At 46.4% G+C, this 115,343-nt stretch carries 126 protein-coding genes, 1 riboswitch and 1 other annotated feature (2 of these 128 running past the window's edge); of the genes, 117 read left to right on the forward strand and 9 right to left on the reverse strand.

Annotation, left to right across the window (positions count from 1 at the left end; all coding sequences use genetic code 11):
• The 29 genes from spoIIIAA to NLX74_RS07775 form a co-directional block, all read left to right on the forward strand.
• Positions 1-39, forward strand: partial view of a stage III sporulation protein AA gene (gene spoIIIAA / locus NLX74_RS07635; RefSeq protein ID WP_254328379.1) — the 3' portion only. 957 nt of this gene lie to the left of the window's left edge; 39 of the gene's 996 nt are visible here — the last part of the coding sequence; the start codon falls outside the window, past its left edge; its stop codon occupies positions 37-39.
• Positions 32-550 (forward strand): stage III sporulation protein SpoIIIAB, encoded by a 519-nt coding sequence (gene spoIIIAB, locus NLX74_RS07640; protein ID WP_029517252.1) that lies wholly within the window; start codon positions 32-34, stop codon positions 548-550. Before spoIIIAA ends, spoIIIAB begins: the two co-directional genes overlap by 8 nt.
• A gap of 12 nt (positions 551-562) precedes the next feature.
• Positions 563-766, forward strand: a complete 204-nt coding sequence (gene spoIIIAC / locus NLX74_RS07645; protein ID WP_010345636.1) for a stage III sporulation protein AC — start codon at positions 563-565, stop codon at positions 764-766.
• Between the two features lie 8 nt (positions 767-774).
• A complete protein-coding gene (gene spoIIIAD / locus NLX74_RS07650; RefSeq protein WP_013310826.1) occupies positions 775-1,164 on the forward strand; it encodes a stage III sporulation protein AD in 390 nt (129 codons plus the stop codon).
• Positions 1,165-1,176: 12 nt separating this feature from the next.
• On the forward strand, positions 1,177-2,367 hold the full coding sequence (spoIIIAE, locus tag NLX74_RS07655) for a stage III sporulation protein AE (protein ID WP_039270939.1): 1,191 nt from the start codon (positions 1,177-1,179) through the stop codon (positions 2,365-2,367).
• 53 nt (positions 2,368-2,420) lie between these two features.
• Positions 2,421-3,191, forward strand: coding sequence for a stage III sporulation protein AF (spoIIIAF, locus tag NLX74_RS07660; RefSeq protein ID WP_235309547.1), 771 nt, complete (start codon positions 2,421-2,423; stop codon positions 3,189-3,191).
• 16 nt (positions 3,192-3,207) lie between these two features.
• Entirely contained in the window at positions 3,208-3,849 is a 642-nt protein-coding gene (gene spoIIIAG / locus NLX74_RS07665; RefSeq protein ID WP_029517255.1) for a stage III sporulation protein AG, read from the forward strand.
• Between the two features lie 62 nt (positions 3,850-3,911).
• Positions 3,912-4,736 (forward strand): SpoIIIAH-like family protein, encoded by an 825-nt coding sequence (locus NLX74_RS07670; RefSeq protein WP_254328380.1) that lies wholly within the window; start codon positions 3,912-3,914, stop codon positions 4,734-4,736.
• Between the two features lie 138 nt (positions 4,737-4,874).
• Positions 4,875-5,366: an acetyl-CoA carboxylase biotin carboxyl carrier protein gene (accB, locus tag NLX74_RS07675; RefSeq protein ID WP_029517257.1), complete on the forward strand. Its 492-nt coding sequence runs from the start codon at positions 4,875-4,877 to the stop codon at positions 5,364-5,366.
• Positions 5,367-5,424: 58 nt separating this feature from the next.
• On the forward strand, positions 5,425-6,768 hold the full coding sequence (accC, locus tag NLX74_RS07680) for an acetyl-CoA carboxylase biotin carboxylase subunit (RefSeq protein ID WP_165177316.1): 1,344 nt from the start codon (positions 5,425-5,427) through the stop codon (positions 6,766-6,768).
• Positions 6,769-6,893: 125 nt separating this feature from the next.
• Positions 6,894-7,307, forward strand: a complete 414-nt coding sequence (locus tag NLX74_RS07685) for an Asp23/Gls24 family envelope stress response protein (RefSeq protein WP_013310820.1) — start codon at positions 6,894-6,896, stop codon at positions 7,305-7,307.
• A gap of 73 nt (positions 7,308-7,380) precedes the next feature.
• Positions 7,381-7,920: an alkaline shock response membrane anchor protein AmaP gene (gene amaP / locus NLX74_RS07690; RefSeq protein WP_013310819.1), complete on the forward strand. Its 540-nt coding sequence runs from the start codon at positions 7,381-7,383 to the stop codon at positions 7,918-7,920.
• A gap of 15 nt (positions 7,921-7,935) precedes the next feature.
• Positions 7,936-8,169 carry a DUF2273 domain-containing protein gene (locus NLX74_RS07695; RefSeq protein ID WP_023989248.1) on the forward strand — a complete coding sequence of 78 codons (234 nt, stop codon included), beginning with the start codon at positions 7,936-7,938 and terminating at the stop codon, positions 8,167-8,169.
• Positions 8,170-8,304: 135 nt separating this feature from the next.
• Positions 8,305-8,754 carry a transcription antitermination factor NusB gene (gene nusB, locus NLX74_RS07700; RefSeq protein WP_039270947.1) on the forward strand — a complete coding sequence of 150 codons (450 nt, stop codon included), beginning with the start codon at positions 8,305-8,307 and terminating at the stop codon, positions 8,752-8,754.
• Between the two features lie 37 nt (positions 8,755-8,791).
• Entirely contained in the window at positions 8,792-9,649 is an 858-nt protein-coding gene (folD, locus tag NLX74_RS07705; RefSeq protein ID WP_254328381.1) for a bifunctional methylenetetrahydrofolate dehydrogenase/methenyltetrahydrofolate cyclohydrolase FolD, read from the forward strand.
• Positions 9,650-9,661: 12 nt separating this feature from the next.
• Positions 9,662-11,026, forward strand: a complete 1,365-nt coding sequence (gene xseA, locus NLX74_RS07710) for an exodeoxyribonuclease VII large subunit (RefSeq protein WP_254328382.1) — start codon at positions 9,662-9,664, stop codon at positions 11,024-11,026.
• Positions 11,016-11,276 carry an exodeoxyribonuclease VII small subunit gene (gene xseB / locus NLX74_RS07715; RefSeq protein ID WP_013310814.1) on the forward strand — a complete coding sequence of 87 codons (261 nt, stop codon included), beginning with the start codon at positions 11,016-11,018 and terminating at the stop codon, positions 11,274-11,276. Before xseA ends, xseB begins: the two co-directional genes overlap by 11 nt.
• Entirely contained in the window at positions 11,248-12,171 is a 924-nt protein-coding gene (locus NLX74_RS07720) for a polyprenyl synthetase family protein (protein WP_235309551.1), read from the forward strand. Before xseB ends, NLX74_RS07720 begins: the two co-directional genes overlap by 29 nt.
• A gap of 107 nt (positions 12,172-12,278) precedes the next feature.
• Entirely contained in the window at positions 12,279-14,177 is a 1,899-nt protein-coding gene (gene dxs / locus NLX74_RS07725; protein ID WP_039270954.1) for a 1-deoxy-D-xylulose-5-phosphate synthase, read from the forward strand.
• A 76-nt stretch (positions 14,178-14,253) separates the two neighbouring features.
• Positions 14,254-15,105: a TlyA family RNA methyltransferase gene (locus NLX74_RS07730; RefSeq protein WP_023989243.1), complete on the forward strand. Its 852-nt coding sequence runs from the start codon at positions 14,254-14,256 to the stop codon at positions 15,103-15,105.
• A 155-nt stretch (positions 15,106-15,260) separates the two neighbouring features.
• Positions 15,261-15,737: a hypothetical protein gene (locus NLX74_RS07735; protein ID WP_254328383.1), complete on the forward strand. Its 477-nt coding sequence runs from the start codon at positions 15,261-15,263 to the stop codon at positions 15,735-15,737.
• A gap of 16 nt (positions 15,738-15,753) precedes the next feature.
• Positions 15,754-16,203, forward strand: coding sequence for a transcriptional regulator AhrC/ArgR (gene ahrC, locus NLX74_RS07740; protein ID WP_013310809.1), 450 nt, complete (start codon positions 15,754-15,756; stop codon positions 16,201-16,203).
• A 58-nt stretch (positions 16,204-16,261) separates the two neighbouring features.
• A complete protein-coding gene (recN, locus tag NLX74_RS07745; RefSeq protein ID WP_028540598.1) occupies positions 16,262-17,980 on the forward strand; it encodes a DNA repair protein RecN in 1,719 nt (572 codons plus the stop codon).
• Between the two features lie 123 nt (positions 17,981-18,103).
• Positions 18,104-19,264 (forward strand): SpoIVB peptidase, encoded by a 1,161-nt coding sequence (gene spoIVB, locus NLX74_RS07750; protein WP_254328384.1) that lies wholly within the window; start codon positions 18,104-18,106, stop codon positions 19,262-19,264.
• Between the two features lie 216 nt (positions 19,265-19,480).
• Positions 19,481-20,284, forward strand: coding sequence for a sporulation transcription factor Spo0A (spo0A, locus tag NLX74_RS07755; RefSeq protein WP_023989239.1), 804 nt, complete (start codon positions 19,481-19,483; stop codon positions 20,282-20,284).
• 346 nt (positions 20,285-20,630) lie between these two features.
• Entirely contained in the window at positions 20,631-21,380 is a 750-nt protein-coding gene (locus tag NLX74_RS07760) for a class I SAM-dependent methyltransferase (protein ID WP_254328385.1), read from the forward strand.
• Positions 21,381-21,669: 289 nt separating this feature from the next.
• Positions 21,670-23,370, forward strand: coding sequence for a methyl-accepting chemotaxis protein (locus NLX74_RS07765; protein WP_061829254.1), 1,701 nt, complete (start codon positions 21,670-21,672; stop codon positions 23,368-23,370).
• Positions 23,371-23,534: 164 nt separating this feature from the next.
• Positions 23,535-24,041 carry a hypothetical protein gene (locus NLX74_RS07770; protein ID WP_254328386.1) on the forward strand — a complete coding sequence of 169 codons (507 nt, stop codon included), beginning with the start codon at positions 23,535-23,537 and terminating at the stop codon, positions 24,039-24,041.
• 354 nt (positions 24,042-24,395) lie between these two features.
• Positions 24,396-24,800, forward strand: coding sequence for a hypothetical protein (locus NLX74_RS07775; RefSeq protein WP_235309559.1), 405 nt, complete (start codon positions 24,396-24,398; stop codon positions 24,798-24,800).
• A 109-nt stretch (positions 24,801-24,909) separates the two neighbouring features.
• Here the strand turns inward: NLX74_RS07775 and NLX74_RS07780 are convergent, their stop codons facing one another.
• Both NLX74_RS07780 and NLX74_RS07785 read right to left on the reverse strand, forming a co-directional pair.
• Entirely contained in the window at positions 24,910-25,686 is a 777-nt protein-coding gene (locus NLX74_RS07780; protein WP_254328387.1) for a sporulation protein, read from the reverse strand.
• 171 nt (positions 25,687-25,857) lie between these two features.
• Positions 25,858-26,454 (reverse strand): thymidine kinase, encoded by a 597-nt coding sequence (locus NLX74_RS07785; protein ID WP_023989232.1) that lies wholly within the window; start codon positions 26,452-26,454, stop codon positions 25,858-25,860.
• A 208-nt stretch (positions 26,455-26,662) separates the two neighbouring features.
• Here NLX74_RS07785 and NLX74_RS07790 point away from each other — a divergent pair, with 208 nt between their 5' ends.
• The 6 genes from NLX74_RS07790 to lipB all read left to right on the forward strand — a co-directional run bounded on the left by NLX74_RS07790 (position 26,663) and on the right by lipB (position 32,825).
• The gene (locus NLX74_RS07790) at positions 26,663-26,896 is read left to right on the forward strand and encodes a hypothetical protein (protein WP_069289844.1); all 234 of its coding nucleotides are present in this window, start codon (positions 26,663-26,665) and stop codon (positions 26,894-26,896) included.
• Positions 26,897-27,021: 125 nt separating this feature from the next.
• A complete protein-coding gene (gene lpdA, locus NLX74_RS07795; RefSeq protein ID WP_254328388.1) occupies positions 27,022-28,443 on the forward strand; it encodes a dihydrolipoyl dehydrogenase in 1,422 nt (473 codons plus the stop codon).
• Positions 28,444-28,583: 140 nt separating this feature from the next.
• A complete protein-coding gene (locus tag NLX74_RS07800) occupies positions 28,584-29,612 on the forward strand; it encodes a thiamine pyrophosphate-dependent dehydrogenase E1 component subunit alpha (protein WP_025723034.1) in 1,029 nt (342 codons plus the stop codon).
• Between the two features lie 2 nt (positions 29,613-29,614).
• On the forward strand, positions 29,615-30,601 hold the full coding sequence (locus NLX74_RS07805; RefSeq protein WP_039270974.1) for an alpha-ketoacid dehydrogenase subunit beta: 987 nt from the start codon (positions 29,615-29,617) through the stop codon (positions 30,599-30,601).
• A gap of 88 nt (positions 30,602-30,689) precedes the next feature.
• On the forward strand, positions 30,690-32,081 hold the full coding sequence (locus tag NLX74_RS07810) for a dihydrolipoamide acetyltransferase family protein (RefSeq protein WP_254328389.1): 1,392 nt from the start codon (positions 30,690-30,692) through the stop codon (positions 32,079-32,081).
• 45 nt (positions 32,082-32,126) lie between these two features.
• Positions 32,127-32,825, forward strand: a complete 699-nt coding sequence (gene lipB / locus NLX74_RS07815) for a lipoyl(octanoyl) transferase LipB (RefSeq protein ID WP_039270978.1) — start codon at positions 32,127-32,129, stop codon at positions 32,823-32,825.
• Between the two features lie 118 nt (positions 32,826-32,943).
• Here the strand turns inward: lipB and prli42 are convergent, their stop codons facing one another.
• The gene (gene prli42, locus NLX74_RS07820; protein ID WP_023989226.1) at positions 32,944-33,048 is read right to left on the reverse strand and encodes a stressosome-associated protein Prli42; all 105 of its coding nucleotides are present in this window, start codon (positions 33,046-33,048) and stop codon (positions 32,944-32,946) included.
• An 85-nt stretch (positions 33,049-33,133) separates the two neighbouring features.
• Between prli42 and NLX74_RS07825 the strand changes: the two genes are divergently transcribed.
• Positions 33,134-34,267 carry a tripeptidase T gene (locus NLX74_RS07825; RefSeq protein WP_039270980.1) on the forward strand — a complete coding sequence of 378 codons (1,134 nt, stop codon included), beginning with the start codon at positions 33,134-33,136 and terminating at the stop codon, positions 34,265-34,267.
• A 71-nt stretch (positions 34,268-34,338) separates the two neighbouring features.
• Here NLX74_RS07825 and mciZ read toward each other — a convergent pair whose 3' ends face one another.
• The gene (gene mciZ, locus NLX74_RS07830; protein WP_076159536.1) at positions 34,339-34,482 is read right to left on the reverse strand and encodes a Z-ring formation inhibitor MciZ; all 144 of its coding nucleotides are present in this window, start codon (positions 34,480-34,482) and stop codon (positions 34,339-34,341) included.
• 125 nt (positions 34,483-34,607) lie between these two features.
• Between mciZ and NLX74_RS07835 the strand changes: the two genes are divergently transcribed.
• From NLX74_RS07835 to NLX74_RS07865, 7 genes are all read left to right on the forward strand, one after another.
• A complete protein-coding gene (locus NLX74_RS07835) occupies positions 34,608-35,219 on the forward strand; it encodes an NUDIX domain-containing protein (protein WP_061829249.1) in 612 nt (203 codons plus the stop codon).
• 4 nt (positions 35,220-35,223) lie between these two features.
• Positions 35,224-36,420 carry an endonuclease Q family protein gene (locus NLX74_RS07840; RefSeq protein WP_039270983.1) on the forward strand — a complete coding sequence of 399 codons (1,197 nt, stop codon included), beginning with the start codon at positions 35,224-35,226 and terminating at the stop codon, positions 36,418-36,420.
• 188 nt (positions 36,421-36,608) lie between these two features.
• The gene (gene spoIIM, locus NLX74_RS07845) at positions 36,609-37,262 is read left to right on the forward strand and encodes a stage II sporulation protein M (protein ID WP_254328390.1); all 654 of its coding nucleotides are present in this window, start codon (positions 36,609-36,611) and stop codon (positions 37,260-37,262) included.
• A gap of 99 nt (positions 37,263-37,361) precedes the next feature.
• Positions 37,362-37,859: a ferric iron uptake transcriptional regulator gene (fur, locus tag NLX74_RS07850; protein WP_039270985.1), complete on the forward strand. Its 498-nt coding sequence runs from the start codon at positions 37,362-37,364 to the stop codon at positions 37,857-37,859.
• A 166-nt stretch (positions 37,860-38,025) separates the two neighbouring features.
• Positions 38,026-38,268: a YqzK family protein gene (locus tag NLX74_RS07855; protein WP_061829247.1), complete on the forward strand. Its 243-nt coding sequence runs from the start codon at positions 38,026-38,028 to the stop codon at positions 38,266-38,268.
• Positions 38,269-38,373: 105 nt separating this feature from the next.
• On the forward strand, positions 38,374-39,318 hold the full coding sequence (gene xerD, locus NLX74_RS07860) for a site-specific tyrosine recombinase XerD (RefSeq protein WP_254328391.1): 945 nt from the start codon (positions 38,374-38,376) through the stop codon (positions 39,316-39,318).
• Positions 39,319-39,390: 72 nt separating this feature from the next.
• Positions 39,391-40,215: a purine-nucleoside phosphorylase gene (locus tag NLX74_RS07865; RefSeq protein ID WP_039270989.1), complete on the forward strand. Its 825-nt coding sequence runs from the start codon at positions 39,391-39,393 to the stop codon at positions 40,213-40,215.
• Between the two features lie 124 nt (positions 40,216-40,339).
• On the opposite strand, the gene NLX74_RS07870 is transcribed toward NLX74_RS07865, so the two are convergent.
• Positions 40,340-41,551: an O-antigen ligase family protein gene (locus tag NLX74_RS07870; RefSeq protein ID WP_039270991.1), complete on the reverse strand. Its 1,212-nt coding sequence runs from the start codon at positions 41,549-41,551 to the stop codon at positions 40,340-40,342.
• 204 nt (positions 41,552-41,755) lie between these two features.
• Between NLX74_RS07870 and NLX74_RS07875 the strand changes: the two genes are divergently transcribed.
• The 20 genes from NLX74_RS07875 (at position 41,756) to ytfJ (ending at position 61,373) form a co-directional block, all read left to right on the forward strand.
• Positions 41,756-43,399 carry a glycoside hydrolase family 55 protein gene (locus tag NLX74_RS07875; RefSeq protein WP_235309567.1) on the forward strand — a complete coding sequence of 548 codons (1,644 nt, stop codon included), beginning with the start codon at positions 41,756-41,758 and terminating at the stop codon, positions 43,397-43,399.
• Positions 43,400-43,612: 213 nt separating this feature from the next.
• The gene (locus NLX74_RS07880) at positions 43,613-44,806 is read left to right on the forward strand and encodes a D-alanyl-D-alanine carboxypeptidase family protein (protein WP_254328392.1); all 1,194 of its coding nucleotides are present in this window, start codon (positions 43,613-43,615) and stop codon (positions 44,804-44,806) included.
• Positions 44,807-44,902: 96 nt separating this feature from the next.
• Complete coding sequence (gene spoIIAA / locus NLX74_RS07885; protein WP_013310782.1) at positions 44,903-45,256, forward strand: anti-sigma F factor antagonist; 354 nt, start codon at positions 44,903-44,905, stop codon at positions 45,254-45,256.
• Entirely contained in the window at positions 45,253-45,708 is a 456-nt protein-coding gene (gene spoIIAB / locus NLX74_RS07890) for an anti-sigma F factor (protein ID WP_013310781.1), read from the forward strand. Before spoIIAA ends, spoIIAB begins: the two co-directional genes overlap by 4 nt.
• Positions 45,709-45,719: 11 nt before the next feature.
• The gene (gene sigF, locus NLX74_RS07895) at positions 45,720-46,475 is read left to right on the forward strand and encodes an RNA polymerase sporulation sigma factor SigF (protein ID WP_023989213.1); all 756 of its coding nucleotides are present in this window, start codon (positions 45,720-45,722) and stop codon (positions 46,473-46,475) included.
• A gap of 176 nt (positions 46,476-46,651) precedes the next feature.
• Complete coding sequence (locus NLX74_RS07900) at positions 46,652-47,305, forward strand: stage V sporulation protein AA (RefSeq protein WP_039270998.1); 654 nt, start codon at positions 46,652-46,654, stop codon at positions 47,303-47,305.
• Positions 47,302-47,724, forward strand: coding sequence for a stage V sporulation protein AB (locus NLX74_RS07905; RefSeq protein WP_039271000.1), 423 nt, complete (start codon positions 47,302-47,304; stop codon positions 47,722-47,724). The genes NLX74_RS07900 and NLX74_RS07905 overlap by 4 nt, the downstream gene beginning before the upstream one ends.
• A 26-nt stretch (positions 47,725-47,750) precedes the next feature.
• On the forward strand, positions 47,751-49,445 hold the full coding sequence (locus NLX74_RS07910) for a spore germination protein (protein ID WP_254328393.1): 1,695 nt from the start codon (positions 47,751-47,753) through the stop codon (positions 49,443-49,445).
• A gap of 110 nt (positions 49,446-49,555) precedes the next feature.
• Positions 49,556-50,923, forward strand: a complete 1,368-nt coding sequence (lysA, locus tag NLX74_RS07915) for a diaminopimelate decarboxylase (protein ID WP_061829240.1) — start codon at positions 49,556-49,558, stop codon at positions 50,921-50,923.
• Positions 50,924-51,084: 161 nt separating this feature from the next.
• Positions 51,085-51,519, forward strand: a complete 435-nt coding sequence (locus tag NLX74_RS07920) for a peptidylprolyl isomerase (RefSeq protein WP_013310775.1) — start codon at positions 51,085-51,087, stop codon at positions 51,517-51,519.
• 251 nt (positions 51,520-51,770) lie between these two features.
• Positions 51,771-52,784 (forward strand): 2-oxoacid:acceptor oxidoreductase family protein, encoded by a 1,014-nt coding sequence (locus tag NLX74_RS07925; RefSeq protein WP_069289833.1) that lies wholly within the window; start codon positions 51,771-51,773, stop codon positions 52,782-52,784.
• Positions 52,784-55,072, forward strand: coding sequence for a thiamine pyrophosphate-dependent enzyme (locus tag NLX74_RS07930; protein ID WP_254328394.1), 2,289 nt, complete (start codon positions 52,784-52,786; stop codon positions 55,070-55,072). Before NLX74_RS07925 ends, NLX74_RS07930 begins: the two co-directional genes overlap by 1 nt.
• A gap of 219 nt (positions 55,073-55,291) precedes the next feature.
• On the forward strand, positions 55,292-55,759 hold the full coding sequence (locus tag NLX74_RS07935) for an IDEAL domain-containing protein (RefSeq protein WP_013310772.1): 468 nt from the start codon (positions 55,292-55,294) through the stop codon (positions 55,757-55,759).
• 68 nt (positions 55,760-55,827) lie between these two features.
• A riboswitch (FMN riboswitch) is annotated at positions 55,828-56,001 on the forward strand.
• A 330-nt stretch (positions 56,002-56,331) separates the two neighbouring features.
• Entirely contained in the window at positions 56,332-56,997 is a 666-nt protein-coding gene (gene ribE, locus NLX74_RS07940; protein ID WP_165177259.1) for a riboflavin synthase, read from the forward strand.
• A gap of 60 nt (positions 56,998-57,057) precedes the next feature.
• Entirely contained in the window at positions 57,058-57,741 is a 684-nt protein-coding gene (ribB, locus tag NLX74_RS07945; protein ID WP_302058539.1) for a 3,4-dihydroxy-2-butanone-4-phosphate synthase, read from the forward strand.
• Positions 57,742-57,820: 79 nt separating this feature from the next.
• Complete coding sequence (gene ribH / locus NLX74_RS07950) at positions 57,821-58,285, forward strand: 6,7-dimethyl-8-ribityllumazine synthase (RefSeq protein WP_023989205.1); 465 nt, start codon at positions 57,821-57,823, stop codon at positions 58,283-58,285.
• 173 nt (positions 58,286-58,458) lie between these two features.
• A complete protein-coding gene (locus NLX74_RS07955; protein WP_029517304.1) occupies positions 58,459-59,253 on the forward strand; it encodes a segregation and condensation protein A in 795 nt (264 codons plus the stop codon).
• Complete coding sequence (gene scpB / locus NLX74_RS07960) at positions 59,222-59,833, forward strand: SMC-Scp complex subunit ScpB (protein ID WP_254328395.1); 612 nt, start codon at positions 59,222-59,224, stop codon at positions 59,831-59,833. Before NLX74_RS07955 ends, scpB begins: the two co-directional genes overlap by 32 nt.
• 167 nt (positions 59,834-60,000) lie before the next feature.
• Complete coding sequence (locus NLX74_RS07965) at positions 60,001-60,687, forward strand: DUF2953 domain-containing protein (protein ID WP_254328396.1); 687 nt, start codon at positions 60,001-60,003, stop codon at positions 60,685-60,687.
• Between the two features lie 194 nt (positions 60,688-60,881).
• Positions 60,882-61,373: a GerW family sporulation protein gene (gene ytfJ / locus NLX74_RS07970; protein ID WP_039271014.1), complete on the forward strand. Its 492-nt coding sequence runs from the start codon at positions 60,882-60,884 to the stop codon at positions 61,371-61,373.
• A 92-nt stretch (positions 61,374-61,465) separates the two neighbouring features.
• Here ytfJ and NLX74_RS07975 read toward each other — a convergent pair whose 3' ends face one another.
• Positions 61,466-62,188 carry a protein-glutamine gamma-glutamyltransferase gene (locus NLX74_RS07975; RefSeq protein ID WP_254328397.1) on the reverse strand — a complete coding sequence of 241 codons (723 nt, stop codon included), beginning with the start codon at positions 62,186-62,188 and terminating at the stop codon, positions 61,466-61,468.
• A 206-nt stretch (positions 62,189-62,394) separates the two neighbouring features.
• Between NLX74_RS07975 and NLX74_RS07980 the strand changes: the two genes are divergently transcribed.
• The 6 genes from NLX74_RS07980 (at position 62,395) to NLX74_RS08005 (ending at position 68,105) form a co-directional block, all read left to right on the forward strand.
• Positions 62,395-63,657, forward strand: coding sequence for a D-alanyl-D-alanine carboxypeptidase family protein (locus tag NLX74_RS07980; RefSeq protein WP_254328398.1), 1,263 nt, complete (start codon positions 62,395-62,397; stop codon positions 63,655-63,657).
• 59 nt (positions 63,658-63,716) lie between these two features.
• On the forward strand, positions 63,717-64,460 hold the full coding sequence (locus tag NLX74_RS07985; RefSeq protein ID WP_254328399.1) for a nucleoside recognition domain-containing protein: 744 nt from the start codon (positions 63,717-63,719) through the stop codon (positions 64,458-64,460).
• Between the two features lie 7 nt (positions 64,461-64,467).
• Positions 64,468-64,998, forward strand: a complete 531-nt coding sequence (locus NLX74_RS07990) for a spore maturation protein (protein WP_254325397.1) — start codon at positions 64,468-64,470, stop codon at positions 64,996-64,998.
• A 78-nt stretch (positions 64,999-65,076) separates the two neighbouring features.
• Complete coding sequence (locus NLX74_RS07995; RefSeq protein ID WP_023989197.1) at positions 65,077-65,835, forward strand: pseudouridine synthase; 759 nt, start codon at positions 65,077-65,079, stop codon at positions 65,833-65,835.
• Positions 65,836-65,944: 109 nt separating this feature from the next.
• Entirely contained in the window at positions 65,945-66,661 is a 717-nt protein-coding gene (locus NLX74_RS08000; protein WP_039271023.1) for a response regulator transcription factor, read from the forward strand.
• Between the two features lies 1 nt (position 66,662).
• Positions 66,663-68,105 (forward strand): ATP-binding protein, encoded by a 1,443-nt coding sequence (locus NLX74_RS08005; RefSeq protein WP_071641423.1) that lies wholly within the window; start codon positions 66,663-66,665, stop codon positions 68,103-68,105.
• A gap of 222 nt (positions 68,106-68,327) precedes the next feature.
• Here the strand turns inward: NLX74_RS08005 and serA are convergent, their stop codons facing one another.
• Positions 68,328-69,920: a phosphoglycerate dehydrogenase gene (gene serA, locus NLX74_RS08010; protein WP_039271025.1), complete on the reverse strand. Its 1,593-nt coding sequence runs from the start codon at positions 69,918-69,920 to the stop codon at positions 68,328-68,330.
• Between the two features lie 261 nt (positions 69,921-70,181).
• Positions 70,182-70,430 (reverse strand) — a binding site (T-box leader).
• A 185-nt stretch (positions 70,431-70,615) separates the two neighbouring features.
• Between serA and NLX74_RS08015 the strand changes: the two genes are divergently transcribed.
• Complete coding sequence (locus NLX74_RS08015; RefSeq protein WP_235309576.1) at positions 70,616-71,203, forward strand: type II CAAX endopeptidase family protein; 588 nt, start codon at positions 70,616-70,618, stop codon at positions 71,201-71,203.
• Positions 71,200-71,541, forward strand: coding sequence for a hypothetical protein (locus tag NLX74_RS08020; RefSeq protein ID WP_039271029.1), 342 nt, complete (start codon positions 71,200-71,202; stop codon positions 71,539-71,541). Before NLX74_RS08015 ends, NLX74_RS08020 begins: the two co-directional genes overlap by 4 nt.
• A gap of 105 nt (positions 71,542-71,646) precedes the next feature.
• Here NLX74_RS08020 and NLX74_RS08025 read toward each other — a convergent pair whose 3' ends face one another.
• Positions 71,647-72,573, reverse strand: coding sequence for a polysaccharide deacetylase family protein (locus tag NLX74_RS08025; protein ID WP_254328400.1), 927 nt, complete (start codon positions 72,571-72,573; stop codon positions 71,647-71,649).
• A gap of 94 nt (positions 72,574-72,667) precedes the next feature.
• On the opposite strand from NLX74_RS08025, the gene NLX74_RS08030 reads away from it, so the two are divergent.
• The 19 genes from NLX74_RS08030 to NLX74_RS08120 all read left to right on the forward strand — a co-directional run bounded on the left by NLX74_RS08030 (position 72,668) and on the right by NLX74_RS08120 (position 91,334).
• The gene (locus NLX74_RS08030) at positions 72,668-73,045 is read left to right on the forward strand and encodes a hypothetical protein (protein WP_254328401.1); all 378 of its coding nucleotides are present in this window, start codon (positions 72,668-72,670) and stop codon (positions 73,043-73,045) included.
• A 197-nt stretch (positions 73,046-73,242) separates the two neighbouring features.
• Positions 73,243-73,857, forward strand: coding sequence for a genetic competence negative regulator (locus tag NLX74_RS08035; protein WP_076317360.1), 615 nt, complete (start codon positions 73,243-73,245; stop codon positions 73,855-73,857).
• Positions 73,858-73,943: 86 nt separating this feature from the next.
• Positions 73,944-74,639: a glutamic-type intramembrane protease PrsW gene (gene prsW, locus NLX74_RS08040; protein ID WP_039271035.1), complete on the forward strand. Its 696-nt coding sequence runs from the start codon at positions 73,944-73,946 to the stop codon at positions 74,637-74,639.
• Positions 74,640-74,904: 265 nt separating this feature from the next.
• Complete coding sequence (gene ypeB / locus NLX74_RS08045) at positions 74,905-76,290, forward strand: germination protein YpeB (protein WP_254328402.1); 1,386 nt, start codon at positions 74,905-74,907, stop codon at positions 76,288-76,290.
• Positions 76,291-76,455: 165 nt separating this feature from the next.
• Positions 76,456-77,115 (forward strand): flagellar brake protein, encoded by a 660-nt coding sequence (locus NLX74_RS08050; protein WP_254328403.1) that lies wholly within the window; start codon positions 76,456-76,458, stop codon positions 77,113-77,115.
• Positions 77,116-77,244: 129 nt separating this feature from the next.
• Positions 77,245-77,952, forward strand: a complete 708-nt coding sequence (cmk, locus tag NLX74_RS08055) for a (d)CMP kinase (protein WP_023989187.1) — start codon at positions 77,245-77,247, stop codon at positions 77,950-77,952.
• On the forward strand, positions 77,949-78,542 hold the full coding sequence (locus tag NLX74_RS08060; protein ID WP_013310746.1) for a lysophospholipid acyltransferase family protein: 594 nt from the start codon (positions 77,949-77,951) through the stop codon (positions 78,540-78,542). The genes cmk and NLX74_RS08060 overlap by 4 nt, the downstream gene beginning before the upstream one ends.
• Before the next feature lie 120 nt (positions 78,543-78,662).
• Entirely contained in the window at positions 78,663-79,889 is a 1,227-nt protein-coding gene (rpsA, locus tag NLX74_RS08065) for a 30S ribosomal protein S1 (protein WP_013371699.1), read from the forward strand.
• Positions 79,890-80,036: 147 nt separating this feature from the next.
• Positions 80,037-81,359 (forward strand): ribosome biogenesis GTPase Der, encoded by a 1,323-nt coding sequence (der, locus tag NLX74_RS08070; protein WP_013310744.1) that lies wholly within the window; start codon positions 80,037-80,039, stop codon positions 81,357-81,359.
• 11 nt (positions 81,360-81,370) lie between these two features.
• Positions 81,371-81,979 carry a glycerol-3-phosphate 1-O-acyltransferase PlsY gene (gene plsY, locus NLX74_RS08075; RefSeq protein ID WP_254325404.1) on the forward strand — a complete coding sequence of 203 codons (609 nt, stop codon included), beginning with the start codon at positions 81,371-81,373 and terminating at the stop codon, positions 81,977-81,979.
• The gene (locus tag NLX74_RS08080; RefSeq protein ID WP_039271042.1) at positions 81,972-83,012 is read left to right on the forward strand and encodes an NAD(P)H-dependent glycerol-3-phosphate dehydrogenase; all 1,041 of its coding nucleotides are present in this window, start codon (positions 81,972-81,974) and stop codon (positions 83,010-83,012) included. Before plsY ends, NLX74_RS08080 begins: the two co-directional genes overlap by 8 nt.
• 166 nt (positions 83,013-83,178) lie before the next feature.
• Positions 83,179-83,454, forward strand: a complete 276-nt coding sequence (locus NLX74_RS08085; protein WP_013310741.1) for a stage VI sporulation protein F — start codon at positions 83,179-83,181, stop codon at positions 83,452-83,454.
• A gap of 177 nt (positions 83,455-83,631) precedes the next feature.
• Positions 83,632-84,282 carry a hypothetical protein gene (locus tag NLX74_RS08090; protein ID WP_254328404.1) on the forward strand — a complete coding sequence of 217 codons (651 nt, stop codon included), beginning with the start codon at positions 83,632-83,634 and terminating at the stop codon, positions 84,280-84,282.
• Between the two features lie 39 nt (positions 84,283-84,321).
• Entirely contained in the window at positions 84,322-84,672 is a 351-nt protein-coding gene (locus NLX74_RS08095) for a 2Fe-2S iron-sulfur cluster-binding protein (RefSeq protein WP_254328405.1), read from the forward strand.
• A gap of 421 nt (positions 84,673-85,093) precedes the next feature.
• Positions 85,094-86,572, forward strand: coding sequence for a stage IV sporulation protein A (spoIVA, locus tag NLX74_RS08100; RefSeq protein ID WP_023989182.1), 1,479 nt, complete (start codon positions 85,094-85,096; stop codon positions 86,570-86,572).
• Positions 86,573-87,130: 558 nt separating this feature from the next.
• Positions 87,131-88,246: a sugar ABC transporter substrate-binding protein gene (locus NLX74_RS08105; RefSeq protein ID WP_254328406.1), complete on the forward strand. Its 1,116-nt coding sequence runs from the start codon at positions 87,131-87,133 to the stop codon at positions 88,244-88,246.
• A 67-nt stretch (positions 88,247-88,313) separates the two neighbouring features.
• Positions 88,314-89,831, forward strand: a complete 1,518-nt coding sequence (locus NLX74_RS08110; RefSeq protein WP_254328407.1) for a sugar ABC transporter ATP-binding protein — start codon at positions 88,314-88,316, stop codon at positions 89,829-89,831.
• Entirely contained in the window at positions 89,828-90,814 is a 987-nt protein-coding gene (locus NLX74_RS08115; RefSeq protein WP_254328408.1) for an ABC transporter permease, read from the forward strand. The genes NLX74_RS08110 and NLX74_RS08115 overlap by 4 nt, the downstream gene beginning before the upstream one ends.
• A 247-nt stretch (positions 90,815-91,061) precedes the next feature.
• The gene (locus tag NLX74_RS08120; RefSeq protein ID WP_013310732.1) at positions 91,062-91,334 is read left to right on the forward strand and encodes an HU family DNA-binding protein; all 273 of its coding nucleotides are present in this window, start codon (positions 91,062-91,064) and stop codon (positions 91,332-91,334) included.
• Positions 91,335-91,380: 46 nt separating this feature from the next.
• Here the strand turns inward: NLX74_RS08120 and NLX74_RS08125 are convergent, their stop codons facing one another.
• Positions 91,381-91,698: a hypothetical protein gene (locus NLX74_RS08125; RefSeq protein WP_254328409.1), complete on the reverse strand. Its 318-nt coding sequence runs from the start codon at positions 91,696-91,698 to the stop codon at positions 91,381-91,383.
• A 37-nt stretch (positions 91,699-91,735) separates the two neighbouring features.
• Here NLX74_RS08125 and mtrB point away from each other — a divergent pair, with 37 nt between their 5' ends.
• The 27 genes from mtrB to NLX74_RS08260 form a co-directional block, all read left to right on the forward strand.
• The gene (mtrB, locus tag NLX74_RS08130) at positions 91,736-91,966 is read left to right on the forward strand and encodes a trp RNA-binding attenuation protein MtrB (RefSeq protein WP_013310730.1); all 231 of its coding nucleotides are present in this window, start codon (positions 91,736-91,738) and stop codon (positions 91,964-91,966) included.
• A 98-nt stretch (positions 91,967-92,064) separates the two neighbouring features.
• Positions 92,065-92,616 carry a hypothetical protein gene (locus tag NLX74_RS08135; RefSeq protein WP_023989175.1) on the forward strand — a complete coding sequence of 184 codons (552 nt, stop codon included), beginning with the start codon at positions 92,065-92,067 and terminating at the stop codon, positions 92,614-92,616.
• A 116-nt stretch (positions 92,617-92,732) separates the two neighbouring features.
• The gene (locus NLX74_RS08140; RefSeq protein ID WP_250268705.1) at positions 92,733-93,602 is read left to right on the forward strand and encodes a heptaprenyl diphosphate synthase component 1; all 870 of its coding nucleotides are present in this window, start codon (positions 92,733-92,735) and stop codon (positions 93,600-93,602) included.
• 9 nt (positions 93,603-93,611) lie between these two features.
• Positions 93,612-94,340 carry a demethylmenaquinone methyltransferase gene (locus NLX74_RS08145; protein ID WP_254325691.1) on the forward strand — a complete coding sequence of 243 codons (729 nt, stop codon included), beginning with the start codon at positions 93,612-93,614 and terminating at the stop codon, positions 94,338-94,340.
• Complete coding sequence (locus NLX74_RS08150; RefSeq protein WP_061829215.1) at positions 94,333-95,205, forward strand: UbiA-like polyprenyltransferase; 873 nt, start codon at positions 94,333-94,335, stop codon at positions 95,203-95,205. Before NLX74_RS08145 ends, NLX74_RS08150 begins: the two co-directional genes overlap by 8 nt.
• Positions 95,205-95,864, forward strand: a complete 660-nt coding sequence (locus NLX74_RS08155; protein ID WP_254328410.1) for a UbiX family flavin prenyltransferase — start codon at positions 95,205-95,207, stop codon at positions 95,862-95,864. Before NLX74_RS08150 ends, NLX74_RS08155 begins: the two co-directional genes overlap by 1 nt.
• On the forward strand, positions 95,821-96,687 hold the full coding sequence (locus tag NLX74_RS08160) for a menaquinone biosynthetic enzyme MqnA/MqnD family protein (RefSeq protein ID WP_235309589.1): 867 nt from the start codon (positions 95,821-95,823) through the stop codon (positions 96,685-96,687). Before NLX74_RS08155 ends, NLX74_RS08160 begins: the two co-directional genes overlap by 44 nt.
• The gene (locus tag NLX74_RS08165) at positions 96,684-97,658 is read left to right on the forward strand and encodes a polyprenyl synthetase family protein (protein WP_061829212.1); all 975 of its coding nucleotides are present in this window, start codon (positions 96,684-96,686) and stop codon (positions 97,656-97,658) included. Before NLX74_RS08160 ends, NLX74_RS08165 begins: the two co-directional genes overlap by 4 nt.
• A 110-nt stretch (positions 97,659-97,768) precedes the next feature.
• The gene (gene ndk / locus NLX74_RS08170; RefSeq protein WP_061829211.1) at positions 97,769-98,212 is read left to right on the forward strand and encodes a nucleoside-diphosphate kinase; all 444 of its coding nucleotides are present in this window, start codon (positions 97,769-97,771) and stop codon (positions 98,210-98,212) included.
• Between the two features lie 30 nt (positions 98,213-98,242).
• Positions 98,243-99,043, forward strand: coding sequence for a CheR family methyltransferase (locus tag NLX74_RS08175; RefSeq protein ID WP_023989169.1), 801 nt, complete (start codon positions 98,243-98,245; stop codon positions 99,041-99,043).
• Positions 99,044-99,272: 229 nt separating this feature from the next.
• A complete protein-coding gene (aroC, locus tag NLX74_RS08180) occupies positions 99,273-100,442 on the forward strand; it encodes a chorismate synthase (RefSeq protein WP_013310720.1) in 1,170 nt (389 codons plus the stop codon).
• 1 nt (position 100,443) lies between these two features.
• Complete coding sequence (aroB, locus tag NLX74_RS08185) at positions 100,444-101,538, forward strand: 3-dehydroquinate synthase (RefSeq protein WP_254328411.1); 1,095 nt, start codon at positions 100,444-100,446, stop codon at positions 101,536-101,538.
• Between the two features lie 2 nt (positions 101,539-101,540).
• Positions 101,541-101,915, forward strand: coding sequence for a chorismate mutase (gene aroH, locus NLX74_RS08190; protein ID WP_013310718.1), 375 nt, complete (start codon positions 101,541-101,543; stop codon positions 101,913-101,915).
• Positions 101,916-102,300: 385 nt separating this feature from the next.
• Complete coding sequence (trpE, locus tag NLX74_RS08195) at positions 102,301-103,851, forward strand: anthranilate synthase component I (protein WP_254328412.1); 1,551 nt, start codon at positions 102,301-102,303, stop codon at positions 103,849-103,851.
• A 34-nt stretch (positions 103,852-103,885) separates the two neighbouring features.
• On the forward strand, positions 103,886-104,932 hold the full coding sequence (gene trpD, locus NLX74_RS08200; protein WP_254325413.1) for an anthranilate phosphoribosyltransferase: 1,047 nt from the start codon (positions 103,886-103,888) through the stop codon (positions 104,930-104,932).
• Positions 104,922-105,716, forward strand: coding sequence for an indole-3-glycerol phosphate synthase TrpC (gene trpC, locus NLX74_RS08205; RefSeq protein ID WP_254328413.1), 795 nt, complete (start codon positions 104,922-104,924; stop codon positions 105,714-105,716). Before trpD ends, trpC begins: the two co-directional genes overlap by 11 nt.
• Entirely contained in the window at positions 105,713-106,384 is a 672-nt protein-coding gene (locus NLX74_RS08210) for a phosphoribosylanthranilate isomerase (RefSeq protein WP_254328414.1), read from the forward strand. The genes trpC and NLX74_RS08210 overlap by 4 nt, the downstream gene beginning before the upstream one ends.
• Complete coding sequence (trpB, locus tag NLX74_RS08215; protein WP_250261108.1) at positions 106,381-107,577, forward strand: tryptophan synthase subunit beta; 1,197 nt, start codon at positions 106,381-106,383, stop codon at positions 107,575-107,577. Before NLX74_RS08210 ends, trpB begins: the two co-directional genes overlap by 4 nt.
• Positions 107,574-108,380, forward strand: coding sequence for a tryptophan synthase subunit alpha (gene trpA, locus NLX74_RS08220; protein WP_250268701.1), 807 nt, complete (start codon positions 107,574-107,576; stop codon positions 108,378-108,380). Before trpB ends, trpA begins: the two co-directional genes overlap by 4 nt.
• A 54-nt stretch (positions 108,381-108,434) precedes the next feature.
• Entirely contained in the window at positions 108,435-109,538 is a 1,104-nt protein-coding gene (gene hisC, locus NLX74_RS08225; protein ID WP_254328415.1) for a histidinol-phosphate transaminase, read from the forward strand.
• A 26-nt stretch (positions 109,539-109,564) separates the two neighbouring features.
• Positions 109,565-110,653, forward strand: coding sequence for a prephenate dehydrogenase (locus tag NLX74_RS08230; protein ID WP_069289822.1), 1,089 nt, complete (start codon positions 109,565-109,567; stop codon positions 110,651-110,653).
• A gap of 856 nt (positions 110,654-111,509) precedes the next feature.
• A complete protein-coding gene (locus tag NLX74_RS08235; protein WP_172828252.1) occupies positions 111,510-112,106 on the forward strand; it encodes an RNA polymerase sigma factor in 597 nt (198 codons plus the stop codon).
• Positions 112,103-112,729 carry a hypothetical protein gene (locus tag NLX74_RS08240; protein WP_061829202.1) on the forward strand — a complete coding sequence of 209 codons (627 nt, stop codon included), beginning with the start codon at positions 112,103-112,105 and terminating at the stop codon, positions 112,727-112,729. The genes NLX74_RS08235 and NLX74_RS08240 overlap by 4 nt, the downstream gene beginning before the upstream one ends.
• A 70-nt stretch (positions 112,730-112,799) precedes the next feature.
• Entirely contained in the window at positions 112,800-113,402 is a 603-nt protein-coding gene (locus NLX74_RS08245; protein WP_068941607.1) for a histidine phosphatase family protein, read from the forward strand.
• Positions 113,403-113,568: 166 nt separating this feature from the next.
• Positions 113,569-114,678, forward strand: coding sequence for a hypothetical protein (locus tag NLX74_RS08250; protein WP_235309597.1), 1,110 nt, complete (start codon positions 113,569-113,571; stop codon positions 114,676-114,678).
• Positions 114,679-114,730: 52 nt separating this feature from the next.
• Entirely contained in the window at positions 114,731-115,237 is a 507-nt protein-coding gene (locus NLX74_RS08255) for a gamma carbonic anhydrase family protein (protein WP_023989153.1), read from the forward strand.
• A gap of 22 nt (positions 115,238-115,259) precedes the next feature.
• Positions 115,260-115,343, forward strand: the 5' end (the start) of a protein-coding gene (locus NLX74_RS08260) for an IDEAL domain-containing protein (protein ID WP_013371655.1). It continues 96 nt past the right edge of the window; 84 of the gene's 180 nt are visible here — the first part of the coding sequence; its start codon is at positions 115,260-115,262; its stop codon lies off the right edge, out of view.

The following is a 115,343-nucleotide window of genomic DNA, read 5'->3' on the forward strand; positions in this document are numbered from 1 at the left end:
CCTGGAGAAGGGCAAAATGGGGGCATCTTCTATGCTTAAGTTGCTTGGTGCCGCCTTGGTTATACTGGCCGCTACGCTGGCAGGCTGGCAGCGGGCAAGGCAGTTTGCGATGAGGCCGCGGCAAATCAGGGAGTTGATTCTTGCGCTGCAAAGACTGACCACCGAGGTTTCCTACGGGGTGTCTCCGCTACCAGATGCTTTCGCCAAGACAGGAGAGCCCTTGCGAGAGCCGCTGCGCACTCTGTTTCAGCAAGCCTCACGCTGGATGCACCCCTCTTTTGGCCTGACTGCCAGAGAAAGCTTGCATAAAGCCATTGAAGACTCGTGGAGCCGTTCCTCTATGAAGCAAGCCGAGAAGGAAGCGATGCGGCAGCTTGCTTACAGTCTTGGAACCAGCGACCGTGAAGACCAGATCAAGCACATTGCGCTGACCATCCAGCAGTTATCCCATGAGGAAGCGCAGGCGCAGGCAGATCAGGTGAGGTACGAGCGTATGAGCAGGAGCCTGGGACTGCTGATCGGAGCATTGATCGTCATTTTGATCTATTAGCGGGGTGCTCGAATGAATTTAGAAGTGAACGCGATTTTCCAGATTGCCGGAATTGGCATTATTATCGCTATGATTCATACCGTATTAAAGCAAATGGGCAAAGAAGACATGGCCCACTGGGTAACGGTCATCGGTTTCGTCGTGGTCCTGTTCATGGTGGTGCGAATGCTGGATAACCTTCTGCAAGAGATCAAATCTATCTTTCTTTTTCAGTAGGTGGACACATGGAAATCATTCAGGTTGTGGGCTTCGCCCTCATTGCCACAGTCCTCATTTTAGTCATTAAGGAACAGAAGCCGATGTTTGCCTTTTTGATTGCAACAGCTGCGGGAATCGTCATTTTTTTGCTGCTGATTGGCAAGATCGGATCTGTGGTTGCTGTACTGGAGCGACTGGCTCGGTCTTCAGGCATGGATATGATCTATTTTAAAACCGTATTGAAAATAATCGGTATCGCTTATATTGCTGAATTTGGAGCGCAAATCGTTCGGGATGCAGGACAAGACGGGATTGCTTCCAAAATTGAGCTTACCGGAAAGGTACTCATTATGGTGCTTGCAATCCCGATTATCAGCATTATTATTGATACCATTCTGAAGCTGATGCCCGCCTGAGGGGGTGATGCCATGAAAAGGCTAGGGGGCATGCCGAATCTCAAAGTAATTGCGATGTTGTTGCTATGTCTTTGGTGTGCCTCAGCTGCGGTCCTCTTTGCAGATACACCGACTAACGAATGGATCAGACAGCAGGCGGAGCAAATGCCCAAAGATGAAGTAGAACATTATTGGGACGGGCTCATGCAGGAATACGGCGGATTTTTCCCGGATCAGAAAACGCCTTCCTTCATGGACATGCTGCTTCCAGGCGGTGAAGGGTTCAGCATAAAGGGTGTATTGAGCGCTATAGCTGATTTTTTCATCCATGAAATCCGAGTAAATGCCAAATTGCTCGTCACCATCGTCATGCTCAGCATTATGAGTATGGTGCTGGAAACGCTGCAAAGCGCTTTTGAAAGCAAACAGGTCAGCAAAGTGGCCTACGCTATCGTATACATGGTCATTATCATTCTGGCGATTAATAGCTTTAGTGTAGCGATTGGTTATGCCAAAGAAGCGATTGATAGCATGATTCACTTCATGATGGCAATGTTGCCCTTGTTGTTTACCATGTTAGCCTCGATGGGGAACGTCGTAACAGTTTCGGTGACCCACCCGCTGATTGTATTTATGATCAACACAGTCGGAACAGTCATTCATACGCTGGTTTTCCCGCTACTGTTCTTCTCGGCTGTGCTGTACTTGGTCAACTCGCTGACGGGCAAATACAAACTGACCCAGCTAGCCGATCTGATGCGGAACGCTGGAGTAGCAGTGCTGGGAGTGCTGCTGACCATATTTCTGGGAGTCATTTCGGTACAAGGCTTGACTTCGTCAGTTACTGACGGATTAACGATCCGCACAGCCAAATATATTACGGGTAGCTTTGTTCCGGTGGTCGGCAAGGCGTTGGCAGATGCGACAGATACAGTCATTTCGGCTTCGCTGCTCGTTAAAAATGCCATTGGTCTGGTAGGAGTCATTATTATATTGTTCCTGTGTGCCTTTCCCGCCCTCAAGATTCTGACACTGGCTCTCATTTATAAAGTGACAGCAGCGATCATGCAGCCTTTGGGTGATACGCCTATCGTGGAATGTCTGGATGCAATCGGCAAGAGCATGATTTATGTTTTCGCGGCGCTGGCGGCAGTGGGATTAATGTCTTTCCTTGCGATTACAGTCATGCTCGCAGCAGGCAATATGACGGTCATGATGAGGTGAACCAATGCATGTAAACCAATGCATGTAAACCAACAAGGGGGGAGGAGAGTGAAGTGACCTGGCTGGGAGGCTGGCTTAAGGAACTGGTGCTAATCGTGTTGCTGGCTTCTTTTGTCGATATGATCTTACCGAGCCGATCTATGGAAAGGTATGTCAAACTCGTTCTCAGCCTGCTTATTTTGCTGACGTTGCTGTCTCCGGTCGTGCGCTTACTGAGTAGCAGCCCCTCCGAGGTTCTAGGGCGAGCATTGGATCTTCAACGTCAGGCTGAGACAGGCAAGAGGGAACCGACATTGGAGGAGATTTTAGCAAAAGGCAGCCAGTTGAAGCAACAGCAAGAACAAAGCTCCATGCAATGGGCCGGCAAAGAGGTAGCTAAGGAAATGAAAGGACAGTTGGAACAATATACTGGGTTAGCAATTCAGTCGGTCCAGGTTACCCTTGCAAAGATTCAACAGAAGGAATCGGAGCTGGAGGCAGGAACGGGTGTCCAGTCGGTAGTGGTCAAATTGGCAGAGCAGCAGCCAGAAAAAGAAAAGAACAACACAGACGTCTCGCCTGGTGCAGATGCCAAGCCGATAATGGTGGAGCCTGTAGCCGAAAAGACAGTGAATATTCGTGTGGAACCGACACATACAAAAAATTCAGAACTTAATGAAGGAACGCGAGAAGAAGATCGTAATCCTGATAAAACTGCTGAGGACGGAAAGCCAACGGATACGAAAGCTTTTGGTTTAATTACAGGACTTCTACGTGAAAAATGGGGAATAGACAGCAAAAATGTTCAGGTGGTTTCTTCGCAGGATGGAACACATGAATGGTAACAGGAGGTGAGCAGAAATGAGCAAATGGCTGAAAAAGCTGGAGCAATGGCTGGGTGGAGGGGCGGATGGGGCGAAAAGATTCAACTCATTTCGTTGGCTGCTTATACTTGGCCTTATCGGTGTAGCGATTATGCTTTTTAATTCATTCGTTAATGTGAAAAAGGTTGATCCAGAAAACGTAGGCCGTGAGCCGCCTGGGGTGATGAAAAATGAGCCTACGTTAGAGACAACAACAGGTGAAGAAAGTTCCTTTGCCGGGATCGAGAAGGTTTTTGAGGACAATATGAAACAGATGCTGGAGCAGATTGTTGGCGTAGGAACCGTCGATGTCATGGTTACGGTAGATTCCACCGAAGAAGTTATCGTTCAACGCAATGTAAAGGACATGCAGGAAGAGAACAACGAGACGGACGCCAATGGCGGACAACGACACACTACTCAATATACACGTGATGGCGAGATTGTCACCTATGAGTCATCAGGTGGCCAGCACACCCCGATTGTGACAAAAAAAGTAAAACCGCAGGTGAGGGGAGTGCTTGTTGTGGCTATGGGGGCAGAAAACCCTACAGTGAAGCAGCTAATTGTCGATGCTGTACAGAAGGGACTAAATGTACCTTCCTACAAAATTTCAGTCGTACCGCGCAAACAGGGATAATTTGGAATTCAAGAACAAAGAAGTTTATATTTTAAACCATTAATGAATATGGAGGACGGAACATGAATAATAAAAGACAAACCGTTTGGCTGGTGTCCATGCTGAGTTTAATGGTCGTGCTGTCTGCGTATTATTTGTTTACGGAGGACTCAAGCCCTGCCAATCCACCAGTAGCCGATAGTGAGCAAGTGAGCAAGGTTAAGCAGGATGCCGCACAGGAAGCAACGACGAAGGCAGAGGAACAACTGAACGAACTGAAGGTAAATGAAGTAGTGACGAATGGAGAAGTAACTGATGGAGCATCAGCAACTTCCACAAAATCGGATACGGCTTCCACAACTGACCCAGCAACAGAAAACTCAAAAGGCGATAAAGATACGGCAGCCCCCCCTACTACTGAACCAGCGACATCCGATCAAAACACAACTGCAACTAGGACGGACGCGACAGCACAAAGTGACGACAAAGCAGCCTCTACAGCCAAAACCGACCAGCAGGTACTGGATCAAGTGGCAACCGATCAAGCTGCCCAACCTACAGCAGCAGCTGTGATTGACAACTATTTGCTGGAACGGGACGTGGAAAATCAGAAGAAAAATGATGAACTGACTACCGCAATGAATGACAGCACACCAAAGAAAGCTGCGGAGGCTCAAAAGGAATTACATGTACTTGAAGATAAGCAGGCTAAAATTACTGGAATTGAAGAAGAGCTTCAGCAGCAGTTCGCCAATGCGGTCGTCCGTGAGGAAGATGCTGATAAATACAAAGTAGTGGTTCTGAGTGAAAAATTGGATGCTAAGCAAGCGGTAACAATTGTTGATAAAGTCATGAAGGAACTGAACGTAACGCAGGATAAGATCAGTGTCCAGTATGTTACACAATAAGACAAAAAACGCGAAAAAGCCCGGATTTCTGCATTATTCCGGGCTCTTTCTATTTTTAATGATTGTGATATAATACATAAAGCTGTTTCAACAATGTAATCAGCAACCGGCAAAATGCTGAAGGAGTGATTAATAGAGATGTTTAAATTAAGCGAGATTAAGGAATTGATCAAGCTGGTGGATGAAACGTCTGTGCATGAGCTTGAAATTGAAAATGAAGGAACTCGCCTGTTGATCCGGAAACCTGGCAAAAGCGAGATCGTTACGGTACAGGCTCCTGTGGCAACACCTGCTTATGCAGTGGCACCACAAGCTGTTATTCCAAATCCACAAGTACAGTCCGATGTTGGATCTACAACTGCTGGGGAACCTAGGGAATATGCAAGCAATCTACATAAAATCGTATCTCCGATGGTAGGCACTTTCTATAGTTCTTCATCCCCGGATACGGCTCCGTATGTGAGTATTGGCAGCAAAGTGGGCGAAAAAACAACGGTATGTATCATTGAAGCGATGAAGCTGATGAATGAGCTGGAAGCTGAAGTGAAGGGCGAAATTGTGGAAATTTTGGCCGAAAACGGACAGTTGGTCGAGTATGGCCAGCCATTGTTCCTTGTGAAACCGGAGTAAAGCTTGTTTGAACCCTCTTTTGAGGGTTTGGCAAGACTGCTCCCAGGGAGGTAAAGTCATGACATTTCAAAAAGTATTGATTGCAAATCGTGGAGAAATTGCGGTTCGTATCATTCGCGCTTGCCGCGAGATGAATATTTCGACAGTTGCCGTATATTCGGAAGCTGACAAGGATTCGTTACATGTGCGTCTCGCAGATGAGGCTTACTGTATCGGACCGACGCTATCTAAGGACAGCTACCTTAATTTTACGAACCTGATGAGCGTTGCTACATTGACTGAATGTGATGCCATTCATCCAGGTTACGGATTTTTGGCGGAAAATGCAGACTTCGCTGAAATTTGCGAATCGTGTAATATTACGTTTATTGGTCCTTCTCCTGAAGCCATTAACAAAATGGGAGATAAGGCCGTAGCCAAGCAGACCATGAAGGATGCCGGAGTTCCGGTTATTCCGGGTTCAGACGGGCTGGTTGAGGATTTGCAGGATGCGATCAGCATCGCACGTGATATCGGATATCCGGTAATTATCAAGGCCACAGCAGGTGGCGGAGGTAAAGGTATTCGTATCGCCGAAGATGAGGATAACCTTATTCAGCAAATCACTACCGCTCAGCAGGAGGCGCAAAAAGCATTTGGCAACGCGGGTGTGTACCTAGAAAAATATTTGACTGGTATGAAACATGTGGAAATACAGATCATAGCGGACAAGCATGGTAATGTTGCCCATTTAGGCGAACGGGACTGCTCTGTTCAGCGTCGTCGTCAGAAGTTGTTGGAGGAAGCACCATGTCCTGTACTATCGCAGGATGTCCGTGAAGAAATGGGTCAGGCAGCTGTTCGTGCAGCTTTGGCCGTTCAATACTCTGGTGCAGGTACTCTCGAATTTTTGCTCGGCCCGGACAATAATTTCTATTTCATGGAAATGAATACACGTATTCAGGTAGAACATCCCGTAACAGAAATGATTACCGGTGTAGACCTGATTAAGGAAATGATTTCTGTCGCTGAAGGACATCCGCTTTCCTTTACGCAGGAAGAAGTCACCATCAATGGTTGGGCGATAGAATGCCGTATTAACGCTGAGGACCCGGATCGCAATTTTATGCCTGCACCGGGTAAAATCGGATTTTATCTGCCTCCAGGCGGTCCTGGAGTACGGGTAGACAGCGCAGCATATCCAGGTTATAGCATTCCTCCTTATTATGACTCTATGATCGCCAAGCTGATTGTGTGGGCACCTACACGGCAAGATGCAATTGCCAAAATGAAGCGGGCTTTGTCTGAGTTTGCTATTGAGGGCATACCCACAACGATTTCTTTTCATCAGCGCTTGCTAGAGCATCCGACCTTTATTAGAGGCGATTTTGATATTAAATTTTTGGAGGAAAACGAAGTTTAATCGGTATATTTCCTCAGTTTGTCATAATGAACGCCAAATGATATAGTATGGATAATAAGTGAGCATGTCTGCTTTGAAATCCAAAGCTGGAATGAAACTTATTTTGACCGAAAGGTGTTGAAGGTATGAGCACAGTGCCAACCGAATTCGAACGTACAGAAATTGGGGAGATTCAAATTGCCCCAGAAGTTATTGAAGTCATTGCCGGACTGGCTACCGTTGAGGTACCAGGCGTAGCGGGAATGAGTGGCGGATTTGCTGGTGGGTTTGCCGAACTGCTAGGCCGCAAAAATTTATCTAAAGGTGTAAAAGTGGAAGTCGGACAGCGTGAAGCTGCTGTAGACGTCTCCGTCATTATTGAGTACGGTAACCGTCTGCCTGAGGTGGCTGCTGCTATTCAGCATAATGTTAAGCGTTCGATTGAGAACATGACAGGTCTTAACGTTGTTGAAGTGAATGTGCAAATTCATGATGTTCAATTCAAAAATGCCGAAAAAGTAGAAGAGCCGGAAGTGCTGGGCGCCGGACGGGTTAAATAGAGCGATACTTTGTACAAACCCCCGACCCTTATGGGTCGAGGGTTTACTCTAATTTAAGGAGGCTGTGCGTTTCGTGGCTAAAGTTATGGACAGACTTCTGCTGTTCTTGTACAGCTTAAGTATCGGAATTATTTCCATTCTCGCCATCCTCCTCCTGAGCGGGGCCATTCCGTATGTTTTAAGTATTGAGGATGAGCGAGTGGTGTGGTTTACCAGCCTGATTATTGCAGGGGTTCTGTTGTTATTGAGTCTTCGTTTTTTTTATATCTCTATTCGACGGAACCAAACCGTACAGCATTCTATTGATCAACGAACGGAATATGGTGACATTCAGATTTCAGTGGACACCATTGAAAATCTGTGCCTCAAAGCAGCTTCCCGATTTCGCGGGATGCAGGATTTGAAAGCACGCGTTCGCGTGTTGGAATCGGGACTTGATATTACGATTCGGGCGGTTGTAGACGGGGAAAGCTCCATTCCGGTGTTAACCTCCGAGGTACAAAAGGGGGTACACGATCATGTGGAAGAAATTACAGGAATTCCTGTGTCCAATGTGTCGGTGTACATCGCTAATGTTTCTCAGTCACCCAGCTTTAAGAGTCGTGTGGAATAGAGGTGATTTTCCCTGATGCCCTGGAAAGAAATATGGGGAAGTTACAAGGGCCGGATCATGGGGATCACGGCTGGTATTTTTTTCGGTTTTATTTATTTGTGGGCAGGCTTTTGGAATATGTTGTTCTTTGCATTGATGGTGTTCATCGGATATACGCTAGGAAGACGTAGCGATTCAGCGCTTGGTTCATTTCTCCCTTGGAAGGAATGGGGCGATTGGTTGTCGCAGCGTTGGCGTCCTTTTAAATGAACCCTGTGATACGTGTTCTCCAAAATAGAGCTGTAGCTTCTTTGCGCCCAACGTTTTGGAGGATGCGTTCACAGGTTTTTTTGTGGAAATTGGTTAGAATGAAAAATAGATATAGGCAAGCGTAGGAGGCAGGGCATGAAAAGACGTCTGGCGAGGGAATTAGCAGTACAGAGTATGTACCATATGGAAATGAATGAAGTGGATGCGGCAGCAGCCGTGGACATGTTGCTTCAGGAAGCCGCTGAGGAAAACGAAGCGGAAGTTGTCGTTAAAGACGCGGCAGTGTTAAGAGCGTATGTTTTAGAGCATGTGCGGGGTACGTGGGAGCACAAGGAAGCCATTGATGGGCTGTTGGTGGATTATCTTAAAGGCTGGCAGATCAGCAGACTTTCACGTGTAGATCGTCAAATTTTGAGACTTGCGGCATATGAGATGATTTTCCGTGAGGATGTTCCAGCCAAGGTAGCTGTTAATGAAGCGATTGAGTTGTCGAAGCACTTTGGTACCGAGGAATCCGGTAAATTTGTTAATGGTGTACTGGGACGAGTGATTCAAGAACTGGAGCAATTGAAAGCACGTTTTTAAGTAGAGACTACTGAATCAGGTTGGAGAGTGGTTAAACATGTCAGCACCGATCATTGATGGTAAACAAATCTCTCAGGATATTCGCGCAAGAATTCAGCAAGAGGTCATTCGTCTGAAAGAGCACCGCTTTCAACCGGGACTGGCTGTTGTATTGGTAGGCGAAGATCCCGCTTCGCAGGTGTATGTTAAAAACAAGGAAAAGGCGTGCCATGATCTCGGCTATTACTCAGAGGTTCACCGGTTGGCAGCAGATACTTCGCAGGAAGCATTACTGGAACTAGTGGACAAGCTGAACCATCAAAGTACTATCCATGGGATTTTGGTTCAACTGCCATTGCCAAAGCATATTCATGAAAAAGCTGTCATTGACGCGATTGCAGTGGAGAAGGATGTGGATGGATTTCATCCGGTGAACGTAGGGAATTTGGTCATCGGTGACGATAGTCTATTGCCTTGTACTCCTGCTGGAGTCATTGAGTTAATCAAGCGTGCTGGAGTGGAGATTGCTGGTAAACATGCGGTAGTTATTGGTCGCAGTAATATCGTAGGCAAGCCAGTGTCTTTATTGTTGCAACGTGAAAATGCTACGGTTACGATGTGCCACTCCCGTACAGCGAATATCGGGGATCTAAGTCGACAAGCGGATATCTTAGTCGTTGCGATCGGCAAAGCCAACTTTATTGATGCTTCGTTCGTGAAGCCCGGAGCGGTTGTGATAGATGTGGGGATGAACCGTCTGGAGAACGGAAAGCTGGCGGGAGACGTTGATTTTGAGAGCGTGAAGCAAGTGTCTGGTCCGATTACGCCTGTTCCCGGCGGAGTAGGCCCGATGACGATTACGATGCTGATGCAAAATACGCTTGTAGCGGCCAAGCGGTCGCACGGTTTGGCATAAGGGCAGCTGCCTATGGCTGAACAACGTATTTACTCTATAAAGGACCTGAATCGTTATATCCGGATGAAACTGGAATCGGATCAGGTGCTGTCTGATGTATGGATACGCGGGGAAATTTCTAATTTTACGCATCATTCGAGTGGTCACATGTACTTTACGCTCAAGGATGAGGGGAGCCGCATACGTTCGATTATGTTTGCAACCCATAATCAGCGGCTTCCCTTCGTACCGAAAGAAGGTACGCGTGTTATTGCCCGGGGAAACGTATCCGTGTACGAACGAGATGGACAATATCAGTTTTATGCGACTCAAATGCAGCCTGATGGTATAGGAAGCCTTTATTTGGCTTACGAACAGCTCAAGCAAAAGCTGGATGCAGAGGGACTGTTTGATACTGCTCGTAAGCGTAATCTCCCTGCCCATCCGGCAACCATTGGCGTGATTACGTCACCGACCGGAGCGGCTGTGCGTGATATTATTACGACCCTTCAACGGCGATACCCGCATGCTGGAATTGTGTTGTATCCTGTGCTTGTACAAGGAAAAGGTGCCGCACCCTCGATTGTCAAGGCAATTGAAGCTATGAATCGTATGCAAGAGGTTCAGGTGATGATCGTCGGACGGGGAGGTGGCTCGTTGGAAGAACTGTGGGCGTTTAATGAGGAAGCGGTTGCGCGCGCCATTTACGCATCGGTCATTCCGGTTATTTCGGCAGTTGGACACGAAACGGATTTTACCATTGCCGATTTTGTGGCTGACTTGCGTGCAGCAACGCCAACCGCAGCAGCTGAGTTGGCTGTGCCTAATCAGGCAGAGCTACGGGATCAGCTGCTCCAGCGTGAGCAACGCCTGCGCAACGCCCTCCGGCAGCGGCTGGAAACCAGCCGTGAACGCTTGGTGAGGCTTCAGCGTTCACCAGTCCTGCTGCACCCACGCCGCTATATGCTACAGCATGCAGAGCGAATGGACATGCTGCATCAGCGGCTAATCCGCGCAGTGGGTAACCGTTCACGCTTAAACGCAGAAAAGAATGCACGTATGCGTCAGGTACTAGAGCGGTTTAATCCACGTGAACAAATTCGTTCGGCACGCAAGCAGGCGGATATGGCGCAACGTCAGCTGGAGTCTGCGATGCGTGCTATTACGAAAACGGGACGGCAGCAGTTGCACACGGGAATTCGTCAGCTGGATGCGCTGAGCCCACTCAAAGTCATGGCCCGAGGCTATAGCTTGGTATACGATGAGCAGGAGAAACGGCTGATTAAGTCGCTCAAAGACGTACAGCCGGGAGATTCCATCAAGATTAAAGTGAGTGATGGGCAGTTGGACTGCCAAGTATGGGGAATGAAGGAGGACGCGAAGCACGGTGGCGAATGAAACGGAATTGAATTTTGAAGCGGCTATGGCCGCTCTTGAAGAAATTGTCGGACAACTGGAGCATGGAGACGTTCCTCTGGAGCAAGCCATTGATTTGTTCCAGCGGGGGATGAAGCTGTCTCAGCTTTGCAGTCAAAAGCTGGAGCAGGTTGAACGTAAAATTGAAATGATCGTGGAAGAGGATGGAGATTTGCGCAAGAAGCCTTTTGGCGGCGGATTAGATGAAAACGGCGGTGAAGGGCTTGAATAGACCGTCGTTCAAGGAATATTTGACCGGAACGGCGGATGCGGTTTCGTCTGCACTGACCGAGCAGTTCCCGGCCGATTGGAACATTCCCGATGTTCTTCGAGAATCTATGAATTATTCACTCACCGCAGGCGGAAAACGGCTGCGGCCTCTGCTTGTGATCGCTGCTGCTGAAGCATTCGGTGGAAGCAGGGAAGCTGCGTTGCCAGTGGCATGTGCGGTAGAAATGGTACATACGTACTCTCTCATTCATGACGACTTGCCAGCCATGGATGATGATGATTATCGGCGAGGTAAGCTGACGAATCATAAGGTATACGGCGAGGCGGTTGCCGTCCTTGCGGGTGATGCTTTGTTGACCCATGCCTTTTACAGCATTGTGCAAGCAGGACGACGTCACGGTGTTTCATCCGATTCGCTATTGTCCATTGTTGAGGATTTGTCCGAAATGAGTGGCGCGCGGGGCATGGTAGGCGGACAGGTCGCCGATATGTCAGGCGAGCAAGGAATGACGGGGATCGAGGAACTGGAATATATCCATCTTCATAAAACTGCTGATTTGATTATTTTCTCGCTCTTGGCAGGTGGACGGATTGGTGGGGCGGACAAGACTCAATTAGAGGCGCTTCGCCGCTTTGGACGAGACTTGGGGCTGGCTTTTCAGATACAGGACGATATACTGGACCTCATAGGCGATGAGAGCAAAATGGGTAAGAAAACGCAAAGTGATGTTGAGCAGGAGAAGGTTACCTATCCGTATTTCATTGGTATGGACGCATCTTTGCGGCAGGTGGAGGAACTCACCGCATCTGCTAAAAAAATGATAACAGAGAGCGGTATTCCCGATTCTTCTCGTTTGCTGGAGATAGCGGATTACCTGATGAAGCGTGATCATTAGTTGCGTTAGAGCTGTTTTGACTTGTCTGCGTTTAAGCACAGTTAAAAAGTGTGATATAATACTTGTTAACTTTACACACAAACTTGAAGGAAAGCGGGGAGATATGCGTGCTGCTTCCACACATAAAGCAACCAGGCGATCTGAAATCACTGTCGGTTGAGGAGTTGGCTTCTCTAGCCGAGGAAATCAGGAGCTTTTTGATTGAGAAGCTGTCCGTGACTGGGGGGCATCTGGCATCGAATCTGGGAGTGGTTGAGCTCACGATCGCCCTGCATTATTGCTATAACAGTCCAAAGGACAAGATGATTTATGACGTTGGGCACCAAGCCTACGTACACAAAATATTGACAGGGCGAATGGACCGTTTTGATACACTTCGTCAGCGTGATGGACTTTGTGGTTTTGTAAAAAGAAGTGAGAGCGAGCATGATGTTTGGGAAGCCGGTCATAGCAGCACTTCTCTGTCGGCGGCAATGGGAATGGCCTTGGCTCGAGATTTGAAGGGCGAGGACAATAAAGTCATTGCAATGATCGGAGACGGAGCGTTGACTGGGGGGATGGCCTTCGAAGCGTTGAATCATATCGGTCATGAGCGCAAAAATTTAATGGTCATTCTGAATGACAACGAAATGTCCATAGCACCTAATGTAGGGGCCATGCATAATTATTTGAGCAAAATCCGCTCAGACCGTCATTATTTGCGAGCAAAAGATGAGCTGGAAGTTTTGCTGAAAAAAATACCCGCGATCGGCGGTAAACTTGCCAAATCGGCTGGCCGTGTCAAGGACAGTCTTAAATATATGATGGTGCCTGGTGTACTGTTTGAGGAACTGGGACTTACGTATCTCGGTCCAGTGGACGGACATGATTTGCCGAAGCTAATCGAAACCTTCCAGCAGGCTGATAATGTCACTGGCCCTGTATTGGTGCATGTCGTAACAACCAAGGGCAAGGGCTATAAACCTGCGGAAGCAGATTCACACAAATGGCATGGAATCAGTCCCTACAAAATTGAATCGGGTCAGGTACTCAAAGCTGTAGGTAATCCGATGTATACGGAAATTTTCGGTCGAACGTTGATTGAGCTGGCTGAGCAGGATGAGCGCATCGTTGCGGTCACCCCCGCTATGCCTGGCGGATCAGGATTGGTACCGTTTAGTAAAGAGTTTCCTAGCCGTATGATTGACGTCGGCATTGCTGAACAGCATGCAGCTACCATGTGTGCTGCGTTGGCAATGGAAGGGATGAAGCCGGTGTTTGCGGTGTATTCCACTTTTATGCAGCGTGCTTATGACCAGATTGTGCATGATATCTGTCGTCATAATGCGAACGTAATGTTCGCGATTGACCGTGCAGGTTTTGTTGGGGCTGACGGGGAAACTCATCATGGCGTGTTTGATGTGGCATTCTTGCGTCATATCCCCAATCTTGTGCTTATGATGCCAAAGGATGAGAACGAGCTACGCCATATGATGAAAACAGCACTCGACTATGAAGATGGTCCAATTGCTTATCGTTACCCGCGTGTTAATGTGGTTGGCGTGCCGATGGATAAAGAATTACAGGCTATTCCCATCGGCAGTTGGGAGCTCCTGCGTAAAGGCGAGGGCTTTGCTGTAATCGCATCAGGACCGATGCTCCAGGTGGCGACAGAGGCTGCGGAGGCGATGAAACGGGAAGGTTTGCAAGTGGGCGTCGTGAATGCCCGTTTCCTGAAGCCTTTGGACGAGGATATGTTGCGTGAGCTGGCTCGTCAGCATACGAAGCTGATCGTATTGGAAGAAGCTTCTGAAGCAGGAAGTTTGGGTAGCGCTGTACTGGAATTTTACGCTAAAGCCGAAATACAAGAGGCACAGGTGCGCCTAATGGGGATTCCCGATCTGTTCGTGGAGCATGGCTCCATCAAAGAGCAGCGTGCTGAAGTAGGTCTTACCATTGAGGATGTATGCTTAAAGCTGCGTAAATGGGCTGCTGAGCCAGCATATGGCATGGGACAATCCGTATAGGGTAACTTGAAGTGAAGACCATGACGTTTATAAAAAGTATGACAAGAGCAGCCTGGCTGCCTAAAGGGAGATTAACATGTCTGTTCCGAAGGAACGCATTGATGTATTACTTGTAGAACAAGGCTTTTTTGAAAGCCGTGAAAAAGCTAAAGCTGCGATTATGGCTGGGCTAGTGCTGGCGGACAGCGAACGGATCGAGAAGGCGGGGATGAAGGTACCACGCGCCAGCGAGCTTAAAGTTAAGGGTTCGGTGCATCCGTATGTAAGCCGTGGAGGATTGAAGCTGGAGAAGGCCATCCGTCAATTTGAGCTGGATATGAAGGGCAGGACAATGCTGGATATCGGCTCGTCCACTGGAGGTTTTACGGATTGTGCGCTTCAGCATGGAGCTGAATACGTATACGCCATTGATGTGGGTTATAACCAGCTGGATTGGTCCCTTCGTAATGATGAACGAGTATGCGTAATGGAGAAAACGAATTTCAGATATATGACACCCGCGGATTTGAATGGTTCCGTGCCGAATTTCGCTAGTATTGACGTTTCCTTTATTTCATTACGTATTATTTTGCCCCCGTTGCTTGCCTTGTTGCATCAACCTGCTGATATTGTAGCTCTAATCAAGCCGCAATTCGAAGCTGGACGCGAAAAGGTCGGAAAATCCGGTGTGGTCCGTGATCCTGCTACGCATAAAGAAGTGTTGCAGACCATTCTGATGTTTGCACATGAGCTTGGACTTACGCTGCAAGGTTTGGCTTATTCGCCTATTACAGGTGGAGAAGGCAATATTGAATTTTTAGCGCATTGGCGTTTGGATGGGCTTCCTGCTGCAGAATCGCAGCTGGAGAAGATGGATTTCAGACCACTGATTGAACGTACCGTTCAGGAAGCAGGTCAGACTTTTAATAATGGTCCATCGCGTAAGTAACATTCAGGGGTTCTCCATGAGTTCTGTGAACTTAAGGGAACCTCTTTTTGGTGTGAGGGATTGATTATAGAACTCACGTTCGCCTATAATGAGATGTACAAAGGAAAAGGGATTTTACATCTTGTCCTAGAATATGTCCATGAGGTGATCGGTCCATGGACACAAGATATGATACGGTTATCATCGCTGTGATCGGGGTGATATTAGGGATATGGGCTTTGTATAGCCTACGTGCCTGGTTGAAGGAGCCAGGGTCGCTTGTGCTAAAGACGATACCGATTAACGAGGACTTGGACGAAGGGCCTGTCACAGACCTACTCGAAGAAGCAGGATATGAAGTAGTGGGCGGGAAGATGAAAATACCGCTTGCTTTTAAAGTGAATGGACATACCGTGTATAGCCGTTTGTTTATAGACTACGTGGCTGTACGAAACGGTTCGACATATATGGTCAAAACGTCACGCCGCAAGAAACCAATGGAGTGGAGTGGTCCTGATTTAAGGGACAGGCTCATGCCGTATTTATTGCTCTATCCGGGTTGCGCGGGTGTATTGTACGTTGATACGGACGAGCGAAGTATTCGCCTTATTACATTAGTGGAAGACCTCGAAGAAGAGGAATATGAAGGTTAATCCATAGGAGGATTATATGAAGGGTCAACGACATATTAAAATTAGGGAAATTATTTCACAACATGAGATTGAGACGCAGGATGATCTGGTTGAAGCATTGCGAAAGGCTGGTTTTCAGGTCACGCAGGCGACCGTATCGCGTGATATCAAGGAGTTGCTGCTCATCAAGGTTCCAATGGACGATGGCAGATATAAATATTCGATGCCTTCAGATCAACGTTACAATCCGGCCCAGAAACTGAAACGTACGTTGGTCGATAACTTTTTGCATATTGACTACACAACCAATCTGATTGTGATGAAATGCCTGCCGGGAACAGCCAACTCGATTGCTGCTTTATTGGACAATATTGAATGGTCCGAGATCATGGGGACGATTAGCGGGGATGATACCATTTTGATTATTTGCCGATCGGAAGAAAACAGTGAAGCTATCGTGAATCGTCTTATGGGCTACATTTCCTAATTATAATGGCTACGCATATTAGGCGTTTTAATTTGTACATCATAGAGGTGAAAGAACGATGCTGGTCACTTTGTCTATACGGAATTTGGCGGTTGTAGAGGCCGTCGATGTTCATTTTTATAAAGGGTTTCATGTGTTGAGCGGAGAAACAGGTGCTGGTAAATCCATTATTATCGATGCGCTAGGGCTGATTGCAGGCGGTAGGGGCTCTGCTGATTTAGTGCGTTACGGTTGTGATAAAGCAGAGATGGAAGCCTTATTTGAACTGCCGGTAAAACATCCAGTTTGGAATACACTTGAGGAACAAGGGATTAAGGCTAATGCAGAGGAGCATTTGCTGATTCGTCGCGAACTTACGGTTCAAGGGAAAAGCTCTTCGCGAATTAACGGCCAGATGGTTAATTTAACGATGCTGCGTGAGGTGGGTGAGCAACTCGTCAATATCCACGGGCAACATGAGCATCAAAGCCTGCTACGTGCAGATCGCCATCTGGCGCTGCTGGATACGTTCGGTGATTCGGTCATCGGTCCGGTCAAAACGCTTTATCGGGAGCGTTACAATGCTTTTGTCAAAGCGGAAAAAGAAGTAAGAGAACTGCAAAGCTCCAGTCAAAAGGCTTATCAGCTTTTGGATATGTACCGATTTCAATTAGAAGAGATCGCTGCGGCGGAGTTGAAATTGGGAGAAGATGAATTATTGGCAGAGGAACGGGTCAAGCTATCCCATAGTGAGAAAATGATGGATGGGATATCAGGAGCATACGAACTGCTAAGCGGCAGAGGTGGACTGGATACGATCAATAACGTGTTGTCCAGATTAAACGATGTCCAAAGCTATGACAGCAAAAGCCTTCAGCCCATTGCGGAGCAGATTCAGTCTGCTTTTTACCAGTTGGAGGACGCAGCATTCCAATTACGTTCTTATCGTGAGGATATTGAATTTAATCCAGGCAAGCTGCATGAAGTGGAGCAACGTTTGAATCAAATTACCGGGTTACAGCGAAAATATGGTGATAGTATAGAGCAGATTTTGGAATACTATAGCCGTATTGAGCAGGAAACCGATCTGCTGGAAAATAAAGATGAGCGATTGGAGCAGCTCATTGCAAAACGGGACGAGTTGCTTTCCGATTTGCTTGAGATTTCGGAAGAGCTTACAGAAGCACGTGAAATTTGTGCTGAAGAGCTTGCAGAGCAAGTGGAGCAGGAGTTAAAAGACCTGCAGATGGAAAGAACGTCACTCAAGGTGCGCATTGATCCAATTGAAGATCCACGCGGATATGAGTATAAAGGTCTGAAGGTAAGACCTACCAAGCAGGGCATTGATAATGCGGAATTTCTTATATCCCCCAATCCAGGTGAGCCATTACGTCCACTTGGTAAGATCGCTTCAGGCGGTGAGCTATCACGTATCATGTTGGCGATGAAAAGTATTTTTGCGCGTCATGATCAAATTCCAGTACTCATTTTTGACGAGGTGGATACCGGGGTGAGTGGTCGTGCAGCTCAATCCATTGCCGAGAAGCTATATCGTTTATCTTCCGTTTGTCAGGTCTTTTCCATTACTCATTTGCCACAGGTGGCATGTATGGCAGATCATCAGTACCTTATTGAGAAAAATGTCCATGATGGACGGACCATGACTCAAATTGAGGGACTTACGGAGGACGGGCGTGTCAAGGAATTGGCACGGATGCTGGGCGGCGTGGAAATTACCGAAAAAACTTTGCATCACGCACAGGAAATGCTGAATTTGGCGGAAGGAAAGAAAGCCTGAAAAGAGCGGCTGGCGTAATGTTTAACAGTTATAAAAGCCTGGGGGCAAGGTTACCTTATAGGTACGCAATTGGCGACCACCTTTACTCGTCAAGCGAAAGAAGCAAAGGGAGCGTGACAGCCATTGAATTTTTACTCCAGGATCAAATTGCTCGGTCTTTTGCTTGTTTTTCTTATGTGTTCTATCGGTAACGCTCAGCATGTGCAAGCTGCGCTGCCTCCACAAGCTTCTTTGGATTTGTTCGGCTCTAAAAGCATGAGGACAACCCAAGAAAGTGTAGTTCCCGATTTAAAAGTATACCCGGGGGGGCAGACGATTGGGGTCAAAGTAAAATCTTCAGGAGTGCTTGTCGTCGGTCACCATATCATTCAGGAAAGTAATGATCGTAAGGTGTCACCTGGTGAAACAGCGGGGATTCGCCTAGGGGATCGGATTACACACATGAACGGCAAACCACTCAATAGCCTGGCAAGGGTTGCTGAGGCAGTAGACGAAGCAGGTAAGAATAAAAAGCCGCTCGACATTACACTTTGTCGAGGAGAGCAGACGATTTCCACGAAGTTAACACCAGCATATGATCAAGATGATAAAGCGTGGCGGCTTGGGTTGTATATTAGAGACTCGGCTGCAGGTGTAGGTACATTAACGTTTTACGCACCGGACCAGGGTGTATACGGGGCATTGGGCCACGTAATTACCGATATGAATACCCAAACCCCTATTGTCGTGGGGAGCGGAGAGATTGTGCAGTCCAATGTGACGTCAATTGCGAAAAGTCAAAGTGGGGAACCAGGAGAAAAACGCGCTCATTTTCTCAAAGATCATCGGGTATTAGGAAATATTGAACGAAATACGAATTTCGGAATTTTTGGAAAAATGTCAGATGAGCCGCAATATGGATTGTATTCAACTCCTATTCCGGTGGCTCTTGCGAATGAAGTAAAGGAAGGACCTGCAGAAATTTTGACTGTACTGGAAGGTCAACAAATTCAGCGGTTTCAGGCGGAAATTGTACACATTTCTCAGCAGGACAAACCAGCAACCAAAGGACTTGTGATTCGCATTGTAGATCCAAAGCTGTTGGATAAGACCGGGGGAATCGTGCAAGGAATGAGCGGTAGTCCGATTATTCAAAATGGTAAGCTTATCGGGGCTGTGACACATGTATTTGTGAATGATCCTAAATCAGGTTACGGTTGTTTTATCGAATGGATGCTGCGCGATGCAGGAATCATGCAGAATAACGTAAGCTTGAAATTATCTTCTAATCTTAAGGCGAGCTAGTGGCCTTAAGATTTTTTTGTCGAAAAGCAGGGGAATAACTCATATTTGCAAGATAAAGAATCAATTATAATAGAAACTATAAAAAAAATAAATAAAAATAATTTTCGACAGAAGGAATTCATAATTCGATGTCGAAATCATATACTCCGACAAGAAATATTTATATACTGTAAACAGATATCACAATGGAATATCACTCAATGAGGAGGAAGTACATTGCAAAAAATTGAGGTATTGTTGGCTGATGACAACCGGGAATTTACGAATTTGCTTGCTGAATATATTTCCGATCAGGAGGATATGGAAGTTACAGGAATCGCCTATAACGGCGAAGAAGTGCTCCAACGCATCGCAGAATCCCGCAACATACCTGATGTACTTATTTTAGATATTATTATGCCTCATCTGGATGGTCTCGGTGTATTGGAGCGTTTAAGAGAAATGAACCTGACTCCACAGCCGAAAATCATTATGCTGACTGCATTCGGTCAAGAAAATATTACACAGAGGGCCGTACAGCTCGGGGCATCTTATTATATTTTGAAGCCGTTTGACATGGAAGTGCTGGCTAACCGTGTTCGCCAATTAGTGGGGCCGCAGTTAGTTAGCAGCAGTCCGGTGACCATTTCATCCATGCGGTCCAACGTTGTACCTATGGGTAAGACGAAAAACCTGGATGCCAGTATCACGGCCATCATACATGAAATTGGTGTACCAGCTCACATCAAGGGCTATCAATATTTACGCGAAGCCATTACGATGGTGTACAATAATATCGAAATTTTGGGAGCCATCACTAAAACATTATATCCGGCAATCGCCGAAAAGTTCAAAACGACGGCATCTCGCGTAGAACGCGCCATTCGTCATGCTATCGAGGTAGCATGGACCCGTGGAAATATCGACAGCATTTCACACCTGTTCGGGTACACCATTAATATCAGTAAGTCCAAACCAACCAATTCAGAGTTCATAGCGATGGTGGCAGATAAGCTGAGAATTGAGAACAAGGTGTCCTGAAAGGGCCAGAATGATTGATGAAGCAAGGGATTATTTGGTTTGACGTTTATCAATGATAATTGCAGGGATGGCTACTAATTTCAAAACAGCCGACCCGATCCGATAAACTTCTGAATAGTAGACAACTAATACCGCCTATTTATTGGTTCTTCCAAGAACCAGTAAAGGAGCGGTATTTTTTATGAACGTTTTTGAATTTCAATTTGACAATTTAAAGTTTTCTTCAATTATCATCATTTTCATGCTATCAGTGGTCGTTCTATTAAGGAAGAAAGTTGTTAAAATACTGAATGATACCGGTCTGCTACCCCGAAGTATTTATCCTTAATTGGAAGGTGGAAAGAAAATGAATTCAATAGAGTATAAAGAGTTTTATAATAAAATTGGAAAAATCAACGGCTGGAATTTCAGCCATGTGAAATGTATCTCCGAAGGAGTAAAATGGGACTTCTACAATAAAGTAGCGAAGACATGCAAGAAGTCGGATATATTGCTTGACATCGGTACTGGCGGCGGGGAAGCAATTTTATCAATAGCAGATTCTGCATTACTTCTAGTTGGGATTGACCATTCCACTGGAATGATTGAAACAGCAACCAAGAATTCTGCTGAATCAGACATAGCAAATGTTCGTTTTCTCCAGATGGATGCCGAAAATCTAAATTTTCCTGAGAATTTCTTTAATGTAATCTCTTCTAGACATTCATGCTTTTATGCAAAAGAAATAGCAAAGGTGTTAGTAAAGGGTGGTATGTTCCTGACACAGCAAGTAAGTGAAAACGACAAATTAAATATTAAAGAAGCGTTTGGAAGAGGACAGGCATGGGGTGCTAAGAAAGACTCGTTAAAAGCTCAATATATTACCGAATTAAGTGACGCGGGCTTTAAGGACATACAGTCATTTGAATTCAATGCAACCGAATATTATCAGACTCCTGCAGACTTAATATTTCTCTTGAAACACACACCAATTATTCCCAACTTCGGAGAAGAAGAAATTGATTTTCAAATACTCCAACAATTTATTTCGGACAATCAAACCGAATTAGGAATAAGGACAAATTCAGAACGATTTATGGTGAATGCTAGGAAGTAAAACATAAAGGGATACCCGTTTTTGGGTATCCTTTTTTTAAGTTTGATGGAATAAGTGAATAAAGATTTTCAGCATCTCCCTCCCTATATGACGGTACAATTGTTGGGGATTATAAAACATAATGCTCTCACGAGGTTATAAAATAAACCTGAATCAGTTGCACCAACCATCACGAAGAAAAATTTCCCTTTTGTAAACAGTTCTGAAATTCTCTTTAAATTTGATATAAACAATGTGTCGTTTGTTGTCGATATAGTATCTAATATAAAGAGAACTGAGGAGCGAATATATGAAATTTAACATTCGAACAAAATTGATATTGGGTTTTCTTGCAGTAATAATATTATTGATTGTCATTAGTACAACATCTATCTCAAAAATGAAAAATTTAGGCGACACTTCGATGGAAATAGATAGCCATTGGATGCCAAGTGTGACTATCCTGGGAACACTAAATGGTGATATATCTGATGTAGAGCGGATCTCATTAAACATTATTGTAGAACGTGACCCAGAAGAAATGGAGAAGGTTCAGGCTGAATATGATAAGGTTTTAAAAAAGGTTGAGGACGATCGAAAAATATACGAAAAATTAATTGCTACCCCTAAAGAACGCGAAATGTATGAAGAATTCTCCAAAAATTATACGGAGTATTTGGCTAAGTTGCCAGAAATGATTGAAGCGGGGAAAGCTAATGATTACACTCAATCAAGCATCCTTCATCAAGAGTCCTATAAGTTATGGTATAGTTCAAACGATATGATCAGTCAGCTCATTAAATTGAATGCAGATGGATCTAAACAGACTACGAAAGAAGCTGTTGACAACTTTATTTCAGGTAGACAACTGGTCATCGTTTTGAGTATAGCAGCCGTTATATTAGCATTGATCATGGCAATCATCATAGCCCAAATTATATCTAAACCTATCTTGCGAATCAGTCGTGCTGCTGAAAGTATCGCATCGGGTGATCTTACAAGTGAAGCTATCATTGTGAAGGGCAAGGATGAGATCAGTACGTTGGCACATTCCTTTAATGTCATGGTTGAGAACCTTCGTGAACTGATTCAATCTGTGAGTAAGACGACTGAGCTGGTAACCACTTCCTCAGAAGAATTGACGGCCAGCGCAGAGCAAAATAGCCAAGCTTCTGCACAAATAACCGAAACGGTGCAAGAAGTAGCTACTGGAACAGGAGACCAGGTAGATATGGTGACGAAATCGTCCCAAGCTATTGAGGAAATGTCTATCGGTGTTGAGCAAATCGCCATCCGCGCGCAAAATGTATTCGCATCTGCGCAAGATGCGGCCCATAAATCGGCTGAAGGTAACCAGATGATTCAACAGGCAGTTACGCAGATGAATGCCGTAAATGATTCGATGAATGGATTGGCAGATCTCATGGCTGGATTGGGAGAGCGCTCAGACGAAATTGGCAAGATCATTGATGTTATCACCAATATTTCTAGTCAGACCAACCTTCTTGCCTTGAACGCTGCGATTGAAGCGGCCCGTGCAGGAGAACATGGTCGCGGATTTGCTGTAGTTGCAGGCGAAGTTCGCAAGTTGGCTGAACAATCGGCTCATTCTGCTCAACAAATTACGGAGCTTGTGGGATTGATTCAAAAGGATACTACCCATGCTATTGAGGCGGTAGCGTCCAACGGGAAGGATGTCATGACAGGTCGTGAAGTTGTCCAAAATGCAGGCGCATCCTTTGAACTAATTCAGGAAACTGTAAATAAAGTGGCCAGTGAAATTGAAGAGGTTTCTGCCGGATCAGAACAAATGTCTGCAAGTACGGATGAGATTGTTGGTTTTGTCAGACAAATTTCAGCGATTGCTGAAGAAGCCGCAGCAGGGACACAACACGTATCTGCCGCAACTCAGGAACAGCTGGCATCTATGGAGGAAATTGCTTCTTCTGCAAGAAATCTGTCCCAAATGGCGGAAGACCTGCAAGGGCAAATTGGTAAATTCAAAGTATAATTCGTATACTGCTTTTTATGTTTAAGAGGAACTAGCTGCTCTATTGTGAGCGGCTTTTTTCTGTTTTTTTTATTAATATATTGTGATTAAAGGGTGGAGATATGAGGAGCCTGTAATTGGAACGATATGATATAATGGTGTGAAATTCTTTGGGTTGGAGTGACATGATGGATAATAAGACTGAACTTAAAGCAAGTGAACTACGTCAGTTAGCGATAGACAAAATTATAGCTACACCATTTTTGAGTGATTTTAAATATCTGAAAAGCAGAAAAGTTTTGAAAAAAGAAACCAAGGAATTTATATTTGAAATTAGTTTTGGTGCGACTAAATATGGTGCATTAAAAGTTTATATTGTCGTAGAATCCAAAAAAATTAAAAAGAAGTATAGTACTGGGGCTTGTTTTCACAGTGAGTTGATTGCTCTCACCAAGAAATATACGGAAAACAGGGATTACCTTGTGTCCACAGAAGCTGAAAGAGAACGGGTGATCCAAGAGATTATTGAAGATATTTACACTTTCGCGTTGCCCTTTTTCAAGCGATTTGAACATGTAGAAACACTAGCAGAACAAGTACATAAGTCAGGCTTTTTACCGCACCGCAAACGCTTTGATAAGTTTAATCCGTTAACGAAAAGATTCATTGATTTTTATTATCAAGGGAAGTAATGTAGCCATCTGGGCCATTTTTATTCTCACCATTGGGCACTAGATAAGCATTATGATAAGGAGAACGATCTTTATAGAGGGGATATTATCGTTTTTCAAAAGGATGATGTACAATTTGTAAAACGGGTCAATGTACTTCTCAGGAAAAGATGATTTACCTAATATGCTCAGTTAGAGGCGAGTCGGATGTTGCACGGGAGGGTACGATTTTTATATGGAGACCATCAGATGAACAGCACAGAGGCTGTATACACGGGTATATTTCAATGAATAAAGCTATAGGCTAAGTCATCGCATTGAACGGGCTAGTGGTATTAACCCAATTGATTCTAAAGCAAAGGCGGGGATGAGAGCATGTGGTATAGTCTGACTTGGGTGTTCTTGGGCGTGTTGTTGGTGGGATTGGGTTGGATTGTTAAAGTAAGGCGTAGTCGCAGCAGCAACAAACAAGTGAATGAACAGCGGGACAGTAATGTCGTTGAATTTCGTCCTCGTAAGTCCGCTCGACAATCCCGTACCCGTAATGAATCTAAGTCTAAAGTGTCCTCCGGTCCACGCACGAATGCAAAAGCAGCAGGTATTCAGGCCCAAACTGGGTTTGGACTGTCTGACTCTATCCAGGGCACAGGCAAGCAAAAATGCTCCTTTTGTAAAAAAGAAGATAAATTAACCTTCTATGCGGATGACAATGGGTCGTTGTATGGGGTATGCAAAGAGTGTAAGCATAAGGCGGAAAGACAGGATATGTTGCCACTTTAGTCTATACAGACGATTGAGGACCATCATTAAAGAATTTTTTTAATTAATAAAAAACTCCCAACCGATGTAGTAAATTGGTTAGGAGTTTTTTGTTTGTATTTTTACATTGTTATCTAATTTGTCTGTCAATTAGTTCCTCGAGTGCATCCGCTATGTGATCGGGTCCATAGGAGAGCTCTTCCCGGCTTAAGCTCAACCAGGCATGGCGCTCATCCATATCAAATGCAGTCTCAAGCCAACCAGAAAACCCTTTGCCTCTGCGGTCTACTTCTACAAGCACGTGCACACCCTCGGGTTCCAACTGCATAACCAGCTCCAGCTCCTCGATATCACGTGCATATTCTGATCCGGGCGTAAATTCAAATTCCTGTACGTACGGAACGCCGCGTCCCAGCTTAGGATGACGTTCGCAGGTGGAGGAGCGGAATCGGAAGCCCAACAGGTGAACCGCCTCAAACACTGTATTCATATAGGGATGTGGCTCGATTTTGAGTGAATCACGATCGGTCGGGTCCAAAGCCATGCCAATATCTAATGCTGTTTCCAGCCAGACGGGCTGTTTGGCGTGAGTAACAGGAGTTTCCAATGGCAATCTGAAGGAAAAAGGAATTTCAAGCTCCTGTCCTTGCTCTAGATGAAAGCCGTCAGATACCTTAATCCGTGCAATGCAGCAGGTGCTGGTAGTTTTTTTATCATCGTGCTCCACGATATATTCAGTCTTGAGCTCGATGTCAATTTTGCCGATTTCCTGATCAATTTTGCCGCCTTTGATGCGCATGATGCCACTAAGTTCTTCCCCAGGCACATATACAGCTTGATCCACCAGCGTATCGACTTTAGCTGAACCGATTCCTGCGCTTGCTAAGATTTTGTTAAAAAAACTCATTATTCCGTCCCCCCAGATAATCTCATGGTCATGATATACAAACGAAAACTAAAAACTTGTACAGCTTAACCGGATATACGGGGCAATGGTTCGATTCGTTCCAAAAAAATGCAAGAAAAAAGTCACTGGTACTCACGTAGGCATATTGCAGCTTGTCGAGCTATCTGTCCACTAATCGCAGTTCACTTTATGAGGAGGTATAAAGCAATTTCGACAACGAGGCTCATAAGCCTCAGAGTCGCCGATCATCACAATAGGTCCCACAGTGGAAGGTTTACCATTTACCATACGTTGCGTAAATACTGCTTCCGAGCTACCGCAGACAGCGCAAAAGGAAGTCAGCTTCTCAATGTCATCCGCCATGGCGAGCAGACCACCGACATAGCCGAACTCCTTGCCTCGATAATCCAGATTCAGCCCATCGGCAATTACATGCTTGCCGCAATAAGCTAGCTCTTGTACAAGCGACATAATATGACGACTGAAAAACTGGACTTCGTCAAAGGCAACCACGTCGGCATCTTTTGTTTCTTGCAAAATACGCTGAACGAGCTCATCTGTAAGTTTTCTTGGGATAGAGATAGCGGGCAGCCGATATCCGATCCGGCTTACTATTTCGTCCTCAGCATAGCGGTTATCTTCAGCGGGTTTGTAAGCTACCACTTTACGATGCCCGTATTGGATTAGTTTTTGACAGCGGCGAATCAATTCGCCGGATTTTTCACTGAACATGGGGCCTGTAATAATCGTAATTCGTCCTGTAGGCAAAGCGAATTCCCCTCTCTGTAACATGTACATAACACTGTAAATCTTCTTCTCCGAAAGAAAACGCCATTATAGATTACCATAACCAGCCGTATACAGACTAGAGAAAATATATTGATTTTCGACATGTTTTTGTATGTCCATTCCTAAAACGTAAATGTGGTCGTCATTGCTCTGCCGCCGCGGGCATGATATGGTGAAGCGTAGTGGAATGAAGGGAAGAGTGAAAGGCATGGACGAAAAAAATACGGATTATAGTGCCAAAAAAGGAGCATTACTGGAGCAAGGGCTGATCAGCCCGCAAGCTCTAGAACTCATCACTGAGCTGGAGACAGAGCTGAACTTTCTGCGCAAGCAAAATGAATCATTTCGCAAGGCGCTGCGAGCCAAATCAGCACAAAGTTCAAGGATGTCTACTAAGTTACGAGATGCACTGTATGAATGATATGGAAAGATTCTGGATTAAAGGGTTAGTTTTTTTGTAGCCTATGCCTAAACGCTATATTTTGTACAGTGAAATAAAGAGAGTACAATAAGCTATATATAATCAATTGTTAATGGAGGAGAAACATGACTATACATTGTGATGTCGCTATTTTGGGTGGAGGAACCGGGGGGTATGTAGCAGCCATTCGTGCCGCCCAGCTAGGCAAAGAAGTGGTTATCATCGAAAAGGACAAGCTTGGCGGAACCTGTCTGCACCGTGGTTGCATTCCGAGTAAGGCCTTGCTACGCAGTGCGGAAGTATATGCCACGATTAAAGAAAGTGCACAATACGGTATCGAGACATCGGGAGCACAGCTTGTATTTCCCAAGGTTCAGGAACGTAAGGAAGCCGTTGTGGAACAGCTGCATCAGGGCGTTCAATTTTTGATGCGTAAAAATAAAATTACGGTACTGAGCGGTAAGGGACGCGTGATTGGCCCGTCTATATTTTCTCCAAAAAGCGGGGCAGTTGCCGTGGAACTAGAAGACGGTGAGATGGAAACGATTGTTCCTGCACATCTCATTATTGCAACAGGATCACGCCCGCGTGTGCTGTCCGGACTAGAGCCAGATGGCGAATTTATTCTGAGCAGTGACGAAGCGTTAACGATGGAGGAGCTGCCAGCATCCCTGATTATCGTGGGCGGTGGTGTTATTGGCGTGGAGTGGGCTTCCATGCTAAATGATTTTGGCGTAGAGGTTACGGTGGTTGAAGCTGCGAATCGACTTATTCCCACGGAAGACGAAGACGTTTCGCGTGAAATGCAGCGCTTGTTAACCAAGCGTGGTGTCAAGGTGCTGACGGGTTCACAAGTGCTGGCTAAAACATACGGCAAAGATGAGGAAGGTGTGCAGATTGACGTGCAAAAAGGGGAAGAAACCGAAACCCTCAGCGCTTCCAAACTGCTCATTTCTGTAGGGCGTCAGGCAAATGTGGAAAATATAGGGCTGGAAAATACGGATATCCGCGTAGAGCGTGGCTTTATCTCAGTTAATGAATATTTGCAGACGAATGAACCACATATTTACGCCATTGGGGATTGCATCGGCGGCTTACAACTAGCGCATGCAGCGAGCCATGAAGGTTTGCAGGCGGTTCATCATCTGGCGGGCGAAGATTTTCACAGTGTACCTAACCATCTGATTCCGCGGTGTATTTATACACGTCCTGAAGCCGCAAGCGTCGGCTTAACGGAGCAAGAAGCCCGCGAGCGTGGACATCAGGTGAAGACAGGGAAGTTCCCTTTTCAAGCTATCGGGAAATCGCTTGTATACGGCAGTCGGGACGGCTTCGTCAAAGTAGTGGCCGACGAGAAGACCAATGATATTCTCGGTGTACATATGATCGGTACGCATGTGACGGACCTGATCAGCGAGGCGGCTCTTGCGCAACTGCTGGATGCTACGCCGTGGGAAGTCGGACAGCTTATTCATCCGCATCCGACGTTGTCGGAGATTTTGGGAGAAGCGATGCTGGCCGTTGATGGACAGGCGATTGGCATATAAACGTTTCAAATAAATCGGTGCTTTTCTTTTTGGGGAGAAAAGGATTATAATGGGGTTAGTCAGAGTTTAGTACCAGGTTTTAAGACAAGATGGTACTAGGTACTGGAAGTAGGATGTTTGACACTTAAGGAGGTGCCTCAATGAGTTCTAAAGGCGCTGTAGACGCTGGCTTCAGACATGAACAGCTAGGACTTACTCACGGACAAGTTATTGATATGTACAGATATATGTTGCTTGCAAGAAGATTTGACGAGCGCAACATGCTCCTGCAACGGGCAGGGAAAATTAATTTCCACGTTTCCGGCATTGGACAGGAGGCGGCACAAGTAGGTGCAGCTTTCGGCCTTGACCGGGAAAAGGACTATTTTCTTCCCTATTATCGGGATTATGGATTCGTGCTTGCGGTAGGAATGACGCCGCGCGAACTGATGCTGTCGGCATTTGCTAAGGCAGATGATCCCAATAGCGGTGGTCGCCAGATGCCAGGACATTTTGGTAGTAAACGGCTGCGTATTGTGACAGGCTCCAGCCCAGTAACAACACAGGTTCCGCATGCAGTAGGTGTAGCTTTGGCTGCCAAAATGCAGAAAAAGGATTTTGTATCGTTTGTTACGTTTGGAGAAGGCTCCAGCAATCAGGGAGATTTTCACGAAGGCTGTAACTTTGCTGGTGTACAAAAGCTGCCAGTCATTATTATGTGCGAGAACAATCAATATGCGATATCGGTTCCGATTCATAAACAGTTGGCAGGCAAGGTAAGCGACCGTGCTTTGGGATATGGATTTCCAGGGATTCGAGTCGATGGTAATGATGCATTGGCGGTATATGCGGCGGTGAAGGAAGCACGCGAACGTGCTGTCCGCGGTGAAGGTCCTACGCTGATCGAAGCCATGATGTACCGACTGTCTCCTCACTCCACCTCGGATAATGATCTGGCTTACCGGACCAAGGAGGAAGTGGATGAGAACTGGGCCAAGGATGGCGTAGCCCGTATGAAAAGCTACTTGATCGAATGCGGCATTTGGGATGAGGCCAAGGATGCGGATCTGTCGGCTGAGCTGCTGCTCGAAGTCAAGGAAGCGATTGAATATGCAGATAAAGCGCCTTTTCCAAAGCCCGAAGATACGCTGCTGCATGTGTATGCAGATAGCGATGGGGAGGGCCGGTAACGATGGCGATTATGGAATATATTGATGCGATTCGTCTTGCCATGAAAGAAGAGATGGAGCAGGATGAAACGGTTTTTGTATTAGGTGAGGATGTCGGGGTGAAGGGCGGTGTCTTTACAACGACAAAGGGGCTTATGGACCAATTCGGTGAGCAACGTGTTATGGATACGCCATTGGCTGAGTCGGCTATTGCCGGGGTTGCGATTGGTGCGGCCATGTACGGGATGAAGCCGATTGCCGAAATGCAATATTCGGACTTCATGCTTCCGGCGACCAATCAGATTATTAGTGAGGCTGCTAAAATCCGCTACCGCTCTAACAACGATTGGAACTGTCCTGTGGTAATCCGCGCGCCAATCGGTGGTGGGATCTTTGGCGGTTTGTATCACTCTCAGTGTCCAGAATCTATCTTTTTTGGTACGCCGGGTTTGAAAATTGTTGCTCCATTTACCCCTTATGACGCAAAAGGATTGCTAAAAGCAGCCATTCGTGACCCTGATCCGGTGCTGTTTTTTGAAAATAAAAAATCCTACAAGCTGATCAAGGGTGAAGTGCCTGAGGATGATTATATCGTTCCGATTGGCAAGGCTAATCTATTACGTGAGGGTGACGATATTACGGTCATCGGTTATAGCCAGCCTTTGCATTTTGTCATGCAGGCTGCTGAGGAATTGGAGAAGGAAGAAGGTATTACCGCGCATGTTGTGGATTTGCGTACACTCCAACCGCTGGACCGCGAAGCCATTGTTGAGGCTGCACGACATACAGGTAAGGTATTAATCGTGCATGAGGACAACAAAACGGGCGGCATCGGTGCCGAGGTATCGGCTATTATTAATGAGGAGTGTCTGTTCGAGCTGGATGCGCCGATTGAGCGTCTATGTGCTCCTGATGTACCAGCCATGCCGATCAGTCCACCGATGGAGAAGTTTTATATGTTAAACAAGGATAAAGTTAAGGAAGCCATGCGCCGTCTTGCAATGTATTAATATAGGGCAGATTGGACGAAAGCATTCCAAAAGTATAGCGGGGGTAGCGGAAAAACGCGCCCTCCTATGATGTTAAGGAGTTGAAAAAATGTCAGACCAAACACAATGGAACGACGTGACCATGCCACAATTGGCAGAATCGCTCGTATCGGCGACAATTGCCAAATGGCTCAAACAACCTGGTGAAACGGTAGAGCAATTCGAGCCGATTTGCGAGGTTATTACAGATAAAGTGAATGCAGAAATCCCATCCACGTTGGACGGCATTATGGGTGATCTGTTTGCAGAGGAAGGTCAGACAGTAGCGGTAGGAGAATTGATTTGCCGTATCCAGACGAAGTCGGCTGCACCTGCGGCGGCATCAGGGGCGACACCTGTTGCACCAGCATCTCAAAGTACCGTACAAACACAATCTCAGCAGAGTGCTGGATCGGATCAGTCCATGAGAGGACGTTTTTCCCCAGCGGTGCAAACCCTGGCTGCTGAGCATAATGTGGACTTAAGCCAAGTACCAGGCACGGGCATGGGGGGAAGAATTACCCGCAAAGACGTGCTGAATTATGTGCAGCAGGGCGGTTCTGCTCCTACTGGAGTATCTGGACAGCCGACTGCGACGACATCAGGACAAGGCTCTCCTTTTGCAGGAAGACAGCAGTCTGCCACTCGGCAAGGTACACCGATTCAAAATATGGACCCTGCTATTCCGGTTCGTAACAGTGGGATTCATTTGACGGAGGCTCCAAAAGCCCCTGTGATCGAAGTTGAGGGTGGCAACAATAACAGATCCGAGTATTTTATTGATGTTACACCCATTCGCAGTGCAATTGCTCGCAATATGCGACAAAGCGTTTCCGAAATTCCACATGCTTGGACGACGATTGAGGTGGATGTGACCAACCTGGTGATGCTCCGTAACAAGATCAAAAACGAATTTAAGCAAAAAGAAGGCATTAACATTACGTATCTGGCTTTCCTTATGAAAGCAGTCGTGAATGCAATCAAGGAATATCCGATTATGAATTCGGTCTGGGCAGTGGACAAAATTATCGTCAAAAGAGACATCAATATTTCGCTAGCCGTAGGTACGGAGGACTCCGTTCTTACCCCTGTTATTAAAAAAGCGGATCAGAAAAATATTGCTGGATTAGCTCGTGAAATTGACGATTTGGCACGTAAAACCCGGGAAGGCACGCTCAAACTGGACGACATGCAAGGCGGAACGTTCACTGTAAACAACACAGGCTCCTTTGGTTCAATTTTATCTTATCCGGTGATTAATTATCCGCAGGCTGCAATTCTTACCTTTGAATCCATTGTCAAAAGACCCGTGGTTATTGATGATATGATTGCGGTCCGCTCGATGGCTAATTTGTGCTTGTCACTGGATCATCGCATTTTGGACGGAGTGATTTGCGGACGATTCTTGCAACGGGTTAAAGAAAATCTAGAAGGCTACACTTTAGATACGAAGCTGTACTAATCATCCGAACAGTGGGGGAAATGTACGGAGAGGAAGTGACAGGCCGTGAACAGACGACCGCTTGATGTAACCTATACGAATAGGATGGAATATGCCCATGCATGGGATGTCCAGAAGGAGATCGTGGGAAAGCTGGATGCAGGAGAGGCAAGAGAAACGCTTATGCTTCTCCAGCATCCGCCGACCTATACGATTGGTTCTCAGCGGCATCCTGAACATTTGCTCCTCACACCAGAGCAACTGAAGGAGCAGGGAATCAGCGTCTTTCAGATTGACCGGGGGGGAGACATTACATATCATGGGCCGGGGCAGCTTGTCGGATATCCTCTACTTATGCTCGGCAACCGGGAGGCGCTGAATCTGCACGGATACCTTCGAAGTCTGGAAGAAGTGATCATCCGGTTGTTGGCATCTTATGGAGTTGAGGGAAGCCGTAAGCCTGAATATACGGGGGTATGGATCGGGAATCTTAAAATTGCGGCCATTGGCGTCAAATTCAACAAGTGTAAGCACCGTCGGGGCTTCGTAACCAGCCATGGCTTTGCCTTTAACATCAAATCAGGGATACAGCATGAGGGCTTTGAGGGCATTGTCCCGTGCGGAATTCAGGAATACGGTGTGACATCATTGGAGGACTGCATACAGAAGCCTATATCGGTGGAGCAGATTGCGAAGGAAATTGTACCGTACTTTGAACAGCAATTTTCATTTGTTGCGCAATGGCAAACGCATTCTTTCCAATAAAGTAAGGCGGGCTTGAGTATCTACACGGAAGCCCGCCTGTTTGCTTTACGTAACAGCTCGTCCACTTCGAGGCCTCAATAGTGCCTTAGAGCAGCCGGATACCTTGAGCGGTAATTTATTATAGTGGCATAATAAACGGCTCAATTACCATGAACAGCGTAGAACCAATCATAGCTGCGAGCATAATGTAGACGAAAAAACGAACCCATTTTTTGTTCGACATGTGTAACTCCTTTAGGATAGGTTTAAGTCATAGATAAGAACATCTATCCGTATTGTAGCGTAATCGGGAAAGAGAGGAAAGTTTAATGACAGTAAAAGTAGTAAAAGACCGAATCGTACAGGAATTTATGGAACTCGTACAGGTGGATAGCGAAACGAAAAATGAGCAGGAAATATCACGTGTTCTAAAAGAAAAGTTTAATGCACTCGGGCTGGAAGTAATGGAAGACGATTCTCGTGAAAGAACCGGACATGGTTCAGGCAATCTGATCGTCACCTGGAAAGCGGAAGGTGTGGAGCAAGCACCCAAATTGTTTTTTACCTGCCACATGGATACCGTTACTCCGGGTAAAGGCATTAAGCCACAGTTGGGTGAGGATGGCTGGATTCGTAGTGACGGTTCAACGATTCTGGGGTCTGACGACAAGGCGGGAATTGCTGCTTTGTTCGAGGCGATTCGTGTCGTGCGCGAGCAGAATATTCCCCATGGTCAAATCCAGTTCGTGATTACGGCTGGCGAGGAATCTGGATTGATGGGTGCACGGGCGATGAAGCCGGAAGTGCTAGATTCTGATTTCGGATATGCTTTGGATTCAAATGGTGAGGTCGGCTCTATTTGTATAGCTGCCCCAACGCAGGCACGTATTGAAATGAAGATAACTGGGAAGTCCGCTCATGCGGGGGTAAATCCCGAAGATGGCATTAGTGCCATTCAGGTCGCTTCTAAAGCAATTTCTAAAATGAAACTAGGACGGATTGATAAGGAAACGACCGCTAACATCGGCAGTTTCGAGGGCGGCGGCGCGACAAATGTGGTATGCGATTTTGTATTGATCCGTGCAGAGGCACGTAGTATTGTGCAAGAAAAGGTTAATCATCAAATCCAGCATATGCGTGAAGCACTGGAAACCACCACACGTGAATTTGGTGCACAGGGAGAGTTCCGCAGTGAAGTCATCTATCCGGCATTCAGCTTTACGGAGCATGATGAAGTTGTACAGGTTGCTCAGCGTGCGATTCAAAGACTGGGACTGGCAACGCCAACCTTTCATTCCGGTGGTGGCTCAGATGCTAATGTATTCAACGGGCTTGGAATTCCAACGGTAAATTTGGCTGTGGGCTACCAGAACATCCATACAACAGAGGAAAAGATTAAGGCCGATGACCTGGTGAAGGTTGCTGAAGTTGTCGTAGCTCTGATTCAAGAAACCACAAAATAAATTTGTATTATACACTTGCAACATACTGAAAAAAGGTTCAGGTTAAAGACAGGAACAGCGTTCCTTCGTCTTTAGACCTGAACCTTTTTTGGAACAGCTAGCGAAGCGATGGTGGCTGTAGGTCCATGTTCCTTTTGCCATTGACGCAAGAGTGCTTGAATCTGCCAGGCTTTACCAACGATATGGAGGGTGCTTTCAGTACGGTAGCTTTTCATTTCTGCATCTCCTCAGGACAGGAAGTTTGTTATTCTACCACCAGCATATGTACAAAGTGGACAAGTTAGACTAACTTTGGTGATAATTAATAAAGAAAGATAGATATGAAGGAGGAAACTTACCGATGAACGAGCAAACGAACGGACAATTGAACAATCCAACAAACGATGCACATCGCAAGCCTTATTCCAATCCTGCGCTGGAGGAAAAGACCGTGTCCACACAGCCTATCTTTGAGGGAAAGGTCATTACATTACAGGTAGACACGGTAGAGCTTCCCGACGGCTCCACTGGCAAGCGTGAAATCGTAAAGCATCCAGGAGCGGTGGCTGTTTTGGCTCTACATGAAGGGAAAATGCTGGTCGTGGACCAGTACAGACAGGCGATGGGGCGCTGTGAGGTAGAAATTCCTGCAGGTAAGCTAGAGCGGGGTGAAGACCCGATGGAAGCAGCGGGGCGTGAGCTGAGAGAAGAGACAGGTTATACTGCTAAGTCGTTGAAGCTGCTGCACTCCTTTTATACCTCTCCTGGCTTTGCGGATGAAATCATTCATCTGTATGTGGCCGAAGAACTGGAGTTAGGTGAGATGGAACCGGATGAGGATGAATTTCTGGAGCTGTTTGAGGTGACGCTGGAAGAAGCACAGACGCTCATTCGTGAAGGACGGATTAGTGATGCTAAAACGATTCTGGCCGTCTATGCATGGCAACTCCGCCAACTTACAGGGAGCTTCTAAGCGTATGGATGAAAATATAGTAGAACTTAACGACTACTTTGCAGACTTGCATATTCATATTGGCAGGACAGAGAAGGGAAATCCGGTCAAAATTAGTGGCAGCCGCGATCTGACCTTTGCCAACATAGCTAAGGAAGCCTCCGGTCGCAAAGGAATTGGGCTGATCGGTATCATTGACTGCCATGCACCTAATGTACAGGAGGATATTCGTACCTATTTACATACGGGTGAAATGAAGGAAATCAGCGGCGGGGGTATCGCATACCGGGATACGGTCATTCTCCTTGGCACGGAGCTGGAAATACGTGCTGAAGGTCGTCCTGAGGCGCACGTACTGGCCTATTTTCCAGATCTGGCGGCGATGGAGGATTTTACCCAATGGCTGGCCCGGCATATGAAAAATGTTAATCTCAGCTCACAACGAATCTATGCACCGCCACGCGAGTTGCAGCAGCAAGTTTACGGACGTGGAGGCATTATGGTGCCTGCGCACGTCTTTACTCCTCATAAGGGCATATACGGCAGTTCAGCGGCTCGTATGGAGGAACTGCTGGATATGGAGCTCATTAGTGGGGTGGAGCTGGGGCTGAGCGCAGATTCATCTATGGCCGGTTTGATTTCGGAACTGGATCGCTTCAGCTTTCTCACAAATTCAGATGCCCATTCACTTGGGAAAATCGGACGAGAATACAATAAATTATCACTGGCAAAGCCGTGTTTTGATGAATTCAGAATGGCTTTGGAGCGGCGGGAAGGACGACGGGTGCGTGCCAATTACGGATTAAATCCGAAACTGGGCAAATACCATCGTTCTTACTGTCAAAGCTGCGGTACGATTATTGACGAGCAACAGATGGCGGATGAACGTTGCCCTGACTGTGGTCATACCAAGCTTGTGCGAGGTGTGTTGGATCGAATATGGAGCATTGCCGACCGTGAGCAACCCATGATTCCGTCCCATCGTCCGCCGTACATTTACCAGATTCCACTGGAGTTTATTCCAGGTCTGGGCAAAGCCAAGCTGAACCAGCTATTGGCTGCATTTGGAACAGAAATGAATATTTTACATGAGGTTACACAGGAGGAGTTAGCAGCAGTCGTCGGAAAAGTGCTGGCAGAGCAAATTGTGCTTTCACGCGAGGGGCGACTGTCGCTTGTATCCGGTGGTGGTGGAACATATGGAAAAATAGCTAAGTCCTAGTAAAGTCTTGTCCCTCTAAAGGCATATCAGCGTCTGCTTGTTCATAACCATAAATTATCTATGCCGCTGGCTTGGCACATCATTCGTGGTGTTTGATCTGCAGCGAAAGCTGCCCCATTTCTAGCCATCAGCCGTCGGATTACGGTTGTTTTTTGGACAAACAAGCAGATGAAAGGGGCAGGACGCCGATGCAATGGTTTCGTCATACGTTAAAGGATCAGACGCCGTATTATGTTTTCTTGGCTGTGCTGTTTCTGGTGGGAGTCGTCTTTGGCGCACTTATGGTAAACGCGCTCTCGCTGGAGCAGTTACAGGATTTGTCCCGTTACCTGAAGGATTTTTTTGTAACGGTCAATCAAAACGAACAGGGCTTCGCTGATTCGCAGGCGGCCTCGACCTTTTGGGATAGCGTATCTTTATATCTGAAATGGGTCGGCCTAATTTGGGTGTGTGGTCTTTCGGTTATTGGTCTACCGGGCATTCTTGTATTGAATTTCCTCAAGGGTGTGCTAATCGGATTTTCAGTAGGTTATATGGTGGGGCAATATTCGTGGAAAGGACTGCTATTTTCTTTGGTTTCAGTTGCTCCCCATAACCTGCTCGTGATTCCGGTACTGCTCGTCTGCAGCGTGGCTGCGATGACTTTTTCCATCCATATGATCAAAACCAAAATACTCGCTACCCGGCCGTCAGACGGAATGCTACGTCCGTTGCTGTCTTACGCAGGATTGACTGCTGTGATGATGGTGCTTCTTATTGGTAGCGCGTCCTTTGAAACTTGGATCACCCCGGTTATGATGCAATGGGTCACTCCTATGCTGACAGCTTCCGTGTCATCTTAATCCGTTTCAAAATGTTTGACTTTATTTGTATAGACCCCCTATAATAATAGGAGTGAAAAAAGTGCAGTAGGCAGTAGCTTTGCAGGGGGAGGGAGACACATGGAAGCACGGATCGAAAAAATTAAGCAGCAACTACAATCCCAGGGCTACAAACTAACGCCTCAGCGGGAAGCCACCGTCAGAGTTTTACTTGAGAACGAAGATGATCATCTGAGTGCGGAAGATGTATTTATGCTCGTCAAAGAGAAAGCTCCCGAAATCGGTCTGGCAACCGTATACCGTACCCTAGAACTGCTAAGTGAACTGCATGTCGTGGAGAAAATTAATTTTGGTGATGGCGTTGCGCGTTATGATTTGCGCGGCGATACAACCAAACATCACCATCACCATTTGATATGTGTGCAGTGTGGCAGTGTAGATGAAATACTGGAAGATTGGCTTGGACCATTGGAGGAGCGCCTGGAACGGGAATATAATTTTACCGTAGTGGATCATCGTTTGGACTTCCACGGTATTTGTTATCGTTGTAAGGCGAAGAACGATACGACCGCTCAGAAATCTTTGGGCAAGTCCAAAAAAAACAAATCTCAGGACTAAAAGCTGACTACCCAAGCTCTCACCGACGAAGATGCGTTCGGGAGAGCTTTTTTGGTTCGGGATCTGTTGTTCGGGATTAAGCGGTATAAAAAGGAATAGCTTGTCATACCCTTCCATAGAGAGTCCTAATTAGGGCCATATTCTGGGGAAAAGGCGGCTGATCCACATGGTACTATCGTTGCGGAGAGGACTAAAATGGCTGCGTTTGGTAATCTTGTTCGGGGTACTGGCATGTATGTTCTTTCTTAGCCTCAGGCTGTTTACAGATTGGATAACACCTGTAGATCATTACCGAATACCGGAAGGACATGCAGTTAAGGTATTTGGCGGACAAAAAGTAAATGAAGGGTCCGAGCATCGAATAGCAGTGTTGGAACGTTTACGTTTCTTTTACTGGTATGGTGAATAGTCTAAGTAATCGGTCTTGATGAGCTTATGAAATGAAGGCAGCACACGAAGAAGCAGACGCTGAGACTGAACCGCTGTATGCAGAACAAGGAGACTTTTGGAACTCATGAAAATGTACATTCAACCTTTCGCTCAATATATGGAAGAGGAAAAGGGTTTGTCGCGCAGCACTTTGGAAGCGTATCAACGAGACGTACAGCAGTTTGTCGAGTTCGCAGAAAGCTGTGGTATTGAGCAGCCGGATAATGCCCAACGGTCACATCTGGTACTGTATTTGGGCCATTTGAAGGAACAGGGAAAAGCTGCGGCGACGATATCACGTAGTGTCGCCTCCATTCGCTCCTTTTTTCATTTTCTTATCCGGGAGGGAATTACGATCCATGATCCGTCCGTTCTGCTGGAGTTGCCTAAAGCGACTAAAAAGAAGCCCTCGGTGCTAACGCAGGATGAGATAGAGCGTTTGCTGGCCGCGCCAGATGTGACTGCCCCGCAAGGGGTGCGAGACAAGGCGATGCTGGAGTTGTTATATGCGACGGGCATTCGCGTATCGGAGCTGATTGCCCTTAACGTGCGTGATGTGCGCACCGATCTGCGCTTTGTGCACTGTGGCGGCGAGGCAGGCAAGGAGCGTGTTGTACCGATCAGCCGTGAGGCATCACAGTGGGCACAAGCCTACATGGACGAGCAGCGTCTATTATTGCTGAGATCCGGGCAGGGTGAAGAAGCTCAGGTAGAGCAGGAAGCCATGTTCCTGAACGTATCTGGACAGCGTCTCAGTAGACAGGGCTTCTGGAAAATGATCAAGAAGTACGGCCAGGAAGCAGGCATAAGCGAGGATATCACGCCCCACACGCTGCGGCATTCCTTTGCGGTACATATGCTGGAGGGCGGAGCGGACTTACGCTCTGTACAGGAAATGCTGGGTCATGCTGATCTGTCAACGACGCAGGTATATGCGCAGACGGCAAGACGGAATATGAAGGAAGTATATGAAAAGCATCACCCGCACGGCGGCAACCGCACTTCTCATGAAAGCAAAGATCGAACGTAACGATACTTTACTTTCATAGAAAATGTGATAATGACTATAACTTTACGATTGTACAAGTCAGGAGAGATACTAATGTCAACAGCCAACCAAGCTACAATTCAGGAAGCAGCAGAATATATCCGTGCCAAAAGCGGAATACGTCCAGAGATTGGTCTTATTCTGGGATCGGGTCTCGGTATTCTGGCCGATTTAATTCAGGATGGAATTAGTATTCCTTATCAGGATATTCCCCATTTTCCTGTATCGACGGTAGAAGGTCATGAGGGAGAATTACTGTTAGGCACGATTGAAGGTCGCGCTGTCGTCATGATGAAAGGGCGCTTCCATATGTATGAGGGCTATGGCCCGCAACTGACGGCTTTCCCAGTTCGGGTGATGAAGCAATTGGGGATTCAAAGTCTGCTGGTGACGAATGCAGCAGGTGGTGTAAATACTTCCTACGAAGCAGGCGATCTGATGGTCATCTCGGATCATCTTAATCTGACAGGACAAAATCCGCTGATCGGACCGAACGATGCCGGTCTGGGCGTTCGTTTTCCAGACATGTCGGAGGCGTACAGCCGCCGCTTGCGTGAAATTGCCAAGCAAACGGCTAACCAACAGGGCTTCAGCCTGCAAGAAGGTGTATATGCTGGATTGCTGGGCCCTAACTATGAAACGCCTGCTGAAATCGTTATGCTGCGTACAATGGGCGCAGATGCGGTGGGTATGTCGACCGTATCTGAGGTTATTGTAGCCCGTCATGCAGGTATTGAGGTACTGGGCTTCTCCTGTATCACGAATATGGCCGCAGGCATTCTGGATCAACCTTTGTCCCATGGTGAAGTGATGGAGACGGCAGAGAAGGTACGTGAGCAATTTTTAAAACTTGTGCTAGCGATTATTCCACAAATGTAGATTGGGGATCATGTTCAACCGAAGCGGTGGACATATATCCCAAGAACCCCGTATCCGAACGCCTTTTGTTGGCGTGGGTACGGGGCTCTTTTTTACATACAGCGGTTGAGCTGAGTATGATCTCCTAATGAAGAGGCTGTGTGCTCAATGCAGTTGAATTCGCTTTTTCTGCTACAGCCAGTTTATGTCGTTCTTGCACCTTGATCACAATAACCATAAAAATAATCCAGTAAATAGATAGCGAGTTCAGGAAACGGCTGTCCGTTATATTGTTCAATACGATAAAAAGGAAAAAAACCGCTGCCGTCAGCCATGTATACATATCTGCTTTACCAATTCTGAATTTAAATAAAGTGGTTATGGCAAGTGTAATGGTTGCCAGTAGTCCTGTAAGGCCCACATCGATCCACAGATCTCGGAAACCGCTATGGCTGCTTGTCAGGTCAAATCGAATTCCATTCGCATAGATACTGGGTCGGGCTGCCCAGTAGGAGCCGTAACCATGTCCGAACCAGTAATGGCTCTGAATAGCACCACCAATCCCCTGCCAGATTTCCGTTCTTCCAGTTAAGGTTGTTGTTTTTCCAAATTCCGACGCAATCGCATCTCCATAAGTAAAGATGAATACCAAACCCAAAAGAACGAACAAGCAGGAACAGCTAATGAAGAAACCGCGTAATGCAATGCTTCGGATTCTCTTGAATAGCAATATAAACAATATAAATACGAAGAGCGAAGATGTCAGCACCAAAGAGGTGGTAGATTGGCACTCGATGAGCAATAAGGCATTGAGTAAGATGAAGCCAATATGCAAAACTTTATGTTTACCCCTGAAAAAGTAAATAACATGTGAAACAAAACTTAACAGAGAGAGAGTTCCAAGTGTATTTTTATGACCAGAGATGCCCTTCCATAGCCCAGTATGTTCTACGCCACCATGAATGGCAAAGGAGGGAACGAGCAAAACGGCGAGTAGATTGAGTATGCTCAAAATACTTAACGTAACGACTAAGAGGCGAATGCAGCCCTGTGTTGTATAATGGGTGACCAAATAGAGCCCAAAGGTAGAGAAGGCAAGAAATTTGAGAACCATCAGCAAGGAAGAGGTCTGCTCTTGTTCAGCCCATAAACAGGAGGCAGCGATGTACAGCATGAGTAAAGTCAGCAACGGATTGTCGACTAAGGTTGCGATCAATGACTTGAGTGAAGGTAGTAGCATGGTATAGCTGAACAACAGAATAAGCAGGGAAATCGTGATAACTCTGGGGGACAAACCCTGACAAGCATAAGGAATCGAAAAAGCCAGTAAACCAGCTACGGTAAGTACATGTTTCACGATTTCACCACCTAGATACATTATGTATCTATAATATACAAAACGTATCTTCTTGTACAATAATAATAAAATATTTATTTTCATTTTTCTCAAGCCTAGAGCAAGCCCTATTGTGCATATACTCAGTCCATGCTAAGAAAATGAAGAATTCTTCGGCTTGGTTAAAAAGGAACTTTTTATGTTTTTAAACATGGGGGTGTTCGGGTGGCGAATCATTTTACAGACCGTTTGAAGTTGAATTTGAGTGGTACAGGCAAAGACTTAACGCCGCAGCAATTAAATGAAAATTTTAAAACCATTGAAAAAGAATTCATTGAACGCAGTGCAAACGTAAGTTGGTTTGGAGCTGCTGGTGATGGTATTCAGGATGACACGGCAGCTTTGCAGGAGTTGATTAATAAGACCCCCGATTATTCCATTCTTCACATCCCCAGTGGACGATACAAAATAACCTCTACCCTACAGATTCGCAAGCAGGGTGTGCGCATTTTTGGCATTCATAAGGGCAGATACCGACAAGGCAAAGGTGTTACGTCGATTGAATTTTATGGTACGGGTCCTTGTTTTCAAATTGGAGATGAAAGTCTACCATCGTTTAGCGGATTTCAAAATGTGCAGTTTCATGACTTATCGATCCGGTACGAGGGGGCTGAGAGATCCACATTAAATAATCCGTTTTCTCAGTCAGTGAAGCGTGGATATTATGGCAAAGGTACTTTAGGTATTCAGGATTGGAAGGGCGGTGGAGTTGCCCTAGATAACGTCCTAATTGAGCATTTTGAAACGGCTTTTTGGGGCTACGAAAGTGATGTGAATTTATTTAAATGCACGGAGATTAATTACAATAAAACAGGGATTCACTTGCAGAATAGAAGTTCACAGTTTACTAGCATAGCGCTTTTTACATTGGGGAACGATACGGCATTGGATCTGAACAGCTCCAACGGAGCCAGATTTTTGGCTAGCCAGCACATTAAGGATGGAAGTTCCAATGATATTCCCATTCTAATTAATGATTTTATGAACGCTGAATTTATAGGTTGCTGGTTTGAGGGACTAAGCAGAGAGCATAAGATGACAGTGCCTTCTTTTATTCAAATTGGTGCTACCAAAGAAACGAAAAATGTGGCCTTGCGTGACTCCATTTTAGCGATAGCGGACAAATTCGATGACACCCAATCCGTATGTAACTATTTTGTGGATGTGGTCATTGGCAAAAAAGTTTTGGTGGACGAGGTGGGAGGGTATCCCCGTAATCTAAAGCAGCTTATTTCTTTCTCTGGTAGCTCTTCCACACAGCAGGTGACACTTCGCTCACATTTGGATTTTAGCTATAGCAATAATCGTTATGACGAGAACAATGGGACAGGGCAGGCTTTGCTGCTGGTCGAGAAATACTCGAACAACGGGATTGAACATTTGGACGAAACCTTTGTTAAAGCCTACTTGGGAGCAAGGCAAAATCTCCCCGCAGGTAGCTGGCAGAAGGTAAAGTTCAATCAAATCAACCATGATGAGCTGATCGAATTCGACGCGGCGAATAGCCGATGGCGAGCCAAGCGAGCTGGGAAATACAGAATACAAGTTTACATTTCGACCGACCCTCAAGTGGATGGTAATCGCACACGGCTGGCACTTCACCTGAATGATGAGCAGCTTGCCGGGAGCTCCGCCTATGCCTATCTCGATGATAGGGTTATCGGCGGACTGAACTATAGTGCATTGAGTGGAGCAATGGAACTTAGACTGGAAGCGAATTCTTTTATTGATATACGGGTGTTTAGTCAAAATACAATGGATATTTTACCGGGTGGCGGTATCACATATCTCACCGTAAGCCGAATTTAAACCATTATTTCACAGACGATAGATGTTCTGTCGTTTTATATATTGGAAAATGCGCACCATGCTGACTCAGCTTGGTGCTATTTGATGTTTTTATCCATATGGAATATTTTTCTTTCATTCTGACGACAATGGTTAGCAGCACGCGAATAGGCCGGAGGGTTAAGTAAATGGGCTCCGGTGCTTTACGCCAATATGTTGAGGAGGGAACCGATTGTGAAGAAAAAAGTGGTGGCGTTCATCCTGGCTTGCCTGGTAGCCTTGACTGCCGTCCCTGTCGGCGGTTGGGCCGAAGAAAGCATACCTGAAAGCAAAACCAAAGAGGGATCAGCGGCTGAGCTAGCTCCCCAGGCTCTCTCGGCGATCCTGATGGATGCAGATACGGGCACAGTCATCTATGAAAAAAACAGTCGTGAAAAGCTTCCTCCAGCGAGCATTACCAAGATTATGACGATGTTGCTGACCATGGAGGCCATTCAGGATGGCAAGCTTAAGCTGACCGATAAAGTTCGTGCCAGCGAATATGCATCTTCAATGGGGGGCTCGCAAATTTTCTTGGAGCCGGGAGAAGAAATGACGGTCGATGAGATGCTGAAGGGAATCGCGATGGCTTCCGGCAACGACGCTTCTGTGGCGATGGCTGAGAAAATTGCAGGGTCTGAGCAGGCTTTTGTCGACATGATGAACGCCAAGGTGCAGCAGCTCGGGCTCAAGGATACCCATTTTGCCAATTGCAACGGTTTGCCTGTCGAGAATCACTATTCTTCTGCGCATGATATTGCGGTTATGAGCCGGGAGTTGTTGAAATACCCGCAAATTACGAAATATACGGGAGCCTATCAGGACTATTTGCGCAAATCCTCGGTCAAACCCTTTTGGCTGGTGAATACGAATAAGCTTGTCCGTTTCTATACTGGAGCAGACGGGCTGAAAACAGGCTATACGGGAGAAGCAAAGTTCTGTCTTTCCGCTACTGCGAAGCGTGATGGCTTGCGTGTCGTAGCTGTCGTGCTTGGGGAGCCGAATACGAAGATACGTAACAATGAAGTATCTTCCATGTTCGACTATGCGTTTTCTCAATATACAATGAAATCCATATACAAGCCGGGTGAATTGCTGGGTAATGTAAAAGTTGAAAAAGGCGTATTGCCAGAACTGAAAATTCAGGCTGATCGTTCTTACAGCGTGCTGGTGAAAAAAGGTGGCAACAAACAAACGTTGCGTCATGAATTACAACTGGCCCCAAGCCTCAAAGCTCCTGTCCGGGCTGGTGACCCAGTCGGTAAGCTGGTCGTCTATCAGGATGGACAACGTCTTAAGGAGTTTAATATCACTTCGCCTGTGGCTATCGAAAAGGCCGGATGGTGGAAATTGTTTAAACGTACCATGTCGAACCTATTTTCTTTGTAGATTTTACGGGGTTTTCTTCTAGTTTTGTCGGAGGGCAGGAATCGTCTGCGGCTACGTAGAAATCCTTGTCCAAGACCGGGAGGAGAGTGAGTAAGCATGAACCTGCAAATTGAAATGGAGCATCACCGGGGGGTACTGATTGTAAGGCTGTCTGGTGAGCTTGATCACCATACGTCGGACATGGTCCGTATGCAAATGGATGAGGCGATTCAGCGTCGGCAATGCGAGCATATTGTGCTCAGTCTGAAGAATCTTCAGTTTATGGATAGCTCCGGGCTTGGCGTTATCTTGGGACGGTACAAACTGATCAAGCAAAAGGGCGGGAAAATGGCAGTCTGTGATGTCAATCCGCCAGTACACCGACTGCTGGATATGTCCGGGCTGTTCAAAATCATGCCCATATATGACAACGAGGGAAATGCGCTCACGGAACTGGAGGTAGTGTCATGAGAGAAGGCACGGGTAACAATTTCATGAGCTTGCAGTTTGCTGCCAAATCGGAGAATGAAGCATTTGCTCGTGTGGCTGTCGCGGCATTTATTTCCAGGCTTGATCCCACAATGGATGAGCTAAGCGATTTGAAGACCGTAGTGTCTGAAGCGGTGACAAACAGTATTATTCACGGTTATGACAGCGACCCGTCAGGTGTCGTAACGATCAAAGTCGGGATTGAAGCGGACGTGATTACGTTGGTTGTTGAGGACGCAGGCCGAGGAATTGAGGATCTGGAACTTGCCAAGCAACCTCTATATACGTCCAAACCTGAATTGGAACGCTCCGGCATGGGCTTTACGATTATGGAAAATTTCATGGATGAGTTTGAAGCAGTCAGTGAGCCGGGCGGAGGCACGTCGGTCCGGATGAAGAAAAGGATTGAATCCAAGAAAGCTTTATATAATTAGGAGTTGATCCTATGGAAGCAGGAGGAAAAAAAACTTCGCACAGCTATTTGGAGGATGCGGAAGTCAAGCGGCTTATTGCACTGAGTCAATCCGGTGATAATGAGGCTCGTGAGACACTGGTCAATAGTAATATCCGGCTCGTCTGGTCTGTCGTGCAGCGCTTTATGAACCGGGGGTATGAACCTGACGATCTTTTTCAAATTGGTTGCATCGGCTTGTTAAAATCGGTGGATAAATTCGATCTCAGCTACGAAGTCAAATTTTCAACATATGCAGTACCGATGATTATCGGTGAGATTCAACGGTTCCTGCGTGATGACGGTACACTCAAAGTTAGCCGTTCCTTGAAGGAAACGGCCAATAAGGTCCGCAAAATGAAAGACGAGCTATCCAAACGGCTCAACCGTCTGCCTACAGTCAAGGAAGTTGCTGATGAGCTGGGAGTGACACCGGAGGATGTTGTTTTTGCGCAGGAGGCCAATAAGCCGCCTACGTCCATTCACGAAACGGTGTTCGAAAATGACGGTGATCCGATTACACTTATGGATCAGATTGCTGACGAATCACAGGAAAGGTGGTTCGACAAGCTGGCACTCAATGAAGCCATTGGCGGACTATCTGAGCGGGAGCGGTTGATTGTGTACCTGCGCTATTACCGGGATCAGACTCAATCAGAGGTTGCAAGTCGGCTTGGTATTTCTCAGGTGCAGGTATCACGGCTGGAAAAAAAGATTTTACAACTGATCCGCGATCAGATTGCCCAATAATAACAGTCAGGATCTTAGTGAAATCCTTATGCTTACGTATTTAAAAAGGGTATTCCAAAGCCATTTTAATGGCCAGGGGTACTCTTTTTTGCGTGGGATAAAAGACAATACACAGAATAGGTTTCCTCGCTTCGTTCCATACTAATCGATAATTACGAGGATAAGGAGGGGATCGGATGACTCATAGTCCGGCTCCTACAGTAGCTCCTATTGTCTACTTGCGGCTCCGCAGCCGTGTTCGCATGATACAAGGGCAGGATTTACATTTGGGTGATGTAGCCCATCTGCTGACTAATCCTGAATGGGAAAAGGATCTGCTTGAGCTTGTTCTCAAGCGCCCGCAGCACCAGGACGGTAATCTGATACTGATAGACATGCTGCAGATCATAGCAAAAATTAGAGATCATATTCCGGGGGTCGTAGTTGAATCTCTCGGGAAGCCACATGTACTTGTGGAACTCGTGGAGAAACCCCGTAAGCCGTCCAAAATACTGTTTGTTTTGGTATGGGTGCTACTGTTTTTTGGCTCTGCGCTGACAATTATGAATTTTCATGCCGACGTTAGCATGATGGAGGTACAGGTTCGGATTGTGGAGATGATTACGGGACATAAAGATGAACATCCGTACCTGTTTCAAATTGCTTACTCGATCGGCATCGGCTTTGGCATGATCGTTTTTTTTAATCACTTGTTCAAGAAAAATTGGAACGAGGAGCCGACGCCGCTGGAGGTGGAAATGTATCTTTACCAGGAAAATGTGGATCAGTATGTTGTGGCAGAGGAGTATGAAAAGATGGCCCGTTTGCACACAAAGGATAAGAAACCATGATATTTGTACAGGCTGCACTTCAGATTATTTTAGGTATTGCTGGGGGCCTTGCGGTGGGTAGCGGTGTAATTGCTTTCTTTATTGTGCTGGATATCATGCCGCGATTAGCACAACTCACCCGTACGTATAAAAAATCACGCGCATACGAAAAGGCAATGATTATAGGTTCAGTGCTGGGGACTGTGGTCGATTTTTGGAACATCTGCTTGCCACTACCGGGCATATTTACATGGATACCTGGGTTATTTTGCGGAGTGTTTATTGGTTTGCTCGCCGCGGCTTTAACGGAGGTATTGAATCTCCTGCCTATACTCGCCAAGCGACTCCACATGACCGTGTACATGTTCGGCCTATTAATGGCAATGGTGCTTGGCAAGGTGACGGGTTCCTTATTTGACTGGTTTGTATACAACCGTTAACAACGAAAGCGAAGGGGGCAAGGAATATGGATCGCAGAGCGGATCAAGAGCATCAGGAGCAACATCAAGAAGACAGGGGAATCGGAAAGGAATATCATACTGACGGAGAAGAGTTGAGTCCATGGAAGGAAAAGCAGGCGCAGGAATCTGCGCGTTTTAAACACAAAAAAGAGAGTGAGCGGTCTGATAACGTAGAGGAGTCCGTTCGCTACTGGCAGGCCGAAGATGATATATCGCCGAGAATGAAGGATAATAAGAATACACTTGAAACAGTATTAGGCTTGGGGGAGACCTTTGATGTGGTATTCAGGGAAATGACACTGGGTGGGCGTCATACCGGATATCTGTTCCTAAATACCTTTGCGAAAGATCAGATCATGCTTGAAGTGCTAAAGCGTCTCACCTATCTGACGCCGGATAATCTCTCTTCGGATGGACTACAAGCGTATTTCGAAAATTTTATTCCACATATTCAGGTGGAGAAGACAGATAAGATGTCTGTCGTCATTAACAAGGTGCTGACAGGAATGAGTGCCTTTTTCATGGAAGGCGAACGTTTTTCCCTTATTCTGGATACTCGTAATTATCCGGTGCGTAGTCCGGAGGAACCTTCTTTGGAGCGGGTTGTGCGCGGTGCCCGCGACGGGTTTACTGAAACAATGCTTACAAATGTAAGTCTGGTGCGCCGACGTTTGCGGGACCCAGGACTTAAATTTGAGGCTATGCAGGTCGGACGCCGAACCCGAACAGACGTATGTTTGGGCTACATTGACGATATTGTGGATAAGGTGATGGTGGATACTGTACGAGACAAAATTAAAAATGTTAATTTGGATGGTATTCCTCTGGCCGATAAGCAATTAGAGGAGACGATTATCAATAAAGGTTGGAATCCATATCCATTAGTACGATATTCGGAGCGACCAGATGTCGTTGCTTCGCATATTATGGAAGGAAGGCTCGTTATTTTCGTCGATACCTCACCCAGCGTGATGATCTTGCCTACCACCTTTTTTGACTTGTGTCAGCATGCAGAAGAAAATCGGCAAACCGCTTTTATGGGAAGTTATTTGCGCTGGGTACGTTTTTTAGGCATATTTGCCTCGATGTTTCTGCTTCCCATGTGGCTGCTAATGGTCATCAATCCCGAATTAAAACCGGCGTTTCTCGATTTTATCGGTCCTCAAAAGGAAGCACATCTTCCGCTGATTGCACAGTTTATCATCGTGGAACTAGGGGTCGATCTCATGCGAATGGCGGCTGTGCATACTCCGACACCACTGGCTTCCGCTATGGGCTTGATCGCAGCTATTCTGGTCGGTGACATAGCGGTTCAGACGGGACTTTTCGTGAATGAGGTCGTGCTGTATATGGCTGTCGCTGCCATAGGAATGTTCGCAACACCGAGCTATGAGCTAGGGCTGGCGAATAGACTGATTCGACTATTCCTGCTGGTTGCTGTTGCGATTTTTCATGTACCTGGCTTTGTCGTGGGTACGACACTGATCATTTTGATGCTGACGCTGCATCGGTCATATAATTCTTCGTATTTGTGGCCGTTCATTCCTTTTAACGCCAAAGCGTTAGCTTCCATCTTGTTCCGTATGCCTGTACTAGATGCGCCTAACCGCCCGTCATTTAACAAAACTAGGGACAATACGCGTATGCCCCATACGGATGCCGACACAGATTCGAACTCAGGCAATGGACAGGAGCATTAATATAAATGATCTGCATAAAAATCCATTGTTCTTGATGTTTTTTTTGCTATACTGGTGTAAACATTCGATGGAATATGACTAGCTTGTTCCAGAAAGAGAGGCGCCAGAACATGTATTTGCATGGAAGCAGTAAAATTAACAGCAATGGACATTTGGAAATCGGCGGTTGTGATACAACACTTTTGAAAGAGCGTTTTGGCACACCACTATATATTGTTGACGAACAGTTAGTCCGCCGGCGCTGCCGGGAGTATATAGAAGCTTTTCGTGAAACCGGATTGAAGTTTCAAGTCGCTTATGCAAGCAAAGCGTTTTGTGTTATGGCGATGTGCGCTTTAGCTGCTGAAGAAGGGATGTCGCTTGACGTAGTTTCCAGTGGAGAATTGTTTACTGCGCTACAAGCAGGGTTTCCGGCAGAGCGAATCCATTTCCACGGCAATAACAAAACACCGGAAGAAATTGAAATGGCGTTAGATGCGCAAATTGGCTGCTTCGTCGTCGATAGCGAAATGGAGTTGCATTTGTTGCAGGCCCTTGCCTCCGAGAAAGAACAGCAGGTGAATATCTTACTGCGGGTTACACCAGGGGTTGAGGCGCATACGCATGAATATATGGCCACAGGTCAAGAAGATTCGAAATTTGGCTTTGACATTGGAAACGGTACAGCACGCCAAGCAGTGGAACAGGCTATCAAGCTGGACCATCTTAACCTGCTGGGGGTACATTCTCATATCGGTTCGCAAATATTCGAAGTGAATGGCTTCCAAATGGCTGCTGAACGGGTTGCAGCTTTTTCCAGAGAAATTAAGGAACAGCTTCAGTTTTCTTTCAAAGTGATTAATCTGGGTGGGGGATTTGGCATTCGCTACACAGAAGAGGACACACCACTGAAAGTATCAACCTATGTACAGGCTATCGGCGAAGCGGTGAAAACTTATTTTTCAGGACTTTACGATGAACTTCCAGAAATTTGGATTGAGCCGGGACGCAGTATTGTAGGCGATTCAGGCACGACCTTATATACGGTAGGAAGCATCAAGGATATCCCGCAGGTACGCAAATATGTCTCGGTGGATGGCGGGATGACAGATAATCCACGCCCTGCACTGTATCAGGCCAAGTATGAAGCGATGCTGGCTAACCGAGCGCAGGATACGAACGAAGAGACGGTGTCCATTGCGGGCAAATGCTGTGAAAGTGGGGATATGCTGATTTGGGATGTAGAGCTGCCTCGTATAAATAGCGGCGATTTGCTCGCTGTTGCCTCAACCGGAGCCTACAATTACTCCATGGCGAGTAATTATAACCGAATACGTCGACCAGCAGTTGTATTTGTCAACAACGGTGAGGCCGAGTTGGTAGTGCGTCGGGAAACCTACGAAGATATCGTACGCAACGATGTCGTGCCACAGCGCTTGATTCGTGATCAAGCTAGTCCAGTGGTTCAGCCCAACGCCAAGATTACCGTTTCGTCCTGATTTTAGAATTGTAAGATCAAGCAGGCCATTGAGTCGGTAATAATACACCGGGGACAATGGCTCTTTTTTTGGACAAGACTTTGCTAAGCGCGGCAATTCATAGTAAACTGGAACTTGATGTTATTTAGTTCTCAAAACAGGTTGAAAAGGAGATACAAACAATGAAAAAAGGTAGAATAGATCTTGAAAACGGCGGTATCGTTGAAATTGACTTTTTCCCAGAAGAAGCTCCAAACACCGTTGCTAACTTTGAAAAGCTGGCAAACAGCGGTTACTACAACGGTTTGAGCTTCCACCGTGTCATTCCGGGCTTTGTTGCTCAAGGTGGTTGTCCAATCGGTAACGGTACAGGCGGTCCTGGTTACACGATTGACTGTGAAACAGCTACGAATACAACAAAGCATGCCAAAGGCGTTTTGTCCATGGCTCATGCAGGTCGCAACACAGGTGGCAGCCAATTCTTTATCTGCTACGCTCCACAACCACATTTAGATGGAGTACATACTGTATTTGGTAAAGTAACCAAAGGTATGGAATTCATTGATGCTGTAAAACAAGGCGACAAAATGAAAGAGGTTAAAGTATTTGACGTGTAATTTTACCGTTAATTACAGGATCTTTTTCAAATAGCGTTGCACCTAAGCCGTTCTGTCTTTGGACAGGGCGGCTTTTGTTGTCTTTTGTTTGACGGTTTATTGATTTTCGCAATCACGTAGGCATTACAGTGCGTAAGATCACATTCGAAAAGTAAGTGTTGTGATAGCCTTTCGATAAGAATGCATTTTCCATTTATTTTATATGAGTATTCAAACTCAGTAAGGATTGGAAAAGAAGGGGGCTTATCACATTGTCTATTTTAACGCGCACAAATCGACTCGGATTTTTTGAAATCCGGCTGGAATCCATTGGTGGACTCGGCGCTAATCTGGCTGGCAAAATGTTGGCCGAAACCGGGGTGCTTGGTCTGGGGCTAAATGCTTCAAATTTTTCGTCCTACGGTTCGGAAAAAAAGGGAACTCCGGTTAAAAGCTTCGTCCGCTTCTGTGAGCCGGAGGTCGATATTCGGGATCACAGTCCGATTGAGCAACCGCATGTGGTAGGCATTTTCCATGAAACGTTATACAAAACGGTAAATGTAATCAGCGGACTGCCAGCGGATGGGATTGTAGTGGTTAATTCCACGCGTCCAGCAGAAGAAATACGGGCTGATTTGGGACTGGTATCCGGTACATTGGCGGTGGTGGATGCGATGGGTATCGCACTGGAAGAGCGAACCAAACTAAATACGTCCATGCTCGGTGCCTTGTTCCGTGTCTGTGATTTCCTGGACCCGGAAGCGATGAGATCGGTTATACGCAGTACCTTTGAAAAGAAAAATCCGCTGTTAGTGGAACCTAATCTCCGTACATTTAACCGTGGTTATGAGGAAATGGAACTGCACGTATATCCAGTTACTGATGACGCAGAGGATCGGGTTTTTGAACGTCCTCAGCCATTGATGGGATACGAAACGCAACTACTGGGGGGCGTTATTGCAACTCAGGGAAACAGCATGACGAGAGATGTTAGTGGTTCACGTCAAGGGTATGTACCTGAATATGAAGCTGATAAATGTACCCATTGTGCCAAGTGTGATTCGATTTGCCCGGATTACTGTTTTGTATGGGAAGAGCAAGCTGACAAACGCGGAAGAATGATGCCATTTTTGCAAGGGATTGATTACCAGTATTGCAAAGGATGTCTGAAATGTGTAGATATTTGCCCATCGGGGGCATTAAGCTCGCGTCGTGAGCAATGGGGATGGGCGGAACAGAATCGAGTTGCCCACCAATTTCCGGTATATGAAGGAGGGCGTGCGTAATGGCAAAACTGGAGGAAGAACTCAAACAGACAGGCGCCGCGCAAGTGACAACGTTCGAATCCGGTAATGAAATGGCAGCTACGGCGGCTGCGCAGATTAATTATCATATGATGGGATATTTCCCGATTACTCCATCTACTGAGGTAGCGCAGTATTTGGATCAGATGAGAACGAGAGGTCAGCATAATATTAAGCTGGTTGCAGCAGACGGAGAACACGGATCGGCAGGGATTTGTTATGGAGCTGCCGCAGCGGGAGCGAGGGTTGTGAACGCCACTAGTTCGCAAGGTTTCCTGTACATGCTGGAGCAGTTACCTGTTCAGTCAGGTACCCGTTTTCCAATGGTTATGAATCTGGTGACACGAGCTGTCAGTGGTCCCCTGGATATTCGCGGGGATCATTCGGATCTGTACTATGGTTTGAATACAGGCTGGGTCATTTTGACGGCAAGTACACCACAGGCTGTGTATGATATGAACATCATGGCACTAAAAATCGCAGAGCATAGCGATGTTCGGCTACCTGTAATGGTTGCATATGACGGTTTTTATACGTCCCATCAAAAACGTAAAGTGCAATATTTTGCAGATGCTGAGACCGTGCGCGGTTTTGTAGGTCCTAACCCGAACTTAAATTATCCGAATATTACTGATTTTGATCATCCTGTTACCGTAGGTGCGCATATGAACGGTGATGACCTGACGAATAATCATGTTCAGCTGTCCGAAGCACTGAAGCTGTCAGAAGGAGTATATGAGCAGGTAGCAGCAGAATATGCCGCTTTATCCGGTCGGGAATACCCGATTTTAGATCTGTATCAAATGGAGGATGCTGAGGTCGCGGTATTCCTGTTGAATTCGGCGGCTGAATCGGCTAAGGATGTGGCGGATCAACTCCGTGCGCGCGGGATTAAAGCTGGTGTGATACGTCCGAATATCATCCGACCGTTCCCAGCCGCACAACTGCGGGAAGCCTTACGTGATGTCAAGGCGCTGCTGGTAGGTGAACGTGCAGACTCGTATGGGGCAGACGGCGGGAATTTAACGCATGAAATTAAGGCGGCCTTGCAGGAGGACCCACTGAATCGGACACTCGTGTTGAGCCGTATCTTTGGCTTGGGCGGCAAGGATTTTTATGCGGAAGATGCAGAGGCGTTCTTCCAGCTTGCGATTGAGGCGGCAGAGGCCGGACGAGCGGAGAAGCCCTTTGATTATTACGGAATTAATCCGGGTTCACCGGACAAGGTGATGCCGCAAGTTATGCAGCCGCCACGTGGCAATGCATACCGTACGGGCCTGATTCAGGTTACGCCAGACGAGGCGACCGGGAAGCTCAAAGTCAAGGTACCACCCCTGCGGTCGTTGACAACCAAACCACGCCGTCTTACACCAGGTCACGGGGCTTGCCCAGGATGTGGGGCATTATCTGCGCTGGAACTGTTTTTCAAAGGTATTGAAGGGGATATTGTCGTTCTGTTCCAGACAGGCTGCGTATATGTGACGACGACAGGGTATCCATATACATCACACAAACAACCGATGATCCACAATCTTTTTCAAAACGGGGCCGCTACACTTTCAGGAGCGCTGGAAGCTTATATGGAAATGAAGCGCCGTAATGAAATTGAAATGTCGGACGATCCGACCTTTATCATGATCAGTGGTGACGGTGGGATGGATATAGGTATGGGTTCTGCGATTGGTGCGGCTCTGCGTAATCATAAGCTGATCATGCTGGAATATGATAACGAAGGGTACATGAATACAGGTTCACAGCAATCATACTCCACTCCGGTTGGTCACATGACCAGTACGTCGGGTGTAGGGAAAATGCAAAAAGGAAAGCAAGGACATCACAAGGATACCGTGCAAATCATGGCTGCTTGTAATATTCCGTATGCTTTTACAGCAGCTGAAAGTCATCCGCAGGATATGCTGCGCAAAGCAGCCAAGGCTCAATGGTATGCGAACAACGTGGGTACAGCCTATGGTAAGATTCTGTGCGCCTGTCCGCTGAATTGGAAATCCGAAGACAGACTGGGCACCAGCATTGTGGGCGCTGCAGTCGAGTCTTGTTTCTTTCCTTTGTACGAAATAGAGCAAGGCGGTACGACGATTACGTACAATCCGGAAGACAAGGGAAAACGGATTCCAGCTGCTGAATGGTTGAAATTAATGGGTAAAACGAAGCATCTTCTTAAGGAGGAGGCTACGTTGGCTACCTTTGAGCAGGAGATTGAGCGTCGCTGGACTATTCTGAAAAAGAAACATGAAATTTCAGAGCTATAATTACGTTTTTTGCATAATCATCGATTAACATTGTTAGCCGCTGTTACTGTAGTGGTTCAATCAAGATTCTTTGCGTTTATTGCGCAAAGAATCTTTTTTGTCGTTTATGGGTTGAAGCATAAAAAAACAGGTAATGATTTCCGATATAGGAGTGGAGGCCTATAAGAGGCACTTTAAAAAGTTTTCTTCTGAATTTTAAGATGCAATGAGGTGCAGGTAATGATTAAGCTGAATACAGTTGAAATAATCGAAATTATAAAGAAGCAGATCCCTAAGGTTATGAACATCAAGCCAGTGGAGCTAAAGTTTACGGATGATTTTGGACGGGCTTCGTTGGCAGCGACAGAACACAAATTCACGCTGACGAACCAGCATTATTCTGCCAAGGTGATGGATTGCGTGTTAGAAACACAGGTACGCCCCATTTTAATGTGCGAAATTATTTATTTTCTGAAATGCGAGTTTATTGACGGACATGTTGATGTGCGACTGGATTATGAAGCATGTTCTGAGGAAGGACGGGGACCGGTTGCTTCAGCCGTAATTACCTTTGATCATGCAACAGAGTTGGGAGTCGAGGAACTGGCCGATCTGATTGACTTGGCGCTTCATATGAATGATAAAACCTGGTTTGAAGAACTCTCCAGCCAATATGTCAAAACCAAAGCAGGAGCTTCTATTAGATAACTTGCTTTTTTTAGAAGTCGGTGCTAATATACGTAACAAGTTTAATGTTAATTCAATTAAATAAGAGCAAGATCCTTCGGGGCGGGGCGAAATTCCCCACCGGCGGTGATGACATGTTTGTGGATCGTTTTTGTGAGAAACAGCATGGCTTAGTCCGTGACCCGGATGCTGAATGATCGGCAGAAGGTGGACCTGGTGCAAATCCGGGACCGACAGTATAGTCTGGATGGGAGAAGGATACGAAGCGCATGTACATGACGTGACATGTGCCGATTTTTAGCATACCCAATTGTGCGTACGGCTTATTTCGTTGTAGGACAGCATCGGGCGATAGCTTGCTTAAGCTTTCTTTTTGATGATGTTCAGAGCGTATTTGGTTGTATCCTCAGTCATGCTTTCTATTGGCAAACCTATGATTTCATGTCGTCTTAAGATGCATATGAACTGCGCTTGTATACTACAAATGTGACTCTCATCACCCCCATGACGGATTGAATCCGAACTGGGGTTTTTTTGCGCTTATAGCTGATGAGTTAGGGATAAACTGAAATGTAGTGGAAAGGAGTGAAGGCATGTTTACCGGATTGGTCGAGGAAGTGGGTCGCATTCAAACTATTTCCAAAAGCGGTGAAGCGATGGTGCTGGGGATTTCGGGTTCCGTGGTGTTGGGCGATTTGAAAATAGGAGACAGTGTCTCAGTGAATGGCGTTTGCCTGACGGCGATACAGATCGGTACGAAAGACTTTAAGGTTGATGTGATGCCGGAAACCTTTCGCAGCAGTAATCTGAAAGAGTTGAGATCAGGCAGCCGAGTCAACCTGGAGCGAGCGATGGCGGCGAGCGGAAGGTTCGGAGGACATATCGTGCAAGGACATGTGGACGGGACGGGAACGATTCGCGGGGTAACATCAGATCAGAATGCAGTTGTGTTCGAAATTGAGCCTAAAAATCAAACATTATTTAAATATATTCTTCTCAAAGGGTCAATCACAATTGATGGTATCAGCCTCACAGTCGCACAGCGTACGAGAGATACCTTTGCCGTATCCATTATTCCCCACACCTTATCCGAAACGGCCTTACAAGCCAAACGTGAGGGAGATACCGTCAATATCGAATGCGATATTTTGGGCAAATATGTAGAACAGCTTTTAAATTACAGAGGTGCAGCGGAGGCGGAGAGGGTAGAAGAAGCTCCTCTCAGTTTGGACTATTTGGCGAAACACGGCTTTGCCTGATATTGAAGGGTAAGCCTGTTTAGGAGCATTCGTGGCACAAGACATAAGGAGGAAAGTGTTATGGATAGAGATAGCCAAACAAGTGCAATGGCAAACGTCATAGAGCATGGCGAGTTGGAACATGATGAAGAGATTCGTTTGGATTCCATCGAAGCAGCGTTGGAGGACTTGAAAAACGGTAAAGTTGTTATTGTAGTGGATGATGAACAGCGCGAAAATGAAGGCGATTTTATCGCTTTGGCTGAAAAAGCGTCGCCTGAGGTCATTAATTTCATGATTACAGAAGGTCGCGGGTTGGTCTGTGTGCCAATCACACGACAAAGAGCCGAGGCCTTGGAATTGCATCCTATGGTAGAGCAAAATACAGATTTCCACGGTACTGCCTTTACGGTATCGGTAGATCATATGGAGACAACAACGGGTATTTCAGCGGCCGAGCGCTCCTTGACTGTACGCGCCTTGGCAGACGAAGCAGTCACAGGCAGTGATTTCCGCAAGCCTGGTCACATGTTCCCGCTGATTGCTCGCGATGGTGGTGTCTTGCAGCGTGCGGGTCACACTGAAGCGGCTGTTGATCTGGCCCGACTCAGTGGCTTCAAGCCTGCTGGGGTCATTTGCGAAATTATAAAGGAAGATGGCTCAATGGCCCGCCTGCCTGATCTGGCAGTGGTCGCCAAGCGACATCAATTAAAGCTGATCAGTATTCAGCATTTGGTGGACTACCGTCGTCGTTTATCATTGTAAAAATACATCTCGGTTCCAAGTAAATCTGAAGTATTGTCCGAAGTCCCTAAATAATTAAACTAAGAGAGGTTGATTAAACATGGCACGTTTTCTAGAAGGTAATCTCGTATCGAACGGTTTAAAATATGGTATTGTGGTAGGCAGATTTAATGAGTTTATTACGAGCAAGCTGTTAAGCGGCGCAATTGACGCACTTCAACGACATGGTGCACAGGAAGATGAAATTGATGTAGCTTGGGTTCCGGGTGCATTTGAAATTTCACTGATTGCACAAAAAATGGCTGCAAGCGGCAAATATGATGCCGTAATTACGCTGGGTACGGTCATCCGTGGTTCTACTTCACATTATGATATCGTCTGCAATGAAGTGGCCAAGGGTGTGGCCGCGAGCAGTCTGAAAACGGGAGTGCCCGTTATTTTTGGTGTAGTGACTACAGAAAACATTGAACAGGCTATTGAACGAGCAGGTACGAAGGCTGGTAATAAAGGTTGGGATTCTGCATTGGCTGCGATTGAAATGGCCAATCTCGGCAAGCAATTTTAATTATAGGAATAGCTGAATAGAACGCTATAAACTGCAAGGTGAAAAAGGGATTGGATTGTTAAGCAAGGCGATGACGTATATACTACAGAAAGAGGGATTGATAACGTAGAGCATAAGTGCTATAGGGAAAGGTATTGTTGAATGATGATTGGAGTAAGGCAGGGGGAAGCACATTGACAGTCGTAAATTACAAGCTGGAAACATTCGAGGGTCCGCTGGATCTACTGTTGCATCTGATTGATAAAGCCGAGATCGACATTCAGGATATCCCGATTAGCGATATTACTGATCAGTATATGGCTTTTTTGCACAGTATGCAGGAGCTGGAACTGGACATTACGAGCGAGTTTCTGGTGATGGCGGCGACGCTCTTATCTATTAAGAGTAAATTGTTGCTTCCCAAGCCACCTGTGATGGAATATGACGATTTGGATTTTTATGAGGAAGAGGATTATGATCCACGTGAGGAACTGGTCCGCAAGCTGGTGGAGTATCGTAAATATAAAGGGATTGCTCGCCATCTAAGTGAACGTGAGTGGGAGCGGAGTCTAATTTATGGCAAGGAGCCAGAAGATCTAAGCGCATTCCTGCCTACTGAACCCGTAAATCCGGTGCATGGGCTGCATGCAAGCGATTTGGTCGCGGCCTTTCAGCGTGCTTTGCGCAAAGCAGAACGACGTACGACGGTAACTCGTGTTCATCGGGACGAAATTTCAGTCAAGGACCGTATCCGGCAAGTTATCGGAGCTTTAGAGATGGTGGGGAATGGAGGGCGGCTGCTGTTCTCCAAGCTGATGCATGAGGATATGTATCGGCATGAAGTGGTTGTGACCTTTTTGGCTATCCTTGAACTGATGAAAATGAAACAAATTTTCTGTTATCAGGAGAAGCTTTTCGATGATATTGTAATGGAGTGGAGAGGGGATTTACGGGTTAATGGATTATCTGAAGCTGAAATCAATTATTGAGGGACTGCTGTTTCTCGCAGGAGAGGAAGGGTTGTCCACCAAGCAGATCGCCGACATTGTAGAGCAGCAGCAAGAGCTGGTTGAACAGTGCCTGGAAGATATGAAGCAGGACATGGAGCAGGGAGGAAGAGGCCTGCAACTTGTCCGTATTGCCGGTCATTATCAGCTTGCAACTTTATCCGAACATGCATCTTACTTTGAAAAGCTCGCATACTCTCCGGCACGTGCCTCACTGTCTCAAGCTGCTTTGGAGACGCTGGCCATTGTGGCCTACCGCCAGCCCATTACAAGAGTTGAAATCGAAGAGATTCGGGGTGTCAAATCCGAGCGGGCCATACATACACTGGTCAACAAGGAGCTCATTGAAGAGAAAGGTCGAGCTGAAGCCATCGGACGGCCAATATTGTACGGAACGACGAAATCATTTTTGGATTATTTCGGTCTGGGCTCTTTGGCAGATCTACCACAACCGGAGTTGTTCGAAGATTCGGACAATTTGGAGGAAGAGACTCAATTATTGTTCGAGCGTCTGGAGAGCAGCCAGCCTGCAGCCAACGATCTGGATCTTGAATCCCAATAAAGTTCATCCGGATCTTGCGGCTCACTTATGTAAAATTTCAAATATACAGCCAGTCCTCAAGTAGTTAGAGGCTGGCTGTTGGTATTTTAAGATGCATGATTTTCCGGCGAACGGTCATACTATTTTTGCCATGATATTTATAGCAAAAAGGTAGGGAGGACTCGCCAGTGTGGAAATGGATCAGTATCGCCATCATCGTCGTTATATTACTTGTGCTGGCTATTCTGCTCTCTCGTATTCGATTGAAGCTGGATATTGCCAAACATGACAATGATGATCGGGCGCATCTAGAGATCAGATTTCTATACGGGATGATTAAAATAAATTACGATGTTCCGGCCATTCTCATAACAGGTTTGAAAAAAGGGCTTCTCTATCGGCTTGATCGCAACAAAAACATACATAAAACGGATGCTTCCGTGGATAGCGGCAATATTGATACAGAAAAAATCAAGCAATTTATATATGATATACGGGTTTTGCTCAAGGGAACAAAATCCTTCAATCGATGGTTGCGACATACATTGGCACATGTGACGATGTCCAAAATGGAGTGGTCCACCAACATTAGTCTTGCTGACGCGGCTTATACAGCTACCTCAACCGGTATTTTGTGGGGATTAAAAACGACCTTGATCGGTTTTGCTTCCAGCTTTGTGCGCATGGATTGTACTCCTAAGCTGTATGTTGTGCCGTATTGGGTGGATCGCTTGCGTTTTACCACCACTTTGAACTGTGAAGCAAACGTATCGCTCGGCTATTTAATTTTCTCCATGCTCATCTTATCTTACCGCATATGGCGCGTTCCGGGTGGACCCGAGGCATGGAAGCGGGTTTTTTTCAAAAAAAAATGAAGATCTTCAAGCTAGCAATGAAAGATAAACATTGAAATGTGGTGAAACTTAATCTTTCTGAACTTTGGGATTTCAGTGTCCTCCAGATTAAGGCATAACCGAATCGGATGACATACATATTTCCTTGAACCCCTGCGCACAATAGCGAAAGAAAAGGCAATCTACGCTTGAGATAAGCAAAGGAGGAATTAATCATGTCAGATCACCCGATTCAAGGGCTCATGCAAACCGCAATGGAAAACATCAAAGCCATGGTAGACGTGAATACGATTGTGGGAGACGCGGTGGAAACACCCGATGGTTCCGTTATTTTGCCAATCAGTAAGGTAGGATTTGGTTTCGCTGCCGGGGGAAGTGATTTTAACGTAGACGAAGAAGCACTTCATACTTCCTCGGCTTCGGGTAATCATAGCGGGAAGGAAGGTCATCCTTTTGGTGGCGGTAGCGGTGGTGGTGTATCTATTCATCCCATTGCTTTTCTGGTTGTTGGCAAACAGGGGGCACAAATCGTTCCATTGGACAATCAAACGCATCTGATTGAGAAACTCATTGACTCCACCCCATACCTGATTGATAAGGTTCAGTCTATCTTCCGGAATGCAGGCGGCAATGTGCAGACTCCACCCCCACAGGTACCTGTAGATATTAATATTGATCAAAGTAATTCTGGCCCGGCTTACTTGTAAAAGTCATTGGAAATGAAAAGCGTTCTCTCAGGAAGGTATCCCAAAGCCGAATATAGGCTAAGGAATACCTTCTTTTCTGCTTACACTTGGCCCTATCTCCGAATATACTGCCTTCCCCCAATGACAGCATGTATACGGTGACTGTATTCCTGATGGTACAAAGTATGCAGCGATAATTCATTTTTTCGATTTCCTTCGGTAGCGAACTGCGATAAGTAGATGAAGTCCGGATAAACCACTTCATTCGTCAAATAAGCAGATACCGTGGCTTCCGGCCGACGATGTTGATTCAGGGAATCGATAATACCCTTCGCCGGCAAGATGCCAATCCCATGTCCATAAAACAAGTCTTCCTTCAGCTTAACGACATTTTCTCCTTTCCATTCCAATGTATCAGATGACACATCCGGATTGTTGAAATACAGAATATCGCCAGGAGCTGCTTTATGACTCCCTTGCTGCTGTATGAGCCTGAGGTCACTGTCATAGTGCCAGTCATACAGCAGCATATCTGCAAAAATCCGATTAAACTCACTTTCCAGAATGGAATCCAGCACTCCTTTGTACAGCACAATAACCATAGCTGTTGCACATTCAAAAGCGTATTGATGACCGTTTAAAAAAATGTCTGTGATCCCCTCTGCCGGAGTGACACCTGCTTTAATCTGAAAACCACCCTTTTCCGTTAAATCCCAAAATTGCTGGTTGCAACGTGCGGTAGCAAAAGTGGCAAAGGATACACCGCTTCGATGCAATGCTTCTGCGGACTCTACAATCCGCGATCTTAAAATCATTTCAAACTGGAGACGCAGCATGATGTAACCCCCGATCCATATTTAACTTTGGTAACTAATATATATGTACTCGGGAGGGCAAGTTGCTTGGTTTATGCAGAAAGAAAGCAAAAAGAGAGCAGCTAATGGCTGTTCCGTAAAGGAATTTTCTGTTATAAAGGTGGACATACTTTGAACAGCTTGGACATAGAATGGTACAAGACTTGCTCAAAACCGGAGGAATCCAAATGTTTAAAAAAAAGCAACACATTCACGCGGACCACAGCCATTTCTTGAATAAGGCACGCGCATTTGTTTTGCCGCTGGTGGTTCTGCTTATTTTGTCATTGCCGCTTACGTTGCTGAGTCCACAGCCCGTTCGGGGAGCGATAAAAACAGAAGCAGCGCCGCCCGCAATAGGAACCCATGCACAGGCTGCTTCTTTAATTGATGTCACATCAGGAAGAATCATTTATTCTACCGAGGGTGACCGGGAGCTACGTATTGCCAGCCTGACCAAGATTATGACTGCAATCGTGGCCATTGAACATGGACGCTTGCAGGACCGGGTAAAGGTGAGTCCAACCGCGTATGCCAAAGAAGGGTCCTCGCTTTTTCTGCAAATGGGTGAACAAATGTCGCTGGAAAATATGCTGTACGGCTTAATGCTCCGTTCTGGTAATGATGCCGCTTCTGCCATTGCTGAGCATGTGGGGGGGACGGAAGAGGGATTTGTCCATTTGATGAATGACAAGGCGGTTCAGCTTGGGCTAAGCCACACACATTTTGCTAATCCTCACGGGCTGGATGCCGAGGGACATTATTCCTCAGCCAATGATATGGCCCTGCTTACTGCTTATGCGCTGCATAATCCAACTTTTGCCCGTATCGTAAAAACAGAACTGAAAAAAGCACCGAATCCCAACGATTCTTGGGACTACTCATGGCACAACAAAAACAAAATGCTGCGGCTGTATGAGGGAGCTGACGGAGTGAAAACAGGTTTTACCAAAAAAGCGTTTCGCTGTCTGGTTAGCTCTGCCACACGGGACGGCCGCCAGCTCGCTGCCGTTACCTTGAATGACGGGGACGATTGGAACGATCATGCACGTATGCTTGATTACGGATTCCGATATTATCCGCTCATTCCGATTACGGACAAGCAACAACCTATCGATGGTTACCCACTATTAACAGGTACAAGCTTTGCCTATCCTTTACATGAAGGTGAGAAGACCCAGTTGCACAAAAGGCTGGTGTTGTATAAAAATTCTGCTTCTGCAGACAGAGCGGACGTATCTTTTGGCTTACGAGGGCGTGTCGAATTCCTATTGGAAGGTAAACTTATCGGTTCTGTTCCTGTGTATGAAAAAGGTAGTAAGCTGCCTGCTCAAAGTACCGTACAGCCACAGCAAGAGGCTCCAACTGCACAAGATCCTGCAAACAATACTCAGCAACAAGGTTGGACGAGCAGATGGAACGAAATCCTAAAAAATTTGTTTGGAGCCTAGGGCAAACGGGAAATTAGAGCTGGGACGTGTCACATCATTGGGAAAAGGAGGAATCAGCCATGATTCATCTCATATGGGTGGCTTTGATTTGTATAGGATTTGTATTTGCAGCCGCGCAGGGAAATATAGAGGTGGTGACGAAGGCGGCTTTTGACGGCGCAACTACGGGTGTTACAGTATGTTTTGGACTGATAAGTGTGCTGGTGTTTTGGATGGGCATGATGAGGCTGGCTGAAGATGGTGGGCTCTTACAGAAAATATCCAAGCTGCTTTCTCCTTTGGTTGCCTTTCTCTTCCCTGATGTTCCGCGTAATCATCCCGCTATGGGTTACATTTTGTCCAATATGAGCGCCAATTTGCTGGGTCTAGGGAATGCAGCCACACCGATGGGAATCAAGGCTATGCAAGAGTTGCAGACGCTCAATCCAGATAAGCAAACCGCCACACCAGCCATGTGTACGCTGCTCGCCCTGAATACGGCCAGTATTACGCTTATTCCTACGACGTTGATCGCGATACGGCTTAATTTTCATTCCGCACATCCGGCAGAAATCGTCGGTACGACGCTGGTAGCGACCGCAATAGCCACCTTTGCCGCAATTGCGGCGGACCGTTGGTACCGTAGTCGAGAATTGCGCCGCCGTCCTCCAGCGATTCCGCCGTCCCAGACATCCTTGGCACCACTCACCTCATCAGCACCAACATCTGCTGCCTCTTCAACGACGCTGCCCGTATCTTCACCTGCCGTTCCGCGAACGGGAAACACGGCTGCCAAGGGCAGGGACACCACTTGGAAAGGATGAGGGAGGCATGCTTAATTTTATAAACCTCGTATCGACTTGGGCCATTCCGGTTATTCTCGCTTTTATTCCTTTATATGCATATGCTAAAAAGGTACCTGTCTACGATTCTTTTGTGGATGGAGCCAAAGACGGCTTTTCTACCGCCATCAGCATTATTCCTCATCTCGTAGGTATGATGGTGGCGATTAGCATTTTTCGAGCATCCGGCGCTTTAGACTATTTTATCTCCTGGGTAACCCCATGGATTAAGCACTGGGGTGTACCCGGTGAGGTACTGCCTTTAGGCTTGCTTCGTCCATTGACGGGCACCGGTTCACTTGCGTTCACGACGGATCTAATTCGCACTTATGGCCCGGATTCCATGATCGGTCGGATCGCCTCAACGATTCAGGGCAGCACAGACACGACGCTATATGTGCTAACTGTATATTTTGGTGCGGTAGGTATCCGCAATGGACGGTATGCTTTGAAGGTAGGACTATTTTCAGATGTGGTTGGTTTTGTGGCAGCCATTGCCATTTGCCTGCTTGTATTTTAATTTCTGCATCGTTTTTTGAACGGGGGTTGTGATTTTGCTCATGGATGGGTATCATTAGCATGAGGTGAATTAGCGAACATGGAAAGATTGCAGAAAATATTGGCCCAAGCTGGTGTAGCTTCCAGACGTAAATGTGAGGAGCTTATTCAGGCGGGCAGCGTGGAAGTGAACGGGGTTGTCGTAACTGAACTGGGAACGAAGGCAGACCCTGATCAAGATATGATTACGGTAAAGGGACGCCCGATCAAAACCGAGAAAAAAATCTATCTGATGATGAACAAACCTAAAGGAGTCATTACGAGTGCTTCCGATCCGGAAGGCCGTAAAATCGTGTCAGACTATCTGAAAGGCGTTAAGGAACGCGTATATCCGGTAGGGCGTCTCGATTACGACACCGAAGGACTGCTGTTGCTTACCAATGATGGCGAGTTCGCCAATCTGCTCACCCATCCCAAGCATCATGTGCCCAAGACATATGTGGCAACTGTCAAAGGCGTTCCGCATGGTACTGAGCTGGACAAGCTGAAAAAAGGAATCGTGCTGGAAGATGGCATTACTGCACCAGCCGAGGTAGAATATAAAGATGTAGATCCGAATGGTAAGGAGTCTGTGATCCAGATTACCATTTATGAAGGCAGAAATCGCCAGGTAAGACGGATGTTTGAGGCCATTTCACACCCGGTCATCAGACTCAAGCGGATTGCCTTCGGTGATCTTTTGCTACAAAACTTGAAGCGCGGTCTGACCAGACCTTTAACCAAGGACGAAATCAACCGTCTCATTCAACTTGCCAAATCAGACAACACGAAAAAGAAACGGACAGGACGGGGGTCATAACCCCGGCCTTTTTGGTGTAAAGAGACTGTTGGATGAGAGTAAAGTTTGACCAAGCACGGGAAAATAGTAAAATAGAGAGAATGGTTTTTTTAGCGAAGGGGCTGGGAATATGTCAGAACAAAGCAACCGCATATTAATTGTAGATGATGAAGAACGCATTCGCCGCCTTCTGCGGATGTATCTGGAAAAAGAAGGATATGCAATTGACGAAGCTGAGGATGGTGAGATTGCCCTCCAAAAAGCGACTGCAAGCGATTACAGCATTATTTTACTCGATGTAATGCTTCCAGGGATGGATGGGATTGAGGTGTGTACACGGCTACGTCAGACTAAATCTACACCTGTAATTATGCTGACTGCCAAAGGTGAGGAAGTGAACCGTGTACAAGGCTTTGAAGTCGGAGCCGATGATTATGTGGTTAAGCCCTTTAGCCCGCGAGAAGTCATTTACCGGGTGAAGGCGATTTTACGCCGTTCGTCTGAAACTGCCTTTTTAACGAAAGAGGCGGTACCAAGCAATAGTATTGTTTTTCCGAATCTTATCATTGAGCATGATGCGCACCGGGTAACTGCGGGCGGGATTGAAATCAGTCTCACGCCTAAAGAGTACGAGCTGTTGCACTATTTGGCGGTGTCGCCAGATAAAGTCTTCTCGCGCGAAGAACTGCTGAAAGACGTTTGGAATTACGAATTTTTTGGTGATCTGCGTACTGTGGATACGCATGTGAAACGGCTTCGTGAAAAGTTGAATAAAGTATCGCCAGAGGCAGCGGCTATGATTACGACCGTGTGGGGCGTAGGTTATAAGCTGGAGGTTCCAAAATAACGTGAACTTCTGGAGATCGCTGGTAGGCAAGCTGTGGATCACCATCATTTGTCTTGTAGGCTCTGTGCTTATTTTTCTAGGGCTTTTTTTATTGCCGTACATCAACAGAAATTTTGCGGCGTATGAATCGACGGAAATTAAGCATTTGTTCACCTATACATGCATTGTCGGATTTTTATTGACGACCTTTTTTGCCTTATTCCTTTTTACTAAAATCACACAGCCTATGCAGCTGTTGATTCAGGCGGCGAATGCGATTCGTGAGGGTAGGTATGATACTCGGCTTTCGCTGGTGACCAGTGACGAAATTGGAGAACTGGCGAAAACTTTTAATCATATGTCTACGGAACTGGAAGCAACGATCCGCAGTCTGAATGAGGAAAAAAACCATTTATCCAGCGTACTGCGAAGCATGTCTGATGCCGTAATCACCTTCGACAGAAGCGGACAAATCATCTTGACGAATCCGCCGGCACAAAGTCTGTTGGATATCTGGAAAAAGCTGGAGTGGCAGGAGCGTGATCTGGAGGAGTTTGGAGCTTCTGTACCTGAGCCTTTGCAGTCTCTGTTCCATACTGTTATGGACAGGGGAGAGGATGTCGGAGACTATATCCATGTCAAGAAGGGCTCCTGGTCGGTGCAGATGGCGCCTCTGTATACGGATAATGCAATCCGCGGTGCAGTAGCTGTGCTTAGAGATATTACGGAAGAAGTGAAGCTGGAGAAGATGCGGAGCGATTTTGTGGCCAACGTATCTCATGAAATCCGTACACCTTTATCTATGATGCAGGGCTACAGTGAGGCGTTGCTGGATGGCATGGCGGGTTCCCCTGAAGAATCCGAGGAGCTGGTACAGGTCATCCATGATGAATCATTACGCATGGGAAGGTTAGTCAAGGATCTGCTTGATCTGGCCCGAATGGAGGCTGGTCATACAGACATGCACCGACAGGAAGTGGATGTGAATGAGCTGATCGAGCGTGTTCACCGTAAATTTACGGTACGTTCAAAGGAACAGGGACTGACACTCGATTACCATGAGCAAGGCCAACGTTTACTGCTGCCTGAGGCAGATGAAGACCGACTGGAGCAGGTATTGACCAACTTGCTGGATAATGCATTCAGACATACACCCGGCGGGAAAAAGGTTACTATTGCGGCGGATCGAATTTTGGGAGAACGGCATGAGTTAATCCGTATTCGGATTAAGGATGAAGGTGTAGGCATTGCCAGCGAGGATCTACCTTATATTTTCGACCGCTTCTACAAGGCAGATAAGGCCAGAGTACGTGGTGAGGATAAAGGGACTGGTTTGGGGCTTGCTATTGTCAAGAACATTGTAGAGGCTCACGGAGGCTCTGTCTCAGCTGCCAGCGTATTGGGAGAAGGGACGGAATTTACTATTTTGCTGCCGATCTCCAACAAAACAAAGCTGGGTCTGTAACAGAATTATAAGCCCCAGCTGATATACCCCGGTTTGCAGGCATCCTCGGAAGAGGGTGCTTTTTGTTGAAAAATCAACATTTATCTTGTTCAACGTGGAACATCCTGTTTCATGCATGATGATTGCTTTCATGACAGATAACGGTATAAGAGAAAAAGACGCCTGGGTAGCCAGGCGCCTCTCTTTATTATAAAATCATGGACTTCTCAATATTGTCTGGAACTAATTTAACACTACTTCTTGGGCAGTATTTAGTTCTGGCAAACCAACGAGTTGAATCAGCACGTCTTTTGGCACGGCTTTATCGACGGTCAGGATCATGATGGCTTCACCGCCGACAATTTTACGCCCTACTTGCATGGAAGCGATATTGACGCCGTTCTCGCCAAGCAAGGTGCCAACACGGCCAATAATGCCTGGTTTATCATTGTGGGAGATGAGTAGGAAATGAGCTTCCGGTGCCACATCTACCGGGAACTGGTTCAACCGAACAATACGTTCGCCATAGCCTGCCAGCAGGGTGCCAGATACACGTTGTTCTTCGCCGCTCTGCGTCTTGAGTGTAACGGTAATCAGGTTGGTAAAACCCTTGGTTGCGGGCGCCTGAGATACGACAAGATGGATGTCACGTGTTTTGGCCAGATGTACAGAGTTTACAATGTTCACATCGCTGCCCAGATGACGGCTAAGAACACCTTTCAAAATATACCGTGTCAGCGGCTGTGTATCCACAGAGGACAAATCGCCAGCGTAATCTACCTGAATTTCACGTACAGCCTGATTCGTGATCTGAGCGGCAAAGCTGCCCAGCTTTTCTCCAAGCGAGAAATATGGCTGCAATTGCGTCATGACGTTGGATGGTACTGGAGGCATGTTGACCGCATTTTTAAAAGGCTCATCACGCAAAATATGCAGCACTTGCTCGGACACATCGATAGCTACATTCTCCTGAGCTTCGACAGTCGAGGCACCCAGATGTGGTGTGACGATAATTTTCGGATGACTCAGGAATGGGTGATCCTGTGCTGGCGGCTCTGACTCGAATACGTCAAAGGCTGCACCGGCAACGATACCTTCATCAATGGCTTCAACAAGAGCCATTTCATCGATAACTCCGCCCCGGGCACAGTTGATGATGCGCATTCCTTTTTTCATCACTTCAAACTGTGGACGAGCAATCATATGTTTCGTTTCTGGTGTTAATGGTGTGTGTACGGTCATAAAATCTGCGTTGCGGATAATTTCGTCCACGCTCGCCAGCTTAATGCCCAGCTTCTCAGCGCGTTCTTCCGTTAGAAATGGATCATAGCCGAGGATGCTCATGCCAAATGCTTTAGCACGTTTAGCCACCTCACTGCCGATACGTCCCATGCCGAGGACTCCAAGTGTTTTGTTACGCAGTTCGACACCGAGGAATGTTTTACGATCCCATGTACCGCCAATGGTTTTGGCATATGCTTGTGGAATATGACGTGCTAGAGCCATCATCATCGCAAAAGTGTGCTCACAAGTCGTAATCGTGTTGCCGTCAGGAGCGTTAATAACGATAATCCCTCGTTGTGTTGCTGCTTCGAGGTCGATGTTGTCCACTCCGACCCCAGCTCGCCCTACAACCTTGAGGTTCTTACCTGCCGTCATGATGCGTTCGGTTACCCGAGTTTGGCTTCGAACGAGTAATGCGTCATAGTCACCAATAATTTGAACCAATTCATCCTCGCTGAGACCTGTGTTCTTGTCCACCGTGACATCGTCTGCATCCATCAGTTGCTGGATGCCCAGGTCACTGATCGGATCGGATACTAACACTTTAAACATTTGGTTTCCTCCTCAAAGTTAACTTCTTTTATGGACAGGATGTACTTCAAACTGAAATACATTCCATAAAGAACATGAAAAAACTTGAAATGCTTCTAAAAGTACAGGAGAGCGGTGTAAAATACTAGTGTGATAACGCATTGACGCAGAAAAGGGATAAAATAGTATTATGCACCAAACTGACGATCAAAAGTCTTACGCGGAGGCGCTTTGCGGTTTTCGGGCATCAAAAAAACCCCCGAATCACATACTATCTCCATAGTAAGGGACGAGAGTTTCGTGGTACCACCCTAATTCGCAGCCATTTCGCAATGGACTGCCTTCAGCGGTCATAAAATGACCGAAAGGATAACGGTTTTCTGCCGATTGCATCTAATGCCGGGAAGTATTCCACAGACCTCGGTGCAATAACTCAGGAGCGCTGAAAGTAGTTATTTCGTCACCGGCTTCCACCCAAGCACCGGTTCTCTGAGGACGAAATCAATACCTTTTCTCCATCATTGTTGTTGTCGCTAATAATTTTTTCATAATGTATCATGGCTTACATGGGCATGTCAATAGGACATGCGACATGTGTGGATAGCCGTCTAGATATATAGCTACAGAATGCGGAAAATTAAGATTTAAGTCTTCTTGAATCCGCCCGACTTTTTGGCTATGATGCTAAAGAAGACTATGCAGAGGACTAACTAACTATGAAAAAGCTTAAAGTGAAATGGAAAAGAGCGCAAATTCATGAATTGAACGACCGCTTGCTGCTTTACAATTTGTATCTAACTCAGGGGCTGACCCTGCTGATTGGCGCAATCTGGATATTTTTTCAGAAAAGAAATGTGTTAGAACTATTTGCATTGCCGAACACTCTGCACGTCTTATGGTGGGGATTGGGTTTGGCCGCCGCTATGTTACTTGTGGATCTGTTGCTGTCCCGGATTATGCCTGAGGATGCTATGGATGACGGTGGTATTAACCAAATGCTGTTTCAAAATCGTCCGGTGTGGCATATTATTTGTATAGCAGCTATCGTCTCTATCTGTGAGGAATTCTTGTTCAGAGGTGCAATTCAGTACAGCTTTGGTCCTTATTGGACAAGCATTTTGTTTGCGGTGATTCATATCCGGTATTTACGGCATTGGATTCCCACTGGCTGGGTTTTTCTTAGCAGTTATGGATTGGGCTACATATATGTACAGACCGGTAGTCTGTGGGCACCGATCATTTGTCATTTTGTGATTGACCTTATATCTGGCTTAGCGTTACGTTTTCGGAGGTATGAAGAATGAATCAGGAACTTAGCAGAGTGCAGACCTATGGTAGCCGTCGAAATGGTCGCAAAGGCAAGGAGGAGGACAGGTCAAAATCTAAACCAGTTCGCTCCCGTGCTTCACGGCCCGTGCCAGAATTGGCTCACGTTGCCGCTGTACCAGAAGTTGCTGTGACGATGGAGGATGATACTCCTGCCAGTGAGTACCGAACGCGGGCAGAAATGTTTCCGTCCCGCCGTATTCGGGTAAGCAAGTGGTTTTTAAATTTTTTGAGTACTCTTTTTGTGCTGATTACTGCAGCGTTACTGTGGTGGGGCATCAAGGGTGCACCACCCATCAGTGAAATGCTTTGGTAAAGGCGCGTAATGATACGGTAAAAAGGCCTCCGTCTCCGCATGAATAGCGGAGAGTGGAGGCCTTTATTACATCATCTACAGTTAAGACTGAGTATACGCAAGTGTCTATTTGCTGGCAGGAACCTCAATGCTTTGAGGATCAACAAATTGGTAACCCTTTTGCTCGAGGCGTGTCAATAGACTGTCCAGAGCCTCAGCTGTCCATGGCAGTTCATGCATCAAAATATTGCTGCCTGGATGAAGTTGTTCCGTTACGTTTTTGAGAAGTGCCTCCGTTTTATTAGGCTGATTCTTTTTCATTGTCCAGTCCAGAGAACCGACGGACCATGTCATGTATAGGAGACCGTTTTCCTTAGCGACCTTGCGACCTACGTCTCCGCCGGCACCATGAGGGGGACGGAAGAATACGGGGGCTTGACCTGTAATGTCCTTAACAACTTTTTGTACCGATTCAATCTGTTTTTTGACCTCAGGCTCAGATTTATTCTTCAGCACGATGTGATCCCAGCTATGGTTGCCGATGGGCTGTCCACGGTCATGGATAAGCTTAAGCAACTCAGGATGCTCTTTTACACGGTAACCGTTTACGAAGAAAATCGCTTTCGCTTTGTGTTTATCGAGTACATCTATGATTTTGTTGATCATGGCTGCTTCCTTAGGACCATCATCAAAGGTCAGTAACACGACTTTTTTTTCGGTACCTTGTTGGTTAGGGATTACATTGTAGGCTTTGTTCAAGTGATACATTTTGTTATTGGTAGTTGCAGATGTCGCAGCTCCTATTTCGTTGCTTTCGCTGGTTTTATCATTTTGTGCATTGGTTTTACCCGCTGAATTATGATCATCACTGCCTGCTTGCTTACTGCTGCTTTTTGGGGAAGAGACGCTGCTCTGATCTTTGGCGCTGTTACTTGAGTCAGACGCTACCGAATCCTGCTGGTTGCTTGTTGCCGCAGATTCCGGCTTGTTTGCAGTGCAAGCACTAAGCAGCAGACATGCTGTGAACAAAATGGCTGCTGTTTTTGTACCCATTATTTCATCTCACCTTCCTGTATTTTATACCGTATGAGTTTGTCATTACTGACGAACACTATGCTTGATTCTACCACAAAGGGAGGTTCTAATTGTGAAAACATCTTCATTTTTCCTGGGAATCGTCTTGGGCGCTGTCGCAAGCTCTTTGATCTCCCGCAACCGCAACATGTTGGGCTTATCCATGGATATGGGTGGAAAAAAAAGCGGCAATTTAGTGCAGAAAGCCCGTACTAAAATGATGGACGCGGCATTCCCCGGAATGGGCGAGATAACACTCAATAAAGAAGACACCCATAAGGATCAAGACCATCATTCACCAACAGATAAAACCGCTCATAACGCCCATACCGCCAAGAACAAAGAAGAGAATATGAAGTTGATTAAAGACTTCATCAGCACAAGTCCCGATGTTAAACGTGAGGTCGAGCAAATTTTGAAAGAAACTCATACAGCCGTACCGGGATTGTAACCCAGAAACCTTTATTCCGAATCATTTTGCGGCTTTTTTGTAAAAGCCGTTCAAATGATTCTTTTTTTTATCTTTTTATTGCGTGCATTTACGATTATAAAATGATAACATGATTACATAGAACCATTTTCATCACAGGCATCATAATTGCATCATAATCTGTTAATAACACTCGGCTGCCAGGAGGAGGGTCCAGTATGAAAATAGAAAGATTAAGTCAGGACAAGATACGGATTTTCCTTACCTTTGACGATTTGAGCGAACGCGGTATTCAAAAAGACGATATGTGGCAAGAAATTCCAAGAGTTCATGAGCTGTTTACCGAAATGATGGATCAGGCATACAGCGAACTGGGCTTCGACGCCACGGGACCGTTAGCTGTCGAAGTCTTTGCGCTTCCTGCTCAAGGAATGGTTGTTATCGTCACCCGGGGAAAATACGACCATCAACAGTATGGTTCGGGTCCCGATGAGGAGCTTCCAGAGGAAGTCTACGAAATGGAAGTCACGCTGGAGCATAGCGATTCCATCGTTTACGCGTTTAACGATTTCGAAGTACTCATAGAAGCGGCTCATATGCTTCGTAGTAACACTACGGAAGCAGGTAAGCTGTATCATTATAGAGGAAAATGGATTCTGCACTTGGAACCAGAAGAAGTAGAGGAGTCCAAGCTTGCGGCTTTAATTGCGGTTCTTGCTGAATTTGGAGAAGGCTCATCCGTTACACCAGCTATGTTGGAAGAGTACGGCAAGCTGGTCATTCCTGAGCAGGCAGTTGCTGTCATCTGCACTCATTTTGACAGCCGTTCTTGATTCGTTTTATCGAAAGTGATATCGAAGTGAATTTGTCGGCTCTGCGCTAAAAGCAGGGCCGACTCATTTTTATGGAGGGATGATCGGTGCTTCTGTTTTCGGTTTTAGCGGCAGCCACAGCGCCGGGTCTCGCCTTATTGATGTATTTTTACTTGAAGGACAGGTATGATTCGGAGCCACTGCACATGGTTATTAAAGTGTTTTTGCTCGGTTTTTTGGTGGTTCTTCCTGTCATGATTTTTCAACGCGGGCTGCTGCTTTGGCTAGGGGATCACACGTTAATCCAGGTGTTCGGCATTTCAGCCGGAGTGGAAGAGTTTTTTAAATGGTTTCTGTTGTATCACATCATCTATAATCATACCGAGTTCGACGAGCCTTATGACGGTATTTTGTATGCGGCCGCAGTCTCACTCGGATTTGCAACAGTTGAAAATCTGTTATATGCGTGGGCGGGCCATGCTTCGATTAGCATGATGCTGATGAGATCATTGCTACCGGTATCCGGTCATGCGATGTTTGGTGTAATGATGGGCTACTACATGGGGAAGGCCAAGTTTTCAGAGGGCTTGAGGAGCAAATACATGTTGCTGCTGTCATTGGTGCTTCCATGGTTCTGGCACGGAGTATACGATTTGATTTTAACGAAATTTTCGCATGACTGGATCTGGTTTATCATTCCACTTATGGCATTTCTATGGTATGGAGGAATGGCGAAGATCAGTCGAGCTAATAACCGTTCTCCTTTTCGTTTGTTAAAACGGGAAGAAAAGGTTAACATGTAACAAAATGGGGCACACTGATCTGACAAACCTGTTAGAGAAAGAGGTGTCTTTTTTTTGCGTATAAAAGTAAGAATTCATTGTAAAAGATGTGGGGAACGTTTTGTGCTGAGAGGACGTATAGAGCAAGGACAGATTCAGACCGGCTTTAAACGCTGCATTTGCGATAACTGTGAGTTTATTGTTGAAGTCATGGAAAACCATGCATAAGAGAGCATTCTTCTTGTCACACTATCGGTAGTGTACTTGAAGAAAGGAGACTCCCAATATGTATAAGCGACTTAGTGCCGTATTGTTCCCGGTGGTTACCCTAATGATGATAGGAGCATTTGTGTGGGGTTATCAGCAAAGCCAGATGAGAAAAGAGGTGTCTCTTCAGGCAAATAGCATGTCGATAAAAGCGGAAAATCAATACCAGCGTGCGTTTCACGATTTGTCGTTTCATATGGATCAGCTGCATTCTCAACTCGGGAACGCGGTTGCTGTCCATAATACTTCACACGCGATGCACCGCAAATGTTTGATGAACGTGTGGAGGATTGCAAGTGAGGCCCAAAATGAGGTTAATCAGTTGCCTCTGAATGTAATGCCTTTTAATCATGCCAAGGATTTACTGTCACATCTATCCGCGTTTTCGTATCAGACCGCTGTCCGTGATCTTGATCACGAGCCTTTAAACGAGAAAGAAATTTCGAACCTGAAAACGTTATATAACAATTCCAAAGAAATTTCGAAAAACATGCAGGAAGTGCAGCAAAAGGTCCTTAGCAAAAATTTGCGATGGATGGATGTAGATATGGCGGCAGGTTCGCAAACTGGTCCGAAGGACAACACCATTATTGATGGCTTTAAAACCGTAGACAAAAAGGTGGAAAACTACAAGGAGCTGGATTGGGGACCGTCTGTAGCCAGCATCTATGATAAACGTTCTGTGAAAAAATTGAGTCTCCCGGCAGTGAATGCAGAACAAATTAAACGAAATGCCGCTGAATTTACAGGAAAACCGGAAAGTCAGATCCGTGTGAACGAAAATGGTAAAGGAACGGAATGGGCATCTTATACAGCTACCCTGCTAAATAAGAAGCAACCCGTGGCCAGTATGGATTTTACGAAAAAAGGCGGCAAGCTTATTTCTTATCATGACATGAGAGCAGTAGGCCCTAAAAAAGCAACACGTAATGAAGCGATTCGCTATGCTAGTGAATACCTTGAACAAAAAGGTTCCAAAGGAATGAAGCCAGTTGCGTATGATGAGAGCGGGAATTTAGCTAATATTACATTTGCGAGCCAACAAGGGGACGTGATTATCTATCCAGAAAAAATCACAGTCAGATCAGGCCTTGATAACGGACAGGTGATCGGTTTTCAATCCAGTGATTATGTGTATGAGCATAGTCATCTCCGCCGAATTCCGCAAGCGAAATTGAATTTGAATGCAGCACGAGCGAAATTGAATCCTGAGTTTCGTGAAACTTACCACCGTAAAGCCTTAATTGAAAATGAACTTTCAAATGAAGTTCTGTGTTATGAATTTGGTGGTAAAATCAATGGTTCCGTTTACCGGATATATATTAACGCCAATACGGGGATGGAAGAAACGATTGAAGAGGTTAAAGATTCAGATGAACCTCAGGTTACTGCAAGTAATGCGTAGTTGATTACATGAAAATGAATCAATAGTCACTCTAAACCTCCTTCGTGAAGGAGGTTTTTTGTGCTTTAGTCATAGATCGAACAAATATAATGCTTAATATAGGCACAAAGTCGTGGTATTATATACCTTAATTAGAGCTTTTATTGGACAAGGATGGTGGATCATTTGTTTCCCAAAATTAATGATGTGTTATACATACAAGTGGCTGGTAGTGACCATAAGGACGAGATTTTTGAATTTAAGTCTCGTATTGCAGAAGAGGAGTCACAGAACTTCCTAATTGAAATTCCTATGTCACAAACAAGTGGGCATTTGAAAAAATTGTTTCTAGGGGAAGAACTGTCTATATTTTTTATGAGCGAGGGTGGGATTAAAAATTATTTTAATACCCACGTTACGGGTTTTAAAGAGGATGTTCTCCGGATGGTTCGTATCCACAAACCTGCTCCAGACAGCATCAGCAAAATTCAGCGCCGCAACTTTCTTCGGGTTAAGGCCAACTTGGAAATTGCAGTAAAGCATGGTGCGAACGAGTCCAGATTTGTAGCAGAGACACATGATGTAGGAGGCGGGGGTGTTTCTTTTCACACCCAGGGAACTCATCATCTTGAAGAAGGAGAATCATTGTCTTGCTGGATTTTAATTCCATATAAAAACGGTACTCAGGAGCATGTTCCGTTCCAATCTGAAATTGTGCGCATTCAGCAGATGGAAAACGGTCGCAAACTCATTATGCTGAAATATGAGGAAATCGCTGATCAGGAGCGCCAAAAACTGATTAAATATTGCTTTGAAAGACAGCTGGAATTCCGGGGGAAATCTTAATCATCCGAAATTTTTCTTTTATAGTAAACCTGTCGCTTATTTTGCATCGCCTATAAATGTGTGGTATAATTTTCACGTCGCAGGCAATGCCTGCTTTTTTCTTGAGGTTAGGTTAGGAGGAATTCCCTGTTGGCAAGGCAACATGTATCTTCAAGTAACAAAATAAATGTAGCCATTGATGGACCTGCTGGTGCAGGGAAAAGTACAGTGGCCCGCCTGGTGGCGAAAGCACTTTCTTATGTATATGTAGATACCGGCGCCATGTACCGAGCTGCAACGTGGTACATGATGTGTAAGGAAATACCTGCAGAAAATGTACAAAAAGTGCTTCAACATGTACCTGAGCTGGTGATTGAATTAGTACCGGACCCCACAGGCCAAAAGGTTTATTGTAACGGGGAAGATGTAACCACTGTGATCCGTTCGATGGAAGTGACTAGCAACGTGTCACAGTATTCAAGTATTGCCGGTTTACGTACACGTTTGACTGAAAACCAGCGTGAAATGGCTGCGCGCAAGGGTGTCGTTATGGATGGTCGTGATATTGGAACAACTGTACTTCCCGATGCGGAAGTCAAGGTGTTCATGACCGCAAGTGTTCAGGAACGTGCCTCTCGCCGTTTTAAAGAACTGAGCGAAACTGATGATATCACTCTGGAGCAGCTAGAACGTGACATTGCGGCACGTGACAAGCTTGACGAGGAGAGGGAGGTATCCCCGCTTCGTTGCAGTGAGGACGCCATCGTGCTTGATACGACCCATATGGGCATTCAGGATGTCGTTGATACGATCGTATCTTATTGCTTAACGGAGAAGGATGGAGAGATCAGCCAATGATATATACTGTATGCGCCAGTATTTTGCGTCTTATTTACCGCGTTCTGTTTAGACTTGAGGCGGTAGGCAGGGAAAATGTTCCTGCCGAGGGCGGAGTGCTGTTGTGTTCTAATCATATTAGTAATCTTGACCCTCCTACAGTCGGTATTTTGCTGAAGCGAAAGGTTCACTTTATGGCAAAAGCCGAGCTGTTTAATGTTCCTGTACTGGGTCCACTAATTGGGAAACTGGGAGCTTTTCCAGTCAAACGCGGTGGTGTAAGTAAGGAATCCATTAAGCTGGCATTGAACATTTTGCGTGATGGTAAGGTTATGGGGATCTTTCCCGAAGGCTCCAGAGGAGCTGGGGGAATCGGTAAAAAGGGTGCTGCAAGCTTTGCGCTACGCAGTGGAGCGGCTGCCGTTCCGGTCGCCATTATTGGTGATTACAAGCTTTTCCGTAAAACGAAAGTGTTATACGGTAAACCTGTCAATTTGGACGCTTACCAAAAGGGTGCCGATATCGAAGGAGATCCGCTAGAACTTGCAACAGAAGCAATTATGTCTCGTATTCGCACGATGAAGGAAACGGGTAAGCCTACGAATAACTGAAAGGCTTGCATGAATTGTGTCTAAGCTCGGAAAACTAGAACAAAAGTTTATTTATGTTTTGAACTCTGCCATGCGCAGGTTTAAATAAATGGTTTTTTTTGAATTGAGGAGGGTATTGACATGTCGGAAGAAATTAAAAATCAAGAAGCTGCTGAAGCGGCAAATCAAGACGAGCTCGATCAAATCGTCTCCCTGAAAAAAGGTGACACCGTTAAGGGTACAATCGTGAAATTGGAAGATAACCAAGCGGTAGTAAGCATTGGATATAAATACGATGGAGTTATTCCAATTCGCGAGTTGTCTTCTGGTTTGGATAACGCAGAAGAAGCAGTACAAGTAGGCCAAGAGGTTGAAGCTAGAATTATCAGCATTGACGATGGCAAGGAAAAACTTGTTCTGTCCAAACGTGCAATCGACAGTGAAAATGCTTGGGAAAAGTTGGAGCAACTGTTCGAAAGCAAAGAAGTATTTGAAGTTGTTGTGAATGATGTCGTTAAAGGCGGCATCGTGGTAGACGTGGGTCTGCGCGGATTCATCCCTGCATCCATGGTAGAACGCCACTTCGTTGAAGATTTCAGTGATTACAAAGGCCGCACATTGCGTGTTGTTGTAAAAGAACTGGATCGTGAAAATAACAAAGTGATCCTTTCTCAAAAAGACGTTCTGGAAGCAGAATTCGAAGCCAACAAGCTTAAAGTAATGGCTGAGCTGAAAGAAGGCCAAGAAATCGTAGGTACGGTTCAACGTCTTACTCAGTTCGGTGCTTTTGTAGATGTTGGCGGCGTGGACGGTCTGGTTCACGTATCTGAAATTGCTTGGACTCATGTCGATAAGCCTTCTGATGCAGTTTCTGAAGGAGATCAAGTGAAAGTGAAAGTCTTGAAAGTAGATCCTGAAAAAGGAAAAATCAGCCTGAGCATGAAAGCTGCACAGCCTGGTCCTTGGGAATCGGCTGCTGGACAATTCAACAACAATGACATCGTAACAGGTGTTGTAAAACGTCTGGTTAACTTCGGTGCATTCGTTGAAATCGCTCCTGGCGTGGAAGGTTTGGTTCATATTTCTCAAATTTCCCACAAACACATTGGAACTCCACAAGAAGTTCTGGAAGAAGGACAAGAAGTGAAAGTTAAAATTCTTGAAATGAATCCTTCCGAAAAACGTGTTAGCCTAAGCATTAAAGAAACTGAGGAAGCTCCTGAAGCTGCTCCTAAAGCAGAAAGAGCGCCACGTGCATCTCGTGCACCTCGTGAGGAACTGAATAATCCTAACGTTTCCCTCAATAATTCCGGTCTGAGCATTACGCTCGGCGAGCGTTTTGGCGATAAGCTGAACAAATTCAAATGAGTTTAAATCAATACATTTTATAATAAGCATAACGTACACCATCGGCGGACCCAGAGGGTTCGCCGATTGTTGTTACGTGACCATATCGCCAATAGGTATGTTTTTTGCTATGATGATAGCGGAAGAATTGACAGGAGGAGTGAATTTATGGCAAGACCCGTTGTGGCTATCGTTGGTCGTCCGAATGTGGGTAAGTCCACTATTTTTAATCGGATTATCGGGGATCGTTTGTCCATCGTGGAAGATAAACCCGGAATCACTCGTGACCGTATATACGGTATATCGGAGTGGAATGGTAAATCCTTCAGTATTATTGACACCGGCGGCATTGAGATTGATGGTGAGGATGTCATTTTAAAATCCATCCGTATGCAGGCCGAACTTGCAATAGAAGAAGCAGATGTAATTGTATTCATGAGTGATGCGAAAGCAGGAATTACACAGTCAGATGAAGAGGTAGCTCAAATGTTATATCGTTCGGGTAAACCGATCATCGTAGCTGTCAACAAGGTGGACAACCTCAGTCGCGCCGATCTGATTTATGAGTTTTATTCTTATGGATTTGGTGATCCAATTGCTGTTTCTGGTAGTCATGGCACAGGGATAGGCGACCTGCTAGATGCCATTACGTCTAATTTGCCTGAGCTGGAAGAAGATCACTATGATGAAGACGTTATTCGTGTTGCCTTGATCGGCCGCCCGAATGTGGGTAAATCTTCACTGGTTAACGCCATTCTGGGAGAAGAACGGGTTATCGTTAGTGACATTGCGGGCACGACGCGTGATGCAATTGATACACCTTTTGAAAAAGACGGTCAAAAGTATGTGCTGATTGATACGGCAGGTATGCGTAAACGTGGCAAAGTATATGAAACGACCGAAAAATATAGTGTAATGCGTGCCATGCGTGCCATTGAGCGTGCAGATGTTGTACTGGTCGTTATTAACGGCGAGGAAGGCATTATTGAGCAGGATAAGCACATTGCTGGCTATGCTTATGAAGCGGGTAAAGCGTCTCTGTTTGTCGTTAACAAATGGGATGTCGTGGACAAGGACGATAAAACGATGCACCAGTTTGAAACGAAAATTCGCGATCACTTTCTGTTTATGACATATGCTCCGATTGTGTTCTTGTCTGCAAAAACGAAGCAACGCCTGCAAAAGCTGCTTCCTGTTGTACAGCATGTGGCACAGCAGCATGTATTGCGTATTCAGACACATTTGCTGAATGATGTAATTTCCGACGCGGTTGCCATCAATCCTCCACCAACAGACAAGGGACGTCGTCTGCGTATTAACTATGTGACCCAGGTTGCTGTTAAGCCGCCTACGATGGTTGTATTCGTAAACGATCCAGAAATAATGCACTTCTCGTATGAGCGTTATCTGGAGAACAAAATTCGCGCCGCCTTCAATTTTGAAGGAACTCCAATTCGTATCTTTACACGGCGCAAGTCTGACGAAAGTTAGGAGCGAATAGGTTGATTTTACAAATCGTTGCCATCGTACTCAGTTACTTGCTTGGCTCTGTCAGCTTTAGTTTGCTGTATGGAAAATTAAAAGGAATCGACATTCGCCAGCATGGAAGCGGCAATGCCGGTGCGACGAATACGCTGCGTGTGCTTGGAAAAGGCCCAGCTATTCTGGTACTGCTGCTGGACGTACTTAAAGGGGTTATTGCAGTGCTAATAGGGCACTGGTTAGGTGGAGAATCATCCTGGGTATCGGGTTTGTGCGGCATTGCAGCGATTGCGGGCCATAACTGGCCGATATATTTTCACTTCCGTGGAGGAAAAGGTATTGCGACTGCTATTGGTGTATTGGCATCGCTTGCCTTACTGCCCGCACTATATGCCGGAATCATTGCGATACTTGCAATCGTAATGACGCGTTACGTATCCTTGGGATCGCTCATATTTGTCATTTTGACTCCCTGGATATTACTCGTTCTTGGTTTTGCATGGCCGTTATTCTGGACGGCTCTAATCATTTGTCTGTTCGCTGTGTGGAGACACCGTACCAACATAGTCAAGCTGGTACGTGGGAATGAGAACAAGCTTGGCTCCAAAGGAGGAGATCGTCTTGTCTGAGAAAATAGCTGTGCTGGTCGCGGGGAGTTGGGGAACAGCCCTGGCTTCCGTTCTTGCGGCCAATAACAACGATGTCTCTGTCTGGACGAGAAACGAGCAGCAAGCAGCTGAAATCAATGAGAAGCATACGAATGAGCATTATTTACCAGGCTCCATTTTGTCTGACCGTATTTCAGCTACAACTGATATGCAGACTGCGGTATCTGGTGCTAAAGCAGTGATTATCGTATCTCCTTCGGCTGCTGCTCGTCAGGTAGCACGTAGTCTGAAAGCTCATTTTAGCAAGGATATGCTGGTAGTGCATGCCATTAAAGGTTTTGAAACTGAAACGCTTAAACGTATGTCCACGGTGATTTCGGAAGAACTGGAAGTCGCTGAGGGCGATATTGCTGTGCTGTCTGGTCCGAGTCATGCGGAAGAAGTGGTGAGGAAATGTCCTACAACGGTTGTTGTAGCTTCCTCCAATGAGAAGGCTGCGCAAGCCGCACAGGGGCTGTTCATGAACTCCTATTTCCGCGTCTATACAAACCGTGATTTGCTCGGCGTGGAATTGTCCGGGGCGCTAAAAAATATTATCGCATTGGGTGCGGGAATGTCAGATGGACTTGGTTTCGGTGATAATGCCAAAGCGGCTTTATTGACCCGTGGATTGGCTGAAATTACCCGTGCCGGAGTTGAGATGGGCGCTAACCCACTAACCTTTGCCGGCCTGGCTGGTATTGGCGATCTAGTGGTCACTGCAACGAGTCGTCACAGTCGCAACTGGCGTGCAGGGTCACTATTGGGACAGGGCCAACAGCTTGATGCTGTGCTGGAATCTATGGGCATGGTCGTAGAAGGTATTCGAACGACCAAAGCGGCATACGCCATCTCCCAAAAATTAGGTGTTCAGATGCCTATTACAGAGGTGCTTTATGGAGTGCTGTTTGAAGGACGTGACGTCCGTAAGGCTGTTGAGGCGCTGATGGGTCGCGATCCTAAGACCGAGATGGAAGTCATGCCACTTCAAACTTGGGAGCAATGGCATTCTTAAGGGCTCGGATGAGCTTTAATAATATAAAGGCTGTCTCATGGTAGATTTCTTCTATAATGAGATAGCCTTTTTTAGTTAGGCGTTTGGCATGTCTTATGTACGCTTAATCACCTTTTGTCTCTGCCTCTCATAGACTGAGTTGAGCAATGGCGGAGGAGGGGAGATTGTGAATAAAAACTTTCCGAAAGATGCATTGAAGGCCATTAACAAAAAAGGCGGCAAAAACATATCCGAAAATGCAGTGAAAAAGCTGGCAGGCACGGTAAAGGCGGACACGCTTCAAAGCGAAGCGCAACTGCGTCAGCTTATCAAGCAGGTGTCTGCGATGGCCAACATTCCGGTGTCGGAAGATACAGTAAGGGATATCGTTGGTGCCGTCAAAAAGAGCGGAATGAATCCTTCCAATATGGAAGCGTTAATGAAAATGATGATGAAAAAATAGACCGCTGGCCGTACGCCGGTTAGTATTATTCACCGTGAACCGGGAAGGTTCGCGGTTTTTTTTATATTTTGGAGCAGCTAACCTCTTTTCAGTACACAAAATATCGAACTGCCCTGTCGAACATGTTATAATGATGCCCATCAGGAAACGGAAGGAAAGACAGCAAAGGAGGAAACGATGTTGAAGGAGGCAATATCATCAGTGTTAGTGGACAGGCTTCCTCACAATCTGGCAGTTGCGCTGAGTAGCTTGGCTGAGAGCTGGTCAACAGTGTCGGTTCCGTGGATGTTGGGCGGGAGCTGTTCATTACTTGTGCAAGAAGTTGAACTGGATAGCCTGCCTCGGGACATTGATATTTATGCGGATATTCATGCCGCAAAGCAGCTTCATGCGCACCCCCTGGGTATGAGTATAGATCGACAGCAGGTTGACCGTAGCGGCTCTTACGTTTCATTGCTGAGCCACTATGATCTGGAGGGATTTCCAGTCGAGTTGGTGGGAGGATTTGAGGTATTATGTGACGGAGCGTTATACCGCTTAGAGATCGAGCGACTACTTTGGTCGACTGGTGTTCAGCTTGAGCTGGGGAGTGCTTCACTGCGTCTGATGCCGCTCAGTCATGAACTGTTATTCAATATATTGCGAAATCGACCCGACCGGTACAAAGCGATTGCCGATGTCATGAAGCGCGACCCGCGACGTCATATAATTGTACTGAAGCAGTTACTAGTCAGTAATATTTGGAATGAGGAGCAATTGGACAAGCTTGCAGAACTTCTGCCTTGGCCAGAGTTGCACTCTGTCATCCAGATGGGCAATGAAGTATAAGCTGTGTGTATTAGGAGAAAGACGACTGGAGGACCGTTCATGAATGTGCAGATTACGTTCAAGCCGTCAGACAGGCGCGTACAGGTCGGTCAGGGTACGTCATTGCTTCAGGCTGCTCGTAAAGCGGGTGTATATATTCCCACTCGTTGTGACGGAAAAGCAGCCTGTCTGATGTGTAAGGTACAAATATCACCGGAATGGGCTGAATTCGCAGGTCAACCCAGCGATGCAGAGCAGCGGAAGCTGGGACCTTTACTGGATGAAGGAATACGCTTATCCTGCCAGGCCCGTGTCCAAGGCGATATGGAGGTAACCATACCGGAGGATAAGCTCAAGGCGGCTATCAGGCGGCAACTGGAGCGTCAGGCGATGGATGATGAACTGTGGTAATGCCGATTATATCAGGAGAATAAAAAAAGGATGGTTTCCGACGACTCTAAACAGTCAGGAGAAACATCCTTTTTTTATTTAGTCTAGCGACAAAGTCATGGGAGAGCCTTGCCCCGCATATATTAGGTGAGTGGACCCAAACGTAAAATATCGTTTCTGCAATGATCGCTCTGTCGTAATCTAGTTTTCAAAAAACTAAACATATTTTACGGAGGGGATACATATGATGGTATCAGTCCAAATGCATGTACGAGTTTACGCCGTTTCGCCGATTCCATCAGTCTCCTGAATCTCGGCGGCGGACGACTTCCGGGCATTTTAAAGGCTGTTCTGCCGCATCTGGGATCAAGCAGTTGGTTGAACACGAAGCGGATGCTCTTTAAGCATTTTTCCTTCGGAGACTTTTGAGGAGGGGATTTCATTGGAGAAAGTGGACATTTTTAAAGACATTGCCGAACGCACCGGAGGAGACATTTATCTTGGGGTCGTCGGCGCAGTCCGAACAGGAAAATCAACGTTTATCAAGCGGTTTATGGAGACGATTGTTCTGCCAAACATTACAAGTGAGGCGGACCGTGCCCGCGCCGTAGACGAGTTGCCGCAAAGTGCGGCAGGAAAGACGATCATGACGACGGAGCCTAAATTCGTACCGAATAATGCCGTCCAGATCAAAGTAACGGAAGGACTGGACGTGAATGTACGTCTGGTTGACTGTGTAGGATATGCAGTAGAAGGAGCAAAAGGTTACGAGGATGAAAATGGTCCAAGGATGATCTCCACACCATGGTTCGAAGAACCCATTCCTTTTCAGGAAGCGGCAGAAATTGGTACACGCAAGGTTATTCAGGAGCATTCGACGCTCGGTGTGGTAGTCACTACAGACGGCACGATTGCGGAAATCCCGCGCAGCTCTTATGTAGAGTCGGAGGAACGCGTCATTGAGGAGTTGAAGGAAGTTGGCAAACCATTTGTTTTGGTTATCAACTCCACGCATCCGCGCAGTGATGAAACACTCCAGCTTCGCAGTGAGCTGGCTGCCAAGTACGATATACCCGTTATGACACTCAGCGCGGCGACTATGACGGAAGATGATGTTACAGGCGTACTTCGTGAAGTATTGTATGAATTTCCGGTGCATGAGGTGAATGTAAACCTGCCGAGCTGGGTCATGGTACTGAACGAAGAGCACTGGCTGCGTAGCAATTATGAAAATTCCGTTCGCGATACGGTTAAAGATATTCGACGCCTGCGTGATGTAGATCGAGTGGTTGGCCAGTTTATGGAATATGAATTCATCGACAGGGCCGGGTTGAGCGGGATGAATATGGGGCAGGGTGTAGCTGAAATTGATCTGTATGCTCCCGATGAGCTGTACGACCAGATTTTGGTCGAAGTCGTCGGGGTAGAGATTCGCGGCAAGGATCATTTGCTACAAATGATGCAGGATTTTGCCCATGCCAAACGGGAGTACGACCGCTTCGCTGAGGCGCTGGAAATGGTCAAGACAACGGGATATGGCATTGCCGCGCCGTCGTTGTCCGAGATGGCACTAGACGATCCGCAGTTGATTCGTCAGGGTACAAGGTTTGGTGTGCGGCTCAAGGCAACAGCACCTTCCATACACATGATTCGTGTCGATGTGGAATCGGAATTTGCTCCGATTATCGGAACAGAGAAGCAAAGTGAGGAGCTTATGCGCTATCTGATGCAGGATTTTGAGAATGACCCAATCAAAATTTGGGAGTCAGACATTTTCGGACGTTCGCTGCATTCTATTGTACGGGAAGGCATTCAGGGTAAAATCGCCATGATGCCGGACAATGCACGCTATAAGCTGCAGGAAACGCTGGGTCGTATCATTAATGAAGGCTCCGGCGGTCTCATTGCTATTATTCTTTAAGGCTAAGCCACACCAAAAATATATAAGGAAATACCGTGGAAAGCAATTTGCTCTCTACGGTTCGCAGAAAACAAAATATTAGACTGACCTCCAAAACCAGACAGGGGTAGCCATGGACGAGAAAATAAAGTCCTAGACTACCTCTGTTTTTATTGAGCTTTTCGTTTCTCGGAGCAGGATGTAGGTTCAAATATAACAATCCGATTAATGAGTTTCACAAGTGATGGCATCATGGAAGGAAATTGGAAGCATTGCCCAACTGTTAGAGCGAAGTTCTCCGGTAAAGCAGTGCTCCAAATAAATTAGATGTGAGCTTTCTCATATTTAAAATAACAAAACAGGATTGTATCTTCGAACTAGGCTCCGTCCTGATTTCATATTTAAGCAGCAACCGTTTTCCGGTATTCAATCGGGGGGCGGTTGTTTGTTGTGTTTTGGCCTATAAAACCAGAAATTTTTCTATATTTAATAAAACCTATTTACATACTTGGTTTAAAGCGATATATTAAGTATCAAATTTGAATCATTTTGTGGATTGAACGAGGGGGAAATGAAATCATGAATATCCAAAAAGAGCTCCAAAGAAACAAAAAGCTAGGGCTAGGGGCTATCATGCTACTGGTGCTGGTTTTGCTGGTCACTGCATGCGGCGTGCCGAAAACAGAGAGCGGCACTCAAGGGACAAGCACTGCGGGATCGAATACAACAAACGGAAAAACGGACAATTTAAATCTAAAGGGTAAACGGGTTGCGTTGATCATGGAGTTTAACACGGGCACATTTTCGCAACAGTATGTTCAAGGCGTGGAAGAGGAAGTTAAGAAATTTGGCGGTACGCTGACTAAGTTTGTGGCAGATAACGATAAGGCTAAAATGGCTTCTCTGCTTGATAGTGCGATTAACCAGCAGTTTGATGTCATTTTGACTGATCACGGTGATGCATTGCTGGAGACAGGGCTGAAAAAAGCAATTTCCCGCAATATTCCGGTTATCGTGTTCGATGCTGCCGTCAATGTTCCGGGTGCGGTAGTGCTCTCACAGGATGACCAAAGCATGGCTGAGTTGACGCTGGAGCAAATGAAAAAGGATATCGGCGGCAAAGGTAACATTGTGAAAGTATGGGTTGCTGGATTTGCACCGATGGAACGTCGTCAGGTTGCTTATGATGCATTTTTGAAATCCAATCCGGATATTAAAGAAATCGCGACTTTTGGTTCTGCTCAGAATCCTGCTTTAGATACGCAAGCCAAAATGGAAGCTGTATTAAAGCAATATCCTAAGGGCGAAATTACAGCCGTCTGGGCGGCTTGGGATGAATTTGCCAAAGGGGCAGCCCGTGCGATCCAACAAGCGGGACGTACGGAAATTAAGGTCTACGGCATTGACATGAGCGACGAGGACTTGCAAATGATCCAGGATCCGAAAAATCCTTGGGTGGCCTCGGCAGCCGTTGATCCAACAGATATCGGGCGCGTACAAGTGCGCTATGCATATCAGAAGCTGCATGGGGATAATCCGGAGGAGAAAGTCGTATTGAAGGCTGTATATGTGCAACGCGAAGCGCTGCCAGATAAGCAAATTTCCACATCCGAGCTATCCCAATATGTGGAGGGATGGGGTCAAAGTGAGCAGGGATATGAGGATTGGATGAAGGAATATGAAACGTCCAAATAAAATGTTTGCATCATGCAAAAGGCGCGCTTCGGCGCGCTTTTATCATAAGCAGGCGTGAGGGGGCACCATGAGTTCACAAGTATATACATTGGAGATGAAGAAAATCAGCAAACAGTTTGCTGGTGTAGATGCGCTGCGAGCGGTGGATTTTACGGTGCAGGGTGGCGAAATTCACGCTCTGCTGGGTGCCAACGGGGCAGGGAAAAGCACATTGATGAAGATTTTGTCCGGTGCGTATCGTTCCGATCAGGGAGTTATCGTAGTTGGTGGCAAGGAACTAAACATTAGTTCACCGTGGGAGGCCAAAAGGGCGGGAATCCACTGTGTGTATCAGGAGGTTGATTCAGCGCTTGTGCCTCAGTTAACCGTAGCTGAAAACATTGTAATGGACGATTTGTCTGCACCTGATGGTCGATGGTGGGCTGCGCCGGGGGCTATGCGCAGACGAGCGCGTGAGGCATTAGCACGTCTAGAGGTAGATATTGACGCACGACGATATGTGTCTGAACTGACGTTGGCAGAAAAACAACTTGTACTTATCGCACGTATTCTGACACAGCAAGCAAATACCATCATTTTTGATGAGCCTACGGCGCCGCTCAGCGAGGAAGAAACGCGACGTTTGTTCCGTACAATCCATACACTCAAGGATGAGGGAGTTGCATGTATCCTCATCACACACCGATTGCCGGAGGTTATCGAACACAGTGACCGTGTTACGGTGATGCGTGATGGCGAGCGCGTGTTCACGGGACCTGCTTCTGATTTAAGTGTAGGCGACATCGTTACGCATATGCTTGGGAAAACATTTGAAGAGGAATTCCCAAAAACAGAGGTACCTATTGGTGAAACGATATTGGAAGCAAAAGGGCTTCACAAAGGATTACGAGTGCACGGCGTTGATTTACAGGCCCGACGTGGTGAAATTCTCTCTATTGTGGGTTTGGTTGGTGCAGGCAAAACGGAGCTGTCACGACTTCTTACAGGAGCAGACAAGCCGGATAAGGGAGAGCTGACCTTTAAGGGTCGCTCCATTCGATTGAGAGAGCCAGCGGATGCGGTAGCTCGAGGAATTGTATCCATACCCGAGGAGCGACGTAAGCAGGGGGTGCTAATTGAGGAGAGTGTAGAAAGAAACCTCAGCCTTCCGCTATTGGGGAAGCTGAGTGTCCTTGGTTTCATCAGTCGGCGTAAAGAACAAAATAACGGTAATGGGATTGTCGCCTCTCTCGGTATTAAGACGCCATCGCTCCGTCAGAATGTTAAATATTTGAGTGGCGGGAATCAGCAAAAAATTGCGATTGGGAAATGGCTGCATTCGGGAGCGGATGTATTTGTTTTTGACGAGCCAACCAAGGGTGTGGATATAGGGGCAAAAAGTGATATTTTCCGTATCATTGGGGAGTTGGCGGAGCAAGGAAAAGCGATCATTTATCTAACCTGTGAATTTGCTGAAGGGATTGGCATTGGTGATCGGATTGCAGTGATGTATGATGGCAAAATTATAAAGGAATTTGCGCGGGGCGAAGTGGAACAGGAACAGCTTCTGTTGTATGCCAGCGGCGGCGAAGAGGTGCATTCATGAAGGAAAAATGGTTAAACGTCTCATTTCGTTACGGTGCCGTAGTTGTCATTATAGGTGTATTGGCGTTTTTTTCATCTACATTACCTTATTTCTGGACTTATGATAATTTAATGGATATTCTAGGGTCTATTGCCATTGTGACTTTCGTTGCCATTGGTGTGACGTTGTCCCTTATCGTGGACGGTTTTGACCTGTCGGTGGGAGCTACAGTATCTTTGACAACGGTCGTTTCAGCTTCTTTGATGGTCTGGTATGAGCAGCCTGTTGCGGTGGTCATTATTGTGTCTCTGATTGTCGGCGCTTTGGTAGGACTGTTAAATTCATTATTGATCATTAAACTGCGTATTCCTGATTTGCTCGCAACTCTTGCAATCATGTATATTGTAAGCGGGATTCACAAAACGTACGCCCAGGGCTATACCATATACAATCATATGCAGTTTCCTGATGGCAGCAAGGCGCCGGGGGAGATATCTCCTGCATTTCTATTGCTGGGGCAAGGAAAATGGTTGGGTATCCCGATTTCGGTTATTTTACTGTTACTGACTGTGGCGGCGGTGCATGTTTTCTTGACCTATACAAAGCATGGGCGTCAAATGTATGTAACGGGTGGAAATGAGGAAGCTGCTCGTCTGTCGGGCATACGGGTAAAAAAAGTCCGTACTCTGGCCTATGTTGCTTCAGGCGTATTTGCGGCGATTGCCGGTATTTTGTATGCCTCGCGAGTAGGCTCAGGCCAAATTGACGCGGGTTCCCCTTTGCTCATGGAGGCGGTAGCTGCAGTATTCGTCGGTTTTTCGGTCTTTGGTGCTGGTAAACCCAATGTCATTGGTACATTTATTGGTGCGGTATTGATCGGTGTGTTGGTTAATGGATTAACGATGATGAATGTGCAATATTTTGCCCATGATATTGTCAAAGGAGTAGTGCTGGTACTTGCGCTGGCCGTTACTTTTTACGTGTTAAACCGTCGTCGTACTTGAAATTGTCTGTGGACTGTATTACTATAAACCTTGTTCCACGCAAGAAGGGTGCCATAAAACGCCAGTTTCGGCCTATATTGCGGAGGTTAGGTATATTCTATGTATATTTAACGACGAAACGGAAACAGATGATAACATTATGGAAGGCAGTACGCCGCCCGGGTTATTTTATACAGGCGACCTCATATCGGTCATTAACACCGATAACCTTAATGCTGGACTACACTTGAATTGGGAGGTGAATATTATGAATAAAACGGATTTGATCAATCAGGTTTCTGAAAGCACTGAATTGTCCAAAAAGGACGTAACCAAAGCAATCGATGCAGTATTTGAGGCGATCTCTGGAGCGCTGCAAAGCGGAGATAAGGTGCAACTGGTAGGTTTTGGGAACTTTGAGGTTCGTGAACGTTCCGCACGTAAAGGACGTAACCCGCAAACAGGAGAAGAAATCGAAATCCCTGCGAGCAAAATTCCGGCATTTAAACCGGGTAAAGCGCTCAAAGACGGAATTAAATAAGATTTCTTACATATTCCCAATGCGCTGAAAAGACCGTGAATTTGATTCACGGCCTTTTCTTTTTGCCCTGTTTACTTCGTGGTAGAGGTGCTATGGTCTGAGAAGAGGAAGCTGTTCTGGCGTTTCGCGAGGCATAAGCGATCAGCACCAGGGGTTCACCCGTTAGCTCGGCAAATTCATGCTCTAGCTGTTGAAGCCGTTCGATTTGGGCAGGGCTGAGATTGGCGGGAAGATAGTTTTTCATCAGATCCGTTCCTTTCTTTAATGGATGGGACTGCACGGATAGTATGGCTCGGGACACGCTAATTGTTGCAGGTAGCTCGGGAAGCATGTAGTTGACAAAACTAGCTTGAATCTCCATCATAAAAAGTATAGCTTCGGCTCTCAGGGAGGAAAAGGACATGGAAGATAATGTGACGGGTAGCAGTGAGTACGTCGTAATTAAAGCGAAAAGCAACGGATGTCAGGTTTTTGGTCTCACTAGAGGTCAGGATACACGCTTGCATCATTCAGAAAAATTGGACAAGGGCGAGGTACTGATCGTCCAATTTACGGATCATACTTCTGCTATTAAAATTCGCGGCAAAGCCGTTGTGATGACTAAGCACGGGGTAGTAGATACTGAGGATTAAAATGCAGGCATAGCCTGCTTTTTTTTGTTGTAGAATGAGAGTGAGGACCTTTACCGTAGCAAACCCACATTATGAGGTAGAGGTCAGGGGAGGCTCTGATGAAACCTTGGATTGTATTCGGTGGCTCCATTCTCATAACCATCGCAGCAGCTGTGTTGCTGCCGTCCTTACAGGTGCTGGACTCGGGAACCGCAGCAGTTCGTGAAACACAGGCGACGATTTCGCCTCAGCAACGGGTGCTGCTGTCGGATGACAATCTGGTGGATACGCTGAACGAGCTGCCGTTGACCACACCGATTGCAAGCGCAAGCTGGGAACATTCAGTCCTGACCCTGGATGTCAAGCTGTCCAAGGAAGAAACTGCCCCACTAGAGATTTATCAAAACATGGCGGAGCTTGCCGCTTTTAGCTTTTACGGAACGACGAATGTACGGCAATTGCTGCTTCGGGTGGTGACGCAGGACGAATGGTCAGGAGAACGGCATTTGCTGCTTGCATCCGATATACGCCGCAACGAGTGGACGAACGAGGCATTGGAACAGCTGAGAAGCCGGGAAGGCGCGGAATTGCCAGAGGATTTGAAATCCCGTTTCCGCATTACAGTAACGCCCATGTGGCAAAACAGGTTTAACGGTGTATATACAGATTAGATGTTTCTGCCGGTGGACCTACAGTACTTTAGTCGCGAATCATTTTAAATTGTGATATAATATAAGGCATTGCAATTATTTGAGTATAGCAGAAAGTCATGTCTCGGAGGCTTAGGATGAAACCGTATCGCGTACCCCAATTAGCAAGGAAATATGTGGAATACGACATGATTCAACAACATACGGAAATGCCGGCTTTTCCTGACAGCCGTACCCGTTTGATGTTTGTGTTTTTGAACCGGAATGCGCAGGAGCTGCATGCCAGTGAGGACGAACTGTACGCATTGGTAACCTCACTTGTGCAGATGGGGCTGGATACGCATGATATGATTGATACTTTATCCGGTATACGGAGCCCGGAGGAGATGCGTTCCAGACAGCTGAAAGTGTTAGCTGGGGACTATTTTAGCAGTCGTTTTTATCAGCTGCTTGCACTGGCAGGCCGCATCACGGCCATTTCGAAGCTGAGTGATGCTGTATGTGAAGTGAACGCAGGGAAAATGAGTTTGTACTGGGGAATGAAGCAATTCCGATTGGATGCAACTCAGTATTTAACTCAGATGGTTCGTTTCAAAAAGGAGCTTTTTTTATCATTCACTTCACTTGTAGCAGAACAGGATCAGGAAATTTGGAAGCAGCTTCTCAACAAATTTGCCCTCTGTGATACCTTGGTGGAGGAATGGGGGAAGCGGACAGAACCGGACAAGTCCCGTTTCGGATATATGTTCTGGCATATTTATGGTAACGGGGACCGGAACGAGCAGGCATTGCTTTCAGATAGTGGTACTGACACTGAAGCATGGCGTAAGCTTGTTCTGAAATACAAAGCCGAGGATGCGATACTGGACAAGCTTCGCACGGCTGTTACACACATCCGGCAGATCCTGTCAGATGATCAAAATACGGGGATCGAGGAATTTGAACGCATGCTTGAGCCTTTCCTGAAGCTGCTAAATAGTCCGCACCCAGTTGTGAGGGAAGGTTAGGTGAACGTGATGGGACCAAGCGACACCAAGCCGAAAGAACAATTCGTTCATGGCGTGTTTGAAAGTATAGCAGGTAAATACGATTTGATGAACGATATACTGAGCTTTCGCAGACATAAGGCTTGGCGGAAATTTACGATGAAAAAAATGAACATGCATCGCGGCGATACGGCAATCGATCTTTGCTGTGGCACATGTGACTGGACGCTTGCGATGGCGCGTGCAAGTGAAAGTGGTCACATCGTAGGACTGGATTTTAGTCAGAACATGCTCAATGTTGGCGAGCGTAAGATTACATCAGAATCCCGTGAAAAGCAAATTAAGCTTGTTCAGGGCAACGCGATGGAACTACCTTTTGAAGATAATTCATTTGATTATGCGACGATTGGTTTCGGTCTGCGCAACGTGCCTGACCTGCGCCAAGTGTTACAGGAGATGCAACGAGTCGTCAAACCTGGCGGGCAGGTCGTATGTCTGGAATTGTCCAAACCTACTTGGCAGCCGTTCAAGGGGATTTACTACACATATTTTCAACACATCTTGCCCATGCTCGGCAAATTGTTCGCCAAACGTTATGAGCAGTATAAATGGCTCCCTGATTCGTTGGCGCTTTTTCCAGGAAGGGATGAATTGGCTGGCATCTTCCGTGAAGTCGGATTGAAGGATGTCCAGGCTCATTCTCTCACCGGAGGCATTGCGGCATTGCACATTGGAATCAAGGAGAGTCAGCATGTTTAAGAAAATTGCTATTTTTTTGGAAATGATTAAAATTGAACATACCTTATTTGCGCTCCCATTTGCATTCATGGGGGCTGTATTGGGGTCTGTTGTCGTGACAGGCAACCTTCCCTCCTGGCCGCAGATCGGCTGGATCCTGCTAGCTATGGTTGGCGCACGTAGCGCGGCTTTTGGCTTCAATCGTATGATTGACCGGGTGATTGACGGGAAAAATCCGCGCACAGCAGGACGCGCTATCCCGGCGGGGTTGCTCAAATCGAGCGAAGTGGTGATTTTCATTATCGTCAGTTTGGTGTTGTTATTCTGGGCATCATTCAAGTTAAGTCCGCTGGCGTTTAAGCTGTTTCCGCTGGCCTTTTTTATGCTCGTTTTTTATTCTTACACCAAGCGTTTCACTTGGCTTTGCCATATTGTACTTGGTCTGACCATTGGTTTGGCGCCACTAGGCGCGTGGGTTGCAGTAACGGGACAAATAGATCTGACCGCTATCGTACTATATCTCACGATTGCATTTTGGACGGCGGGATTTGATGTAATTTATGCTTGTCAGGATATAGATTTTGACCAAAACGAAGGAGTTTATTCTATTCCTGCCCGTTTTGGTGTAGCAGGTGCGCTGAACATCGCTCGGGCATTCCACGTCATTACGGCGATCGGATTTATTGTATTGTTCTTTATTGCAGATTTAAGCTGGTGGTATCTGGCGGGCATGATTATTTCGTACATTATTTTATTTTATGAACACTATATCGTATCTCCAAAAGATTTGAGTCGATTGCAGACGGCATTCTTTACTATGAACGGTGTACTTAGCACTGTCGTATTTGCCTTTACACTGATTGATTTGGTGGTGCGTCAATACTAATGAATAATCAGGTGAGCGGACATCAAGGCAAACGAATCGTTATTGGCATTACAGGCGCGAGCGGAAGCATTTATGGTGTGCGACTGGTAGAGACTCTGCTGGACTTGCAATACACAGTTCACCTGATCGTTTCCAATGCTGGCTGGCGGGTGTTGAAAGAGGAGTTGGGCTGGAATGTGACTGACCGGGAAGGGGCTTTGAATGAACAATTCGGAGGCCGTCCCGGTTCTCTTGTATACCATCCGTTCACAGATATTGGAGCTTCGATTGCGAGCGGCTCTTATTTGGTGGATGCGATGATTATCATGCCATGCTCGATGGGGACGTTGTCAGCAGTGGCACTCGGTTCGTCCGATAATCTCATGGCGAGGGCAGCGGACGTGATGATGAAGGAAGGTCGTCCGCTGATCCTTGTGCCTCGTGAGACGCCTCTACATGCCATTCATTTGGAAAACATGCTTAAGCTTGCGAGACTCGGCGTCAAAATGATTCCGGCTATGCCGGCTTTTTACTTTCATCCCAAGACGCTGGATGATATTGTGCTGTTCCTCGTAGGCAAAGTATTGGACAGCTTGCGTATAGAACATCAATTGTTTACGAGATGGGGGGATTCCGATGCCGACACCGGACACCAAGACAATCACAATCGGAAAAATTAAATATACAAACGCTTGGCCTATTTTTCATTTTTTTAATCCTTCTAAGCTTCTCCATTCGGCGGAGATGGTATCTAAAGTTCCGGCTGAATTGAATCGAGGTATGCTGACTGGAAGTTTGGATATTAGTGCGATGTCTTCCTTTGCGTATGCATCGGGTGCTGAGGAAATGCTATTGTTGCCAGATTTATCCGTCAGTGCAGATGGTCCTGTGCAATCCATTTTACTATTTTCACGCAAGCCGCTGGACGAAATCAAAAACGGAACCATTGCACTTACGAATACGTCTGCTACATCCGTGAATTTGTTGAAAATTTTGATGCAAAAGGCATGGGAAGGTCAACCTTCCTATTTTGACTGTGAACCGGATCTTGACTTGATGCTGGAACAGGCAGATGCAGGGCTATTGATTGGAGATCACGCGATTAAGGCATCTTGGCGAAGTGAAGATTTGTATGTTACGGACCTCGGAGAAGAGTGGAAGCGCTGGACGGGCTACAGTATGACTTTTGCTGTATGGGCAGTACGACGTGCTGTTGCTGCTCAGAATCCTGCCGCGGTGGCTGAAATTGCGAGTGCGTTCCGCGCAAGCAAGCAGCGTAGTCTGTCGGACCTGACGCCTGTTATTTCTGAAGCATGCGAGGAAATTGGAGGTCTGCGAGATTATTGGGAGCGCTACTTTACTAATCTGTGTTATGATTTTGGAGAGAAGCAACAACAAGGTTTAGAGCTTTATTTTCAGTATGCGCATGAACTGGGGCTGCTTGACCGACGAGTGAAGCCGCTTCTCTGGAGTGACAATACGCTGACACGGGTGAAAGAATGAAACGATTGGATTTGTTTGGTTTATTAAAGAAGGATATGAACTTTATAGAAGAAGAGTTGTACCGCAGTATCGACAGTACGGAGCCGTTGATTAATGATACGTCGCTTCATTTGCTTAAAGCAGGGGGCAAGCGTTTGCGTCCCGTATTTGTATTGCTGGGAGGCAAGTTTGGAGAATATGATCTGGACAAGCTCAAGCGTATAGCGGTACCTCTAGAACTGATTCATTCTGCCTCTCTCGTTCACGACGATGTGATTGACGATGCGGAAATGAGACGCGGTCAACCCACCGTGAAGTCCAAATGGGACAATCGGGTGGCTATGTACACCGGAGACTACATATATGCACGTGCGCTGTCTATTGCTGCTGGACTGCCGAATCCCGACATTCACCGGGTTCTGTCTAAAGCGCTGGTGCAGATGTCCATTGGTGAAATGGAACAGATTCGTGATTTTTTTAATGTGGATCAGAGTGTGCGTAATTATTTGCTTCGCATACGGCGCAAAACAGCATTGTTGATTGCGGTTAGCTGCCAGTTGGGAGCTATGGCTGCAGGGGCACGAGAAAGTATCAATTCCCTGCTGTACAGCTATGGCTATAACGTAGGTATGGCTTTTCAAATTCAGGATGATCTGCTCGATCTGTGTGGCACGGAAAAAAAGATTGGCAAGCCGCCGGGCAGCGATATGAGACAGGGGAATATTACGCTTCCGGTGATTTATGCGCTCGAACAGCCTGAGCTGCGTGCAGATCTACTGGCCGAAATCCGCCGCATTCAGGATGGGGATGGGCAAGGAGATGCACGCAAAGCGGTGGATATGATCAAAAAAAGTGAAGGAATCGCTAAAGCTGAAATTCTCGCCGACCGATATATTAATAAAGCGCTAAACGCGCTGGACTTACTACCGGATGTCAAAACAAAAAAGACGCTACGCGATATTGCTCATTTTGTAACACGCCGCTCCTACTAAAGTTGTGTTTTGGGTTTGCTGTGACAAAATACTTTAACCGTTTCCAAGCTTTCTGTTACAATACAGTTTAGTACTGTATAAATACATTAGATTGGATTGGGAGTGAGCCGATGGATCGTACTTTTTTGATGGTTAAACCGGATGGTGTACAACGTGGACTGATTGGACGTATCATCAGTCGTCTGGAAGACAAAGGCTTCAAAATGGCGGCTGGCAAGCTTGTGCAAGTATCAAGAGAACAGGCAGAACGGCATTATGCAGAGCATGTGGGCAAGCCTTTTTTTGAAGAGCTTGTAGGCTTTATCACATCAGGCCCTGTGTTTGCTATGGTATGGGAAGGGGATAACATCGTTACGCTCTCCCGCTTGTTGATTGGTAAAACACAAGTAACCGAAGCTCTTCCGGGCACAATTCGTGGAGACTTTGCAGCACATACACCGTTTAACCTCATTCATGGTTCAGATTCACCGGAGAGCGCAGAGCGCGAGATTGCAAATTTTTTCCTGCCGGAAGAATCCGTTCGGTATGAAAAAAGTGTGGCGACCTGGGTATAAGTTTAATTACGTATGAAGAAGGATGGTAGCATGACGGATATGGAACTGGGTCAGACGGACCCCGATTACACAGCGTTTATCCGCAAAATCAAGGACAGCACAGGTATTGATCTTGCACAATACAAAGAAGCACAGATGAAAAGGCGGTTAACTACGCTTCGCAACAAAAACGGGTTTCCCAGTTTTGTTTCTTTTTATGATGCCATGATGAAGGAAAAACCTCTATTCTATGAATTTCTGGATCGGATGACGATCAATGTTTCGGAATTTTGGCGAAATCCCAATCGGTGGGAAGTGCTGCGGGATACAATCTTACCACAACTGCTTGTAGGAAAGCAGAAGCTTAAGCTGTGGAGTGCGGCCTGCTCGACTGGTGAAGAGCCTTATAGCCTGGCTATGGTTCTCGACGGTAAAGGGATTTTAGGAAATTGCTCCATTACAGCTTCCGACATTGATGATGGTGCATTGGCAAAAGCCAAGGAAGGTAAATATTTGGAGCGTTCGCTCAAGGATGTACCTGAGCAGGTAGCTAGCAAATATTTCAAGCCGGATGGTGCGATGTATCGAATTGATGACCGTTTAAAACAAGCCGTGAAATTTCAAAAGCAAAACTTGCTGCTGGATCGGTTTGAGGATGGCTATGATCTTATCATCTGTCGAAATGTAATGATTTATTTTACAGAAGAGGCCAAACATACGTTGTATCAAAAGTTTGCAGCCAGTCTTCGTCCCGGCGGTGTGTTATTTGTCGGTAGCACAGAGCAAATCTTTTCTCCTAACCAATATGGTCTGGAATCGACGGAAACCTTTTTTTATCGCAAAAAAGCATAAGCCTGCGTATATCATCCAAAGTTTTGTAGGAACTTATTCATATCTTTGAGTAATTGATGGTTGGCTTATCAACAAAGCACGTCCTTTAGCCCCTTTGGCTAAGAGGCGTGTTTTTGTTTATCTGCATACACGTGGCTTTTCTTGTCAAAGAAAGGTGCGTATACTATAATGAAGCACAGTTAAAGATTTTAGCGATGCACAGTTTAACAGTTTAAAGGGGGAACGCGTCATGAGTTTACGTTATTTAACCGCGGGGGAAACGCATGGTCCCCAGCTAACTGCCATTGTAGAGGGTATGCCGAGCAATTTAAAATTGGATTTTGAGGAATTGAATTTTCAGCTGCACCGTCGTCAGAAAGGATATGGACGGGGTCGGCGTATGCAGATTGAAAAAGATACGGCGAAAATTGCCGGAGGCGTACGTCACGGCTACACCACGGGTGCACCGATTGCGCTGGTTGTGGAAAATAACGATTGGAAGCACTGGCAGAACATTATGAATATTGAGCCTATTGAAGGCAGTGATGAAGAAAAACGTCGGGTTCACCGTCCACGTCCGGGTCATGCGGATTTGAATGGCGGAATGAAATACAACCTGAAGGATCTTCGTAACGTGCTGGAGCGCTCCAGTGCACGCGAAACAGCAATTCGTGTGGCCTGCGGCGGTTTGGCCCGTCAATTGCTGGCTGAGTTCGGAATCAAGGTGGCAGGTCAGGTCATCCGCATTGGGGAAATCGAAGCTCCTTACCGTGATCTGCCGATTGATGAGCTGATTGCCGTGACAGAAGCCTCTTCGGTGAGAGTAACCGATCCAGAAACCGAAAAGAAAATGGAAGCATATATTGATCTGATCAAGCAAGAAGGTGATTCAGTCGGTGGGGTAGTGGAATGTATTGTAGAAGGTGTTCCGATTGGTCTGGGCAGTCATGTACAGTATGATCGGAAGCTGGATGCACGTATTGCACAAGGCGTCATGTCGATTAATGCATTTAAAGGCGTGGAAATCGGCATCGGCTTTGAAGCAGGAGAATTGCGCGGTTCGCAGGTGCATGACGAGATCCTATATGATGAGGAACGTGGATATCACCGTCGTACCAATCGTTTGGGTGGTTTTGAGGGTGGCATGACGAATGGAATGCCAGTTGTGGTTCGTGGCGTAATGAAGCCGATCCCTACACTCTACAAGCCTCTGCAAAGCGTCGACATTGATACAAAGGAAGCGTTCACTGCACAGGTTGAGCGTTCGGATGCATGTGCAGTACCCGCGGCTAGCGTAGTTATGGAGCATGTGGTAGCTTGGGAGATTGCGAAAGCTTTGCTAGAAAAATTCGGCGGGGATTCGATTGAAGAGATTCGTGCGAATATTGCATCCTACGAAGAACAACTGGGGCGGTACTAAGATGAGTACGCTGACGGTACAGCTTGGGGAACGTTCTTATCCTATTCATATCGGACGAGGGCTGCTACATCGAGCCGGAGAGTTGTTGAAGGAACGAGGAATTGCGCAAAAAAGCCCGTTGTTGATTGTTTCTGACGAAAATGTAGCGGGATTCTACTTGGCAACATTGGAGAGCAATTTTCAGGCATCGGGTTACAAGACAGTGTCCTTTGTCGTTAAGCCAGGTGAAACTTCCAAGTCGCTTGCTGTATTTGAGCAGGTCATAACAGCAGCCATTGAGGGAGGTTTGGATCGCAATTCAGCCGTTATTGCACTTGGTGGTGGTGTAGTGGGTGATTTGGCTGGATTTGTGGCAGCTTCTTATATGAGAGGTGTCAAGTTTGTACAGATCCCCACTACGATCCTTGCCCATGATAGTAGCGTGGGCGGTAAGGTCGGCATCAACCATCCTTTGGCAAAGAATATGATAGGAGCCTTCCATCAACCGGAACTTGTGTTATATGACGTAGATACGTTGTCTACCTTGCCTCCTCGTGAGGTATCTGCGGGGCTTGCTGAAATGATCAAGCATGGTTTGATCTGGGATGCTGATTTCGCCCAGTGGTGCCATGACCATGCGACTGATTTGCTTGCGCTGGATGCGACAGCTCTGGAGTACGGTCTGGAAAAGGGATGTTCCGTAAAAGCCGAAGTGGTGTCGCGCGATGAACGAGAAAATGATTTGCGCGCTATTCTAAACCTAGGTCATACGATTGGTCATGCGATTGAAGCCATTGCGGGATATGGTGAGTTTTTACACGGGGAAGCCATTTCTATTGGTATGGTCGGCTCCGCACTTTTGGGCGTGAAGCTGGGGGCAGATCCTTCTTTGGTAGATGAAACGAAGGAGATGTTGTCTTCGCTATGGCTACCGACCTCCCTTCCGTCACATCTCGATACAGATCGGCTGCTGGACGCGATGATGCATGACAAAAAGTTCAAAGAAGGCAGCATTACTTTTGTCGTCCCACGTAGCATCGGGCACGTGGAGGTTGTGAAGGATATTTCCGTCTCTTACATCCGACAAGTTATTGAACAGTTAAAAGAGGGGGCGTAACGATGTACAATCGGGGAATTCGTGGCGCGACGACCGTAGTGAATAATGAAGAAAACGAAATTTTGGAAGCAACATGCCAACTACTGGAGGAAATTGTATCCTACAATGAAATTCAGCCGGAGGATATTAGTAACGTATGGATTACGGTGACCCATGACCTGGATACTGCCTTTCCAGCCAAGGCCATTCGTCAGCTTGATGGCTGGGATATGGTTCCGCTCATGTGTGCATTAGAAATTCCTGTGGCAGGCAGTTTACCCAAGTGCATCCGTTTGATGGTACAGGTGAACACCGATAAATCCCAGCGGGAAATTAAACATGTATATTTGAACGGAGCGCAGGCGTTAAGACCGGATCTGGCTTCCCAAGGGAAATAAGCGCCCGTTTTTAAAGTTGATGGTTGCCAAAGTAACATCCCATGAGATATAGTGTGTGTAGCAGAGTTAAGTAGAGTAGAGTTAGCCAGAGACAGAGTTGAGATGAGAAGAGTGCAGCCTTAGCCAATTCCATATGAGATTACAGAGACCGGCGGTAGCAGGTAAGCTTTTGTCTATGAAGAGATATTCTTCTACAGAGAAGCTTATTTGAAGCAACCTGCGTGTTTATACAAAAGGGATGAGTGTATACTTATCTATTTGCTGTAGTCATTTACATATGGAGCATTCTTATAATTTCAATAACTGACAGCCTCTACCTTACCGGTAGAGGCTTTTTTATATTCTCTCCTATGGTTCTGCGCCAATTTGGAAAGGAAGTGATCTCATGTTAACGCCGCATGTGGAGCAAGTGATAACGATGGCGAATGAATTTAACCTGATTCCTGTGTACAAAAAAGTGCTGGCTGATATGGAGACGCCGATTCGGATTTTCCGTCGGTATGCCGAGCGGGACCGTGCCTTTCTGCTAGAGAGTGTAGAGGGAGGCGAACAGTGGGCGCGACATTCATTCATCGGTACAGATCCGTTTCTAATGGTCTCGGGTAAAAAAGGACGTTTGATATTGGAACAACACGGTAAACGGCAAATATTAAACGACAAGCCGATTGAAGCGCTCAAAGCATTGCTTCACAAATACCGTAGTCCGAAACTGAAAGAAATGCCTCCATTTACAGGCGGGGCTATCGGATTTTTTGGATATGACCTGCTTCAATATTATGAAAAGCTACCAGAGCATTCGGTAGATGATTTGAATATGGATGATATTCGTTTTATGTTCTGCGATCAAGTCATTGTTTTTGATCATGTGAAGCAGCAAATTTTGCTGGTCGGCAATGTTCATGTAGGCGAAGGGTTCCGCGATGAGGACATTCGTGCTGCTTATGCTGACGTGGAACGCAAGTTGGAGGAAACGGCACAGTATTTGCGCAAGCAGGCCCCACCGGAGCGATTAGGATCAGCCTCCATTCCTGATGATGTGGAACTGGGTGAGATCCAATCCAATGTGACGAAGGAACAGTTTATATCAAACGTAGAGCAGGCGAAGGAGTATATCCGCTCCGGTGATATTTTTCAGGTTGTACTATCCCAGCGTTTTCACATTGATACAGAGGCCTCACCTTTACAGGTATACCGCGTGCTGCGCACGATGAACCCGTCGCCATATATGTATTATTTGAAAATGGATGACGAGATCATCGTAGGCACTTCGCCTGAGGCACTCGTCAAGGTGGAAAACGGCCGGGTAGAGACCCGTCCTATTGCAGGAACGAGACCGCGTGGGGTAACGGAGACAGAAGATGTGGCACTTGCTGAAGAACTGTTAAACGATGAAAAAGAACGTGCAGAACATCTGATGCTGGTCGATTTGGGAAGAAATGATTTGGGCCGTGTATCACAGTTTGGCACAGTCAAATGCGATACGTTTATGGAGATTGAACGCTATTCTCACGTCATGCACATTGTATCCAATGTGTCGGGTGAGCTACGTGAGGACAAAGATTTTTTCGATGCTTTCCTGTCTTGTCTGCCAGCCGGCACCGTATCGGGGGCTCCGAAGCTACGAGCCATGGAGATTATTGCTGAGTTGGAGCGGGAAGCACGCGGACCCTATGCAGGGGCGATTGGATATTTAGGCTTCTCAGGCAATATGGACGCTTGCATTACGATTCGCACGATTGTGTTTAAAAAGAACCGGGCCTATGTCCAGGCAGGCGCTGGAATTGTGTGGGACTCGGTTCCGGAAAGCGAGTATCAGGAGACGGTGAACAAAGCGAAGGCATTGCTGAAGGCAATCCGTACGGCAGAAGTGATGTTCCCGGCAACGACACAGCCCTATAACAGCGTCATCAACCAGGATTACTTGTACACTCCGTAACACACAAAAATCTGATTTTGAGGAGGAGACGACAATGGAACGACATGACATGATGCAAGTGGGGTTAAGCCGGATCATTGAGGGACAGCATCTTTCGCGTACGGAGGCCCGTAGCGTAATGGAAGAGATTATGAGTGGAAGTGCTACACAGGCACAAATTGGCGGGCTGCTGACGGCTCTTCGCCTCAAAGGGGAAACGGTAGATGAAATCACTGGTTTTGCCGAGGCTATGCGTAGCTACGCTAGTCCAGTGCAAGCTGAAGAAGGCAGCGGTCGTCTGCTGGACACATGTGGAACCGGAGGTTCAGGGATTCACAAGTTTAATATTTCCACGATATCCGCGATCATCGCAGCTTCGGTGTCTGTACGGGTAGCAAAGCATGGCAATCGTTCTGCAAGTGGCCGTGCCGGGAGCGCTGATGTCCTGGAGGCATTGGGAGTCAACATTCATTTGACGAGTGAGCAGGCTAGGTCATGTCTGGACCGAATCGGCATCTGCTTTTTATTCGCACAGCTGTATCATCCGTCTATGAAGCATGCCGCCGCGCCGCGCCGCGAGCTGGGTGTGCGGACGGTATTCAATATGCTAGGTCCTTTGACGAATCCGGCTGGTGCGGATCGGCAGCTGTTGGGCATTTATGACGCCAACAAAACGGAAGTCATTGCCGAGGTATTGAAGCAGCTCGGCTCCAAACGGGCCATGGTTGTCAGTAGTCTGGATGGGCTAGATGAAATTAGTATTTCAGCTGCGACACGAGTATCCGAACTGAAGGACGGCAAGGTTCACACGTTCGAGCTTCATCCGTCGGATCTGGGCTTGCAGACGCATTCTCTTGATCAGGTGCTGGGCGGCGACGCACAGGTTAACGCAGATATCATACGACGAATTTTAAACGGAGAGCATGGAGCTTATCGGGATGTTGTGTTAGCGAATGCAGGAGCGTGCATTTATGTATCAGGTGCAGCGGCTACCTTGACGGACGGAGTAGCACGAGCGGCAGAAGCTATTGACTCGGGACTGGCACTTTCTAAGCTGGATCAATTAATACAGGCAACGGGGGAATATCAATATGTATCTTGACAAAATTGTGGTGACGAAGCGACAAGAAGTGGAGCAGCTTAAGGAGCATTTTCAAATAAGTAAAGCCGAACGATTAATTGCTGATTTACCTGCGACGAGAGGATTCGAAAATGCGATCGCGAACAGACGCAATCGTCCGCTCGGACTGATTGCTGAGGTGAAGAAGGCTTCCCCATCCAAAGGGCTGATTCGACCGGATTTCCATCCGGTGGACATTGCACGTGCATATGAGGGAGCAGGAGCGGATTGCATTTCTGTACTGACAGATGTGACGTATTTTCAGGGGAGCCCTGAATATTTACAGCAAATTCGCGATCAGGTGAAGATTCCGCTCCTGCGAAAGGATTTTATCATTGATGAACGGCAAATATATGAAGCTCGTCTGCTGGGAGCGGATGCGGTGCTATTGATTGCCGCTATCCTGGAACCCCGTGTATTAGGATCCTTTTTACAGATTGCCAAGGACCTCGGGCTGGACGCGTTGGTAGAGGTGCATGACAGTGAGGAGCTTAAAGCGGTGCTGGAGCTGGGGACAGCAACCTTAATTGGCGTAAATAACCGAAATCTGCGGACATTCGAGACTCGTCTCCAGACGACAGAGGAGCTGATCTCACTAATTCCTAAAGGGGTTACGTTTATCAGTGAGAGCGGAATTGCGGGACCGGAAGATGTTAATTATCTGCATTCGGTAGGTGCACACGGTATCTTGGTGGGGGAGCATCTGATGCGCAAGGAAGATGTAGGACAGGCTGTAGCCGAATTGATGGACGGGGTTAAAGCATGAACAAAACGGGCATAAAAATTTGTGGACTTCAAAGCGTTGAAGTGCTAAAATCTATTGTAAACTTACCGGTCGATTATATAGGTTTTGTGTTTGCTGACAGCAAGCGCCGGATTGACGGCGTACAGGCTGGAAAGCTGCTTCGCGTATTAGATGAATGGACCTCAGGCAGCAGACCGCGCAGCGTGGGTGTATTTGTGAACCCTGGTGATGCACTGTTAAATGATGTGATGGAGAAAGCACCCTTGGATGTCATACAGCTGCATGGACAGGAGAGTCCGCAGCGCTGTCGGGAGATTAGGGAGCATTTTGGTATACAGGTATTCAAGGCATGGTCTGTGGACAGTCAAGGACAAACAGAACGCTCGGCGGACGAATTGGATGCCTATGTCGGGACAATTGACGCTTTATTGCTGGATACATACGATCCCCTGTATGGCGGCGGCTCCGGAAAAACGTTTGCGTGGGATCGAATTCCTGCCTATCAGGCTTGGACCCATCAATATGGAATTCCTTTGTTTGTAGCCGGCGGGTTGACTGCCGATAATGCGGAAAAGCTGGTTCATGAGTATCATCCCCATGGGCTGGATGTATCCAGCGGTGTAGAGACGAACGGAGTCAAGGACATTGCAAAAATCACAGCATTTGTGGAAAGGGTGAAGCAGGCATGACACAATTACCTGATAACAACGGACGTTTTGGAACATTTGGAGGACGTTTTGTACCGGAAACGTTGATGAACGCACTGATTGAATTGGAGGAATCCTACCGTAAGTACGCGGATGATCCCGAGTTTAAAGCAGAGTTGAACGGGCTCCTTAAGGACTATTCTGGTCGGGAAACGCCGCTTTATCATGCGGAGCGTCTGAGTCAGCATTTGGGCGGAGCTAAAATTTACTTGAAGCGCGAAGATTTAAATCATACCGGTGCCCACAAAATCAATAATGCATTAGCTCAGGGATTGCTGGCGAAGCGTATGGGGAAACAGAAGGTCATTGCTGAAACAGGCGCAGGACAGCATGGTGTCGCGACAGCGACTGTGGCTGCGTTGCTCGGATTGGAATGCAAGGTGTTTATGGGCGAAGAGGATACTGTGCGCCAGCAGCTGAACGTCTTTCGGATGCAGCTTTTGGGTGCAGAGGTCATTCCGGTGACATCAGGTACACGTACACTTAAGGATGCAGGGAATGAAGCTTTGCGTTACTGGGTCAGCCATGTCCATGATACGTTCTATATTTTGGGTTCAGCTGTCGGCCCACATCCGTATCCGATGATGGTGCGGGACTTCCAACGCGTGATTGGTGATGAAACACGTCGCCAGATCCTAGAGAAGGAAGGCAGACTTCCGGATGTCATCGTGGCAGCGATCGGTGGCGGAAGCAATGCCATCGGCATGTTTTATCCTTTTATTGAGGATCAGGGTGTCGCATTGATTGGCGTGGAGGCCGCTGGAAAAGGTGTCGAAACGGAATTCCATGCAGCTACGATGACCAAGGGAACACAAGGGGTCTTCCAAGGCTCTATGAGTTATCTGCTTCAGGATGAGTACGGACAAGTGCAACCTGCGCATTCCATCTCGGCTGGATTAGATTATCCAGGTGTTGGACCGGAGCATTCATACCTGAAAGATATTGAGCGGGCCAAGTATGTTCCGATCACGGATCAGGAAGCGCTGGACGCGCTTCAGCTCCTCTGCCGTACCGAAGGAATACTTCCTGCATTAGAGTCGGCACATGCTGTTGCGCAGGTCGTCAAGCTGGCACCTACGTTGACGGCAGATGATATTATCGTTATTTGTTTGTCTGGACGCGGGGATAAAGATGTGGACTCCATTATCAAGTATTTGGGAGGAAAACCGTCATGAATTTAATTGATCAGGCGTTTGGTCGCCTTAAAAATGAAGGCAAAACGGCATTAATCCCTTTTCTGACGGTAGGCGACCCGGATGTGGATACTACAATAGAGATCATTCGGCAGTTAGAGTCGGCCGGAGCTGACATATTGGAACTGGGTGTACCCTATTCCGACCCGCTGGCTGACGGTCCTGTAATTCAGCGCGCGTCTGAGCGTGCACTGAAACGGCAAATTTCCATTCGCACGTGCATGAAGACAGCTTCTCTGGCCAGGGCGGCAGGTTCAAGTCTGCCTTTTATTCTGTTCACGTATTATAACCCTGTATTACAGATGGGTATGGATGCTTTCTTTGCAGGCTTGCAGGAGCACGGTATCAGCGGTCTGATTATTCCGGACCTTCCGCTTGAGGAAGCGGAGGAGCTGGGAGGACGGGCCGCAGAGGTGGGTGTGCATCTGATTCCTCTGGTGGCTCCAACTTCTGAACAGCGGATCGAACGAATTGTCCGTCAGGCCCGTGGATTTGTATACTGTGTATCTTCGCTGGGTGTAACTGGGGAAAGAGCTTCCTTTTTTGAAGGTATAGAGGGCTTTATCGCGCAGGTCAAACGGCATACGGATATTCCGGTAGCGGTCGGTTTTGGGATCTCTACTCAAGAGCAGGTAGCCCGGTTTTCAAACATTTGCGATGGAGTTGTGGTCGGCAGTGCAATTGTACGTCAGGTGGAGGAGGCCATTCCATTGCTGAATGATTCTGCGCGCAGGCAAGAAGGTCTTTTGCAAATTCATAATTTTGTGGCACAATTAAAGCAGTAACTGTCAAAATAGAAAGTAATAAATATGTTTTGATTGGATAGAGGAGGTAGGGGCATGCAACCTAAACCGCATATTGTACATTTGCCAGTATATCAGCCCGGTAAACCGATTGAAGACGTAAAACGTGAGCTGGGACTCGATGAAGTCATCAAGCTCGCCTCGAACGAGAATCCGTATGGTAGCTCTCCCAAAGTGTTTCAGGCCATTCAGCAGGAGTTTGCCAACATTAGTGTATATCCTGACGGAAGTGCAGTAGCTTTGACACAGGCACTAGCTAAACGGACGGGTTTAAAAGAGGAACAGTTTATCTATGGCTGCGGATCTGACGAAATTATTGCGTTGATTACGCGTGCTTTCCTCCTTCCCGGGGAAGAAAGCATTATGGCCGATCAGACATTTTCCGTATACAAAAGTAATGTGGAAATTGAGGGAGCGGTTGCAGTTGAGGTGCCTTTGCGTGACGGTGTACATGATTTGGATGCTATGCTGTCTCACATCAATGACCGTACAAAAATTATTTGGATCTGTAATCCAAATAACCCGACGGGCACGATTGTACCTGAAGCAGAGCTAATTGCGTTTTTGGACCAAGTACCAAAGCACATCATGGTTGTTCTGGATGAAGCCTACGCCGAGTTTGTGACGGATCGTTCGTATCCCGACGGCATTCGTTTGTTGCCAGCGTACGAAAACCTGGTTGTACTACGCACCTTCTCCAAAATCTATGGGCTTGCTTCGCTGCGCATTGGTTATGGTATGGGAGCCGAGTCAATCATTCGCTTGATAAATCAGGTTCGTGAACCGTTTAATACATCACGGGTAGCACAGGCTGCTGCCATTGCTGCCTTGGAAGATCAGGAATTTGTTCAAGAATGCCGGGATCGTAATGCAGAGGGCAGAGTTTATTTGCAAAATGAACTCAAGCGTCTGGGGCTGGAGTCTTTCCCGGCACATGGTAATTTTATTATGCTGGATGTACGTCGTCCATCCGGTGAGGTATTCCAGGAGTTGCTTCGTAAAGGTGTGATTATTCGCGCAGGTCATCATAAATATCCGACATATATTAGGGTGTCGGTTGGATCACAGCCGCAAAATGAGTTGTTTATTCGTGTGCTGGAACAGGTCCTGGGGGCGGAAGCGGCGAAAGTACGCCTATAATTTCCGCAGATGGGATTTGATAATTGATGAAGATTGCCATTTTCGGCGTGGGACTGATTGGTGGGTCCCTCGCACTTTGTTTTAAAGGGAAGCCGGATATTACTGTTGTCGGCCATGCCCATCTCCCTGAACTGATGGAACCGATGTTAAGCCGTGGTGTCGTGGACACCGCGACTCTTTCGGTTGAAGAAGCGGCAGAGGATGCCGATTTTATTTTTTTATGCGTACCTGTGGGCTTATTGGAACATTATCTCGAACTGTTAAGCAAGCTACCGCTTAAAACGGGTTGTATTATTACTGATGTAGGCAGCACGAAATCGGCAATTGCCAAAAAAGCATCAGAAATTTCTTTGCGCAACGCTTACTTTATCGGTGGTCATCCGATGGCCGGTTCGGAGCGTTCCGGTGTAAAGGCTGCTTCCGCATTGTTATTTGAAAACGCATATTATGTGCTTTCCCCGGCAGAGGGTGTGCCTGAGGAAGCATACAGTTCACTGGAACGTTTATTAAAATATACTAGTGCTCATGTTGTGCGTGTCCAACCTGATATGCATGATGATATTGTCGGTGCGATTAGCCATCTTCCGCACATTATTGCAGCGGCGCTGGTGAATCAGGTGCGAAAGCACAATGATGAAAATCCGTTGTACCGTACATTGGCTGCGGGCGGGTTCCGTGATATTACACGGATAGCCTCTAGTGATCCGGTTGTGTGGCGGGACATCTTACTGAGCAATCGTGAAGTTTTACTAGGTCTGTTGGAAGAATGGAACGGACAGATTGAGCGTTTTACCCATTTACTGAGAATACAAGACGGTGAGGGAATCGCTGACGAGTTTTTGACAGCTGGGCACTTCCGCAGTGAACTGCCAGAGCGTCGCAAAGGAGTTATCGTCTCCACGTTTGATCTGTATATTGATGTACCGGATACCCCAGGGATTATCGGGCGAATTGCTATGGAACTCGGTAATCACAGCATTAATCTGAGCAATATGCAAATCATTGAAAGCCGGGAGGATGTCCCAGGCATCATGCGGCTTTCCTTCCGTCAAGAGCAGGATTGGGAGCGTGCCAAGACTCTGCTGGATTCGATGGGGTATAAAGTGGTGGTGTGAAGGGTGGAGAAAGTATGAGTGTTCGTTAAGGAGGTACACCGCTCCGCGATCCATTTGATCTTACGATCGCTGTTGCAGGGGGATTCTCTGGACTTTTTAAATTATCTAAAGGTAAGAATCCCCCTGCAAAGGCGAACGCTACGCTTCTCTAGATTCAAATGGATCGCTGCGCTACGGATCGCCTTAAAAGTACTATGCTTTCTGGGAGTGAAATAATAGGAAAAGTTTTAAAGCGGGTGAAGAAACTTTCGCCCGCTTTTTTGTTATTTGAAGAACAAATGAGACAATCCTTCTCACTAATTATTATTAAAGAAAACAAAAAAAGACCACCCGGGTAAAGCCCCGGGTGGTAGCTACTTTTAGTGAAGTAGCTGAGTAGGATAGGAGTGGAGAGAAACCATACTGTACTTTTATTATATGTATACGTTTTCATTTTGTCAATATTTTTTTTGAAGCGTTTTCTTTTTGTGTTTTTTTCCTTATTGATGTATTTGAATAGAACATTTTCAATGGGGTTGTCATTTAATCTTGAAAAAATTTAAAATCCCCTGAAAAGCTGTATAAATGAATCAGGTGCCAGCGTTAGGGAGGCATTGATAGAAATCGTGGGGATTTTGGACTTTTTTACTGACGGACATTTTGTGGTACAATGGGTAAGTCCATTTTGGATGTTGAATATTGTTGGGGATAGCACCGTTAATGTTGGCACTACATAGGGTAAGAAAATAACAAATGTTCCATGATGCTGTTTCATCCATTTGCGCAGAGGGCGCAACTTTTTTTGACCTGTTCGGTATATATAGACAGAATCGAACGGGAAAACAGCACATGTATGGGCGAGGAGGGTCTCACTCGGATGATGACAGATTCCCAGATGATTCAGGAAATCAAACAAGGTAATGTTGAGGTTTATTCAGAATTAATGAGGCGGCACCAACGTAAAATTTTAGCTTTTGTTTATCATATGCTGAAAAGTTCGAACCTGGAAATGATTGCTGAGGACTTGTGCTCAGAAACGTTTTATAAAGCGTATCGGAGCCTGCACTCTTTTCGCGAGGTAGACGCATCGTTTTCCACTTGGTTATATACGATTGCACGCAATACGGTGCTAAGTGAGCTTCGCAAGCACCGTAGCGGTCAGGTTCCATTGGAGGAGAGCGGTTATGTACCGGTAGCTCCATCGGATGTCATTCCGGAGCAGGCCGTCCTTCGCGGTGAGAAGGTAGAGATGGTTCGTGAAGCGATCAATAGATTGCCTGAGAAGCAGCGATCTGCGCTGATTTTGCGTGAATATGAGCAATTGGATTATCAGGAGATTGCGACTATTTTAGGACAGACGGTCAGTGCGGTGAAGTCATTGCTTTTCCGGGCAAGATCCAGTGTGAAGACGCAGTTGGAGCCTTATTTTTTTGAGCCTCTCTATGAGGAAAACGAAGGGATGAGCAGCCAATGAAATCCAGGGACACTGAGGATTTGTTCGCTACAGGCAAAAATGTATCGAAACAAGACTCGGAGCGCAGACGGGCCAAAAGCTCGTCTGCTGGGTGGGAGCATGGTTCGGAAGAAAAAGAGTGGAATTTGTCAAAAGAAAATCGGTCCGATATTCGTGATATTTCCTTTGAAATAACAGATGAAAAGCTAGAGGCAATGAATCGCAGAGTCATGGATCGAATTTATGAAGAATCACCGTGGCTTGTTCCGGGCGAGCATCGACGTGCGCGTGTGAACCCAGCAGCCCGTAAGTATATGTCTGTATGGATCGCCGGCTTCTTGGCCGTATTTTTATGTAGCTTCTTGTTTTTGAACTGGAACGGAAGCTCCTCTCAGGAAAATCCCCCTCAAGCAGCTCCTGTCATGGACACAGGTATTTTACCGACAGGCCTGTTGAAAACTACAAGTACATCTCCACAATATCAATACCACATTAAAGATGTGAATAGTGGCATTATGGACCCGCTGGTTGCTAGCATTGTTCCTACTTATCCGCAATACTGGATGTTGTTGTCTGTATTGGCACTTGCGCTTGCTTTATTTTCTCTGGGCTGGATCCATCGGGCGAGAAGGGTCAGAAATTAGCAGGACAGCTGGGCTCCAATATGAATTCATAACAATGCCTGAATAACAAAACAGCGGAGGAAACGACACGATGCTTATTGGCTTGATCAGACATGGATTGACGGATTGGAATGCGGTAGGGAAAATCCAGGGTCACAGTGATATTCCCTTGAATGAGGAAGGGCGTCGGCAGGCACGCTTGCTGGCAGAACGATTAAAGGAAGAACCTTATCATTGGGACGGGCTTATTACAAGTAGTCTCTCCAGAGCGAAAGAGACTGGGGAGATTATTGCTTCTGCTCTGCATCTCCCGTTGTTAGAGCCTGATGATCGGCTAAGAGAACGTGCTTATGGTCAGGTCGAGGGCATGACCCAGGCCGAGCGTGAAGAGAAGTGGGGAGTCGACTGGCATCTGCTGGATCTAGGGCAGGAAAGCGATGCGGATCTTCAGCTTCGCGGGCTAGCTTTTATGGAAGCCATTTGGACGGAAAATCGGGACAAGAATCTGCTGGTCGTTTCCCACGGCGGTTTTTTGGCTAATTTGTATAAGGCTCTGTATCAGGAAAAATTCACGGAACGAATCGGCAATTTGTCACTTAGTGTACTCCAGCGTGAGGATATGGATTGGGCACCACTTTTGTATAATTGCACGAAGCATTTGCAAGAGAAAAGTGACTGTAACTCAAAAAGTTAGTAAAAGACCAAGGCTTCTACTTATCGTAGGAGTCGTGGTCTTTTTTGTTTTTTAATTATACCTTTGCAAAAAAAGAGGTTTAGAGTCTGAACAATCCGTCAAAGCTGTGGGTACAACAGGTAAGAATCAATTCCGGATGACAGTCCAGTGACGAGGCGATGGAACAATGAATCTGGCGGATATGCTGACATTTGCGGATATTGTGCATTTGAACAGAATCGCGGTGTATTACGATTGTGACTGTAAACCTAATTCCAAACATGAGTTGATCCAGGGGATTTTGACGAAGCTCGGCAGCAGTAGTTTTTTTGAGACGCAGGTCAAGGAGCTGAGGTTGTCAGAGGTAAGGTTTTTGAACGCGCTGCTGTTCGATGACCGACCGTATTTCAGCATGGAGGAATTGGTTGCAATAGCCAAACAGTCTGTTGAGGAGGACAAGAATCCTGGTGAGCGGCCAAGGGATATTGTGACCCGTCTGCGTTCTAGTGGCTGGTTGTTCAATGGTTCGACGCACAATACGAGGTATTTGTTCCAAATTCCGTTGGATATGAAGGAGCGCTTTCGACGTGTTATGGTACATGACTTCCAAAACGGAATGACCCGGGTAAGCGAACCGTCGTCGTACCGGGATGAAGGGCATCTGCTGGCAGAGGATTTACGGCTTTTCCTTCAATACATGGGGCAGCATGAGGTTCCGCTAAATCCCGAGGGAGCTTGGTATCGTCGCAATCAGCAGCAGCTGATGGAACATTTGCACATTGCGGAGCCGCTTTTGGGTAAGGGAGGATGGCGTTTCGGGTATGGCTCCTCTTTTAAGTTTTATCCAGACCGAATGGCACTACTTTATGATTATGCCCGTCACTCCAAGTACATTGAGGAGAAAGGGGACCAAGTTGTGCTGACGGCAAAGGGAGAAGCGCATCAGGAGCATACAATTGAGGAAGAAATGATACAGCTATTCAGGTTTTGGTTAAGATTGTATAAAGGAGCCGTTCCTAATTTGCTGTCTCTAGTCTACTGGATTGGAGAATGTGCCAGGCCCTGGACGTCCTCAGAGTCGCTTTTTGTACATATCGGCCCACTGATTCGACCGTTTTACTATGATACGCCCCGTTCGGTCTTTGATCAGAGGATTATACGAATGATGCTTCACTTGGGTATGCTTCGTCAGGGTGAACATTCGACGGGACCATCTGTACAGATGACGGCCTGGGGGCTGAAGTTGGCGGGAGAGTGCCGCATTGGTCGGAACGACTCGGGTATACGGCTCCATTGACAAGCAGCACACATATTGATAGAATTTCACCCAAAATGAGAGGGTGAAGTTGTTGCTGATTCACTATAACGGAAACATGCCACAGCTCCATTCATCTGTCTATATGGCAGAAGGAGCAAAAATTGTCGGAAAAGTAACGATCGGTCAAGATTCCTCTGTATGGTTTAATGCCGTACTGCGCGGAGATATGGCGCCTATCATCATCGGTGAACGCTGCAATATTCAGGACGGTGTCGTGGGACATGTGAACACGGACCAGCCCCTGTTGCTGGCGGATGATATTTCGGTAGGTCATGCTGCAATAATCCACGGTTGTACGGTAGGCAAAGGCACTTTAATCGGTATGGGGGCCATTGTACTCAACGGAGCGGAGCTTGGTGAATATGCTTTAATAGGAGCAGGGTCGGTCGTTACGGAAAATACCAAAATACCACCCTATACTCTTTCTCTCGGTACACCTGCCAAAGTGGTGCGCGAATTGACAGATGCAGATTTGCAGCGGATGTCACGAACGGCACTCAGCTATGTGGCGAAAGGAAAAGAATATAGGATCTCTTAAACTCATGTTGGAGGTGCATCCTATGGATAAAATGAAGGTTACTTATGAAGTAATGTTGGGCCTGTCTGCTGAAATGGTTTTGGACGAGGCATTACGTAAACACCGG

The organism is Paenibacillus sp. MZ03-122A (genome assembly GCF_024213325.1).
Lineage (GTDB): Bacteria > Bacillota > Bacilli > Paenibacillales > Paenibacillaceae > Paenibacillus > Paenibacillus polymyxa_B.

Bases quoted from the DNA above. Each gene is read 5' to 3' on its own strand.
- trpD (WP_254325413.1), top strand. From the start codon at position 103,886: ATGGAACGACATGACATGATGCAAGTGGGGTTAAGCCGGATCATTGAG.
- NLX74_RS07930 (WP_254328394.1), top strand. From the start codon at position 52,784: ATGGCAAAACTGGAGGAAGAACTCAAACAGACAGGCGCCGCGCAAGTG.
- NLX74_RS07935 (WP_013310772.1), top strand. From the start codon at position 55,292: ATGATTAAGCTGAATACAGTTGAAATAATCGAAATTATAAAGAAGCAG.
- lysA (WP_061829240.1), top strand. From the start codon at position 49,556: ATGTATTTGCATGGAAGCAGTAAAATTAACAGCAATGGACATTTGGAA.
- NLX74_RS08240 (WP_061829202.1), top strand. From the start codon at position 112,103: ATGAAATCCAGGGACACTGAGGATTTGTTCGCTACAGGCAAAAATGTA.
- serA (WP_039271025.1), bottom strand. From the start codon at position 69,920: ATGTTTAAAGTGTTAGTATCCGATCCGATCAGTGACCTGGGCATCCAG.
- NLX74_RS08090 (WP_254328404.1), top strand. From the start codon at position 83,632: ATGTTGAAGGAGGCAATATCATCAGTGTTAGTGGACAGGCTTCCTCAC.
- NLX74_RS08175 (WP_023989169.1), top strand. From the start codon at position 98,243: ATGACGGATATGGAACTGGGTCAGACGGACCCCGATTACACAGCGTTT.
- NLX74_RS07735 (WP_254328383.1), top strand. From the start codon at position 15,261: ATGGACACAAGATATGATACGGTTATCATCGCTGTGATCGGGGTGATA.
- NLX74_RS08145 (WP_254325691.1), top strand. From the start codon at position 93,612: ATGGGACCAAGCGACACCAAGCCGAAAGAACAATTCGTTCATGGCGTG.
- NLX74_RS07780 (WP_254328387.1), bottom strand. From the start codon at position 25,686: ATGAGTTTTTTTAACAAAATCTTAGCAAGCGCAGGAATCGGTTCAGCT.
- der (WP_013310744.1), top strand. From the start codon at position 80,037: ATGGCAAGACCCGTTGTGGCTATCGTTGGTCGTCCGAATGTGGGTAAG.
- NLX74_RS08110 (WP_254328407.1), top strand. From the start codon at position 88,314: ATGAGTTCACAAGTATATACATTGGAGATGAAGAAAATCAGCAAACAG.
- NLX74_RS07770 (WP_254328386.1), top strand. From the start codon at position 23,535: ATGATGGATAATAAGACTGAACTTAAAGCAAGTGAACTACGTCAGTTA.
- NLX74_RS07855 (WP_061829247.1), top strand. From the start codon at position 38,026: ATGGTACTATCGTTGCGGAGAGGACTAAAATGGCTGCGTTTGGTAATC.
- NLX74_RS08150 (WP_061829215.1), top strand. From the start codon at position 94,333: ATGTTTAAGAAAATTGCTATTTTTTTGGAAATGATTAAAATTGAACAT.
- accB (WP_029517257.1), top strand. From the start codon at position 4,875: ATGTTTAAATTAAGCGAGATTAAGGAATTGATCAAGCTGGTGGATGAA.
- ndk (WP_061829211.1), top strand. From the start codon at position 97,769: ATGGATCGTACTTTTTTGATGGTTAAACCGGATGGTGTACAACGTGGA.
- NLX74_RS08060 (WP_013310746.1), top strand. From the start codon at position 77,949: ATGATATATACTGTATGCGCCAGTATTTTGCGTCTTATTTACCGCGTT.
- xseA (WP_254328382.1), top strand. From the start codon at position 9,662: ATGGCTGAACAACGTATTTACTCTATAAAGGACCTGAATCGTTATATC.
- NLX74_RS07905 (WP_039271000.1), top strand. From the start codon at position 47,302: ATGATATTTGTACAGGCTGCACTTCAGATTATTTTAGGTATTGCTGGG.
- NLX74_RS07765 (WP_061829254.1), top strand. From the start codon at position 21,670: ATGAAATTTAACATTCGAACAAAATTGATATTGGGTTTTCTTGCAGTA.
- NLX74_RS07840 (WP_039270983.1), top strand. From the start codon at position 35,224: ATGGATGAAAATATAGTAGAACTTAACGACTACTTTGCAGACTTGCAT.
- ahrC (WP_013310809.1), top strand. From the start codon at position 15,754: ATGAAGGGTCAACGACATATTAAAATTAGGGAAATTATTTCACAACAT.
- NLX74_RS08165 (WP_061829212.1), top strand. From the start codon at position 96,684: ATGAAACGATTGGATTTGTTTGGTTTATTAAAGAAGGATATGAACTTT.
- aroB (WP_254328411.1), top strand. From the start codon at position 100,444: ATGAGTACGCTGACGGTACAGCTTGGGGAACGTTCTTATCCTATTCAT.
- NLX74_RS07685 (WP_013310820.1), top strand. From the start codon at position 6,894: ATGAGCACAGTGCCAACCGAATTCGAACGTACAGAAATTGGGGAGATT.
- NLX74_RS07720 (WP_235309551.1), top strand. From the start codon at position 11,248: ATGAAAACGGCGGTGAAGGGCTTGAATAGACCGTCGTTCAAGGAATAT.
- NLX74_RS08155 (WP_254328410.1), top strand. From the start codon at position 95,205: ATGAATAATCAGGTGAGCGGACATCAAGGCAAACGAATCGTTATTGGC.
- NLX74_RS08245 (WP_068941607.1), top strand. From the start codon at position 112,800: ATGCTTATTGGCTTGATCAGACATGGATTGACGGATTGGAATGCGGTA.
- NLX74_RS07730 (WP_023989243.1), top strand. From the start codon at position 14,254: ATGTCTGTTCCGAAGGAACGCATTGATGTATTACTTGTAGAACAAGGC.
- NLX74_RS08120 (WP_013310732.1), top strand. From the start codon at position 91,062: ATGAATAAAACGGATTTGATCAATCAGGTTTCTGAAAGCACTGAATTG.
- NLX74_RS08230 (WP_069289822.1), top strand. From the start codon at position 109,565: ATGAAGATTGCCATTTTCGGCGTGGGACTGATTGGTGGGTCCCTCGCA.
- folD (WP_254328381.1), top strand. From the start codon at position 8,792: ATGTCAGCACCGATCATTGATGGTAAACAAATCTCTCAGGATATTCGC.
- spoIIAA (WP_013310782.1), top strand. From the start codon at position 44,903: ATGAACCTGCAAATTGAAATGGAGCATCACCGGGGGGTACTGATTGTA.
- NLX74_RS07670 (WP_254328380.1), top strand. From the start codon at position 3,912: ATGAATAATAAAAGACAAACCGTTTGGCTGGTGTCCATGCTGAGTTTA.
- NLX74_RS07865 (WP_039270989.1), top strand. From the start codon at position 39,391: ATGTCAACAGCCAACCAAGCTACAATTCAGGAAGCAGCAGAATATATC.
- ribB (WP_302058539.1), top strand. From the start codon at position 57,058: ATGGATAGAGATAGCCAAACAAGTGCAATGGCAAACGTCATAGAGCAT.
- prli42 (WP_023989226.1), bottom strand. From the start codon at position 33,048: ATGTCGAACAAAAAATGGGTTCGTTTTTTCGTCTACATTATGCTCGCA.
- NLX74_RS08035 (WP_076317360.1), top strand. From the start codon at position 73,243: ATGAAAATAGAAAGATTAAGTCAGGACAAGATACGGATTTTCCTTACC.
- ypeB (WP_254328402.1), top strand. From the start codon at position 74,905: ATGTATAAGCGACTTAGTGCCGTATTGTTCCCGGTGGTTACCCTAATG.
- spoIIIAB (WP_029517252.1), top strand. From the start codon at position 32: ATGCTTAAGTTGCTTGGTGCCGCCTTGGTTATACTGGCCGCTACGCTG.
- sigF (WP_023989213.1), top strand. From the start codon at position 45,720: ATGGAAGCAGGAGGAAAAAAAACTTCGCACAGCTATTTGGAGGATGCG.
- NLX74_RS07990 (WP_254325397.1), top strand. From the start codon at position 64,468: ATGCTTAATTTTATAAACCTCGTATCGACTTGGGCCATTCCGGTTATT.
- NLX74_RS07805 (WP_039270974.1), top strand. From the start codon at position 29,615: ATGGCGATTATGGAATATATTGATGCGATTCGTCTTGCCATGAAAGAA.
- trpA (WP_250268701.1), top strand. From the start codon at position 107,574: ATGAATTTAATTGATCAGGCGTTTGGTCGCCTTAAAAATGAAGGCAAA.
- NLX74_RS08000 (WP_039271023.1), top strand. From the start codon at position 65,945: ATGTCAGAACAAAGCAACCGCATATTAATTGTAGATGATGAAGAACGC.
- NLX74_RS07790 (WP_069289844.1), top strand. From the start codon at position 26,663: ATGAAGGGAAGAGTGAAAGGCATGGACGAAAAAAATACGGATTATAGT.
- NLX74_RS07825 (WP_039270980.1), top strand. From the start codon at position 33,134: ATGACAGTAAAAGTAGTAAAAGACCGAATCGTACAGGAATTTATGGAA.
- mciZ (WP_076159536.1), bottom strand. From the start codon at position 34,482: ATGAAAAGCTACCGTACTGAAAGCACCCTCCATATCGTTGGTAAAGCC.
- NLX74_RS08135 (WP_023989175.1), top strand. From the start codon at position 92,065: ATGAAACCTTGGATTGTATTCGGTGGCTCCATTCTCATAACCATCGCA.
- spoIIIAC (WP_010345636.1), top strand. From the start codon at position 563: ATGAATTTAGAAGTGAACGCGATTTTCCAGATTGCCGGAATTGGCATT.
- spoIIM (WP_254328390.1), top strand. From the start codon at position 36,609: ATGCAATGGTTTCGTCATACGTTAAAGGATCAGACGCCGTATTATGTT.
- spoIIAB (WP_013310781.1), top strand. From the start codon at position 45,253: ATGAGAGAAGGCACGGGTAACAATTTCATGAGCTTGCAGTTTGCTGCC.
- hisC (WP_254328415.1), top strand. From the start codon at position 108,435: ATGCAACCTAAACCGCATATTGTACATTTGCCAGTATATCAGCCCGGT.
- xerD (WP_254328391.1), top strand. From the start codon at position 38,374: ATGAAAATGTACATTCAACCTTTCGCTCAATATATGGAAGAGGAAAAG.
- trpC (WP_254328413.1), top strand. From the start codon at position 104,922: ATGTATCTTGACAAAATTGTGGTGACGAAGCGACAAGAAGTGGAGCAG.
- mtrB (WP_013310730.1), top strand. From the start codon at position 91,736: ATGGAAGATAATGTGACGGGTAGCAGTGAGTACGTCGTAATTAAAGCG.
- nusB (WP_039270947.1), top strand. From the start codon at position 8,305: ATGAAAAGACGTCTGGCGAGGGAATTAGCAGTACAGAGTATGTACCAT.
- NLX74_RS07910 (WP_254328393.1), top strand. From the start codon at position 47,751: ATGGATCGCAGAGCGGATCAAGAGCATCAGGAGCAACATCAAGAAGAC.
- lpdA (WP_254328388.1), top strand. From the start codon at position 27,022: ATGACTATACATTGTGATGTCGCTATTTTGGGTGGAGGAACCGGGGGG.
- NLX74_RS08140 (WP_250268705.1), top strand. From the start codon at position 92,733: ATGAAACCGTATCGCGTACCCCAATTAGCAAGGAAATATGTGGAATAC.
- NLX74_RS08095 (WP_254328405.1), top strand. From the start codon at position 84,322: ATGAATGTGCAGATTACGTTCAAGCCGTCAGACAGGCGCGTACAGGTC.
- trpB (WP_250261108.1), top strand. From the start codon at position 106,381: ATGACACAATTACCTGATAACAACGGACGTTTTGGAACATTTGGAGGA.
- NLX74_RS07975 (WP_254328397.1), bottom strand. From the start codon at position 62,188: ATGCTGCGTCTCCAGTTTGAAATGATTTTAAGATCGCGGATTGTAGAG.
- NLX74_RS07920 (WP_013310775.1), top strand. From the start codon at position 51,085: ATGAAAAAAGGTAGAATAGATCTTGAAAACGGCGGTATCGTTGAAATT.
- NLX74_RS07775 (WP_235309559.1), top strand. From the start codon at position 24,396: ATGTGGTATAGTCTGACTTGGGTGTTCTTGGGCGTGTTGTTGGTGGGA.
- trpE (WP_254328412.1), top strand. From the start codon at position 102,301: ATGTTAACGCCGCATGTGGAGCAAGTGATAACGATGGCGAATGAATTT.
- NLX74_RS07810 (WP_254328389.1), top strand. From the start codon at position 30,690: ATGTCAGACCAAACACAATGGAACGACGTGACCATGCCACAATTGGCA.
- NLX74_RS07760 (WP_254328385.1), top strand. From the start codon at position 20,631: ATGAATTCAATAGAGTATAAAGAGTTTTATAATAAAATTGGAAAAATC.
- NLX74_RS08020 (WP_039271029.1), top strand. From the start codon at position 71,200: ATGAATCAGGAACTTAGCAGAGTGCAGACCTATGGTAGCCGTCGAAAT.
- NLX74_RS07980 (WP_254328398.1), top strand. From the start codon at position 62,395: ATGTTTAAAAAAAAGCAACACATTCACGCGGACCACAGCCATTTCTTG.
- NLX74_RS08210 (WP_254328414.1), top strand. From the start codon at position 105,713: ATGAACAAAACGGGCATAAAAATTTGTGGACTTCAAAGCGTTGAAGTG.
- accC (WP_165177316.1), top strand. From the start codon at position 5,425: ATGACATTTCAAAAAGTATTGATTGCAAATCGTGGAGAAATTGCGGTT.
- ribH (WP_023989205.1), top strand. From the start codon at position 57,821: ATGGCACGTTTTCTAGAAGGTAATCTCGTATCGAACGGTTTAAAATAT.
- NLX74_RS08105 (WP_254328406.1), top strand. From the start codon at position 87,131: ATGAATATCCAAAAAGAGCTCCAAAGAAACAAAAAGCTAGGGCTAGGG.
- NLX74_RS07900 (WP_039270998.1), top strand. From the start codon at position 46,652: ATGACTCATAGTCCGGCTCCTACAGTAGCTCCTATTGTCTACTTGCGG.
- rpsA (WP_013371699.1), top strand. From the start codon at position 78,663: ATGTCGGAAGAAATTAAAAATCAAGAAGCTGCTGAAGCGGCAAATCAA.
- NLX74_RS08160 (WP_235309589.1), top strand. From the start codon at position 95,821: ATGCCGACACCGGACACCAAGACAATCACAATCGGAAAAATTAAATAT.
- NLX74_RS07800 (WP_025723034.1), top strand. From the start codon at position 28,584: ATGAGTTCTAAAGGCGCTGTAGACGCTGGCTTCAGACATGAACAGCTA.
- spoIIIAD (WP_013310826.1), top strand. From the start codon at position 775: ATGGAAATCATTCAGGTTGTGGGCTTCGCCCTCATTGCCACAGTCCTC.
- NLX74_RS08250 (WP_235309597.1), top strand. From the start codon at position 113,569: ATGAATCTGGCGGATATGCTGACATTTGCGGATATTGTGCATTTGAAC.
- NLX74_RS07835 (WP_061829249.1), top strand. From the start codon at position 34,608: ATGAACGAGCAAACGAACGGACAATTGAACAATCCAACAAACGATGCA.
- NLX74_RS08235 (WP_172828252.1), top strand. From the start codon at position 111,510: ATGATGACAGATTCCCAGATGATTCAGGAAATCAAACAAGGTAATGTT.
- recN (WP_028540598.1), top strand. From the start codon at position 16,262: ATGCTGGTCACTTTGTCTATACGGAATTTGGCGGTTGTAGAGGCCGTC.
- NLX74_RS08125 (WP_254328409.1), bottom strand. From the start codon at position 91,698: ATGATGGAGATTCAAGCTAGTTTTGTCAACTACATGCTTCCCGAGCTA.
- scpB (WP_254328395.1), top strand. From the start codon at position 59,222: ATGGATTATCTGAAGCTGAAATCAATTATTGAGGGACTGCTGTTTCTC.
- fur (WP_039270985.1), top strand. From the start codon at position 37,362: ATGGAAGCACGGATCGAAAAAATTAAGCAGCAACTACAATCCCAGGGC.
- NLX74_RS07695 (WP_023989248.1), top strand. From the start codon at position 7,936: ATGCCCTGGAAAGAAATATGGGGAAGTTACAAGGGCCGGATCATGGGG.
- NLX74_RS08115 (WP_254328408.1), top strand. From the start codon at position 89,828: ATGAAGGAAAAATGGTTAAACGTCTCATTTCGTTACGGTGCCGTAGTT.
- spoIIIAE (WP_039270939.1), top strand. From the start codon at position 1,177: ATGAAAAGGCTAGGGGGCATGCCGAATCTCAAAGTAATTGCGATGTTG.
- NLX74_RS08015 (WP_235309576.1), top strand. From the start codon at position 70,616: ATGAAAAAGCTTAAAGTGAAATGGAAAAGAGCGCAAATTCATGAATTG.
- spoIIIAG (WP_029517255.1), top strand. From the start codon at position 3,208: ATGAGCAAATGGCTGAAAAAGCTGGAGCAATGGCTGGGTGGAGGGGCG.
- NLX74_RS08025 (WP_254328400.1), bottom strand. From the start codon at position 72,573: ATGGGTACAAAAACAGCAGCCATTTTGTTCACAGCATGTCTGCTGCTT.
- NLX74_RS07995 (WP_023989197.1), top strand. From the start codon at position 65,077: ATGGAAAGATTGCAGAAAATATTGGCCCAAGCTGGTGTAGCTTCCAGA.
- NLX74_RS07985 (WP_254328399.1), top strand. From the start codon at position 63,717: ATGATTCATCTCATATGGGTGGCTTTGATTTGTATAGGATTTGTATTT.
- aroC (WP_013310720.1), top strand. From the start codon at position 99,273: ATGAGTTTACGTTATTTAACCGCGGGGGAAACGCATGGTCCCCAGCTA.
- ytfJ (WP_039271014.1), top strand. From the start codon at position 60,882: ATGTCAGATCACCCGATTCAAGGGCTCATGCAAACCGCAATGGAAAAC.
- aroH (WP_013310718.1), top strand. From the start codon at position 101,541: ATGTACAATCGGGGAATTCGTGGCGCGACGACCGTAGTGAATAATGAA.
- ribE (WP_165177259.1), top strand. From the start codon at position 56,332: ATGTTTACCGGATTGGTCGAGGAAGTGGGTCGCATTCAAACTATTTCC.